Source organism: Pseudomonas frederiksbergensis (assembly GCF_001874645.1).
Taxonomy (GTDB): Bacteria; Pseudomonadota; Gammaproteobacteria; order Pseudomonadales; family Pseudomonadaceae; genus Aquipseudomonas; species Aquipseudomonas frederiksbergensis_B.
This window is the reverse complement of sequence record NZ_CP017886.1, coordinates 4296884-4387500: the sequence shown is the minus strand read 5'-3', so window position 1 is coordinate 4387500 and position 90617 is coordinate 4296884. Positions and strand designations below refer to the sequence as shown.

Here is a 90617-nt window from a genome sequence, read left to right as displayed (position 1 = left end):
GTGGTAGTGGCCTTGACGCACCAAGCCAAGGGGTCTAATACTTGGCACGGCTTTGATGTCGCAGGGAAAGACCTTTCATGGACCGCGCTGACTTATTTCCGCTTTAATGATGAAGGAAAAGTCGTTGAAGAAATTGTTGAGCGTAATGAATTGTTCATGGCCAAGCAACTGGGCATTTTTCAATACAACTAAAGCTGTTACATGCCTCTCGGTTTCGTCACTATAAAGCCCGAGCAAAGCGGCAGGCGCAATTTTAATGTGTTGCGCCAGGCTGTAGTTCACTGACTAAATAGCCAGAACTGGGCAGTCCATAGTTGAACAACCGCTTTTGCACGAAAACGAAAGCTAGCCTCCAATACCCTCAAATCGGAGTGCATCTCCACTACGAAGCTTCCGTAGTGCCCGATCCTTCCTCAGACTGAAGGTGAAGGGATAGCCCTACAGCCAGGCCAGGGGTCGGATCTCAAATCTGACCCTTTTGGATTTCAAATCCGTAAGGGGGGGGGGGGGATGGTCCAAAACTGGGCCATCGTCGGTATGCTCAAATCTAAGCGCATCAGGTGCTTGGACGAGATACGAGCAGAATTCAGCGCATCTGACTAACGCCCTCAAATCTGAGTGCATCACCGTGCGCTTAATTGCCAGCCACTCATGAAATCTCACTGCATATCGTCAAAATTATAGGCCAAGCAATCTGACTCCAATCAGAATTGCAGCTGAATATCTCGTAGCGAGAGCAATCGGTTGAATACTTAGCTGATTAGCGCATCGAATTGGCCGACTCCGTAATCATCCAGCGGCCTGCACACCCTGGCCGGCAACAAGGATCGCTCCGGCCACGCCAACATCCGCCCCATCCTGTTGCAACTGCTAAGCTACGACACGGCTGCGCTCGAACCGGTCTATGGCCGGCCGAGCGTGGTCAACCAAGGATGACTTCAGTTTCAACACCCGCGTCAATGCGCGGGTGGGTGTGAATGGCCATTGAGGTGGCGAGCAACAGGCGTCAACCTGCAAGGAGGCAGGCCGAATTTGATCAAGCGCATTGGAAATTCGAGTGCAGACAATGTTCCCGAGCCATTCAGTCGTGAAGAGATGGAGCGAGTCTTGGCGCAGCTACTAGCCAGTCCGTTGTTCGCCAAGTCCAGAACGATGGGCAGCCTGCTGCGTTTTCTGGCTGAGCACGACCTTCAACTCTCGGGCATCCCCCTCACAGAACACGCCATAGGCATCGCGGTGTTTCGCCGTGACCCTGCGGTCTACTGCACCGGCGACGATCCGGTGGTGCGGGTGCAGGTAGGCCGGTTGCGGCGCAAGCTCACCAGTCATTACGCCACATTTGGTCAACAGGACCCGGTACATCTGAGCGTTCCGGCCGGTTGTTATCGACTAGCGTACGAGCGGCTCAGGCCCCGGGGGACCGTCGCACACCACCGAGTCCTACAGATTCAGCCCTTTACCTGCATCACCCGTGATGGCGACGACTTTACTCGGGGGTTAAGTGAAGAGTTGAGCTGCAGGCTGTTCGAGTCACTCGAACAGACGCAGCCCCGTACAAACCATGTACTGATGAATGTGCCACAAAGCAGCGTAAAAGCACCTACCCGGGAACGGGCGGGATGCGGCAGCTATTCTCTGGAGGGCAGCGTGCGGGTGGAAGCAACCCGTGTCCGGACCTCCGTGCGCCTGATCGATGTCGCTCAGGGCCGTATCCGCTGGTCAGAGCAGTTCGATCGCAATCGACCCTATGGCATCGCCACCCAGGAAGATCTAGCTGAATCCATCTGTCGGTCGCTGACGGGATATTTCATTCGGGGTAGCAGTGACGATTCCTGAGAAGAAGGGGCAACCGCAAGGTTGCCCCGGGTACCGCGATTATTCCACTTTTACCGTAGTCCAAGCACCGTTAGCATAGTTGCGGGACGCATCATTTTCCTCGGTCATGTCGATTTCGATCGACATGGAACGCGAGTCGCTGAACATAGTGCTGGTCTCCACGCGCTGTTCGAACCACACGAGAATGGTCTCGACGGGGGTCAAAGAAATGTTGCCAGTGACCACTGGTGCCGTGGCAACGTAGATGGGGGTACTGATTTGTTCGTTATTGATGCCGGTGGAAAGCTGGGAAACCCCGGGGTGGATCGGACGGTATTCGTTCACCAAGGTAATGGCGGTCGCAGGGCCACCGGTCGTCGCCTTACCCATCAAACCGGTGCTGCCGAGCACCACCTGCTGTCCTAGGCCGACGTTGACTGCCTTGGTCTGGGCTCTAACTTGCACGCCGGCGAGGAAACTGTTGGTGCCGAACAACTGATACTGGGGCGTCCAGGTGAAGGTGTTGGTACTCAGGTAATCGTCATAGGACTGCCAGACCACGTTGAAATCGTTATTACCGACCTTCTTAGCAAAGCACAGCTTGTAGCCGCTATTTTTGAGCGTGATAAAGTCCTTATCGGCGATACTGATAGTGACCGTCTTGGTGGCTGCCGCCAGTGTCGACGTCAACAATTTAGCGTATTCGACAGTGCCCAGGGCCTTGGTGGCGCCCAAGATCTCCTTGACGGCCTCCTGAACGTTATCGTGCAGTTGCTGGTTTTGCTTACTCACAGCGATTGACTTACTCATGTTGTCCCTCTGTCTTGTTTGTGTGTTAGTCAATCAATGGGCAACGAGAGTCGAATCCGACAAGCGATCAGGTAGCACCCGTGACAGTTCTTCCATGCCTCCACTGGTGGGAGGCGGGTGGCGCCGATGATGTGTCACAACCCTGTAAGCACATTGACGACTTCACTGTAGGCAGAGGGCGCAGAGCGGCAAAGTGTCTTGGCGTTACAGTCGGGACAGTCATGAGTTCTGTTCCGGCCAGGAAGGTAACAGCCTGCGTAACGGTGTTGTATCAATGGGGGAGGACACCGGACGTTGTCTTCGGTAGGGGACGCGTGAGGGGAAACAGCAGGGCGGCCCTTCGACCGCCCCACCGTGGACTCATTGAGCAGGGTTACCCACCCGGGCGTCGTACCAATCGAAGCTCCAGCTGGTTCGTTTGCCATTGGCAACCACGATCAGCTTGTTCTCATAGGTGTTGTGAGTGACCTTGCCGGTAAACTCCAGCTTTCGGCTTTCGTTGTCTCCGGTCACCTTACCCGGCTCTCCACCGGACTCGACCATAGCTACCCTCATGTCCTTTTCCGACGGGGCACTTTTATCTCCTTTTCTAACTATTACGAAGCTCTTATTGTCATTCATCGTGTCACCTCTTCCGTGATTGGGGGGTCAGTGGAGAACAGTGCCGACAAGCTCCCATGGCCCTGCAAACACACTGAAGGCATTACTCTATTGGCCTGCCGAGCGCCGCAGAAGTGACAACAAGCCCGGTAAAGTAACAACCTGGATACGGCCCCCATCGGGCAACGTAACCGACACGTATCAGCCATAGCCCAATCGAACCGGATCGCCCGACTCCACAAAAGTGTGGAGACGCCCCGCCGCCCAATAACGTTAACCCACCGTTATCTAACGTTGGCCAGGCCTGACAGCAGGCTGGAGCAGGTGCGATTTAATTGTGATCATGGCTCACATTTGAGCCATGGGGTCGTGAAGCGCTACCCCATCCAACTCTGTCCCTGAGACAGAATTGTGCCCAGATCAAACCAGAGTGAGACTCCATCACTTTGCCCCCAGTTGCATCCCGGCTGGTTTTACGAGCCGATCGTAAAAGCCCTTTGGCGAAAAGGCGCTCGATAGCTGCGACCACATCGTTGTGTCTGACGTTAACGAGATCGGCTATTTCGCGTGGCGACATTGTCCGCGACACGTTTTCATTATTCGCAAAACGTGTCGCGACACCTGCCCTACCGAAATTAGAGGTCAGCCTGCGAAAAATTGCGCTGGCCCAGTGTGTAACTTTCGTTTCTGCGACATCCTTTTCACGTAGCCCTCACAGAGTTGAGCGCAGATTACGCTTGCTCCCTCGTAATCTTTTAAGCCCGCCCGCATGCGGGCTTTTTGTTGTCCAAAATACCCCCTCACGCGACACATTTTGCGAATCACGAAAACGTGTCGCGACACCTGCCCTACCGAAATGGGAGGCCAGGTCCAATGTCCAGCAATCGGACTTTGGCCACCACCTGGATCTAAAATCTATGTCGGATCTGAAATCCAACTTCCCCCAGTGAAGGGTGCTCCTCAAGTAGAGGAAGAGCGCTCGATCCGCACTACCCTGCAACGGAGTAGTGACCTAGCTCTTCCAACTTGGCCAGATTTGAAATCGACTCAAGGTGTGGTGCTGACGACCTGAACGAGCCCCATGAAAGACAGGACACCGTTTCCCCCTTACGATAAGGGATAGGCAAACGGTTATGTTTATGACTAACAGCAACGATAAGAGTGGGGAGCTTTTGGGCCAGGAGCGGCGGCGCCGCTGGAGCCCAGAGCAAAAGTTGGCCATGGTTCGCGAGAGCCTTGAGCCAGGGCAAAGTGTGTCGGTCGTCGCTCGGCGCAACGGCATCAATGCCAACCAGTTATTCCTGTGGCGCAAGCTGTATCAGGACGGCAGCCTGTCGGCGGTCAGCGCGGCGAAGCAGTCGTGCCTGCCTCCGAGCTGAGCGATGCGCTCAAGCAGATCCGTGAACTGCAACGGATGTTGGGCAAGAAAACGATGGAAGCGGAAATCCTCAAAGAAGCCGTGGAGATCGCCCGGTCGCGAAAATGGATTGCGCACTCACCCTTGTTGCCGGGGGACGACCAGTGAAGCTGGTCAGCGAATGTCTCGGTGTGGCGCGCTCGCAATTAACGGTTCGAATCAAGCAATCGGTATCGCCCAAGACACGGCGAAGCAGGCCTGTGAACGACGCTGAGTTGGTGGCCGAAATCCAGCAGCAGGTCAGCGAACTGCCGAGCTATGGCTACCGTCGAGTCTGGGGATTGCTGCGTCGCGCCCGTGAAACCCAGTTGCTGCCCACGATCAACGTGAAGCGGGTTTACCGGGTGATGCGTGATCACAACCTGCTGCTTGAACGCCGGATCAAACAGCCCGGCGTGCCCCGTCGGCACGAAGGCCGTATTGCGGTGCAAACCAGTGATACGCGTTGGTGCTCGGACGGCTTTGAATTCCGTTGTGAGGACGGCGCCAAACTGAGCGTGACCTTCGCCCTGGATTGCTGTGATCGCGAAGCCATCGGCTGGGTCGCCAGCCCGACCGGGTACAGCGGCGATGACATCCGCGACTTGATGTTGGAAAGCGTGGAGAAGCGCTTCGGTGATCAACTGCCTGCAACGCCGGTGCAGTGGCTCAGCGATAACGGCTCGGCCTACACCGCCGAACAGACGCGCCTGTTTGCTCGACAGATCGGCTTGCAGCCGGTGACCACACCAGTGCGCAGCCCACAGAGTAACGGCATGGCAGAGAGCTTCGTGAAGACGATCAAACGGGATTACGTGGCGCACATGCCCAAGCCGGATCGAGAAACGGCGCTGCGTAACCTGGCCATTGCCTTCGAACATTACAACGAGCAGCATCCGCACAGCGCCTTGAACTATCGCTCGCCGAGGGAGTTCAGGCGCTTCGCAGTAGCATCAATTTAACGGGGAGTTGGTGTCCGGTTTTATAGGGGCAAGTCCACGACCTAAAGGTTGGGCCGCATCTCTAATCTCGGATCAGTCGAAACCTGGCAATGTGCTTTTTCTCTCGCTGGGCGCCCAAGCAGTGCTTGCCTTGTCCATGTTGCTGGCCTACTACCAGGGTTATTCCATTATATCCGTGCTCATGTTCGTTCTGCTGTTCCGGGCATGTTTTACTCCAGGACAGAGTGTCATACAGTCCATGCTTCTGGAACTGGTACCGGAGAACCTTCGGGCAACCGTGTACAGCTTGGTCCAGGTTTTCGTTTTACTCATCTACGCGTCGTACTCCGCTTATCTGACAGTTGGCGGTAAGGGCGTCGAGCCGCCGGATACTATCTTTCTTCAAATATTTATCCTGACCATCCTGAGTGCATCGCTTGCCGCCGTGCTATTTCTTCGCGGCTACGCGGTCAAACTTGGCTATGAATGAACCTGGAGGGTGTATGGAATACTCGGGTGAAGGCTTTTCCCTTCGAACAATGGTACGTGACGATTTTGAGTTGATTAACCTCTACGAAAAGGCGAACCGCAGGCACCTGCAGCTCTGGGAGCCCCTGAGGGACGAGCAGTATTTCACCATTGAAAGCGCCAGGGCCAAGGTCGAGCTGCAGGTGGAAAGCATGCAAGCCGGAGGCTCTATTTTTTTCCTCATACTGGAACCTGAGAGCGGAGAGGTGCTAGGGCGGTGTAACTACACGAATATCGTGAAAGGCGTTTTCCAGGCATGTAATCTTGGCTTTTCGTTGGCAGAAAGTGCCCAAGGCCAGGGTTTGATGAAAAAGTCGCTTCAGGTCACCAACCGTTACTGCTTTGAGCAGATGGGCCTGCACCGGATCATGGCCAATCACTTGCCAAGCAACGTGCGAAGTGAACGACTTCTGGAGTCGCTGGGCTTCGAAAAGGAAGGACATGCGCGAGCCTATCTGAAAATTGCTGGCGCCTGGGAGGACCATACGCTGAGGTCGTTGATCAACCCTCGTGACACCTCCCATTGATTCGAGGTGGGCGCAATCCATTGTTTGGGCCGCTGGCCGGAGGGCGTCACTTGCAAAGGATCACCTCACCCACGACCTCATGGATGGCGCTTTGTATTGACCTGTGATGTTGCCGCCGACGCAGGATTGCCCCTAGTGCCGATATGTCACCGACCCAATCTGACTCTTCTTGAACCACTACCCATGGTGAGGTTCCGACGATAGGATGTTGGTCATTCTAGAATCGGCAGTTGGGTCAGTTCGGCGTCAGCGTCAACAATCAGGATCCTTCAGCAGCTGTAACGTGACACCAGCAGGGGTTTCGGCCCTTGTTTTTTGTTTCCGGGATTCCCCACCAGTGCTCCGGCCAGGGACTGGCGGGAAAAGTGGAGCCCATCACCGGATAGCAAAAGCCCGCCAATTGGCAGGCTAAACATGCAGTGACTTACCAGCTCCCGTAGGGGATTCCGTACTTTTCGACATACTGTTTGGAAGCCTCCGTCTGGGGATAGTAACGCCCACCGGATAGTCCAAGAGCAGGTCCCTTGGGCTCTATTTCGACTTGAACATGTGCGACTTTTACCGGACGCAGGCATTCATCCATCACCCAGACTTGCACGATGCCCCCGGTGCAAGCCCGAACCGCACAGAGGCTCTCTTCGGGATTGCAGCCATCTCGGGGATACTTGGACAATCCATGGTCAAGGCTTTACGCATGACCTGCCGCGCACTTTCCGGTACCTCAATCCAGCCTTGGTAGGTTTGCGGCTCGACCACCGATTGCCAGCGAACATAGATACGTACCGGAAGTTTTGCATCCCGCACATACCTTTCTTTGCCTGCTCCAGTCACTGCCCAGCCACGGGCCCCATCAGTGCCGTTTTTTCTTCCTCCAGAAGCGCTGCTTCCAATCCCACGGTACAGGTTCCCATCTACATCGACCGTGGCACTATCCTCAACCCAGCCACCCATTGAGTAAGGCGTGACAAAACCTAGCGCCCACGGCCCCGCGTCCGGGCCCGAGTGCCCCCAGGACACGCCCGAGGCTTGGCAACTGCTCAGCAACAATGCCCCCAACAAGATCCATAGTGTTCGCACGTTCGTGACTCCTAGTCGGGTACATGGGGATGCTGCACGCGGATCCCGTCCGTGGTGGGGGCATTAAAATAGAGTAATCCCGCACTGGTGCGCGGAATTGAGCCTTGCAGAATCGTCGGAGGGTTCCAGTTGGCCGAAGTGTGAATATACCTCAGCTTGAGCAACTGCTCTTCGGCTGGTGTCGTGCTGTAGTCACCCGCGACAAAGCGGTCACAAAGCGCCTGGAGTTCGGACGATACGACATAGCGCGGGTCTGAGTCTTCGAGATGATCGAACCTTACCCCCTTCTGCTTGGCCAACTCGTACATCACCCGCAGGTAAACCCGCGACAGCTCACCTCGTACTGGTCGCTTGAGCTGCAACGCCGCATAGACACGCTTGGTAGGGTTCAAACGGTCCTGCTCAGAAGGTGGTAACCCACGAACATACGGCGTCACGATTTCTAGCATCTCGGCCGGCCAGCCATTGGCCACCCACTGAGCCTTCACCTGTTGTGCATCCCGATAAATCGACGTGTACTTCACGTCAGTAGTGACGGGAACATCCAGCGCCTGCATCGGGCTGACCAGCAGGCATTCATTGCCCTCAGGAAAGTAACCGCCGCCAATGTCCGAATGCACACCAGGCACCGTGTATTCGGGATGGTCGGCTTTCACGCGGGTCAGGGGGAAGTTGGCGCGGATTTCATCCCTGGCAGCCAATTGGACAACATTAGGAAACATGCTGCGAGGAAGGTAGAGATTGAGCCACGGCGCTTTTTGACTACGCACATAGCCAAGATTGGCCAGGCCACCAACCGACGCCACCGTGTCGAACAATCCGATAAAGCCCATTTGGATATCTTGCTGGTATTCACCGCCGAAAGTCTCGTGGAACGCCCGACGAAACATCTTGATAGTTTGTCCCAGTGGGCCTTTCTGTCCCAGCGCCACTTCGTTGGCAAAGTGCCGTGCAGCTGCTGCGCCCCGGCTGAAACCAAAGGTGTCGAAAGTCAGATTGACAATCTTAGAGTCCGGGTTGGTTTGGGTGAAATTGCGAATAGTCCTCATGACTTCACGAAAGGCGTCCTCTACTTTGGCACTCACCCCAGTTGCGCCGCGCCCCATACCGGCCCCCATTAGGCTATCAGCCTGGCCGGATGAGGTGCCTATCCCCTCGACGTAGAGGGCTTGGAAAAATTGGTGCTGTTCTCCTTCGTCCTGAATCTCTTCAGGGGAAAAATACAAATCACTGAGTTTCTTGACGTTCGACTCATCATTCGCATAGCTGCTGTCCGGATCACTCATGTACGGTTTACAGGTCGCATCCAGGTCTTCGGGCTTGATGGGGTGGCTAGCGCCACACAGCAGCCCCAATGCGCCGTTGTTTGCGTTGTTCAGCGTGCCATCGAAGAACACGCCAATGCGCAGGGTGATCCCGACAGAACTCTCTTCCTCAAGCTCTTCCTCCTCTTCCTCTTCCTCCAAGCCGGAGTTATCCACAACAGCGGCTGGCTCTGGCGTAGGCGTCAGTGCGGAGACGGTGGGTACGTAGCTGGAGGGTTCAACCAGATGAGCAGGCATCGGACTAACGGGAGAGACCGGCGCAGGCGTGAAATTGTTGCCGATGATAATGCTCGACGACCCACCGGTGATGGTGTCGCCATGAGTGCCTTGCGAGCCAATGACCAGGGAGGCCTGACCATTGATTTTCACCGAGGACATGGCCCCCATAGTCAGCACACTACCGCAGGTGGTGCAGTCAGTTACCCGGGCTGCGGGTAGACCATCGAAAAACACATTGGGAGAGCCTGAGTCGATTGCAGTTGCGCCACAGCGGGGGCAACTGACGGTATCGGTCTTGCGGGCAGCGGGTTTGCCGGACATTGCCGACCTCCATATCAGCACATTGAAGGGGTTGGACCATGCCGACAACGAAAAGTCCTGACAATCAGAAAAATCTGAAATGTTGCTCAATCGGATGAAAAAACTTGTAACAAGGCCATTCAGCTGCGTACGCCCACTGAATGCTGACAGTCAAAGTCTTAACACCTGGAGAAGTGGGGACTAGGAGGGAGGAAAGATCGAGAAAGTTAGCGCGCAATCGTGCTAACTACCTGATTATATTGGTGTCCCAGGGCAGGTTCGAACTGCCAACCTTCCCCTTAGGAGGGGGATGCTCTATCCAATTGAGCTACTGAGACACATGCCGGCCGCAAGGACATGCGGCGCGAAGGACGGCGTGCATCTTAACGGGCAAGCCCGGCTTTGTCATGTCGTCTGTAGGGCTTATTAAGTGTAGGCAAGTGCCAGCTTCGATGAGCGTAAGCAGTGTTCCAGACTGCCGAACCTTTTGAACACTTTATTCAATGCGTCACGCGGCCTCGATCGCAGCATCAAATTCGATCCGCATTTGCGCTGATACCCTCTCGCGTCAATAGAGCCAGCAAGCTGTCGACAGCAGTGGAAAGCTCGCCAGAATTGTCCAACTGAAAAATCCCTTCCGAGTCTTCCCGAGCAGCATCCGTTGAAAACAGGGCATTGCGCTCAAGTCGGGCTTCGATTTCCTCAGCGCTCTCCCGCCCTCGCCGCTCAAGACGTTTGCGCAGGGCATCGGTTTTTACCGTCAGCAATATGGGCAACAATGTCGGAAAACGCGTCATAGCTTCAGACAAATGACCTCTTGAGCCGTTGATCAGTACATGGCGGCCGTCACTTAACCAGCGATCGATCTCTGCCGGAATGCCGTAATCAAGCCCATTGGCGCGCCAGCACAGCGCAAAATCGCCTTCGCGCCTCATCTGAGCAAATTGCTCCGTAGTAACACCCATAGCGTCTTCACCGACTGACTCAGCCGACCGGGTAATCACCCTGCGCACCACAACGCAATCAAGGCCAAGCAAAGAGTCGCGGGCCGCATCGATCAGGCTGTCTTTGCCGGAGCCGGACGGCCCCATCAAATAAATAAGTCTGCCGCGCATCCCTATTTCACCCCCCATTACATGCTTGCCCTAGTAAATCGGCCATTTGCCACTATTCTGTATCTTGTAAGGAACGAAGATCGTCTCCGCATAGCATGCACGCTCAGAAGCGCTCAAGCACCCACCTGACGGGCAAAGAGGACGCGGTCAGATGTACGGGCCCGGTAACTGTTTTCAAACCAGTCCGCATTTCTGATAAATGGTGCTGGCATAACGCCTGCTTCCAGTTCAATATTTGTCACAGAATTGACGCCAATGATCTGGCAATTTTGAGGCATGATGCGGGCCTCTTATCAATTCAGGTTGAACATTTGGTAACGAAGCCTGTCCTACATGACATCCTGCGGCCAATTCCGAGAACCGCTCCCCTGAACTAACCGGTTAAATATATGCGCCCATTGAAACAGGCAATCTATTCCAGCCGTACGGCTGACAAGTTCGTCGTACGTCTGCCAGACGGGATGCGTGAACGCATTGCCGAGGTGGCTCGCAATCATCACCGCAGCATGAATTCCGAGATCATCGCGCGCCTCGAGCAGAGTCTTATTCAGGAAGGCGCGCTGGGCGAAGAATTGAGCATGCGTCTGGACAGCCCCGAGCTGTCACTGCACGAACGCGAACTGCTTCAACGTTTCCGTCAACTCTCCCACCGCCAGCAAAACGCACTGGTTTCGCTAATTGCCCATGACGCCGAAATGGCTGCAGACGCCTCCTGATTACATCCCGTAAGCTCTAGCCAGCCATGTGCTGGCTTTTTTTTGCCTGAAATTCAGCCAATCGCTGACTCAACGACACGCTCAGCTGCCATCGACATGATGCTAATAGATTGAAAATGAGGGTGCGCGGCCTGCTGGCTTGAGCAGGACCGCGCAAGAGAAACTCAGAGCAGGAAGATCGTCGCCAACCCGAGGAAGATGAAGAAGCCGCCGCTGTCGGTCATGGCCGTGATCATGACACTCGCGCCCATTGCAGGGTCGCGCCCGACACGTGCCAGGGTCATCGGAATCAAAACCCCCATCAACGCCGCCAGCAACAGGTTCAAGGTCATTGCGGCAGTCATCACCACACCCAGTGACCAACTGCCATACAGCAGGTAGGCCACCACGCCGATGACCCCACCCCAGACCAGGCCATTGATCAAACCAACCGCCAACTCCTTGCGCATGAGGCGCGAAGTATTACCGGTGCTGACCTGATCGAGCGCCATGGCACGCACAATCATGGTGATCGTCTGGTTGCCGGAGTTGCCGCCAATACCGGCAACAATCGGCATCAACGCTGCCAGGGCCACCAGCTTCTCGATAGAACCTTCAAACAGCCCGATCACTCGCGACGCAACAAACGCGGTAATCAGGTTGATCGCCAGCCAGGCCCAGCGGTTACGCAAGGATTTCCAGACTGACGCGAAAATATCTTCCTCTTCACGCAGACCCGCCATGTTGAGAACTTCGTTTTCGCTCTCTTCACGAATCAGGTCGACCATCTCGTCGATAGTCAGACGACCAATGAGCTTGTCGTTTTTGTCGACCACCGGAGCCGAAATCAAGTCGTAACGCTCAAAAGCCTGCGCGGCATCATAGGCATCTTCATCCGGGTGAAAACTCACCGGATCGCTGGCCATGACTTCCGAGACTTGCTTGTCAGGATCGTTGACCAGCAGTCGCTTGATGGGCAGCACGCCCTTGAGCACACCGTCATAGTCAACCACGAACAACTTGTCGGTATGGCCTGGCAATTCTTTCAGGCGACGCAAGTAACGCAGAACCACTTCAAGACTGACATCCTCGCGGATCGTCACCATCTCGAAGTCCATCAATGCACCGACCTGCTCCTCGTCATAGGACAACGCGGAGCGAACGCGCTCACGCTGTTGACCATCAAGGGTTTCCATCAGTTCGTGGACGACGTCTCGCGGCAGCTCGGGGGCCAGGTCAGCAAGTTCGTCGGCATCCATTTCCTTGGCCGCTGCCAAGAGCTCCTGATCATCCATGTCGGCAATCAGGGTTTCGCGAACCGAGTCGGATACTTCAAGCAGGATGTCGCCGTCGCGCTCGGCCTTGACCAACTGCCAGACAGTCAGACGCTCGGCGAGCGGCAAGGCTTCAAGGATGTAAGCAACGTCGGCGGAGTGCAGATCATCGAGCTTGCGTTGCAACTCGACGAGGTTTTGCCGGTGGACCAGGTTCTCGACCAGATCGTGATGATGACCTTCCTGGCGATGAGTCAGGTCTTCGACCACCCGCTGACGCTGCAGCAGCTCAACGACTTGAGCAAGGCGGTCTTGCAAGCTTTCTTGCGTTTTCTTTACTTCAACTTCAGTCATAGGCGAACTCCACTCCCAGCAGCGGGGCACGCCGGAAGGATCAATCAGTCAATTCATGATTGGTAAAACGGGATGCTGAGTAACTACTGGGTAAGTCCATGGAGGTATTCCACAAGCCCCGGCGGGGCTGACGGGCGCAATCATACACCGCCTGGCGGTTTTAAACGTTAAAAAAACCGGCCCAGAACAAGCGCTTGCGAGACAAACCTGAGCGCTGTCCGCATCTATGAAACTGCGACGACTCATCCTGAAAAGAAAACACACCCTGCTGAAAAATGTAGCAACTACCCTTGATCGTGACCGTCATGGAGGACGCCCAATGCCCAGGATAAAACTCGTAACCCTGCTGATCACCCTACTCTGCCTGCCCCTACAGGCCACTGCAACGACTGTGCATCGATGCGAAGACGCCAAGGGCCGCATCACCTACACGACGCTGAGCTGCCCTCCTGGAGAGGCACTGTCGCGACTGAACATTTACAGCCCAAGCGTTTTCAAATCCGAGGCAATGCTCCCCAGCGCCAAGCATCAGGAAACATCAGGTATTAAAAGCACACCGAGAGACCCGACCGTTGTCGGCCAAATGAATGACAAATGCGGAAATCTGCTCAGCGCCAAGGAGCGGCGCGAAGCAATCATCAATCAGCGGATCGTTCCCGGCATGAGCCAGCAGGAAGTTGAAAGCGCGCTGGGCAAACCAGACAAGATCAGCATTCGAAACGCGACGACGAATTATCGCTACGACAGCAAGAAAGGCCGGAGCGCGCAAATCGTGTTCGATGAGAAGGGATGCGTAAAAGGCAAATCCCAGACAGCAAAAAGCCCGCGTTAGACGCAGGCTTTTTGGTGTATGGTGCACTCGACAGGATTCGAACCTGTGACCGCTCGGTTCGTAGCCGAGTACTCTATCCAGCTGAGCTACGAGTGCAATTTGTGTTTTTATACCAGATCACAACTGGTTGAAGCCAGGTTACCTGCATTACTGCAAACAACCCTTAAATGGTGCACTCGACAGGATTCGAACCTGTGACCGCTCGGTTCGTAGCCGAGTACTCTATCCAGCTGAGCTACGAGTGCATTTGTTGCCGCGCATTATAGGCCGTTGAATCTTTTTGTAAAGCGCTTTTTTCTAGTAATTTCAACAACTTACCGAAGAAGCCAGATTACAACGTACTAAACAAATAATGGCGGAGAACGGGGGATTCGAACCCCCGACACCCTTTTGAGGTGTACTCCCTTAGCAGGGGAGCGCCTTCGGCCACTCGGCCAGCTCTCCGCAACACGGGGCGTATCTTAACCAACCTTTTCCCCGTTTGCAAACATAAAAAACGATAAAAATTAATGGCTTGGTTCGTCGTCCTTCTCTTTCTTGATCCGCAGGTAGATTTCCTCACGGTGAACAGCCACCTCTTTAGGCGCGTTAACGCCAATACGCACTTGATTTCCTTTGACGCCGAGCACGGTCACGGTGATTTCGCCATCACCAATAATCAGGCTTTCTGCGCACCGACGAGTCAGAATCAGCATACCTTTCTCCTCACGCATTTCATTTCAGGGACAACAGTCTGCAAAAAAAAGGCGCTCGACCTACAACCAGAACGATCGCAGCCCTACACGCCTAAGTATTGACCAGCACGAGCAAAAGAACAGGTTTCAGCCGCGCCACTCAAAAAAACAAAGGGCGCGGTCTGACCGCGCCCTTTGGGCAACGCATCACTCGCCCTGGCGGGCTGGTGCGTCCAGTTCGAAAGCCGTGTGCAGAGCGCGCACAGCCAATTCCAGGTACTTCTCTTCGATCACTACGGAAACCTTGATTTCCGAAGTCGAGATCATCTGGATGTTGATGGTTTCTTTAGCCAGAGCTTCGAACATGCGGCTGGCAACGCCTGCGTGAGAGCGCATGCCGACGCCGACGATCGACACCTTGGCGATTTTGGTGTCGCCAACGACTTCACGGGCACCGATCTCGCGAGCGGTGTTTTCCAGCACGGTCTGGGCCGCCTGGTAGTCGTTGCGGTGCACAGTGAAGGTGAAGTCGGTGGTGTTATCGTGCGCAACGTTCTGCACGATCATGTCGACTTCGATGTTCGCGGCGCTGATCGGGCCGAGAATCTTGAACGCCACGCCCGGGGTGTCTGGCACGCCACGGATGGTCAGCTTGGCTTCATCGCGATTGAAAGCGATGCCGGAAATGATCGGCTGTTCCATGGATTCCTCTTCATCAATAGTAATGAGGGTGCCCGGACCCTCCTTGAAGCTGTGCAGTACGCGCAGCGGAACGTTGTACTTACCGGCGAACTCGACCGCGCGGATCTGCAACACCTTGGAACCGAGGCTGGCCATTTCCAGCATCTCTTCAAAGGTGATCTTGTCCAGGCGCTGAGCCACGGACACCACGCGCGGGTCGGTGGTGTAAACACCGTCGACATCGGTGTATATCTGGCATTCATCAGCCTTCAGGGCCGCTGCCAGCGCCACGCCGGTGGTGTCGGAACCGCCACGACCAAGGGTGGTGATGTTGCCGTGCTCGTCAACGCCCTGGAAACCGGCGACAACAACCACGCGACCGGCCTTCAGGTCACCGCGAATTTTCTGGTCATCAATCTGCAAGATACGCGCTTTATTGTGCGCGCTATCCGTCAGAATCCGTACCTGGTTGCCGGTGTACGACACCGCAGGCACGCCGCGCTTGATCAGCGCCATGGCCAGCAGTGCAATCGTCACCTGCTCACCCGTGGAGACAATGACATCCAGCTCACGAGGAACCGGTTGATCGTCGCCACTGATTTGCTTGGCCAGATCGATCAGACGGTTGGTCTCGCCGCTCATTGCAGACAGCACAACCACCAGGTCATCGCCGGCTTCGCGGAATTTCTTAACCTTGTCGGCGACCTGCTCGATTCTCTCGACAGTGCCGACTGAGGTGCCTCCAAATTTCTGTACGATCAAAGCCATTTCAAAGCCGCCTCTGCCCATGAAGGGCGCCCATTAATCACTCAAACAGCTACGAAGCCCGCCACTAGACGACGGGCTCGGCACGCAGCCTTAAATACCCTGCTCTACAAACGGCACGGTCAGGGCCAGTGCAGCATCCAGTGCGCCAGCGTCAGTGCCACCGCCTTGCGCCATGTCTGGACGACCACCGCCCTTCCCGCCCACTGCTGCAGCGGCTTGCTTCATCAAATCACCGGCTTTGAGTTGGCCAGTCAGGTCCTTGGTTACACCCGCAACCAGCACGACCTTTTCCTCATGGACACTGCCGAGCAGGATCACTGCGCGGCCGAGTTTGTTCTTCAGTTGATCGACCAGCGCCAGCAGCGCCTTGCCGTCCTGACCGTCGAGACGCACGGCCAGTACTTTCACGCCTTTGACGTCCTGTGCAGAAGCCGACAGGTCGTCGCCCGCCGCACTGGCGGCCTTGGCCTGCAACTGCTCGAGTTGCTTTTCCAGCAGACGGTTGCGCTCAAGCACAGCCGACAGCTTGTCGATCAGGTTGTCGCGGCTGCCCTTGACCAGGTTGGCCGCTTCCTTGAGTTGCTCTTCCGCAGCGTTCAGGTACGCCAGTGCCGCAGCGCCTGTCACCGCTTCGATACGACGCACGCCAGAAGCCACACCGCCTTCGCTGATGATTTTCAGCAGGCCGATGTCGCCGGTGCGATTGGCGTGAATGCCACCGCACAGCTCGACGGAGAAGTCACCCATGCTCAGTACGCGCACGCTGTCGCCGTACTTCTCGCCGAACAGCGCCATGGCGCCTTTTTGCTTGGCGGTATCGATATCGGTTTCTTCGGTTTCAACTTCGGAATTCTTGCGAATTTCGGCGTTGACGATTTCTTCCAGCGCTTTCAACTGTTCAGGCTTGATCGCCTCAAAGTGGCTGAAGTCAAAGCGCAGACGCTGACTGTCGACCAACGAGCCTTTCTGCTGGACGTGCTCGCCCAGCACCTGACGCAATGCCGCGTGCAGCAAGTGAGTGGCGGAGTGGTTCAGCGAAGTCGCGTGACGTACGTCGGCATCCACCTGGGCCTGAACCGGCGAGCCAACGGTCAGGCTGCCCGAATCCAGCACACCGTGGTGCAGGAACGCACCGCCGGTCTTGGTGGTGTCGCGCACGTCGAAACGCGCAGCGCCAGCCTGAAGGAAGCCGCAGTCACCGATCTGACCACCGGATTCCGCGTAGAACGGCGTTTGATCGAGAACAACCACGCCCTCTTCGCCTTCGCTCAATACGTCGACCGATTGCCCGCCCTTATAGAGAGCAACGATTTTTGCAGAACCGCTATGAGCGGTGTAACCGGTGAACTCGGTAGCCACATCAACCTTGACCAGGCTGTTGTAGTCCAACCCGAAGGAGCTGGCCGAACGTGCACGGACGCGCTGGGCTTCCATTTCGCGCTCGAAGCCTTCTTCGTCGATGGTCAGGCTGCGCTCGCGAGCGATGTCGCCGGTCAGGTCCATCGGGAAGCCGTAGGTGTCGTACAACTTGAACACTACATCGCCTGGCACCACGTTGCCTTTGAGCTCGGCCAGATCCTGCTCGAGGATCTTCAGGCCCTGCTCCAGGGTTTTGGCGAACTGCTCTTCTTCGGCTTTCAGCACGCGCTCGATGTGCGCCTGCTGGGATTTCAGCTCAGGGAAGGCTTCGCCCATCTCGGCAACCAGAGCGCCAACGATCTGATAGAAGAAGCTACCCTTGGCGCCCAGCTTGTTGCCGTGACGGCACGCGCGGCGAATGATCCGGCGCAGCACGTAACCGCGACCTTCGTTGGACGGCAGCACGCCGTCGGCGATCAGGAAACCGCAGGAACGAATGTGGTCAGCCACGACTTTCAGCGAAGCCTGGTTGTCGCTGGTGCAACCGACAGCCTTGGCCGAAGCGCTCAGCAGGCTCTGGAACAGGTCGATTTCATAGTTCGAGTGAACGTGCTGCAGCACGGCACTGACCCGCTCAAGTCCCATGCCGGTATCCACCGACGGCGCTGGCAACGGGTGCAACACACCATCGGCGGTGCGGTTGAACTGCATGAACACGTTGTTCCAGATTTCGATGTAACGGTCGCCGTCTTCCTCTGGCGAACCCGGCGGGCCACCCCAGATGTCGGCGCCGTGATCATAGAAAATCTCGGTGCAAGGACCGCACGGGCCGGTATCGCCCATGGTCCAGAAGTTGTCGGACGCGTACGGCGCGCCTTTGTTGTCGCCGATACGAACCATGCGCTCGGCCGGAACCCCGACTTCCTTGGTCCAGATGTCGTAGGCCTCGTCATCGCTGGCGTAGACCGTGACCCAGAGCTTTTCCTTCGGCAGGTTCAGCCACTTGTCAGAGGTCAGGAAGGTCCAGGCGTAGGTGATCGCATCACGCTTGAAGTAATCACCGAAGCTGAAGTTACCCAGCATTTCGAAGAAAGTGTGGTGACGAGCGGTATAACCGACGTTTTCCAGGTCGTTGTGCTTGCCACCGGCGCGAACGCACTTCTGGCTGCTGACGGCGCGGGTATAGGCGCGCTTTTCCTGGCCCAGAAAGCAGTCCTTGAACTGGTTCATCCCCGCGTTAGTGAACAGCAGGGTTGGGTCGTTGCCCGGAATCAAAGAGCTGGAGGCTACACGGGTGTGGCCTTGCTCTTCGAAGAAGCGAAGGAAGGCTTCACGGATTTCTGCGCTTTTCATTAGGTTCTTCCACGGAGGCTGCGGCCAAAGGCCTGTGCGAATCGTCAACAGACGAAGCGACGGCAAAGGGCCGCATTATATCGGCGTTAGTGACCAGGTACAGTGTGTTTGTACGATACAAACAGTCAATTGGACGGCTAACACCTTCAGTTTTGAGAAAACTCGACGAAAGTCGCGATCACCTGTTCGATCTGTGCCCGGTTGACGTCCATGTGAGTGACCATGCGCAAGCGTGAGGCGGCGCTGAGCTTGATCCCGCGCTCACCGGCAAACGCCTTGAGCGCATCGCATTTATCGCCCATTTGCACGTAGACCATATTGGTCTGTACCGGTTCGACTTCATACCCCGCCGCTCGCAGGCCTTCAGCCAGAAACTGCGCGTTGGCGTGGTCATCTGCCAGGCGCTGCACGTTGTGATCCAGCGCATACAAGCCTGCCGCCGCGAGGATACCGGCCTGGCGCATACCGCCACCAACCATCTTGCGCAGGCGCCGGGCCTTGCCGATCAACTCGGCCGAACCACAGAGCACCGAACCAATCGGTGCACCGAGGCCTTTGGACAGACACACCGATACCGAATCGAAGTGCTGAGTGATTTCCCGCGCATCGACACCCAACTTGACGGCTGCGTTGTACAACCGCGCACCGTCCAGGTGCAGCGATAGACCGTGCTCACGGGTAAAGCAGCGAGCCCGCGCCAAATACTCCAGCGGCAACACCTTGCCTTGCATGGTGTTTTCCAGCGCCAGCAAACGGGTCTTGGCGAAGTGGAAGTCGTCCGGCTTGATGGCCGCCGCCACCTGAGCAAGGTCCAGCGAACCGTCAGTTTGAACTTCCAGTGGCTGCGGCTGGATCGAGCCCAACACCGCGGCCCCGCCACCTTCGTACTTATAAGTGTGCGCCTGCTGGCCGACGATGTACTCGTCACCGCGCTCGCAGTGAGCCATCAACCCCAGCAGGTTGCTCATGGTGCCCGTCGGCACGAACAGTGCCGCAGCAAACCCCAGACGCCTGGCCAGTTCAGCCTCAAGGTGATTGACCGTTGGATCTTCGCCATAGACGTCATCCCCGGTGGCCGCGTTGGCCATCGCGTCGAGCATCCCTGCGGTCGCTTGGGTGACGGTGTCGCTACGAAGATCGATAACGCTCATGAATCAGGCCTCGGAATAGGACGCTAACGTCGCTGCTGATAAGGGAAATCTCTTTCAGAGGGGATTACTGCGGCCAACGCCGCGATTAATCAAGACCCGAGCCATGAAAAGCCTGCTCAAGCCAACGGAAAAACCGATGAATATCATCAGCAAGCAGCGATACGCAGCCCACCAATATGTGTTAAAAACTCTCCGCCGCCAGAAAATCTGGCAGCAAAACGTTCTCAGGGCGGGGTGCAACTCCCCACCGGCGGTAATTGCGCGCAATGCGCATAGCCCGCGAGCGCTTGGTGTCACCGACAGCTTCGGCGATGGGCGGCAGCAAGGTCAGCAGACCCGGTGTGATCCCGGGGCCGACGGTCATAGTCCGGATGAAGAGAGAACGGGATTGGCGCCAAAGGGCCGTCCGTGGGCAAGGCGCATGCACTGCACGTCTGACCTGCGCGTACCCTTAAATCCCATTCGATTCATAACGCCCTGTTTTTCACACAAACAGGAGTCAGAACAGATGCAACCCACCGCAATCGATAGCAAAAGCAAAAACCACCAAGGCGAGCGCGTAGCGTTTATCCAGGCGTGCTGGCACAAGGAAATCGTTGATCAAAGCCGTAAGGGCTTCGTCAGCGAAATGGTCGCTCAGGGCTATCAGGAATCGGATATCGATTTTTTTGAAGTCGGCGGCGCCTTTGAAATTCCACTGCACGCCAAGCTGCTGGCCAAGTCCGGCCGTTATGCCGGTATCGTCGCTGCAGGTTTAGTGGTTGACGGCGGCATTTACCGTCACGAATTCGTCGCCCAGTCGGTGATCAGCGGCCTGATGCAGGTTCAGCTGGAAACCGAAGTGCCGGTGTTCTCGGTGGTGCTGACCCCGCACCACTTCCATGCTGGCGACGAGCACCAGAAGTTCTTCTTCGAGCACTTCGTGCACAAGGGTCAGGAAGCGGCAAAGACCTGCGCCGACACACTGCACAAGATGCGTGCCTTGCGTCGTAGCGAGCCTCGCGCGGTAGCCGTGTAAACACCGAACCCGTAGGAGCTGCCGCAGGCGGCGATCTTTTGATCTTCAGCGGCCCCATCAGGCCCTCAAAAGATCGCAGCCTGCGGCAGCTCCTACAGGGTTACGTCATCGGCGTAGCGGGCTTGCCCGCACCCAGATTAGATCGGTGCCTGGATCAGACCAGGTCTTCGCCGGTGGTCGGCACAATCAGGATACCGGCGCGCAGACCGTTTTTGACTTTCGGGTTCGGGAAGATGATTCGCGCCCCCTCCTCCTCGACGATCCAGCGGGTCTGGGCGATATCCTCGGCCAGCAGATAACCTTTTTTCAGCTCCGAGAAGTTCTCGATGTCCGCCGGCAGGTTCAAGTGGAAGCTGTCACTGTGCTTGATGATTTCCCGGGCCACGCTGAACAGCTGTAAACCCTCCAGGCTCTCTTCTGCCAATTCGGGCTCGGAGCCTTCGATGATCTGCTTCAAAAGGGTTTCAAGACGCGAGACGTTAACCCCTTCGTTCTGGCCGAACGGCCGGGCCTTGCCCAGTTCAAGGGTGAAAGACTCGGCATCGAGCTTGTCGTAGGTGTACGAACTGAAAACGATGGACGGCTTGTTCTGCAACAGCACCGCCTCCATGCCGGCAGCACGCAGGCGAGCCAGTTCATGACGGGAATGCTGGCGACCTTCTTTCCAGGGATACAGCGCGAACTGCTCGATTTTCGAGCCACGGATCGCGGTGTGCAGGTCGTAGTGCAAACGGTCGCGGTCCGGCAGGTTGAAGAAACTCGCCGCCAGACGCTCCAGCTCACAGGCGCGCAGCGCTTCGAAACCACTGCTGAGTTCGTGACGGCCGTTGAACAGCCGATTGACGTCCTGCTCGATAAAACGCTCGCCGTGGCGCATGGCCTCAGGGTTGCCGAACAGGAACAGAATACGTGCGCGCGGCTTTAATTCACCGCGAGCGATGTCATGCAACAGGCGATCGAGCAACTCGATCGGCGCTGTTTCGTTACCGTGGATGCCGGCCGACAACAGCAAGTCCAGGCCATTGTCGCGAGCCTCCGGTGGCCGGACTTCCAGCGCACCTTCGCTCAGCCAGCGCATCCGCACGCCTTCGACAGTCAGTTGAGTCTTCTCCGCCGGTTCACGGCCGGCGAGGGTCAGTTCAAGCAGTTTGCCGAGGGCGAGCATAGAGCGAATTCCTTAGTGATCGTGTTTGCAATCCGGGCCGTGCACATGGTCTTCGTCACCGACTTCAGCCGGTTCCATTTCCAGTTGCAGACTTACCAGATTAGTCGCCAATGGGCGCAGCAGCAGGTTGGCGTATTCGGCATCGCCTTCTTCGACGTCAACGCCGATCAACAGCTGGCCACGGCCGTCGTGCTGGATCCACAACTCTTTGCCCTGCCACATGACCGCAACGCGGGTGCAGGAGGTTTCCAGCTGAGTGCCGTCGGTGTCTTCAAGAATCAGCTGCAGGGTATCGCTCATTTTTACGTTCTCATCTGGAGATAAAGCAACGCGTCCGGCTCTTCATAAGCAGGACGCGGGCTTTCAATTGATCTGGAATGGATAAACCGCGCCCAGTTTAAGGATTTGCGTCAGTTCATCCAGTGCCGTCCGGCACTCAAGCAACAATTGTGGGTCCGCCAGATCGCTTTCGGTCATGCGGTCACGGTAGTGCTTGTCGACCCATTGGGTCAGCGTGCCATACAACGGCGCGGTCATGATAACCCCTGGGTTGACGGCCGCCAGCTCGGTTTCATTCAGTGCGACACGTAACCGCAGGCAAGCCGGGCCACCGCCGTTCTGCATGCTTTGCTTGAGATCGAAGACTTTCACTTCGCGAATCAGGCCGCCAGAGCGGGTCAACTCTTGCAGGTACTGCCAGACGCGCGGGTTGTTCTGGCACTCTTGCGGCACGATCAGCAACATCGAACCGTCAGCACGCGACAGCAACTGGCTGTTGAACAGGTAGGAACGCACGGCGTCTTCGACCGACACCTGGGAGCGCGGTACGCAGATCGCCTTGAACTGACCGCCACACTTGGCAAGTTTGGCCGACAGCTCGGCGAGCATCTGCTCGGTGTCGAGGAACGCATCCTCGTGATAGAACAGCGCTTCGCCGTTACCCACCGCGATCACGTCGTTGTGGAACACGCCCTGGTCGATCACCGCAGGATTCTGCTGGGCGTACACCACGCCGTCATCGCTCAAGCCGTGCAGCCGGGCGACCGCTTGCGAAGCTTCGAGGGTCTGACGCGCCGGGTACTTCTGCGGTTCCGGGTAGCGCGTATCGAACGCGCTGCGACCGAACACGAAGAACTCGACACCGGCTTCGCCGTATTCACGGCAGAAACGTGTGTGGTTGGCGGCGCCTTCATCACCGAACTGCGCCACGGCAGGCAACGCTGCGTGGTGGGCGAAGTGTTTCTGGTCAGCGAACATCGCCCCCAGCACGCGGCTGGTGGTCGGGTGCTCAATGCTGCGGTGATATTTGCAGTTGAGGTTGGCGGCGGTGAAGTGCACGCGACCGTCAGCGGTGTCAGCGCTCGGGCTGACCGTGGCAGCGTTGGCCACCCACATGCTCGACGCCGAGCAGTTGGCAACCAGCAATGGCATCGCCTGTTTGGCAGCTTGCTCGATCACTTGTGCGTCAGTGCCGCTGAAACCCAGGCGACGCAGTGCGCCGACATCCGGGCGCTCTTGCGGTGCAAGTACGCCTTGCTGAAAGCCCATTTCCATCAGCGCTTTCATTTTCGCCAGGCCTTGCAGCGCGGCTTCCTTCGGGTTGGAAGATTGCTGGCTGTTGCTCTGGGACGCGACGTTGCCGTAGGACAGACCGCCGTAGTTATGGGTCGGCCCCACTAGACCGTCAAAATTGACTTCATAGGATTTCATCAGCGAGGCTCCACGAGAATCTGTTGTTATAGGCATCAAATAGCTAAAAGTCAGGCCACATTCCCGTAGCAGTTGCCGAAGGCTACGTTCGGCCGCGAAGCGGTCGTAAAACGGCACACCGTGTTCCTGGATCAGAACCTCGATAGCCTGAATTGCGACCGCTACGCGCTCGAACGCAGCCTGCGGCAGCTGCTACACAAAGCGGCTTACATGCGCACACCTGGGGTCAGGGCGGCCGGCAAGGTCAGGCTTGGGGTTTCCAGCGAGGCCACCGGGTACGCGCAGTAATCCGCCGCGTAATAGGCGCTGGCGCGATGGTTGCCCGAGGCACCGACACCGCCGAATGGCGCGCTGCTCGCGGCCCCGGTCAGTTGCTTGTTCCAGTTGACGATACCGGCGCGGCTTTCCAGCCAGAACTGCTGATAACGCGCTTCGGAATCCGACAGCAAACCTGCAGCCAGACCGTATTGGGTGTCGTTGGCTTCAGCAATCGCCGCCTCGAAATCAGCGTAGCGGATCACTTGCAGCAACGGGCCGAACAGCTCTTCGTCAGGACGATCGGCCACCGCGCTCACGTCAAGAATGCCCGGGGTCAGCAACGCGGCGTTAGCCTGTGGCTGGGTCATTTCCAGCAGCGACACGGCGCCGTTGGCCAGCAAGTGCTCTTGCGCGTCCATCAGTGCTTTGGCGGCGGCCAGAGAAACTACCGAGCCCATGAACGGTGCGGGCTGCTGATCGAACGCGCCGACTTCGATCGTCGCGCTGACCGCCACCAGACGCGCCAGCAGCGTGTCGCCCCAGGCGCCTTGCGGTACCAGCAAGCGACGGGCGCAGGTGCAACGCTGACCGGCAGAAATGAACGCCGACTGAATAATGGTGTACACCGCGGCGTCGAGGTCTGCGACCTGATCGACCACCAGCGGGTTGTTGCCGCCCATCTCCAGCGCGAGGATCTTGTCCGGACGACCGGAAAACTGCGCATGCAGGTGGTTGCCGGTACGGCTGGAGCCGGTGAAGAACAGACCGTCTATCCCTGAATTGGCCGCCAGAGCGATCCCGGTTTCACGCGCGCCTTGCAGCAGGTTCAGTACGCCGGAAGGCAGGCCGGCTTCGATCCAGCACTTGACCGTCAGTTCGGCAACTTTCGGCGTCAGCTCGCTGGGCTTGAACAGCACGCTGTTACCGGCCAGCAACGCCGGAACGATGTGCCCGTTCGGCAAATGCCCAGGGAAGTTGTAAGGACCAAACACCGCCACCACGCCGTGAGGCTTGTGGCGCAGCACGGCGGTGGCATCGCCCAGTGGACCGCTCTTCTCGCCGGTACGCTCGCGGTAGCTCTGCACCGAAATGGCGATCTTGTTGACCATGCTGGTCACTTCAGTCGCGGCTTCCCACAGTGGCTTACCGGTTTCTTCACCGATGCAGTGGGCCAGTTCGTCCGCGTGCTTTTTCAGGCTGGCGGCAAAGGCTTCCAGCACGCCAATGCGATCCTCCAGGGTACGTTTGGCCCAGGCCGGGAACGCCTGACGTGCAGCTTGCACGGCGCTCTCGACCTGAGCGGCGCTGGCGCCCTGCCCCGACCACAACACGTGCTGGGTGACCGGATTCAGCGATTCGAAGGTGTCACCCTCGCCAGCCAGCCATTCACCGGCAATGTAAAGCGAATTCATTATTTCGACTCCCGAGCAGCAGACAACGGCACGGCACGTACTTGATCGCCGGCATTGAGTTGAAGACGTTTTGCGGTCAACGGATCGACTACCAGGGTACCGGCAGCAAAGCGTGCGGGAGCAGCCGTGATCCGGCAGTCTTCGCGCTTGCGGTTGTGAATCAAAAATGGCGTGGCGTCGTCACCCGGGGTGCCGATGGCCAGCACCAGCGCCTGACTGTCGCGGACCGCACGGATCTTGCTGGTTTCGCATTCCACGGCTGGACCGGCGTCGAAGATGTCGACGTAACCCTGATAGCTGAAACCTTCGCTCTTGAGCATTGCCAGCGCCGGCTCGGTATCAGGGTGAACCTGACCGATCACATTGCGTGCGTCTTCAGAGAGGAAGCAGGTGTACAGCGGGAATTTCGGCATCAGCTCGGCGATGAACGCCTTGTTGCCCACACCCGTCAGGTAATCAGCCTGGCTGAATTCCATTTTGAAAAAGTGCCGACCCAGGCTTTCCCAGAACGGCGAACGGCCGGCTTCATCGGACACACCGCGCATCTCGGCGATGATCTTGTTGCCGAACAGCTGCGGGAATTCGGCGATGAACAGCATCCGCGCCTTGGCCAACATGCGGCCATTGAGGCCGGATCGATAATCGGCGTGCAGGAACAACGAGCACAGCTCGGAATTACCGGTCAGGTCGTTGGCCAGGAACAGCGTCGGGATTTCGCGGTAGATGTTCAGCTCTTGCGAAGCGCTGACGGTCAGACCGACCCGGAAGTTGTACCAAGGCTCACGCAGGCCGACAGCGCCGGCAATCGCGGAAATACCCACCACCCGACCATTATCGTCTTCGAGCACAAACAGGTAGTCCGCGTCGCCGCGCCCCGCTTCGCCGCGAAAGGTCTTTTCAGCCCAGCCAACCCGATGAGACAGACGCTCTTCGTTGGCCGGCAAGGTGGTCAGGCCGGTGCCGGTGCTGCGGGCCAGGTCGATCAGAGCGGGTAAATCGCTGCTGCGTACGGGACGAACGATCATGCTATCTCCTCAAACGGGCCGCTTGCGCCACCCGTGAAACTCTGTGCTTTCTAGGCATTAAAAGCAGGCATGCTTTTCTAGGTGTCAGACCGCCACCAGGCGCACGCTGGCACCTTCACCGACGCCCAGGGCCTCGGCGGCTTCAAGATCCAGGGTCACCGGTTTGCCCGGTGCATAATCCAGCTCGAGCAATACCGCGCGGTAATCCTGCAACTGGGCATTGGCCACCAGGTACTGACGACCGGCGCCTTTGACCGGCTCACCAATTTTCACCGGCACTACACGACTCTGGGCAATCGAACGGATGCCCGAGACACGTGCGTGCAGGGTCGGGCCACCGTCGAAAATGTCGATGTAATGATCGGTCTCGAAGCCTTCGCGCATCAGGATGTCGAAGGTGATCTGCGCCCGTGGGTGCACCTGGCCCATCGCTTCTTGAGCGGCGTCCGGCAGCAACGGTACGTAGATCGGGTAATGCGGCATCAACTCGGCGAGGAAGGTCCGGCTCTTGAGCCCGCACAGACGTTCGGCAGCGGCGTAGTTGAGGTCGAAGAAGTTGCGACCGATGGCATCCCAGAACGGCGAGTCGCCATTTTCGTCGCTGTAACCGACGATCTCGGTCACCACCGAATCAGCGAAACGCTCCGGATGGCTGGCGACAAACAGCAAGCGACCGCGAGAGTTGAGTTCCGACCAGGCCGAACCCACCAGCTCCGGCAGCACGTAGAAGCTGGTCAGCAGGCTGTTGCCGGTCAGGTCGTGGCACTGGGAGAGCACGTGAATCTTGTTATGAATCTTCAGCTCGCGGGAAGCGTGCACGAAGGTTTCATTACGGAAGCTGTAGAACGGCTCGGAATAACCGGCCGACGCGACGATGGCCGAACAGCCCGCCAGTTTGCCGGTGGCGGTGTCTTCAAGGACGAAGAAGTAGCTCTCTTCACCGTTGAAACTGACTTCGGCAGCGAACGACGCTTCGCTTGCTGCGATCTTGTCGCTCAGGCGTTCGACATCATCCGGCAAGGAGGTGACACCAATCGGGCTGTCCGCAGCCAGACGCTGTACCTCGCCCAGATCAGCCATTTGCGCGGGGCGCATCACCAGCATGGTGTCACTCCTTACTTAACATCAGGTCGACGAAAGGCGCCGACTCGGGGAAAAAAATGCCGGGCAGGCCCGGCACAGAAAAATGGTCTCGACGCCTAACCCTAAGAATAGGCGCCGAGCGGTACCGCAGCCTGAATCAGGCTTGAGTCAGTTTGGCCACGGCGCGCTCGAAGCGCTCCAGACCCTGCTCGATGTCCGCGTCTTCCACCACCAGGCTTGGCGCGAAACGAATCACGTCCGGGCCGGCTTGCAGAATCATCAAGCCTTCTTTTTCGGCGGCGTTGAAGATGTCCTTGGCCTTGCCTTTCCAGGCATCGCTCAAGACGCAACCCAACAGCAGGCCCAGGCCACGTACCTGAGTGAACAGGCCGTACTTGGTGCCAATCTGCTCCAGGCGAGTCTTGAACAGGTCGTGCTTGGCTTTGACACCGTTCAGCACTTCAGGTGTGTTGACCACGTCGATCACCGCTTCAGCCACGGCGCACGCCAACGGGTTACCGCCGTAAGTGGTGCCGTGGGTGCCGACGACCAGGTGTTTGGCCAAGGCTTCGCTGGTCAGCATCGCCGCGATCGGGAAACCACCGCCCAGGCTCTTGGCGCTGGTCAGAATGTCCGGCGTCACGCCGTAATGCTGGTAAGCGAACAGCTCACCGCTGCGGCCCATGCCGGTTTGTACTTCGTCGAATACCAACAGCGCGTTGTGTGCGGTGCACAGCTCGCGAGCGCCTTGCAGGTACGACAGCTCGGCCGGCAATACGCCGCCCTCACCCTGGATCGGCTCCAGTACTACCGCGCAGGTCTTGTCGGAAATGGCCGCTTTGAGCGCGTCCAGATCGTTGAACTTGACGTGAGTGATGCCGGTGATTTTCGGACCGAAACCATCGGAGTACTTCGACTGGCCACCCACGTTAACGGTGAACAGGGTGCGGCCGTGGAAGCTGTTGAGCGCGGCGATGATTTCGTATTTCTCTGGACCGAAACGATCGTGAGCAACCCGACGGGCCAGCTTGAAGGCGGCCTCGTTGGCTTCCGCGCCAGAGTTGCAGAAGAACACGCGCTCGGCAAAGGTCGCGTCGATCAGCTTATGGGCCAGGCGCAGGGCCGGCTCATTGGTGAACACGTTGGACACGTGCCACAGCTTGTTCGCTTGTTCGGTCAAGGCACCGACCAGTGCAGGGTGGGCGTGGCCCAATACGTTAACCGCAATCCCGCCGGCGAAGTCGATCAGCTCGCGGCCAGACTGGTCCCAAACGCGGGAACCGGCGCCACGTACCGGAATGAAAGCGGCAGGCGCGTAGTTGGGAACCATTACCTGGTCGAAATCGGCGCGTTGTACCGCAGCGTGCTCAACGGACATCGGAGTCTCCTGATGAGAAACACTCGCCTGAAACTGGCGAGCGATGGGGGGATTGTAAGGACAGTTTTCAGCCCGGCCTTGCCGCCAAGCGACAACTTCTTATAGCGCAAACCCCGTATTTGAACGGGTTTACGGCAATGCGACAAATAGCGTCGCAAAGGCGCAGTTTAAACCGGCGGCACAGTTTATAGGCGGGGCTGTCGAAGAGTGCGGTAAATATGAACCGCACGCCGTGCTTCGTCGCCTGTTTTCCTTGGGCTCAATCCAAACGCTAAGGGACTGGCGCAATGAATCAACATGAACTCGAACTGACAGCTCAGCCGGACGCGCATTTCCATCCGGCATTCAACAACCTGCCCGACTGGTTATTGAAAGCATCGCCCATGACGCGCAGCGCCCTGAAAAGTGCCCGGCTGCAACGTCCTCACTGGCACGCCACGGCCACCCGCCAGCAACAGCAATCGCTGAAACTGGCCAACGAGGAACACTGGACCCGGCGCAATCGCCTGGAGGCGAGGCTGGATAAACTGCAAAACGCCCGGGGCTTTGCCGAATCACTCCTGAGTGATGCCCTGAAAACCCGCTTCGGCCTCGAACTGGATGTAAAGACCACCTTTTTGCGCCTGTACATTCCTCAGAACGTCCCTTGGTTCCCGATAAAATCCGGCGCCGCCCGTACCTGGACGGTATCGTTACTGGATGCAGCCCTGCACAATTTTCAGGATTCGGAGACAGGGACGGATGCCTACGAGTCCGACTCAACATTTATCACCGAGCCCTCACCCACCGGACAGTTTGAGACGTTGCCGGCGCTGAAACGCCAGCTGCCTGTTCAACGTTTCACCCGGCTGTGCCGGGAACTGGATATCGGCGGCAAGTACGAGGCTTACCTTAAAGAAAACCTCGGGCTGAACAGTCCTGTGGCCGGCGCGGTGGTGAAATCGAACGTCATCGGCACACACAAAGCTGCCCTTCGAGCGGCCCTGCATCTGGCTCGCATCCGCAAAGACCTGCCGGCCGACGCGTTCCATTCGATCCACGGCATCCTGGAAGGCCGCGAGGGCATGCAGCTGGACGGCCAACTTTTGCACTGCCATGACCTATCGATGATGTCTTCACTGCTGACCGGTATCGTGATTTTCGCTCCCAGACTCGAGCGTTTACAGCAGCCAACGCCGATCATCGTCTACGTCCCCGACGATCCGGAGCATCCGCTCAAACAGTATCCCGACTCACTGACGTTCATGAATGAGCTGACCCGCAAACTGCGTTCGCCCGCTTACCAGGCATTCTTCAGCCGGTTCGTCGATCATCAGGAAAGAGGACATTTTTTTGCCGACCTCAGCCGCCGCCTCAGCACGGTAACCTGGCATGAGCACAGGCACGGCGACCCGATGCCCTGCTGGCGAGAAACCCCCGTCGACAAACCCGATTTGCGGTTTTCCGTGAGCCCGGTCAAAACCGGTCTGTGGATTCATCTCTATCAGCAGCAATTGAACAAGATCCTCAACGACGCGCGCACCCTTGCCGTCTCCACCGCGAGTGCCGACCAAGCCGCGCGATGGGCGCAGTGGGACGCCTTCAGCAAAGTCGCGACCACGATTCTTCAAATCGCATCCTTCGTTGCCCTGCCTTTTGTTCCGTTTCTGGGTGAGTTGATGCTGGCCTACATGGCGTACCAGGTACTCGACGAAGTCTTCGAAGGCATTGTCGACTGGGCCGAAGACCTGCAAACCGAAGCGCTCGTACAGGTGATTACCCTCGCAGAATCGGTGGTTCAACTCGGGACATTCGCGGTGGGCGGTGCTTTGGCGGCCGGAGCATTCAGCCGTTTGATGTCCCGCGAAGCGGTGGCTCTGTTCTCCCCGCTCAAACCCGTCGAAACGGTCGATGGCAAAACCCGCTACTGGAAGCCGGATCTCGCGCCTTACGAGCAATCGGTCGATTTGCCGAAAGCCGCCACACCCGATCACCTCGGCCTGTATCAGCATGAAGGCAAAGCGCTGCTGCGCCTTGAAGATAAGCTCTATGCCGTCAAACCGGATAGCGAGACGGGGGGATTTCAGATTGAGCACCCAAATCGGGCCGGCGCCTGGCAGCCGCCACTGCGGCACAACCACCATGGCGCCTGGCAGACAATACTCGAACAACCCTTGACCTGGGATCGGGAAACCGTGCTGCGCCGCCTCGGTCCCAGCGTCGAGTCATTCAGCAGTGCCGAGCGCGAGCAGATCCTGCGAATCAGCGGCTTCCACGACAACGTGCTGCGCGAGATCCATGTCGAAAACCAGCGCCCACCCTCACTGCTGACCGACACGATCAAGCGCTTCAAAATCGACCGTGATATCCAGGCACTGATCGACACCAACGGCGAGCATCCCGACCGCGAGCAAGCGCTGAACCAGCGTCTATCACTGTTCGAATCCCGCTACCGTGAACTGGAAAAAACCGATGATCGCAACATCCAGCTGCTGCAAGGTGTTGTGCAGAACCTGCCAACAGACATCGCGCAAGAACTGGTGAGCAACGCCTCCGGCAGCGAATGGATACAACTGAACGGAGGGCAAGTGCCTCGGCGTCTGAAAGACGTGGCCGTCAAGGCCATGGAAGCGGTCCGTGTCGCCAGGGCCTATGAAGGGTTTTATCTCGAAGGCATGGACAGCCCTGACTATTATCGACTGGCGCTACACAGTCTCGAGTCGATGCCAGGCTGGCCCGCCCGACTGCGCATTGAGGTCAGGGAGTATTCTCCGACCGGTGCATTGCGAGACAGCATTGGGCCGGCCGACGCACCAACCCTCAGGACACTGGTGTACGCGGAAAATGGCACATTTCATGCCCATGAAATGAGCGATCAGCCTGACACCTTTTACCAAGCCCTCCTACAAACGTTGACCGAGGCGGAGCGCAACGATTCAGGCCTTTCTGGCAAAGACAGCGAAGTGCTCAAGCTGCGCATTGCCGAGCGCGCGGCGGGCAAACCGGAACTGCGCACGCTGTTCGCAAAAAACCCTCATCGAAAAACCTTCTACGACCCGACCACCATGCGCCTGCCCGGTGGCACGCAGGGTTACAGCCGCATCAATCATGAGACGCCAACGCTTGACGATCGGGTTCGCGAGGTTTACCCCAGCCTGACCCAGGAAGAGCTGAACATCGTCGTCTCCCGCCTGCAACAGCACCCCAATGGCGTTCGCTCGGAGCTTTCACGCCTGGCCCGTGAACTCGATCGGCTGCACTGGGACCTGGATCGCTGGATCAGCGATACCCCCACCGCTCACCCCGAAACCCGACTCCCGCTGAGTGACATGGAACAACAAGCGGCACGACACAATCGTCGGTTGCTGGCCCAGGAAATCCAACGCAGCTGGAGACGGCAATCCGATCGGGACTTCACTGCGCCGGAGGGGACCGACGGTTATACGCTGTGGTTCGCAGAGCCTGTCCCCGGAGACCTTCCGCAACTGACGGCCGACTTCAGCCACGTCTCGGAGTTGAAGCTGGAAGGCTATCATTCGGCGCAAGGTGTCCACGGTTTCCTGCAGTCATTCACCGGGCTTCGCCGACTGGAATTACGCCGTTTCTCCCTGAACACACTTCCCGATGCCATAGGACAAATGGGGGATCTGGACATATTGATTCTCAGCGATTGCGCGATCAATTTCGACGCCGCTACCTGGTCAAAACTCTCCTCGATGAAAAAACTGGCGATGCTGGATCTCTACCGAAATCCATTCGCAGGTGTGCCGGGCATCGAATCAATGCCGACACTCGCTCATCTGGACCTGAGCCAAACCGGGCTGACTGAAATCCCCGGCGGCGCCCTGCAACACACCGGGCTCAATACCCTTCTGCTGATGAACAACACCATCAGCGAGTTGCCTCCCGGCCTGTTCGAGAGCCCGGTGTGCGAAAAGCGCGGCGTACATCTTTCGAACAACCCGCTCAGCGACGGTGCGCGGGAACTGATTAAAGAGCATTACTTCGAGACCTCTTACGATCTGGGTGTTTCGGCACCCGAGGCGGATATTCAGCGGGTTACTGCGCTGTACCCCGGCATGGAGATCGAACACGCGGGCGACTTCGTGTACGAGCTGCCCGGCACATTGGCAGACGGCAGAACAGAGCTGGCCAAACTGGAAGCGGAACTCACTCAGTTGAGCAGTGACCTCGCCACATGGACAGCCGACCTGCCGCCTCGGCACCCACTGACGGGCGAACCGTTCGATGTACATCAATTGTTTGTCGAGAACGTCAACCGCGACAAGTTCGTGCAAACGCTGGAGCGCTGCTGGCGCCGTGAAACAGAACTGGATGAGTTCAATGATTCACTTGAGCCAACGTTTGAACTGGTCATCAATTTCCCGATAAGCGGAGAGCTGCCGGCCCTGCGCGCCGACTTCAGCCATGTCACATCGCTAGAGCTGCGAAGCGCCAACGGCGTGACACGCATCGGGCGTTTCCTGGAGTCGTTCCCGAAGCTGAAAAGTCTCAGCGTGCGCCAATGCCATCTCGGCAACATTCCCGACGCCGTGTTCAAGATGGGTCAACTGCACTCACTGTCACTTCCCAACTGCCGAATTACGCTGTCGGTGGAGTCGGTAAACGCGCTGGCGGGAATGGAGCTGCTCGACTACCTCGACCTGGGCCTCAACCCTCTGGGACAGACACTTGACCTGCGGCAGATGCCAGACCTGGTGACCCTGCGGCTTAACGACACCGGCATCAGCGAAATACCGCACGGCCTATTTCAGTTGAACGACCTGGACTGGGCAGACCTGAGCGCCAATGCGATTACCGAAGCGCCCAGCGACCTGATGGAAATGCCCGTGGACATTGCAGAGAGCATTTCCTTGAGAGGCAACCCGTTTTCAGAGGAAAGTCTATTGCAGCTGATCAGCTACTACGAACGCACGCGTGTGGACTTTGGTGTGGAAGAGGTGACCCATCGAGGTGGAATGGAGATTTCCACCTCGGAAGGTTCCGAGATCGACGAGTAAATCAGCCGCGCTCGGACGGCACCGACGACAACTCGAACGGACTGCTGCTACGCCGCTGGTTGCGATCTTCCCGCGGCGTGGCGCCGAAGAAGTTGCGGTAGGCGCTGGAAAAATGCGGCCCCGAGGAGAAGCCACACGACAGGCCGATCTGGATGATCGACTTGCTGGTTTGCATCAACATTTGCCGGGCCTTGTTCAGGCGCAGTTCCAGGTAGTACTGGCTCGGCACGCGGTTGAGGTACTGCTTGAAAATCCGCTCCAACTGCCGACGGGACACGCACACATGCTGGGCGATTTCGTCGGTGGTCAGCGGCTCTTCGATGTTGGCTTCCATCAGCAACACGGCTTGCGTGAGCTTTGGATGGCTGGAGCCAAGGCGATTCTGCAACGGAATGCGCTGACGCTCACCGCCCTCACGAATGCGTTCGACCACCAGCTCTTCGGACACCGCACCGGCCAGTTCAGCGCCGTGATCACGGGCCAGCACCGCCAGCAACAGATCGAGCACCGACATCCCGCCGCACGCGGTCAGGCGATCGCGATCCCAATCGAACAGATGGCTGGTGGCGATGACCTTGGGGAAGCGTTCGGCGAAATCGTCCTGCCAGCGCCAATGCACCGCCGCACGATAGCCATCGAGCAAACCGAGCTGAGCCAGTGGATAAACACCCGCCGACAGACCGCCAATCACACAACCTGCACGCACCAGTTGCTTAAGCGCGCTACTGAGCGCTGGCGCCAAAGCGGTCGGTGGCTCGTCCGCCAGCAGAAACAGCTTCTGGAAGTGTTCGAGCTTGCCGGTCCACGGCTCACCCGGCAATTGCCAGGCCCCTTCGGCAGGCGTTTCGGCCTGCAGAAACGAGAGCTCGTAAACAACCTCCGGATGCACCCGCTGAGCAACACGCAAGGCCTCCTCGGCCAGCGCCAGCGTCAAGGCTTTAGTGCTGGGCCAAATCAGGAAACCAATTCGATGGGCAGTCATGGCGGGCAATCCGAAACGAAAACAGTGTTAAAGCCGAAGGCGGCTGCAACCAAATTAGACCATCTGGCGCGCGGTGCGCAGCATGACCTAATTTGGTGCGTAACGGCAGCGATTACTTCAGGCTACCCGAGAGGAATTGTTGCAGGCGTTCGGACTGTGGATTGACCAGCACTTCACGCGGGTTGCCGCTTTCTTCAACCACGCCTTTGTGCAGGAACACCAACTGGTTCGACACTTCACGGGCAAAGCCCATTTCGTGCGTCACCACGACCATGGTCCGACCTTCCAGGGCCAGCGCCTGCATCACTTTCAGCACGTCACCCACCAGCTCCGGGTCGAGTGCCGACGTTGGTTCGTCGAACAGCATCACCTCAGGTTCCATCGCCAACGCGCGGGCAATCGCCACACGCTGCTGCTCACCACCGGACATATGGCCAGGGTAGGCGTCCTTGCGATGGGACACGCCGACCTTGGCCAGATACAGTTCGGCCTTTTCACGGGCTTCGGCCTTGGACATGCCAAGTACGTGAACCGGCGCTTCCATGATGTTTTCCATCGCGGTCATGTGCGACCACAGATTGAAATGCTGGAACACCATCGACAGGCGCGAACGCATGCGTTGCAGTTGTTTCGGGTCGGCGGCTTTCAGCGCGCCGTCCTTGTTCGCCACCAGTTTCAGCTCTTCGTTGTTGAGCAGAATCTTGCCGGCGTGCGGTTGCTCAAGCAGGTTGATGCAACGCAGGAAGGTACTTTTGCCGGAGCCACTGGAGCCGATGATGCTGATCACATCGCCGGCTGCCGCTTTCAGGGACACGCCCTTGAGCACTTCGTGACTGCCGTAGCGTTTATGCAGGTCTTGGACTTCAAGTTTGTACATGCTGTCGGTTCTCACAAAAACAGTCAGTCAGTGGTTTTCAGTGCTTACGCGGGGCCAGGTAGCCCAGCCAGCGGTGCTCGGCCATCTTGAACAGGCGCACCAGAATGAACGTCATGCACAGGTAGAACACGCCTGCGGTGATGTAGGCCTCGAACGGCAAGTAGTACTGAGCGTTCACGGTACGCGCGGCACCGGTGATGTCGATCAGGGTCACGATGGACGCCAGACTGGTGGTCTGCAGCATCATGATCACTTCGTTGCTGTACTGCGGCAGTGCCCGGCGCAAGGCCGACGGCAGCAGGATGCGCTTGTACATTTTGAAGCGCGACATGCCCATGGCCTTGGCCGCTTCGATTTCACCGTTCGGCGTCGCCCGCAGGCTGCCGGCAATGATTTCAGCGGTGTAGGCGCTGGTGTTGATCGCGAAGGCCAGGCACGCACAGAACGTTGCGCTGGACAGCCACGGCCAGAGGAAGCTTTCACGTACCGCTTCGAACTGCGCCAGACCGTAGTAGATCAAAAACAGCTGCACCAGCATCGGTGTGCCGCGGATCACATAGGTGAAGAGCCAGGCACTCATGTTGACGAGCGGCTGCTTGGAGACGCGCATCAAGCCCAACGGCAAGGCGGCCAGCAAACCGAACAGCAACGACAGTGCGAGCAGTTTCAGGGTGGTCACCAGGCCGCCGAAGTACAGCGGCAAGGCCTCCCAAATGACGTTGTAGTCGAAGATCATAGATCAGCCGCCCTTACGCCTACCGAGTAGCGCTTCTCAAGGTGACGCAATGCCAGCAACGAGACACTGGTGATCACCAGGTACATTGCCGCCACAGCGAGGAAGAAGGTGAAAGGCTCGCGGGTGGCATCTGCCGCCTGCTTGGCCTTGAACATCATGTCTTGCAGACCGACCACCGAAATCAGCGCAGTCGCCTTGGTCAACACCAGCCAGTTATTGGTAAAGCCCGGAATCGCCAGGCGAATCATCTGCGGCACCAATATCCGGAAAAACACCTTAAAACTGCTCATGCCGTAGGCCGCACCGGCTTCTGCCTGGCCTTTCGGGATCGCCATGAAGGCTCCACGGAAGGTTTCCGACAGGTACGCACCGAAGATGAAACCCAGGGTGCCGATACCGGCGACCAACGGGTTCAGGTCGATGTAGTCGTCATAACCGAGCAATGGCGCAACACGGTTGAGCAAGTCCTGACCGCCGTAGAAAATCAGCAGGATCAGTACCAGATCGGGAATCCCGCGAATTACCGTGGAATACAGATCGCCCAGCCAGGCCAGCCAGCGTACCGGCGACAGGCGCAATGCGACCCCGATCAGACCCAGAACAATGGCCAAGGCCATGGACGACAAGGCGAGCTGAAGCGTCAGCCATGCGCCATCGAGGATGACAGCCCCGTAGCCTTTCAACATGATTCAGGTCCTCGAAAGTTGGGATGAAAAAATGGCGCAAACCTCAGAGATCCTGCTGCTTGCGCCATTTCGGACGGACGTGCGAGCTATTTACTTGCCGTAAATATCGAACGCGAAGTACTTGTCCTGGATTTGCTTGTACTTGCCGTTCTCACGAATGGCCGCGATGGCTGCGTTGATCTTGTCCAGCTCAGCCTTGTCGCCTTTACGGACCGCGATGCCGATGCCGTCACCGAAGTACTTCTCGTCGGTGAACGCTGGGCCAACGAAGGCGAAGCCTTTGCCAGCGTCGGTTTTCAGGAAGCCGTCATCCAGCAGGGTAGCGTCTGCCACGGTGCCATCGAGGCGACCGGCAGCCACGTCCAGGTAGATTTCGTTCTGCGAGCCGTAAGGCTTGATTTCAGCACCCAGCGGTTTCAGGACTTCTTCGGCGAAACGGTTGTGGATCGAACCGCGTTGCACGCCGATTTTCTTGCCCTTGAGTTCGGCCAGGTTGTCGCTGACCTGTGTACCGGCCTTCATGACCAGACGTGCCGGGGTGTTGTAGTACTTGTTGGTGAAGTCCACGGACTTCTTGCGATCTTCAGTGATCGACATGGACGACAGGATCGCGTCGATCTTGCGCACTTTGAGTGCCGGGATCAGACCGTCGAACTCTTGCTCGACCCAAACGCATTTGACCTTCATCTCTTCGCACAGGGCGTTGCCGATGTCGTAGTCGAAGCCAACGATGCTGCCGTCCGGCGCCTTGGACGCGAACGGAGGGTAAGCCGCCTCGATACCAATTTTCAGAGGCTTTTCATCGGCGAACGTTGGCAGGGACAGCACAGACAGTGCCAGGGCGCCAAGAAGCACGAGTTTCTTCATCTTAGGACTCCATCGGTATAGGGCGAAAACGGCAGAGTGAGCAACAGCCCAATATGCGAATGGGTGGAAACTGAAAGCGGCGCTGCGTCGTAGGATTGTTGTGTTGAATTCAGCACTGATTTCAACGCAGGCAACGGCGAGCGAGTGATCGGCATTCTAACGACAGGCCCGAAGCCGATATTTCTTCAATGCGACAACAAATTACAGAAGCACCGAGAAACCCGACCAAGCACATTGACAGCCCCGCAAATTCATGCAGGAGCAAAAGACAGTGAACCGATCTATATTGCAAATTGCGGGCCCATTATTCGCAAACCCTTCTAATCCGGCAAGCGCAGCGTTATGTCTTATTTTTAGGTGGCCTGAAGAGGCCTTGGAACGGGGCTTTGCGTTTCCCAATGCCTCGTCATTGGGCGAGCGGTTACACATTTAGTTACTTGAAGGGTGGCAGGTAACAGTGGGAAGGCTCCTACGGGGGAGGCCGATAAATATTGGTTGAAGATCAAAATCAAAAGATCGCAGCCTGCGGCAGCTCCTACGGGGCGCGCGATTAGCGTAGGAGCTGCCGCAGGCTGCGATTTTTTGATCTTCAACAACAAAAAGCCCCACCCGGCGCAATGCCGGGCGGGGCTTTCGATGACTCAAGAACAGCCGTTACGCGACGTTCATGGTCTTGTGCGTATCGATCAAATGCTGCACCACACTTGGGTCCGCCAGGGTGGAGATATCCCCCAACCCGTCGTATTCAGCCGTGGCGATCTTGCGCAGGATACGGCGCATGATTTTCCCCGAACGGGTTTTCGGCAGGCCTGGCGCCCACTGAATGACATCCGGCGAGGCAATCGGACCGATCTCTTTACGCACCCAGTTTTTCAGTTCCAGGCGTAGCGCTTCACTCGGCTCTTCGCCACCGATAAGGGTGACGTAAACATAAATGCCCTGCCCTTTGATGTCATGCGGCACACCGACCACCGCCGCTTCAGCGACTTTCGGGTGAGCGACCATCGCACTTTCGATCTCGGCAGTGCCCATGCGGTGACCGGAGACGTTGAGCACGTCATCCACACGACCGGTGATCCACCAGTAGCCGTCTGCATCGCGACGCGCGCCGTCGCCCGTGAAGTACATGCCACGGAACGTCTTGAAGTAGGTGTCGACGAAACGGTCGTGATCGCCATACAGCGTGCGCGCCTGGCCTGGCCACGAATCAAGAATCACCAGGTTACCCTCGGCAACGCCCTCGATGATATTGCCCAGGTTGTCCACCAACGCTGGCACCACGCCGAAGAATGGCCGCGCCGCCGAGCCTGGCTTAAGCGCATGAGCGCCCGGCAGCGGGCTCATCAAGGTGGCGCCGGTTTCGGTCTGCCACCAGGTATCGACGATAGGGCAACGGGACTGGCCGACGTTCTTGTAGTACCAGTCCCACGCTTCCGGGTTGATCGGCTCACCGACCGAACCCAGCAGGCGCAGACTACTGCCATCGGCACCTTCAACAGCGGCGGTGCCCGACGCCATCATGGCGCGGATCGCGGTCGGCGCGGTGTAGAGGATGTTGACCTTGTGCTTGTCGACGATCTTCGCCACCCGGGTGATGTCCGGGTAGTTCGGCACGCCTTCGAACAGCACGGTGGTTGCACCATTGGCCAGCGGGCCATAGACAATATAGGTGTGGCCGGTGACCCAGCCGACGTCGGCGGTGCACCAGTAGATTTCGCCCGGGCGGTAGTCGAACACGCGCTCGTGGGTCAGCGCGGCGTACAACAGATAGCCGCCAGTGGTGTGCTGCACGCCCTTCGGCTTGCCGGTGGAGCCAGAGGTGTAAAGGATGAACAGCGCTTCTTCAGCGCCCATCTCTTTCGGCGCACACACGGCGCCCGCGACTTTCATCAGGTCTTCGTACCAGATGTCGCGGTGCGGGTTCCACTTGATGTTGCCACCAGTGCGCTTGCACACGATGACCTTCTGGATGCTGCTGGTTTCCGGGTTGGTCAGCGCGTCATCGACGTTGGCCTTGAGGGAGATTTTTTTGCCGGCACGCAGGCCTTCGTCAGCGGTGATCACCACTTTCGATTTGCAGTCGATGATCCGCCCGGCCAGGGCTTCCGGCGAGAAGCCGCCGAACACCACCGAGTGAATCGCGCCGATCCGGGTACAGGCCAGCATGGCGACCACGGCTTCGGGGATCATCGGCATATAGATAGTCACCACGTCGCCGCGATGCACATCCTGGCCGCGCAAGGCGTTGGCGAACTTGCAGACTTGTTCGTGCAGCTCGCGGTAAGTGATGTTGCGGCTCTCGGCAGGGTCATCGCCCTCCCAGATGATCGCGATCTGATCGCCACGCTCGGCGAGATGGCGGTCCAGGCAGTTGTAGGAAACGTTCAGAGTGCCGTCGGCGAACCATTTGATGTCGACATGGTGATCGTCGAAGGAAGTCTGCTTCACCGTGGTGAAAGGCTTGATCCAGTCGAGGCGCTTGGCTTGTTCGCGCCAAAAGCCGTCCGGGTTGACGACCGACTGCTGGTACATGGCCTTGTAGGTCGCCTCATCAGTCAACGTGTTGGCCGCAACCTCGGGACGAACGGGATACAGAGAAGCCGCACTCATCTTTCTTACCTCGGTGGAATAGTTGTTTTTGTATGACCCCGTTGTAGCCCGAGGCGAGCCTATAGAACCATTCGACGATGGTAGTAACAAGCCCCTACAAACCCCCCACTCCCCCTGTAGGAGCTGCCGCAGGCTGCGATCCTTTGATCTTCTCACGCCCCAAAACCTCAAAAGATCGCAGCCTGCGGCAGCTCCTACGGGGGCTCTCAGGGATTGTTGCGAGATATGCCAATAGTCTTTATCAAAAGCACACCTATATACGGGCAACTCGCACGCCTAAAATCAGCCTCGCCAACAAGGCAACGTGATTAACCCAGTTGCAGCCCCCACGAAGGCAGTTAATCCAACACTCCAGTCGTCAAGTTCCACACGCAACCCCAAAAAGGTTGCGTGACCCCATTCGACCTTAGAAAGGTAAAATTGAAATGAAAGCTTTATGGGTTCTGGCCCTCAGCAGTCTGTGCGTAACCGCCATGGCAGACGAGATCCCGACTGATGTCGCCAACAACACCGTACCGGTAGAGGAATACACTTATTCCACTCACCTGGACATCGCCAAAGTTATCTCCATGAGCGAAGTTCCCAGTGTTTGCGAAGTTGTACCGGCCCGCATGGAATATGAAGACTCGAACGGTCAACGGCATATTTTGCGCTACAGCGTGATGGGTAACGGCTGCTCTAACGGCTGATCATCAACGCTGAGGTTTTGCTCGTTGCCAAAACCGACATCACCGCCCGACCTTCGTCGGGCGTCGTTGTGTCTGGAAGCAGCGAAACCCGAACCAAAACACTACATGTAGTGTAAAAAGCCGATTTTGGTTGTTTTTTAAACAGGAAACATGATCAACAGTTTCCACCCGAAACTGCACACAATCGCGCCCTGCAAAACACCCTATCTCCCCTGTAAGTCCCATCCCATCGGGCTTGCGGCGTTTTGACAGCAAACACCGACGCCATCAGCTCTGCCGAGTCGCCAAAAATCACCAAAAAAAATCTTCATCGGCCAAAGCCCTGTAAACCCTTGCTCCGCCTTGATTACGCGCCCTGCCGAGGGTTCTCTGAGCCATTTCGCCGCACCACAACCACGAAAAAACACCTATAATGCGCCGGTAAATCGGGCCTGCAACATCCCCTTACAGGAGGATGCAGCACGCTGAGGCCACCGCAGGAGCTGACGACGTTACCTCCGCCCTTAGCGACTTCAGGACACCCGTACACATTTCTGTTTATGCCTGCGTTTTACGCACTAAAACGATTCCTTTAGATCCAACGCGGCCATCAAGCCGTGTGAAATGCCGACCCACCTAGTATTTTCACACGGGCATCTGGCCCTCACGCAGGAGACGACACGTCATGCTGAGCTGGGACGAATTCGACAAAGAAGACGGCGAAGTTGTCGCCAAAGGCGCCAATGCTGGCCACGCTACTGAAGCCAACATGGACCGCCTCGACAGCGCCGGTGGTGCTGCAGCACTTGAAGCCCGTGCCGTAACCGCTACCGACTCGGCTGCGATCATCCGCGCCAAAGCCGCCCTCGACAAACTCGACATCGCCGAAGGCCTGGCCGAACTCGAAGGCGCTTCCGCCCGTGTTGCGGTCGACGAAAAGCGCATGATCAACTGCCGCGCCGACCTCAACCAACTCGTCCCGTTCAAATACGACTGGGCTTGGCAGAAGTACCTGGACGGCTGCGCAAACCACTGGATGCCGCAAGAAGTCAACATGACCGCCGACATCGCCCTCTGGAAAGACCCGGAAGGCCTGACCGACGACGAGCGCCGCATCGTGATGCGCAACCTTGGCTTCTTCTCCACCGCCGACTCCCTGGTTGCCAACAACCTGGTGCTGGCCGTGTACCGCCTGATCACCAACCCGGAATGCCGCCAGTACATCCTGCGCCAGGCGTTCGAAGAGGCGATCCACACCCACGCCTACCAGTACTGCATCGAATCGCTGGCCATGGATGAAGGCGAGATCTTCAACATGTACCACGAGATCCCATCGGTCGCTAAAAAAGCCACCTGGGGCCTGAAGTACACCCGTTCGATCTCCGATCCGAAGTTCGAAACCGGCACCGTCGACACCGACAAAGAACTGCTGCGCAACCTGATCGCCTACTACTGCGTTCTGGAAGGCATCTTCTTCTACTGCGGCTTCACCCAGATCCTCTCCATGGGCCGCCGCAACAAAATGACCGGCGTCGCCGAGCAGTTCCAGTACATCCTGCGCGACGAATCCATGCACCTGAACTTCGGCATCGACGTGATCAACCAGATCAAAATCGAAAACCCACATTTGTGGGATGCTGAAATGAAGGAAGAGGCTTCGCAGATGATTCTGCAGGGCACTCAGCTGGAGATCGAATACGCTCGTGACACCATGCCTCGCGGCGTGCTGGGCATGAACGCGGCGATGATGGAGGACTACCTGAAGTTCATCGCTAACCGTCGCCTGTCGCAGATCGGCTTGAAAGAGGAATATCCTGGGACGACTAACCCGTTCCCTTGGATGAGCGAGATTATGGACTTGAAGAAAGAGAAGAATTTCTTTGAGACGCGGGTTATTGAGTATCAGACGGGTGGGGCGCTGAGCTGGGATTGATTCCTGGAGCTTGCCGCGATTTACAGTTCTGTATCTGAACCGGTAGATCAAAATCGAGTAGGAGGCGGCTTCACAGCCGCCGTCCTCTCACACCACCGTACGTACGGATCCGTATACGGCGGTTCAAATTATGCGATTAAGCCGGTTGATTGCATCCAGTATTGAGACCAGTCCATACCGATCCCACAGTTTCTTCGGTAGCGCGTGATTCAAATGCGCAGCACCGGAACTCCACCATGGGCCTCGGCCATTGAACGCCGATATGCAGGCGCGGTGCCTGCTGAGCCCTAGGCGTATCAGGTTACGAGCCCTTGTTGAGGGCCGCTTCCATTGACGCCATATGGCGCAGCGCAGCTTACGACGCACCCAACCATCCAACTCCTCAAGGGGCCGCTTGCTCTGGCTTAGCTTGAAATAACCTGCCCAGCCACGCAGTACAGGGTTTATTCGCTCAATGACAGATGCCATCTTGCGACCCCGCGCTCCGCGCAGTAGTTCTCTGAGTCGGTCGCGTAAGCGACTCAGACTCATCGTCGCTACTCTCAGCCTCGGTCGTTGGTGCCAGCTCATCCCGTAGCCCAGATAATCACAGACCCAAGGCCTTGCCACGCGACTCTTTGCCCGATTAAGCGTCAATTTCAGACGCTGGCTCAGAAAGCGCTCGACACCGGCCATCACTCGCGCACCAGCCCGCTGACTGCGCACATAAATGTTCGCATCATCGGCATAACGCACGAAGCGATGACCTCGCCGCTCCAGCTCACGGTCAAGTTCGTTGAGCAAGATATTCGACAGCAACGGCGAGAGCGGGCCGCCTTGCGGCGTCCCTTCCTGCCGTCGGCCGGCGATCCCGCCCGACATCACGCCGGCCTCGAGATAGCGACGGATCAGCGCTAATACCCGCCGGTCTTCAACCTGACGCTGCACATAGGCCATCAAAACATCGTGGCTGACCCGGTCAAAGAACTTCTCCAGATCGAGTTCCACGCACCAGCGGTGACCCGCCGCCACATGGGCACGGGCTGTTTCGATGGCTTGGTGGGCGCTTCTGCCCGGACGAAAACCGTAACTGTAGTCCGAGAACAGCGGGTCGAAGATCGGCGTGAGTTGTTGCAGCAAAGCCTGTTGGATCAGACGATCCACGACGCTGGGGATACCCAGTTGTCTTGTCCCGCCTTTGGGTTTGGGGATATCGACGGCGCGTACACCCTGTGGGTGATACTCGCCGGCCAGCAACCTCGCCTTGAGGATCGGCCAATACTGTTTCACGTAGTCCGCCAGTTGGTCGACCGTCATGCCATCGGCACCCGGTGCGCCCTTGTTGCTGACCACGCGCTGATACGCACGCCTGAGGTTGGCGGGTGCAAGCACCCGCTCCATCAGCATGTCCGGCTCCGCGTTCGTCCACGTCACAGACGCCGTCGATACCTGTGCGCTGTCAGCCGTCATCCTCGGATTCTGTCCGGGACTCGGAGTAACAGTCTTCTCTGGGAGAAGTTTCTGCATTTCGGTATTCAACGAGACTTTGACACCTACTAGCGGCATAACTTGTTCAGCCCTTGGTGGCGCGGTTAACCGCCACTTACTACGGCTTCGGCTGACTTCTGCACGCTCATCCCGTCGCCTCTCGACGCTCGGTAGCACAGTGGCAAACGTGCAGATCTCCCAGGGTAATTCGCGCGACCTTCCTGCTTATGCCTGTCGGATCTACGTCGCAGCGTCCCGTGCAAGTATTGGGCTTTGAGGAAGTTTGCCCCCTTACCCCACTGCGCCGCCTCTATCCGCTTCCTGTTCGTCAGGCCAGCAGTTTGCCTCGGGCTTCCTTCAGATTCGCAGTCGCCCGCGACACCCTTGCCTCTGGCTAACACTTCCCCTTGCCGGGTGTGTAGAAGACTTTCACTTCCAAGTCACCAGCAAGACCACCACAGCCAAGCTGATTGCGCTTACGCGCAACGCGCCATGCCTGGCGCACAAACCTAAAAGCCCTGATTTGATCAGGGCTTTTTGTTGCCAATAGAAAACACTTAATTCCTACACAAAGTAGGGAGCATTCCGCATGGATGCTCAGTGATTACAGCAGTAGATGTCTTGGTGGCGGAAGGTGTCGCGGATGTTCAAGTTTTTTTAGTGGACCATCGACGTGGGGCTATGGGTTTTCCTCAGACGACCTGAGAGGTACTTCGGATCATACCGTAGGAAATTTCGTAGACGTCGTAATGGCCACTCAGTATCGTCCGAGGGTTTTCAACCCTCGGCGATTGTATGGACACTGGAAAAAAGAACGACGACTGGAGCGATGCGGAGCTTGAAGCTGCGGTCGATGGCTATTTGAAGATGCTGGCGATTGAGAGAAGTAGCCAGAAGCTTAATAAGGCCCACGAGAATCGTTTACTGCGCGAGGGTGTATTGATCGGACGCAGCAAGGGTTCTATCGAATACCGAATGCGGAACATCTCCACCGAACTCAATGATTTGTGCCTACCGTACATCGTTGGCTACGTGCCAGCCGCACATCTTGGTGCCGGTGTCGCACAACGCGTACGCGCGGCCATGATTGCCAAGGGGGCTTTCAATCCTGACGACTATGCACCGACTGCGGACGCTCAAGCACTGAACGCAAAGGTTCTAAAGCTTGAGCAACAAGAGTTAGTGGGCACTCCTCGTGGTATCGAAAAACCACAACGGGTGAACGGTACGACCTCTTCGTTTTTACGCGATCCGTTGGTCAAAGCCTGGGTATTGAAACAGGCCAATGGGGTCTGCGAAGGCTGCGATCAGGATGCTCCGTTCAAGCAGTCCAATGGATTGCATTTCCTTGAAGTCCACCACGTTAAACATCTGGCCAATGACGGTACGGACTGGGTGACGAATGCCGTGGCGCTTTGCCCGAATTGTCATCGGCGCTGTCATCACTCAAGCGATAAGGAAGCGTTCACCTTGTCGCTTTATACGAAGGTGAAGCGGCTCAAGCGCGAGTAATCGTTGCTCGACCTCGTTGCACATGTTGGGGTTGTCGTTGGCTGGGCGATCGCCATCGCGAGCAGGCTCGCTCCCACAGGGGATCTGCGGCGGCTTTGGGAGTTTTGGTGTTATGGGGGCCGCAGGATTATCTTGCGGCCCTTTTCTTTGGCTGTAACTGCGGCCGAGATCAAAAGATCGCAGCCTTCGGCAGCTCCTACGCCGACCGGGTACACCCGTGGGGTCGAGGCCGTACTCAAATTCGCAGGCTGCGATCTTTTTTGGAGCCCCTTACCTCCCCAACCCACTAATCCGCCATGGGCACACCGCTTCCCTCACCCCGCTCGGTCCAACAATCTCCGGTGTCTGCCCCAGTGACCTCGCGCTCAGCACACTCCCCACCCGCGCAATCAACTGATCAAACCCCAACGTCGCATCCTCCTGTTGCAACTTGCGCAGTTGTTCCACCACGGCGTAGGTGAAGGCGCCGTAGCTGTTGGAGCCCACTTCGTATTCGTTGGCTTTTTGGTTTTCGCGGGCGGCGTAGAGCATCAGCGGCATGTAGGGGCCGTGGTGGCCGTAGAGTTCGCCTTGGCGTAGCAGTTGGGCTTTTTTCTCCGGGCGTAGGCCGGTGGCAGCGCCTTGGGTACTGCGGGTGCGGGTGAGTCCGCCGGATGTGTTGTCGTGTTCGCTGAAGTCGCGGCCGTCGCTGTCGGCGGCGTAAACGCGGCGGTCCCAGTCGCCGGCGTAGGGGTCCCAGCGCAGCATGCGGTGGCGGATGTCGCTGGGTGGGGTGATGCCGCGCACGCGGCCGTTGCCGCGGGTCATGCCGCCGGCGTAGCAGCAGTCGAACATGACGGTCCGTTTGGCGCCGTGGCCATCCGGGTCGAACGGCAGGTGGCTGTAGAACTGGCGGAACAGTTTGTCGGTGAAGTGGGTGTTTTCGTCGTCCCAGTTGAAGTCGTAGAGCACCAGGGTTTCGTCCATGCGGTCGGCTTCGCCGCTGCTGCTGTAGGCCGGCAGTTGGGTGCCGTGGCCGGAATAGAACAGCACGCGTTCGTCTCCGGCGCGGGCGCCTTCCACCAGCCATTCGAGGCGTTCGACGAAGTTTGCCCGGGTCGCTCGGGCGTCGTGCAGTAATCGAATGTCGCCGGCGTCGTAGCCGCTTTCCTGGAGCATGCGGCTGATCAGGTAAGTGTCGTTGATGCAGCCGTCGAGGCGTGCGCTCGGATCCGGGTAATCGTTGATGCCGACCACCAGGGCGCGGCGTTTGCGTTGGCCGCTGCGGGACAGGAACGCTGGTACTTCCAGAATGCCCGCCGCCACCACGTCGCGGGCCAGTTGTGGCCAGAGGCCGGTCTGGCTGGTGGGTGACGACAAGTAGGCCTGGGCGGCGTGATTAAGGTCCAGCAGGTCATCACGCAGCGGCACGCTGAACTCGGTTTGCAGGTCGACCCGAGCGGAGTCTGGCGAGGTGATCGGCCGAGTCAGCAAGCCGTCGTTGGGGTTATACAGGTGGAACCAGCGGCGAATGCCTCGACCGTTTTCGCTCAGGCGCATGACCCGCCCGCCCCACACTTCGCGCATCACCAACGGCAGCGCGATAGGTGAGCCGAAGCTGACGAACACCCGGCCATCGATGCTCTGCAGTGCCGAGTCATTCTTGACCACCGAACGGCGCAAGGCGTCGTAGCCGATCAGGCTGCCCAGCCCTTGGGCGAAGATGATCTGCGGGTCGAAGGCATCAATTTTCGCCAACAGATGTTGGGTCAGTGCGGTGCGCAAGTCGGCGTCTTCGATCCATTGCACGATGGCGCCGACAGTGGTGCGCAGCATCTGATTGACCGGCAGGCCCCAACTGCCAAAATCCTCGTCGGCCTTGCCCCTGGCGTCGTCCCGCAGCATCGCCAGGCCCCGGGTGATCTGGGCGAAATCCGGCCCATCCTTGAGTTGGTCATCGAAGGGTAGAAAGTCGATGTCCTGGTCATCGATGACGCGACCGTTCTGCGCCAGTTGGTTGCGGATCAGCGTGCGCCATTGTTCCTGCCAGTTCGCATCGGTGCTGCCCTGCACGTTGGCGGCCTGCGTGAATCCCACACCGGGCAGGCACAGCACTTTCAGTCGCGCTGGCGCTACTCCCGGCCCCGGCGCTACCAAGGCTTTGCTGAGGGGCGCCGCAACGGCAGGCACCGTTTGACCGTGGGCGATGGCCATCAAATCCTGCAGGCGCCGCAGTTTCGCCTCCAGGCTGTCCGCGCTGGGCGCGGCGGATGTGAGGGCGGCCTGGCCGGGATCAACCAGTGCCCGAGTGCGGTTGTCGAGGAAATTGCTGACGCCTTGGGCGCTGTTCTTCCAGATCTGCTCCGGATCTAGACCGTCGAGGTAACCGGTGGCACTGTCCACCACCTGCCGGCTTTGGGTCGCCAGTTCGGACTCGATCAATGGCAGCCCGACGCGGCTTGGCACGGCGGTGGCTGCCAACTGCTGCGGTGGAGTCACGCTCGCGGCAGTGCGCCAGATCGGCGCGTTGCCGAAGTGCTGGGCCGCGACCACCCTTGCACCGAGGGCGCTGCGCGGTAGTTGGAAATGATCGCAAAGAAAGGCCAGCAAACTGGTGTGATCGTAATGCTGCTGATCGAGCGCGCCGGTCCAGGGAATCAAACCCGGATTGAGCCACGGCGAGGCGAGGATCGCCGGTACGCGGATGCCGAGTCGAGTGAAGGGGTTTGGCCAATCGACATCGGACGTTGCATCGGGTGCAACGCAGGTCGGTGGCACCACATGGTCATGGAAACCGCCGTGCTCGTCGTACAGCAGCACGAACAGGGTTTTGTTCCAGACATCGGTATTGGCCGACAGGGCATTGAACACCTCACCGACAAACTGATCGCCAAAACGCAGGTCTTCCGGTGGATGGTGCGACACATTGGGCCCAAGTTTGCCGTTGAGCAGGCCGTAGCTCGGCTCGATCCACGACAGTTCGGGGAGCTTGTCAGCGGCGACATCCGACTTGAAGTCGTCGATGCTCATGTGCTGCAAACCACCTTTGACCAGTGCCGCCAGCGGGATCGCACCGTCGGAATAAATGCGCACATCGTGGCCCTTGTCACGCAGCAACGAAAAAATACTGTCGCCGCCAAACTGCGCAATCAGGCTTTTGATACCGGCCAGCACCGTGCCCGTGGACGGCATCAGCAGGTGACCATTGCAACTGCCGAGCATGGCGAAAAAACGGTTCGGCCAGGTCGGGCCCGGCACCGAGGCAAACCAGCGGTCGCACACGGTGAAATTGCGCGCCAGCCCCTGGATCGCCGACAGCGGATCATCGGCCGGAGTAGCACCGAACGGGATGTAATTCATCGCCCGCTGCGCCATGGATTGCGACCAGGTTTTGTACACCTTCAGATCGTTGCGAGCCTTGTCGTAGGCGTCCTGCGCAAAGCCATCGAGTTTGGGCGCGGTCAGGCTGGTCTTGAGCGTCACGTCCAGTTGCTTCACCACATCGACAAACTCGTGGCCCAGGTCGAAGCCTTCGCTGTCCTTTGCCGGTAGCGCCGGTGGCGAAGGCGCGGGCGGCGCCCACAGGGCGAAGTAATCGGTTATTTCAGCCGTTTGAGTGATCACCGCTGAGTGGCCACTGGCGTCCGTCAGCGGGTTGGTGCTGGGCGCGTTACGGTTGATGCCCTCGCACGCTGGGTTGATGCGGGTGTAATCCCCCAGCAGATGATCGAAGGAACGGTTTTCCATCATCAGCACAACGACGTGCTCAATCTCGGCGGGCCAATTGTTTGGCATGCTGCGCTCCCTGAAGTGAATTCCCTGATTTCGCAGCGCTCAGGTCTTGGGGGGCTGGATAGTTTTGCTGCCCGTCAGGCGAATCATCTGGCTCAACAGCTTGAACCAGAAGTCGCCGCCCAACGAGGCAGCCAGCGCCGCCGTGATGACCCCAAACAACCAGTAGCCGAACCAGGCGGCTTTGTTTTTCTGATCGTGGTGTAAAAACGCCGGCGGGTTATTCCAGCCGATAGCGCCCTGAGGCAGCGCCTGCAAACTGCTCAATGCCGAATCGAACTGGCACTGGGCCTTGTCGTCCCGGCTCGCACAGACTTGATCGAACGTTGCGGACGCGTTGTTGGTCACCAGATTGTTGGCCATCTGCATGCCCGCCGCGCGCAAGGTGTCATTGCGCACCAGGCCTTGCATGAGGTCGAACGCGTTGACGTTGAGTACCAGGCAAATCACCAGCGAACAGACCAGCGAGACGATTTTGGCATTACGCCGCATCCAGCCTTCGGCGCGGTCCATGACCGCATTGATCCAGTGCTCCAGCCGGGTCTTGAACGAACACAACAGCTCCTGAGTCGTGGTGACTTTGGCCTGGGCCGCCGCAAGCAATGTCGACAGCGCGCGTCGCAAGTGTTCGGAGGGAACCTGCGCAATGCCTTTGGTCAGGGCCGCTTTGAGTTCGTCGAGGGGAATATCGAGGGTCGTGGTGTCGTCTTTGTGCAGTAGCAGAGTGATCACCACCTGCGCCAGCATCGCCGGGGCCAGGTAACTGGGGCGATTGCCCGGTGGCGCCATGGACTGGATCACCGGGTGATCGAGCACCTGTTGGAAGAACGCCATGTCGCTGTCGTTCAGCCCCTTCAATTTGCCGGTGAACAACAGTTTCAGGGCGTCATAAAGGTACTTCGCCCGGACCTTCTGGAAGAATGATTGAATGATTTCAGTCAGGGCGGTGACGAAAATGCCCAGCAGCGTGAACAGCGCCAACATCCCGAGAATCGCGTCCAGAACGACCGACCCAAACATCCTTACCTCCTTGTAGATGCGGCAGACAGTCAGCTCGGAACATGACCTCAGGAAGAGGAAAGGAGCAAGGCGACCCATCTCACAACGCTAGTCAGGCTATGGGGTCTTGTCCAATGGCGGAGGACGTTGATGCGACGAACGTGAATCAACAGGTGCGCCATCACGCGCCACCCGCTATTAATACGCCACCTACCTCTCAAGGACCCGAGCGCGCATGAAATTCAATACCGCCTACTGCATCAGCCTCGACGACAAGCTGTCGATCTATGACGTGCGCGATCTGAACTTCGACGAGACGGTGGACTTCGACTCGGCCAAGGAGCGCTTTCAGTGCCCCAACGATAACTGTCGTACGGCGTTCGATGCGGCGAATGGGCTGGGGACGTTTAACGCGAAAAACGTCAATTACATCCGGACGCCACACTTCAAGAACCTGCCCGGCACCCGGCATATCGAAGGCTGCGCTTATGTCAGCCTCAGAACGCCGGCATCAGAAGGTGCAGAAACGGACGACGGGCCGGAGGAGCACTTTCCATCGGAGTTGCTGCTGACCCGACGTCAGTATGTGCGCAAGCCGTCCACCCCAATGCCGGATGTCGATGCGCCTCGGAATCAGCCGAAACCTTCTGCCACGACCAGCACTACTGAGCATCCGACCCGCGACACGGCCCCGGACAAGACGAGCGTCTTCGCTCACCCGGTGGAGTGCTTCGTGTCGAATTTCGATGACAAGGACCTGCTCAAACGCATGCCGCTGAAGATTGGCGAGCACACGGCGTCTTACGGTTCGTTCTTCAAGAAGATCGAATACCTGCAGGACAACAAGGGGCTGATTTACTGGGGCAAGATCAAAGCCATCAAGGACTACAACACCAGTTTCCGCATCGACTTCGAGAAAAAGGTCTGGTTCGACAAAAAGCCCTACTCGGTGAACGTCTACCTGAGCAAAAACCTGATCGAGAACTACCGCAAGCGCAAAGCCTTCCTGGAGGAAATCAAAAGCGCCATCGGCAGCGAGCGAGAGCTTTATTGCTTCTTCTATGGCGTGACGCCTGAGCTGAAACACGTGCCGAGCAAGAAAAACCCCGAGCAGACGTTCGGGGTATTCAGTGGTGATATCGAGAATCTGGATCACTTCATTATTCGAGAGGTGCCGGGGTTGGAGGGTTGATAAGCCGCGTTCAACTCAAGCACATGCCGAGCATCACCAGAATCAACAGACCGACGTAAACCTGCGCATGCACCCGATCCGGTATGCGTCCGATCCAGGGCGTTGCCAGGCGAATTCCGAGCATCGAACCCAGGGTCAATAGTGCGAAAGCCAGCAGGTCGACGTAGCCGATAAACCAGGGTCCCAGATCGAACGGTGTGAATCCGGCCATGGCCATGTAGGTCAATGTTCCGGCCAACGCTACTGGCAGGCTCAACGGGTTGGCCATGGACGTCGCCTGAGACATGCTCAGACCACAACGTCGCAACAACGGTACGGTCATGACGCTGCCGCCGACGCCGAGAAAAGTCGCAATCGCGCCAATACTCACGCCACCACCGGAGACTTCCGCCCTCCCCAATCGCCGTGGGGTAATTCCGGCGGGTGCTGTGAGAAAACCGCGTCGTAGCAGGCAATCCACAATTGTGATGCCCAAATAAGCGATGAATGCATAGCGGATCACTTCGCCCTCCATCCACATCGCCGCGATTGCACCCAAGATGGCGCCCAGCCCGATGAACCCGCCAAGTGGCCACAGGTAATGCCGAATGAGATTACCTGCGCGGCGATGTTTGCCGGTGGCGACCGAGGCATTGACGATCATCACGCTGGTCGACGTGGCGACCGCTACATGCATGGCCGATTGGCTGATCGGGTCGTCAGCGCCATGGCTGAACATCAACATCTGATACAGCAAAGGCACCACGACGAATCCACCACCAAATCCGAACAGCACGGCGGTGACGCCGGTCATGCAGCCAAAAAGCGCCAGCAGAAGATAAAACATTGAGCATCGTCCATCGGTTGAGTGGGTCTCGACGATAGAAGGACGGTGCTTGGCCTGCTTCAGCAAGTCAGCCAATAATGTTTGCGTTTACGCCAACTGCTGGATGCTTGCTCTATGCGCAACACGTCGATTGATTTGCTCGACCACACACCACGCGCCGTGGTGGCGATTGGAACGGATTACCCTCACGGGCATTTGCTGCCGCGTCATAGTCATCGTCGGTCTCAGCTGTTGTATGGCGCCACGGGCGTGATGCAGGTCAGCACCGACGACGGCAATTGGGTGGTGCCACCGCAGCGAGCGGTGTGGATTCCAGCGGGCGTGCCACATGAAGTGTTGATGCTCGGGGTCAGCACCCGCAGCCTCTACATCGAACCCACAGCGATGAACGCTTTCGGCAGCAATTGCCAGGTGATCGGGGTTTCACCGCTGGTGCGTCAACTGCTGATGGAAGCGGTGGAGCTGCCGCTTGAATACGCTGAAACGGAACGCGACGGTGTGTTGATCAGTTTGTTGTTGCATGAACTGGCACGCAGTGCCCATCTGCCTCTGCACATTCCGCTGCCTGCGGATAATCGCCTGCTCGCACTCTGCCAGACCTTCCTCCAGCAGCCCGATGCCCATCAGTCACCTCAACACTGGGCGGATCAGTTGCACATCAGCCTTCGCACCTTCAACCGGTTGTTTCGTCAGCAGACCCTGTTGAGTTTTAGCCAATGGCGGCAACGCGCCTGCGTCGTGCTGGCTTTGGCGCGGCTCGCCGCAGATGAGCCAGTGACACGGATTGCCCTGGACTTCGGCTACGAAAGCCCAGCGGCGTTTTCGACGATGTTTCGTCGGGTGCTAGGGCAAGCACCCACCGCCTACCTTGAAGAACCGAAAAAACATTAATCAAAAAATTGAGTTTGATCCGGGCTCAAAACAACTGTACAAAAACACAGTACACGTTGAGTAATCCATCTCGAACCCGGAGAAAACCATGGCCTCTCTTGCGATGAAAATCACCCTGGAACGTATCGCCCTTTTCCAATTCACCCCCGCACACAGCGCACAAGCCCGTGCAATGCTGGGCTGGTCGCTGGAGGCGTTTTCCAGGGAGTCCGGGGTTACCGTTGAAGCTATTCGACGGTTTGAGGCGGGCAGTGAAGTGCTAGACGTCACCCGCCTGGCCCTCGCCTATCGGCTTGAAGCCGAAGGTCTGGTGTTCTTTCCAGGCTTTGCACCGGGCAGGGGCATGAGCGTTAGAGGCTCTACACCTGACCCGGTGGGGCGAGCGGATTACGCGATGATTGAGTGAGGCAGACGTGCAGAACCTACCCCACTAACGGCTCATGGCGCTGGAGTGTGTGAAAGCCTGCGAGCCACGGCCCACAGATTCTCACAGATCCATTATTACGGCTTGAACACCGGAGTTCGCCGCGCCTGGGAGACTTGCTCATAACCGTATGCCAATGCCAGGAGATTGGCCTCACTCCAGCGTGCTCCATAGAAGAAAACCGAGGTGGGCATACCGTCACCGTCGATTCCGGAAGGCAGCATGATGCCGGGATACCCCGCCAACGGCACGACGTTCATGGCAGGCGAACCGACATCCGACACCAGGGCATCCAGTTGATACGCTGTCAGCAAATGATCGATGGCGGCGCCGTTTTCATTGTGGATTTTCTGCCAAAGCTTGTTATAGGTGGGCTCGTCAAAGGCAATCTTGCTCGCTTCGCTCAACGTCAGTTGTCCATACCCCTCGGAGCCAGGAGACCTCTGATTGAAGCACAGCAGGTCGTCCAGATTCCGTATAGCAAGCCCCTTTCGTGTTGCAAGATAGACCGGCAGATCGCGTTTAATCCCCATACTCAGTGCCTCTTCCACCCCTTGCGATTGAGGGTCCTGGAGGTCTACCGGAATCAATGTCGCGCCTGCGGCCTGCATGACTTCCAGAGCCTGGGAAAACTGAGGGTCGGTCTGCACCGCCTCGCTGCGGGTTCCGAACTTGGCCGGGTAACCTATACGTCGTCCCACCAATGCATTCGGAAGCAGCAGCGCCGTGTAGTCACGGCCATTGATGCCGTGTGGTTTACTGACAGGGTCGGCGGGATCCTTACCCGTCATGGCATTCAACAACAACGCAGCGTCGCGAACAGTGCGAGTGATAGGCCCTGGCGTATCGAGTTTGTGGGTCACCGGGATGATTCCGCTGCGGCTCAGCAGACCCACCGTTGGCTTGACACCCACCACACCATTCATGGACGCAGGGCAGATAATCGAGCCAGCGGTTTCCGTTCCTACTGTCAAAGGGGCAAAACCTGCGGCGGCAGCCGCTGCGGAACCTGAACTGGAACCACATGGGTCCCCGCTCAACAGGTGCGGATTTTTTGTCTGCCCACCTCTGCTGCTCCAACCGCTAGGAATGTCTGGGTCGCGGAAGTTGGCCCACTCACTGAGATTGGTTTTTCCCAGAATGACAGCTCCGGCAGCCCGGAGCCGCTGTACGATGAAGGCATCTTGTGCTGCGGGTTGCCCCACCATCGCCAAAGACCCGGCGCTGGTCTGCATCGGGTCAGACGTGTCAATGTTGTCTTTGAGCAACACCGGAATCCCGTGCAAAGGCCCTCGTACTCTCCCCCTCTGACGCTCCAGATCCAGTGCCCTGGCCATTTCCAAAGCATCCGGATTGAGTTCGATGACCGCATTGATCACCGGTCCCTGCTTATCCAGAGCCTCTATGCGTCGTAGCAAGTGCTGCACAAGCGCTACGGAAGTGAGTTGGTTACGCTCCATTTTCGTTTTGATTTCATCGACACTGAAATACTCCAATCTCGATTCTGGTGCCTGTGTTTCGGCGTAGGCGTCGCCTGCAATCGCCAGCAGGACAACCTTGGCAAGCCGCGTGATGCAGCCCTTTAACGTTACATCCATGTGAAGACATCCCTGTTATGACTGATAGCGAGCACCTCAATGCGCTCGCCTTTCAGCCTATAGAAACCGCGGGGAACGTCCGTCATCACTCATCGTTAGTTGATGTATGAATAGTCACCTACACCTGTAGCCGTATCACCCGGCTCACTACTGATACTGGTACACCAGGTTTTCAACTTCCAACCACCAGGCCTCTCCGCGCTGCGGCTGGCCAAGACTGAACGCTTCGCCCATCTGTGGCGTGCTGATGGAAACATTGCGTTCCCAGGCCAAGGCCACTATGCGGTCGAAGGGTTCATGCCAGGCGTGCATCGACAAGTCGAAGGTGCCGTTGTGAATCGGTAGCAGCCAACGGCCCTTGAGGTCGATGTGGGCTTGCAGGGTTTCTTCTGGTTGCATGTGAATGTGCGGCCAGTCGACGTTGTACGCGCCGGTTTCCATCAGTGTCAGATCGAAGGGGCCGAACTGTTCGCCGATCACTTTAAAGCCGTCGAAGTAGCCGGTATCACCACTGAAGAAAATCCGCTTGTCCCCATCAATCATCACCCATGAGGCCCAGAGCGTGCTGTTGCCATCGAACAGTCCGCGACCGGAAAAGTGCTGCGAAGGCGTGGCAATGAAATGAATCCCGTCGACCTGAATGCCTTCCCACCAATCCAGTTGACGCACTTTGCTCGCATCGACGCCCCATTTGATCAGCGTCTCACCCACGCCCAGCGGCGCTAGAAAGTGCTTGGTTTTGTCCGCCAGTTTGAGGATCGACTGATGATCGAGGTGGTCGTAATGGTCATGGGACAGAATCACCGCTTCGATCGGTGGCAGCTCCTCCAGGCTGATCGGTGGTTGATGGAAACGTTTGGGGCCGGCCCATTGCACCGGCGATGCGCGCTCAGCGAAAACCGGATCGGTCAGCCAGAACTTGTCGCGCAGTTTCAGCAGCACGGTGGAATGGCCCAGGCGAAACACGCTGTGGTTGGGCGCACTGAGAAGCTGTTCGCGAGTCAGCGCTTGAAGCGGAATAACACCGACCGGTCGCGTGTTACGCGGCTTGTGGAAAAGCATGTTCCAGAAAATTCGCAGGGTCTTGCGAAAACCTTGCCCCGGTACGGCCTCATGATTGCGGTATTGCCCCTGCTCCTGCCGGGACGTTTTCAGTTCAGTGACGCTATCCGCCTGGGAAGAGAAAGTGGCCATGTTTGAGTGACTCCAGAAAAACCGGCGAGGTGCGGCTTTTCTTATTCGGACGATAAATGGCCAATGCACGCACGCGTCAGCCGCAAACTCTATTTTTCAACCGTTCAACTACACTGAGCAGTGTAGTTTCTAGATTGCAACAAAGCCGTGAGCAAGTAAACTGCCGAGTGTAATTCTTCCCTTTCTCTGCCGAAGCGTATTTATGACAGCTCCACAGCGCCTCACCGACCGTAAACGCGAAGCCATTGTTCAGGCGGCGATTGCCGAATTCCGTGCCAGCGGGTTCGACATCACCAGCATGGACAAGATTGCCGCCACCGCGGGCGTGTCGAAGCGCACGGTGTACAACCACTTCCCCAGTAAAGAAGAGCTGTTCGCCGAAATCCTGCAACGATTGTGGACCAACGTCACCGCGCAACAGGACAACTGCTACCGCACAGACCTGCCGCTGCGCGAGCAGTTGGGCCAGTTGCTGCACTGCAAATTGCAGTTGCTGGGGGACAACAATTTCCTCGATCTGGCACGGGTGGCCATTGCTGCCACCATCCATTCACCTGAACGGGTCCAGGACATGGTGGCGCGAATTGGCGAACGTGAAGAGGGGCTGACCACCTGGATTCGCGCTGCACAGGTTGATGGTCGCCTCAAGCCTGTAGACCCTGGTTTCGCGGCCCAGCAACTACAGGGGATGATCAAGGCATTTGCCTTCTGGCCGCAGATCTCCCTGAACCAGCCGCCGTTGTCGCCCGAGATGCAAACCACTGTCATAGAGTCAGCACTGGACATGTTCCTGACTTGCTATCAGCGGTAACCCTCGCACAACTACCACCACGCCGAGGGTGAGCAAGGTAGGCATGGCTATGCGCTTCAACCGTTAAATGGATTGCAAGGACACTGATGCGTACACATGGAATAAATGACACTATTCATGTGATTTATCCGATGGACGGAAGCTCTGAGTAAAACACAACAAAATATTTCAGAACGGATCTGGTGCAGGGACCTATGGAAAACCAACGAGGCAAAGGGCTGTCATTTGCCAAACGTATTTACAGACCCAGGATGATTGGCCTGGGTATCGGCTGCATCAGCGTAAGCGCCGCGCTTTACCCCTTGGATATGCCGTTCTGGATCTGGGTATTTTTACTGTTCAATGGCCTGTTCTGGCCGCACCTTGCCTATCAACTGTCGACGCGCTCGGCATTTCCCTACAAGGCCGAATTCCGCAACCTCTTATACGACTCGTTTCTCGGCGGGTTCTGGGCGGCAGCAATGCAGTTCACGCCCCTCACCACGGTCACCATCATTTCGATGATGGCAATGAATAACGTTGCGGCGGGTGGCCTGCGTCTATTCATCCACGGAACCGTGGCCCAATTGGTTGGCGTGTTGATCTCATGGCTGCTGCTCGGTGCGGCCTTTACGTCTGCCGTCAGTCAGCTTCAGGTGTACGCCTGCCTGCCCATGCTGACCCTCTACCCGCTGGCGCTTGGTATGGTGTGCTATCGACTGGCGATCAAACTCTCCGAACACAAACGTGCATTGAGTGCCTTGAGTCGTACCGACAGTCTGACCGGACTGCTCAATCACGGCACCTGGAAAGACCTGCTGCAGATCAAGTTTCATGAGTGCCAGCAGCAGCGGGTCCAGGCAACGATTGCCCTGATCGACATTGATCACTTCAAGTCGATCAACGACACCTATGGGCATATCGTCGGCGATACCGTGCTGCGCCAACTCAGCGCTGAACTCAAACGCAACCTGCGCGAGAGTGACCTGGCCGGGCGTTATGGCGGCGATGAATTCGGGGTAATTTTGCCGAATATGCCACTGGAGCAGGCCACAGGCGTGATGGAGCGCTTGCGCGAAGTGTTCGGTAACTACCGCAACCCGCAAGTGCCCGAGCTTCAAGTCAGTTTGAGTATTGGCCTTGCGACCAACCAGATGTCCTTTACGGATGCTGTGATGTGGCTCAATGCCGCAGACAAGGCGCTGTATGCCGCCAAGAACACCGGGCGCAACAAAATCAATATAGCCCTGACGCCTCCGGCCGCCGAACGTACGAGTCCCTCATTGGCATAGTGGCGCTGCAACTGAACGCATGAAGGCGCCAGAGATGGCGCAGACTAATGACCTGCCGGGCTATAGTGAGCCTCAGTCCCATGGCATTGCAGAGAGCATCATGAATTCAACCAAGCCCGAAGAAAAAGACCCCGCAGCCCCCGTCGATCACTTGCGCTTCCACCGGCCGCACGCCCATTTGGCGTCGACCTTTGGCAACGACACGTTTGCATTGAAGGCCGAAGCCTTTGCACGCTTCTTCGGCACCCCGACCTTCCTCGGCGCGCAAACCCTTATTGTCGGGATCTGGATTATCCTGAACGTCACGGGGGTAACGACGTTCGACGTCTACCCGTTCATCCTGCTCAACCTTGCGTTCAGCCTGCAAGCCGCCTACGCCGCACCGCTGATTCTGCTGGCGCAAACCCGTCAGGCCGCGCGCGACAAAGCCCAGTCCGAAGCCGACGCGCTACACCGTGAGGCCTTGGCCGTCGCCAACACCGAGCGACAAGCACAAGCCGCTCAGAACTCCGCGCAGTTACTGGCGTTGCTTGAACAAAACACTCGACTGACCGAGATGACCAAAGAGCTGACCGAGCGCATCGGAAACCTGACCTCGGAGATGCATCAGCACTTTTTGCAAGATCAGCAACGCTCCTGATCAGGCAATCGCACCCAGTGCGATAATTCGTCGAACAGCGTCACCACCGAGCGCAACGCTCGACAATCCGGGCGGGTCAGCAGCCACAGGCTGGTGTCGTAACCGAGCAGGGGTTCGCTCAATGGGCGCAACCCCTGCGCGGGGTCGATCAGGAAATCCGGCAACGCGGCAACGCCAAGCCCGGCGCGCACCAACTCAGTGACCGAGAGCATGCTGTTGCAGCGATAGCTCGGCAGCACACCGGGAAATTGCTGACGACGCCAGATCACTGTCGGATGGTCGGGCAGAAAGTCATCCGGAGCAATCCAGCTCAACTGCGTCAGATCACTCGGCTCAACTGATTTCAGATACGCCGTACTGGCGCAAACCCGATACGACACTGCGCCCAAACGCCGCCCAACCAGATGCTCTGGCGGTGAACGGGTCAGGCGCAAGGCGATATCGGCATCGCGGCGGCTAAGGTTGGCAAAGTCGTTGGAAGTACTCAATTCCAGGGTCAGCGCCGGGTACGCCAGCATGAACTGCGCCAACGCTGGCAACAGCAACGCGTGCAAGACCGAATCGGTGCAGGTCAGACGCACGGTGCCGCTGATGACTTCACCGCCCTGCTCCACGCCAATGCGCGCGGCTTCCAGCGCCTGCTCGGCGCGTTCGGCCTGCTCGGCCAGTGTTCGGGCCAGGGTGGTCGGCAAATAACCTGCACGGCTTTTCTCGAACAACGCTTGGCCCAATGCAGCTTCCAGGCGCCGAACCGCACGAAACACCGTCGAAACGTCGACCTTCAACAGTGCCGCTGCCCGTGCCAGAGAGCCGCCGCGCACCAACGCGAGAATCAAGGCGAGGTCCGGGTAATCCAGCTGATAGTGCGTCAATGCATTGAACACTTGGGCAAACGCCAATATTACTTGCGTGAACGCCAATCTATAGTGGGCTCCAGGAATCAACAAGCCTTGGGAGACACCATGGAAACAAACTCCGAACTACGTATTGCACTGATCGGTGACTACGACCCACAGGTCACTGCCCATCAGGCAATTCCTCTGGCGCTGAATATGGCCGCACACCACGCTGAAGTCGATGTGCACGTTGAGTGGCTGGCCACCGACCACATTGATGCAAACACCCAACTGGCTGACTTCGACGGCATCTGGTGCGTGCCTGCCAGCCCTTACCGCCACTTGGACGGCGCGCTGCTGGCGATCCGTTTTGCCCGAGAACAACAGCGGCCCTTCCTCGGCACCTGCGGTGGTTTTCAACACGCGGTGCTTGAATACGCGCGCAACGTTTTGGGATGGACCGATGCCGAGCATGGGGAAACGTCACCGGACGCCGTTCGTGCAGTACTCTCGCCGCTGACCTGTTCGTTGGTCGAGGCAGTAGACGGCATTCGCTTGATTGAAGGATCGCTAATCGCCAACGCCTACGCGACCACAGAAATTCGCGAAGGCTATCACTGCCGCTATGGCGTCAATCCAGCGTTCGAAGAGCAGTTGCTGACACACAGCCTTAAAGCCACCGGCCACGATTCGGCGGGTGATCTACGGGCCATGGAACTCAGCGACCACCCGTTCTTCGTCGCGACCTTGTTTCAACCCGAGCGTGCGGCGCTAGCCGGTACCCTTCCCCCTTAGTCGATGCCTTTATCAAGGCCTGCGCGAGGAACCGCAGATGATCGCCAACACACCCTCGCCCCCTTACTACGCGGTGATTTTCACTTCACTGCGCACAACCGCAGACCAGGGTTACGAGCAGGCAGCGCAACGCATGGTCGAACTCGCCCGCGACCAACCGGGGTTTCTCGGCGTTGAGTCAGCCCGGGGTGAAGACGGACTTGGCATCACCGTTTCCTACTGGTCCAGCGAAGAAGCGATCCTTGCCTGGAAACAACACGCCGAACACAGTGCAACCCGCGAACGCGGGCGCGCGAGCTGGTATGAAGCGTTTCACACGCGGGTGTGCAAGGTCGAGCGCGCTTATGCCTTCGAACGTCATCCGGCCTGAACCAGGCTGCGCAGCGCGCTAATCTCCGGTAAATCCTCGCGCCGCATGTAGACCCGCAGCGGTTCGGTGATGTTGATCCGGTCGTCAATGTTCTGCTCCAGCAGCAAGCGGATCAGCTCACGCTTGAGGGTCATGGCCTGGCCCTCTGCGGCTGCCCAGACGAACTCGTTGGCGGGGATGATTGCATCGTCGGCGACATCCATGCCGAACGAATCTTCGCTGAAGCGAACGATGTAGTGAGCGGTCTTGCGATTGAAACCGACGAAGCCTTTGAGTTGATCAGCGGCTTGGCAGATAAGTTCGGACGTGATGCGCATGGTAAACCTCACGGATGCGTCCCGATGGACGGCTGAACGATGGTTTACACGCAGGGGGCGGGATAAGAATGTTTCGGGTTTTCCCTCTGACGGGGAAACTGCCGAGGTGGATCGTACTGCAAAGGGCTGCACAAAAGCGCGGAAAAACGCCCCTCACACACGTTAATGTCGGATTGGCGATGGCACATCCGCCGCTCAATTGTTAAAAGATACGTCTTTGAAATCGCTTCTTACGAAAGGACCTCGACTATGCCTGTTACCTTCACCAAAAGTGCCCTGTTGCTGAGCCTGATGCTCGGCCTTGGCCAGGCACAGGCTACCAGCCAGCAGAGCCCGACGGCTCTGGCCACCACCAGCGGGATCCCGCACCCGGCGGTGATCGCCCACCGTGGCGCCTCTTTCGATGCGCCTGAATCCACTGCCGCCGCCTACAAACTGGCGCGCGACCTGGGCGCCGACTACCTGGAAATGGACCTGCAACGCAGCAAGGACGGCGTGCTGTTCGCCTTGCATGACAACAACCTGCAACGCACCACCGACGTTGCGACCAAGTTTCCTGAACGCAAGGACAGCCCGGCCAATGCGTTCACCATCGCCGAACTTAAAACCCTGGATGCCGGCAGCTGGTTCAACACCGCCCACCCGGATCGCGCTCGCCCTGCTTATGCCGGCCTGAAAATCCTGACCCTGGACGAAATCATCGATATCGCCCAAGGCAACCCGCTGCACAAGCCTGGTCTTTACATCGAAACCAAAGAGCCAAAACAGTTTCCCGGCATTGAGCGCGATCTCAAGGACAAGCTTCAGGACCGTGGCTGGCTGAGCCCGGTAGGTTCCACGCTGGCCAAAAACGAGCTGACCGTCGGCCAGGGCAAAGGCAAAGTGATCCTGCAAACCTTCGAGAAGAGCAGCCTCGAACTGCTGCAAAAAGAAATGCCGCAAGTGCCGAAGATTCTCCTGCTGTGGGTGGGCGAAGGCAGTATCGAGCCCAAGTCGAAGGTGACCTTCGCCGAATCCGGTGACAAGGATAAAGCCACCTACTACGCCAAACAGGAACCCAAGGACAAAGCCGAATTCGAGCAATGGGTCGACTACGCCAAGGCACAGGGCGCCATCGGCACGGGCCCTTCGGCAGCGCTGGCCACCGGCGGCGATCAAAGCTATTCGGACCTGGTGAAACCGTGGATGAACCAGTACACCCACGACAAGGGCATGTTGGTGCACGTCTACACCATCGACGATGCCGCGGACTACAAGAAGGTCATGGACGCCGGTGTCGATGGCATCTTCACCAACCGCGCCAGCGAACTGCTCAAGTATTACAAGCGCCCGGCGGCGGGCAGCGTTGCGCAGTTACTTGAGGTCAATGGTTTCTAGTAGGAGCTGGCGCAGCCTGCGATCTTTTGACCTTGATACACACAATCAAAAGATCGCAGCCTCCAGCAGCTCCTACGCCGGTTAGCGTTCTCTACGGGAGATGCTGATCCTTAATGATTGCATTGGGCTCAAGTGAATTTAAGGATGAATTAAGTGGCGCTGGTTAACCTGGTGCCACTTAAACAGCTCACCCAAGGAATGACCCCATGAAAACGCTGACTGCCCTGTTCACCGCCACTGCCCTGACCCTGACTGCCGGTTTCGCCATGGCCGATGTACGCCCGGACCTGATTCCGGGTCTGCTCAAGGACGGCACCGTGATGGACATGGAGAAGCTCAATCAGGCGGCGCTCGCTGAGCACCCGGGCAGCACCGCGGCGAACATCAAGGACACTGAGCTTGAGCACAATGCCAAGACCGGCGCTTATGAGTACAAGGTCGAAATCCGCGACGCCAAGAACCTCGAGTGGGACGTGAAGCTGGACGCCAAGACCGGCAAAGTACTGAGCAACACACAAGAGAAGTAAATCGAACAGACGTAAAAAGGCCGCACAGCCTATGGCTGTGCGGCTTTTTGCGTCTGATGGGTGTAACAGGCAACACCGCCGCGCCGTTACGCCGTCGTACTGACCAACGATCCCGACGTGCTGCTGCCTGACGCCTGCAGCGCTTGCGTCAACGCCGCCGTAGCGGTTTGCAATGAGCCCGAAATGGTTGCGACCTGCGACTGGGCGGCCGCGACTTTCGCCGCTTTGGCATCCGCGCTTTCCTGACTGGCCTGAGCGGCTTGCATCTGTTGCATTTGCTCCTGCAATTGCTTTTGCAATTCGGCGATCTGCTTGCGCAGTTCTTTCACCGTATCCGACTCGCTGCTACTGCTGCTCGAACTGCTGCCGCTCGACGCTGACGCACCACCGGCTGCGACTTTGCCACTGTCGGCGGTCGAACAACTGCCTGTCGCGGTGGTGCTTTGAGTGGTGTCGGCGCTGTCGCTGATGGCGGTCTTGCTGGTGGTCGTGGACAGAGACTGATTGATTGAGACCGATGTGATGCCGACCATGGGCGTTTCCTTCAATGAGGTTAGGAATAACCGAATCATCGACGCGCAAGACCCGCACTTGAGATCAATCGTGTACCGACACGGTTAGCGTGCCGATACACAGTCACGTTTACTAGGAGCCGAGGCGCGCCGTCACCGCGTTCAATTGCCCCGACAAACCGTGCAGGTTGTTGCTCGCGGCTTCAGTGCGCTGCACGTTGTCCAGATTGGTACTGGCAATGCTGGTGATCTCGGTCAGGTTGCGCGAAATGTCTTCGGCCACCGAGGTCTGTTCTTCAGCGGCGGTGGCGATCTGGCGGTTCATGTCGCGAATCGCCTCCACCGACGCGGTAATGCGCTCAAGCATGGCCCCGGCCTGAGTGACCTGTTCAACACTCTCCTCGCTGCGTGACTGGCCACTTTCGATGGCCTGCGCTGCGTCAACCGCGCCGGTCTGCACACTCTGGATGATCTGGTTGATTTCGATGATTGACGCCGCCGTGCGCTGGGCCAGGCTGCGCACTTCATCGGCCACCACGGCAAACCCGCGTCCGGCTTCACCGGCCCGAGCGGCTTCGATGGCGGCATTCAGTGCCAGCAAGTTGGTTTGCTCGGCGATGCCGCGAATCACTTCCAGCACCTTGCCGATGCGCCCGCTGTCGGTTTCCAGTTGGCGGATGACCGTCGCAGTGTTGGCGATTTCGCCGCGCATCTGGGTGATGGTGTGAATGGTGCCCTGCATGACCTTCTCGCCCTGTTGTGCCGACTGATCGGCATCATCGGCGGCCCGCGCCGCGTCGGCCGCATGACGAGCGACTTCCTGGGCAGTGGCAGACATTTCGTTCATCGCCGTGGCGACTTGATCGGTACGGTTGAACTGTTCGTTGGTGCCATGGGCCATCAACGTCGCAATGGAGTTCAGCTCGCCGCTGGCGCTGTCCAGATCCGAGGCGCTGCGCTGCAAGCGGCTGAAGGTCTCGGCAAGGAAATCACGCAACGTATTGGCCGCGACAGCCAGCTTGCCCAGCTCATCCTGACGATTACTCGCCACCGGCTCGGCAAAGCGGCCCTGGCTCAAATGCGCAACGTATTCAATCAACTTGCGGATCGGTTCCACCAGATTGCGGTTGACCAGCCACAGGCTGAACAGGCCAATCAACAGACCCGACGCCAACATCACCAGGATTCCCAACAGCACGGTGCGATCGGCACTGGCGCTGATCAGCGTCGATTGCTCACGACCCTGCTTGCGCAATTCGTTGACCAACTCGCTCATCTGCTCGCTGGTGGCGCGGTCCACGCCCTTGACCGCGTTATCACCTGCTGCAGAATCGGCACCGGCGGCCAGATAGGCCTCTCGACCTTTTTGATAAGCACCGCCCAGTACCCGGTGCGCATCACGCAGGCTTTCAAGGCGGGTTTTGAGTGAGGCGTCGATACCCTGTTGGCGGATCAACTCACCGAGAATGTTCTGTACGTCGCCCTGACGGTCCTCATACTGCTTCCAGTATTTGTCCAGGTCAGCCGGTTGCTTGCCGCGCAACAGGACGTTTTTCCATTCCTGAACCTGGGCCTTGAATTGCAGGTTGGCTTCGTCAATCAGTTGCGAGGTACGTAACGGGCCTTCGATCAGGCTGCGATAGTTCTGCACCCCGCTGGAGAGAAAGTGAAAACAGGCCAGGGCAATCAGCAACATCGCGATCAGGCTGCCGCTCAGCAATGCCAGGATTTGAGTTCTCAGGGATTTTTGCAAAAACATCGAGTGATACTCATGACAGGGATAAGGCTCGCACCAGTAGGGCATGCGAGATGTCCGGACCTCCCTGTCAACAACATGCGGGCCTGACACCAATGTGCCTGAGCCAACTTAAGCGTCATCGGCGCGCCCCTCGATTTCTTGAACCGATCCGACCGTCGGTAGAAACCTCGTTGCGCGACTCATCAAACTGTCACCAAACCGTCAAACAGCATGGCCATGATGCCGCTCATGTGAGCCTGTGGAACGTACGACAGGCATTTCGTCGCAAAATCAGCGGATTAAGCACTTATTGGTTCAGCACCCGCAGAATCGGGCTTCAGTTTGCTACCTTGGTGCCGACTCTTAAGAGACCCGATGCATTCAGGAGGGGGAACCGTGAATCTGTACATCAATCAGCTTCAGAAGAAAGCTGACTTCAAAAGCGCCATCTACGCTGGCGATATCTTCCTGAACACCCAGCTCAATGCAGCAAAAGAACTCTGCGCTTTTGCTCAGGAAAGCATCACCGCCGCGTTTGACGGCGAGACTGACCACCAGGCCCTGCACCGCCTGATGCCGGTGGAAGAGTTCGTCGTGCTGGTGACCCGGCTCAAAGGCCAGTTCACCAATAGCCTGCGGGCGAAAGAGTTGATCCGTGGTTTCACCGAAGAAATCGGTGCGGCCCCCGAAGCATTCATCTTCGACGTGCCGCGGATTCGTGTTGTGCCCAATTACGATTACCTGCACGCGGGTGTCAGCTACGCGTACAAGCCCCATCGTGACACCTGGTACGGCGGCGTCGACTGCCAGATCAACACCTGGATGCCGGTCTATACGATCCAGCCGGACCAGACCATGATGATCAACCCGGCGTACTTCGATAAGCCGGTGAAGAACACGTCGGCGCAGTGGAGCCTTTCCGACTGGATCGGCGTACAACGCCAGCGCGCCAAGGACAACGTCAAGGAAGAAGTCCGTCAGCACCCGGTGCCAACCGAAGACATCGACCCGGCATCCGAGATCCGCATCGCCGGCAACACCGCCGAAATGCTGATTTTCTCGGGCTCACACCTGCACGGCACGGTTCCCAATTACACCGAACAAACCCGCTTCAGCGTGGATTTCCGCCTGATGCACCTTGACGACCTGAAGCACAAGCGCGGCGCGATCAACGTCGACAGCGCGTGCCCGGATGTCGGCGCCGGCTTCAAAGACTATTTCCACGCCCACGACTTCTCGAATTTCCAAGGAATCCAATCATGACCAAGCGTCGCATTACGCCTGCCGAGGCCCAATACAACGAAACCCGCGCTGGCGTTCTCAAGCGGGTCGACGCCGAGTACGTGGCCGATGCCCCCTTCGTGTTCGCCAACCGCATCGGCGTGACCGCTGCGTTGTCGCGCATGGAGCTGTTCAAGAAGGTCGCCGAAATCCCGGGGGCGATCGTCGAGTGCGGCGTGTACAAGGGCAACTCGCTGATGCTTTACATGCACCTGTCGATGATCCTGGAACCCTACGCGATCAACCGTTCGATCGTTGGTTTCGACACCTTCGAAGGCTTCCAGAGCATCAACAAGGACGAAGACCCGGCCGACGTCAACGAGACCATGTTCTCCGACACCGACCAGTCGCTGATCCAGGACATGATCGACGCCAACGACCTGCTGCGTCCGGTCAACCGCATTCCGCGTTGCGAGCTGGTCAAGGGTGATATCTGCAAGACCGCGCCGGAGTGGGTCAAGACCCGTCCGGACCTGGTCGTGGCGATGCTGATCCTCGACACCGACCTCTATGAGTCGACCAAAGTCGCGCTGGAAACCTTCCTGCCCTACATGCCAAAAGGCGCCATCGTGGTGCTGGACGAAGTTGCCTATCGCAACTTCCCGGGCGAAACCAAAGCCCTGCGTGAAGTGTTCGACCTGAACAAGATCGAGCTCAAGCGCCTGCCGTTCGACTCCTGTGTGGGCTACTTCCACGTCTGATCGACCCCGAGCCGCCCGCCCCTCCCTCTGCGGGAGTGGGTCGGGCACCGCTCCGTTTACCCACGCTGCATGAACACCCTCGCGCCTCAGGCTACCCGCCGTTCCAGCATCCGCTCCCGCACCACGTCATACGCCCAGTGGTAGACATAGGTGTACGGCAGGAAAAACAGCAACACGCCGATGTCCAGAATCAACGCCTGCAACAGGCTGACATTCAGCCACCAGGCAATCAGCGGCACACTGACCGCGACCAGACCGCCCTCAAACAGCACGGCATGCAAGACTCGGGTTGCAGCACTGGGAACCAGTGCCAAATGCTTGAGCAGACGGTCGAACAGACCGTTGAACAGCACGTTCCAGGCCAAGGCGATCAGGCCGATGGCAATGGTTGCGACGCCCATGTCGACCATGGATTTGTCCATCAGCCACGCCAGTAACGGTGTACACAGCAAGACCGCCAGCAACTCGAAACCAATGGCCTGAAAAACACGTTCGGTAAAGGATTTGTTGGTGCTCATCATCAAGCTCCCTGGGTGAATGTGGTTGCCATCATCTACCACCACACCGATACTTCATAACCAATAACCATCGATCAAGGCGATAGTTCATGGCCTCACATGAAGTGCTGCTGGCATTCGTCCAGGCGGCGACCCAAGGCTCGTTTTCTGCGGCGGCGCGAAAACTCGGCAAGAGCCAGTCAACCATCAGCGCGGCCGTTGCCAGCCTGGAAATCGACCTGAACGTGACACTGTTCGATCGCAGCAGCCGCAAGCCCGGCCTGACCTCGGCCGGGCATGTCATGCTGCAACGCGCCGAAGACATTCTGGCCGCCACCAGCCGCCTGGAAATGACCGCCGCGCAGTTGTCCCTGGGCGTTGAAGCAAAGCTGACGGTGGCGATTTCCGACACCTATCAATCCGACCGATTTGAAGCCGCGCTGAGTGATTTCGAACAGCGCTACCCGGACCTGGAACTCGAATGCCTGATTGCCGAGTGCGACGATTTGATCGCCCTGGTGCAACGCGGTCGCGCACATATTGCCTTCGCCGAAATGCAGTCCGACTACCCGGCCGACCTGAACAGCGCGACAGTCGACGAGCGTACGGAAATTGCCTTGTTCGTTTCGACCGAACATCCGCTGGCGGCGCTGCAAAAAGTCGACAAGGAAACGTTGCAGCAGCACCGTGAATTGCGCCTGGCGACCATCATCAATCCCTACGAAACCCGTGCCCAAGGCCGGGTCTGGTCGGCGCCCAGTTATCTGATGCTGCTGGAAATGGCCCAAGGCGGTTTTGGTTGGGCGCCCTTGCCGCGTTGGTTGGTCGGGCGTTTTGGTGCGGGCTCGTTGCAGGAACTCAAGGTCCGCGGCTGGCCAAAACCGGTGTCGGTCGACGCCCTTTGGTCACGTCTGCATCCGCCGGGACCGGCGGGAAGCTGGTTGTTGGCCAAGATGCTGGAGTGATCAAAGAATCATGAGGTCCCGTAGGAGCTGGCGTAGCACCGCATTCCTGCGGCAATCACTTGAGCTCACTCAAATCTCCGAGTTTTTTGGTATGAGGGCACCCTGAGTCGTCCGGCAATAAGCCAAATCGACCGTTCAAATAAAATAAATGTCGACGGGGCAAACTGGCTAAAATCCGGGCTTCACCTTTGTCGGACCACGGACACCGCCAGTGACGACCCAACTCGTTCCCTACGAACAGCTGACACCTACTCAGCGCCAGCAACTGGAAGCCATTGAGATCCCTGCCCAGCAGAAGCAATTCTCCGGCGATATCGAAATGGCCTTGTACACCTTGTTGTCAGCACCGCGTGACGGCATCAAGGGCTTTGCCCTGCTCGTCGACGAGATCCCGGTAGCTTTCCTGCTGCTCAAGCGTCCGCCGTTCCTGCCGCACTGGGCTGACGTAAACTGCGCAAGCCTGCACGCGCTACAGGTCGATCACCGCCACCAAGGCAAGGGTTATGGCAACGCCTTCCTGCAAGCCCTGCCACTCGCCGCGCGTCAGGCCTGGCCAGAAATCAAGGGGCTGGAGCTGTCGGTGGATGCACAAAACGAATCGGCGCTCGGGCTCTATCTCAAGCAAGGCTGGGTCGACAGCGGCAACGCTTACAAAGGCCGGATCGGTTATGAGCGGCGCATGGCCCTGGTTTTCTGATCGCCCGGGCAATAACCGCATAACCGTTACAGATCCAGCGCCATTTCATGCCAGGCCATGCCGCCGTGGTCGGACGCGGAAGCCTTGAGGTAGGCGAAACCCAACCCGGCATACAGCGGAACATGCCGTTCCTTGCACATCAGGTTGATGCGGATTTTGCCCAAGTCACGCATGCGGGCAATGAACTCGGTCATCAAGCGCTTCGCCAAGCCCTGCCCTTGAAAGTCCGGATGCACCACCACCGACATGATCACCACCTGCGGTCCATCCGGGTCATGGCCAATCATCTCCTTGAACGCCTCATCAGCCATTTCCACCTGATACGCCGCCCCCGAATTGATAAAACCGGCAACGACGCCGTCAACCTCGGCCACGATAAAACCTTGCGGCCAAGTGGCAATCCGCGTGGCGATTTTCTCGCGAGTGGCCGCTTCATCCCCCTCATAGGCTTCGATTTCGATGGCGAAACAGCGGTCAAGATCAGCCCGTGTGACCTGGCGAATGACAGTCGTAGGTGAGTTCATGGCGTGGCCCGGTCAGCGAAAAAGAGGGCACGAATCATAAATTAATAAGGACTGCATATCGATCATCTTCTGGCCCGTAAAGCCTTCGTATAGCGGCTTTCTTTCGCTTAAGGTTCGGACTATTGCTTGTCCCTGTCTCTGACCATAAATAGGGAAACTCACCATGAGTAGCGTTCAGATCGGCCTTCTTATGCTGTTCACCATCATTGCTTTTGGCTTTATCACGCTGTCGATCGACGTGCTGCGAGCGCGGCGAATCGGCAAAGGCAAATAGTCCAGATGCCTGGAGGCGGCGGCGCTTGAGTGCCCCGCCTCTCAACCCGTTCAGGCAGTTTTGAGCGGCACCCAGATTTCCAGTACACCGGTATTGAGTTTCGGGTTGAAGTCTTCGCTGTAGCGTTCGAACTCCGGGGCATCGGCGACCACACGACCCGACTTCGGCAACCAGGTTTTCCAGATGTACTGAAAGGTTTGCGGCAGGGTGTCCAGCGCACCTTCGTGCTTGAACACCGCGTAGTGCTGGGGCTGTATTTCGATCCAACGGTAGAGTTCTGGCAGGTCATCCAGCTTGCTGATTTCGACACCCGCGATGTACTCAAATCCACCTTTACCGTCCGGGTTGCAGCAGATGCCGTAGGTTACTTCCCCTATTTGCCCTGGAACGTTGCCAATGTGCGGTACGAATTTCTCCCAGAGCTTGGGAATGCCTTCGGTGGTGTCCGCACTAAACCGCCCGCCCAGCCCGGCGATCAACATAAAATGCCCCGTTTCGAAGCGCGGTTCAGCGACCACGCCCTTTTTTGGATCGTCCATGTGTCAACTCCTGCAACTGAAGGTGGGTTCGGCTGCAAGTATAGAAGCCAAACCGGATTCCCCCAGTCAAGGGCCCGGAAGTTCTGCAACAGCCGCCGGGACGATAAATTCCTGATAACCAGAAACAATCACGTAGACCGCGAAATAACAGAAGATCGCTGCAGATGCCAGGTAAGAGTAGCGCAGCAGCTTGTCACCCAAGAGCTTGCCACCCTGGGTCGCCGCCAGGCACAGGGCTACGCACCAGAGCAGCCCGGCGCAGAAGAAACCTGCGAGAAACAGTGCGGCACTGGTCAGGCTGCCGCCCCCGGAACGGGCAATCAGCGTACCGCCCACCGCCGCAAACCAAAGAATCGCACTGGGCGACGACATCGCCAGAAAAATCCCACGGAAAAACTCCCGGCGATGGGAAGCGGTACTAACCTCACTCGCCTCCGCCAACATGGCGCTGTGATGAATCGCCGAATAAATCATCTTTGCCGCGAAGTACAACAGCAACGCCGAACCACCGACCCACAGCACCCAGCGCACGGCCGAGTACTGCAGCAACACCGTCATGCCGGCCAGCGCCAGCACTGCGTAAACCAGGTCGCCGACACAGGTGCCGAGCCCCAGCGCGAACCCCTGAAAATACCCGCGCTGCATGGCGAGCGTGATCATCGCAAGGTTGGCCACGCCGATGTCCAGGCACAGCGAAAGGCTCAGCAAAAAGCCGCTGGAAAACTCCATTTTTCATCTCGTTTAAAGGTGGTATTTGAGTGAGGGCCATCTTCTGCAAGAAGCGTGCGCGCGCTGGCTGATAGCGAAAACGTGCGCGTGCGATCAACAGTGTCATGGAAAATAGTTGAACCTTGCCACTGGACAATCGGCCATCAGCGACCTTATCTTCCGCCACAGGCCACCGCAGTGGCCAGCGTCGCTCGGACGGTTCCGGGCGCTTACGTTATCCGAGGCAACAATGGCCGAACAAGGTTCGCCGCGCCGCTTTGCGCGCATAGATCGACTCCCCCCTTACGTATTCAACATCACTGCCGAGCTGAAGATGGCCGCCCGTCGTCGTGGCGAAGACATCATCGACTTGAGCATGGGCAACCCCGACGGCCCGACTCCGCCGCACATCGTCGAAAAACTGGTGACCGTTGCCCAGCGCGAAGACACCCACGGTTACTCCACCTCCAAGGGTATTCCGCGTCTGCGCCGGGCGATTTCCAACTGGTACAAGGATCGCTACGAGGTCGACATCGACCCGGAAAACGAAGCCATCGTCACCATCGGCTCCAAAGAAGGCCTGGCGCACTTGATGCTCGCCACCCTCGACCAGGGCGACACCGTGCTGGTGCCGAACCCAAGCTACCCGATCCACATCTACGGCGCGGTGATTGCCGGCGCACAAGTGCGCTCGGTGCCGCTGATTCCGGGCGTGGACTTTTTCGCCGAGCTGGAACGGGCCATTCGCGGCTCGATCCCGAAGCCGAAAATGATGATTCTTGGCTTCCCGTCCAACCCGACCGCGCAGTGCGTCGAACTGGACTTCTTCGAACGGGTGATCGCCCTCGCCAAGCAGTACGACGTACTGGTGGTGCACGACCTGGCCTACGCCGACATTGTCTATGACGGCTGGAAAGCCCCGTCGATCATGCAGGTGCCGGGCGCCAAGGACATTGCGGTGGAATTTTTCACCCTGTCCAAGAGCTACAACATGGCCGGCTGGCGGATCGGTTTCATGGTCGGCAACCCGGAACTGGTCAATGCCCTGGCGCGGATCAAAAGCTACCACGACTACGGCACCTTCACCCCGCTGCAAGTGGCGGCCATCGCCGCGCTGGAAGGTGATCAACAGTGCGTCAAAGACATCGCCGAGCAGTACCGGCAACGTCGCAATGTGCTGGTAAAAGGCCTGCATGAACTGGGCTGGATGGTCGAAAACCCGAAAGCCTCGATGTACGTCTGGGCCAAAATCCCTGAAGCCTACGCGCACCTCGGTTCGCTGGAGTTCGCCAAGAAACTGCTGGCCGAGGCCAAGGTCTGTGTGTCGCCGGGGGTGGGGTTTGGTGAATACGGTGACGACCATGTGCGCTTCGCACTGATCGAAAACCAGGACCGGATTCGTCAGGCCGTACGCGGGATTCGCGGGATGTTTCGGGCGGATGGGTTGGCACCAAAAACCAACGCCAGTTAAATCATCCCCCCGTAGGAGCTGGCGTAGCTGCGATCTTTATCACATGCAGTGAACATCAAAAGATCGCAGCCTTCGGCAGCTCCTACGGGAGATTGTTCTTAAACCACCAACGACAACAACATGATGAAGCCCAGGGCCACCACCGACAGGATGGTTTCCATCGCGGTCCAGGTCTTGAAGGTTTCCGCCACGGTCATGTTGAAGTACTGCTTGACCAGCCAGAAGCCTGCGTCGTTGACGTGAGACAGAATCAACGAACCCGCGCCGGTCGCCAGCACCAGCAACTCGCGGTTTACGCCCGGAATCATCCCTACCACCGGCACCACAATGCCCGCACCGGTAATGGTCGCCACCGTCGCAGAACCAGTGGCCACGCGGATCACCGCCGCGACCAGCCAGGCCAGCAGAATCGGCGAGATCTGCGCGCTCACTGCCATGTGACCAATCACATCACCCACGCCACTGGTCACCAGCATCTGCTTGAAGCCACCGCCGGCACCGATGATCAGAATGATCGCAGCGGTCGGCGCCAGGCTGGCATCGAGCAGTTTCAGAATCTGCTTGGAGCCGATGCCCTGACGATGCCCGAAGGTGTACAGCGACAGCAGCAACGCCAGCAGCAAGGCCGAGATCGGGTGACCGATCATGTCCATCCAGGTGCGGAAGAAATGCCCGTCCGGTAGCGCGATGTCGGCAAAGGTTTTCAGCAGCATCAGGAACACCGGCAGCAGCACGGTGATCAAGGTAATGCTGAAGCTCGGCAAAGTGCTCGACTGCGGTTCGCGAGCCAGTTGATCCACCAACTCCTGATTAGGATGGCCAGGGATGTATTTGGAAATGAACGTGCCGTAGATCGGGCCGGCAATAATAGCCGTCGGCAGCGCAACAATCAGACCGTAGAGAATGGTTTTACCGATGTCGGCACCGAACACACCGATCGCCAGCAACGGACCCGGGTGCGGCGGAACCAGACCATGCACGGCGGACAGACCGGCCAGCAGCGGGATACCGATCTTGATGATCGACACGCCGGTACGGCGAGCCACGATGAACACCAGCGGAATCAGCAGCACAAAGCCGATTTCGAAGAACAACGGAATACCGACCAGGAAGGCGGCGAACATCATCGCCCACTGCACGCGCTCTTTACCGAACGCACGAATCAGGGTCTGGGCGATCTGATCCGCCCCGCCCGACTCGGCCATCATTTTGCCAAGCATGGTGCCCAGCGCGAGGATGATCCCGACAAACCCCAGCACCCCACCGAAGCCGTCCTGGAACGCCTTGATGATGGTGCCAATCGGCATGCCCGAGGTCAGCCCGAGAAAAGCGGCGGCGATGATTAATGCAATGAACGGATGAAGCTTGAACCGGGTGATCAGGACGATCAATCCGATCACGGTGATCACTGCATCAAGCAGCAAAAACGACTCGTGGGACATGCCAAACATGGGGGGGTATCTCCTGTTTGTTGTTGTTATTAAAGCGGGTTATTCAAAGGCCGTCAGGACAGCGCTATCTCTTGAAGCAAAACTCAGCTGGCGAGTTTCAAACCATGGTTGAGCCACCATGCATGGGCCTGCCGGGCGAGCTCATCGACACTGTGGTTCGAGGCATCGAGGGCCAGGGTCAAGGACTCGCCAACGGGGGATTCAAGGGTGGCGAACTGGCTGGCGATCAAGGTCGACGGCATGAAATGCCCCGGACGATGGGCCACACGATCGGCGGCGACTTCAGGGGTCAACTCAAGAAACACAAAACCCAGGCCTGGCAAGGCGCTGCGCAAGCGTTCGCGGTAACTGTGCTTGAGCGCCGAGCAGGTCAGCACCGGGCGCTGGCCAGTGGCATCGACGCGACGCAACTCGTCGCACAGGCTGTCGAGCCAGCCGGCACGGTCGTCGTCGTTCAGGGGAATGCCCGCGCTCATCTTTTCGATATTGGCGGCAGGGTGAAAGGTATCGCCTTCAATGCCGGTCGCGCCGCTGAGCAGGCACAGGGCCTCGCTGACGCTGGACTTGCCGCAGCCGGCCACGCCCATGATGACCAGGGCGGTGATGGGTTGACTCATGTAACACCTCAGCGCGCAGACAGCGCTACCTTTGCTACGTGAAACGCTAGTGCAAAAGCAGGCATTGCCGACGCCTTCTTGTCATTTTTATGGGTTGCAGCACGTTCTTTCCCAACGCCAAAAAGCAGGGATCAGGCAAACCCTGCTCAAGCATTTGCAGCCGCATTGAGACAGCGCTACCTTAGTGCCTTGAATTTTGTTTGGCAAGCCGCCCGATGACCTCCACTAAAAACGATAAAAATACCCGCACCACTGGCCGCCCTACCCTCAACGAAGTCGCCCGTCTGGCAGGCGTCAGTCCGATCACCGCGTCCAGAGCGTTGCGCGGTATCAGCACCGTCGCCACCGAACTGGTGGAAAAGGTCCAGCAGGCCGCGCTCGAACTGAACTACGTGGTCAACCCTGCTGCCCGCGCACTGGCCTCGGCCCAGAGCCATTCGGTGGTGGTATTGGTGCCATCGCTGTCGAACCTGCTGTTCATCGAAACCCTTGAAGCCATTCATCAGGTGCTGCGCCCCAAAGGCTTCGAAGTGCTGATCGGCAACTATCACTACTCCCGCGATGAAGAAGAAAACCTGCTGCGCAACTACATGGCCTATCAACCTCGCGGTCTGTTGCTGACGGGTTTTGATCGGACCGAAAGTGCCCGCCGGATGATCGAGACCAGCAACATCCCCTGCGTCTACATGATGGACCTGGACCCGGGCGCCGGCCTGAACTGCGTCGGGTTCTCGCAATTGAATGCTGGCGAAACCGCCGCACAACACTTGATCTCACGCGGCCGTCGGCAGCTGGCCTACATCGGCGCACAACTCGACCAACGCACCTTGTTGCGTGGCGAAGGCTTCCGGCGTGCATTGCAGCACGCGGGCCTGTACGACCCTGACCTTGAATTACTGACTCCGCGCCCGTCATCGGTGGGTCTGGGTGGCGAACTGTTTCTGCAGATGATGGCGAGCCACCCGCAGGTCGACGCGATCTTCTTCGGCAACGACGACCTGGCCCAGGGCGCCCTGCTCGAAGCCATGCGCCACGGGATCAAAATCCCCGAGCAAGTCGCCATCCTCGGTTTCAACGATCTGCCCGCTTCGGCGCACATGGTGCCGCGTCTGAGCAGCATCAGCACCCCGCGTGAAGCCATCGGCCGCCGCGCTGCCGAGCACATGCTGACCTTGATGGCCGGTAATACGATCGCCAAACCTGTGGTCGACATGGGCTTCGAGTTGAAGGTACGCGAGAGTACGTAGGTGTTGAGAACCCCGCCCTCGGACATTCCCGCCATCACCATAGGATGCATCTCACAGACTTGCCGGAAATGCTTGCCATCGATTTTTTTGCGCTTGTCGTAGCCTCTTTGGAGCAGCTTTTAATCGCCCCAAGGAGTCGTATGTCATGCACACGGACCCGCAAAAACAGCAATGGTTACTCTCACGCTGGAGCGAAGCCCTGGCGACCGAGGCGTTCAAGTCTCGCCAGATACATCTCGGCCATCTGGCCGATACGCTCGAGCTCAGCACCCGCGCAAGCTTTCAGCGCTTGGTGCAGGCGCTCCTGCGCGAAGGCCTGCTCAATCCCCAAGCCCTGCGAGCCGAGGGTTTATTGCATTGGCTCACGCTAACCGATGGCGCCCGGTTGTGTTTCGAAGGGCTCATCCCCGCGCGGATGAACAGCTGGGACATCCGGGGCAGCATTACCTTGCATCGCTCTGAATGTCCGGCACAAAAGCTGTTGTTTCCTTCACAGTTGCTGAGCCTGCTCAGTGCGCAACTTGACCCTTTGCCGTCGCCCGAAGTGCTCGCTCGCGTGGCCGAAGAGCTGGATGACAGCTTCTGCAACGCCACCTTGTGTCAGGCCTTTCACCACGGCTGGAGCCGGCAACTGCGTGAACAATTCAAACTCGCCGATGATGATAATCTGCTGACCTGGCTCAAGGGCACCTCCTCCCAGCCGAACCCGACATCGGTGCTTGAACAGTGGGGCACGCTGGGCCATCCCTGGCACCCGAACTACAAAACCAAACTTGGCTTGAGCCCCACTGAGGTCATTGCTTTTTCACCGGAATTCGAAGCCTGCGTGCCAGTCGTCCTGTGCGCTTTGCATCGGCAATGGGCTCACGTTGAATCGTTGAGCGAACCTGAGCATTACCGCGACTGGTGGCAAGGGCATTTCCCGCTCGCGGCCGAGCAATTGATCGGGTGCCTGCGGGCCAGCGGCCTGGACCCGGATGACTACCTGCCCCTCCCCGTCCATCCGTGGCAAGCCGCAAAGGAACTGCCGCGCTCGTTTGCTCGCGAGATTGCCGACCGCCTGCTGGTTGTGACCACCATCATTGCGTTCAACGGTCAGCCCACCATGTCGTTTCGCACCCTGGCGCCCAATGCGGGCCGCTGTTCACCGATGGTCAAACTGCCGGTGGCGCTGCGACTGACCAGCGTGCAACGCACCCTTTCACCACGTTCGGCGCGCATGGGGCCAAGGGTCAGCAGTTTAGTGCTGCGAATACTCAAGCAGGAGCCGCAGGTTCGTGCCGTATTGAACATCGTGCCGGAACGTATCGGCGTGCATTACGCGCCGCAACCGCCCGATGACCAACGCTCCCGGCACCTGGCAGTGCTTTACCGGGACGACCCGTCGAGCGTGTTGCAGCCAGGTGAAATGGCCGTGCCCGTTGGCAGCCTGTTCGCCCTTGATGAACACGGACAACCGTTGCTGCGCCAGTGGGTCAGGTTAGCCCAAGGGGGCGACAGCAGACCCGAACTGCTGCGTTTTTTCCGTGACTATCTGTCGATCGCCGTTCCCGGACTGCTCGGTATCTACCTGATCTACGGGGTCGCCTTCGAGGCGCACCAACAGAACAGCTTCATGATCATGAGTACCGAGGGACAGTTGAGCCGACTGATGGTGCGTGACTTCGGCGACATCCGGATTCACCGCCAGACCTTGCACCGACAAGGCCTCGACCTTCAGCTGCATGACCCACAGATGACGCTGTATGACGATGCGGACTTTGTACGTGACAAACTCTTGCACACCACCTTCATGTGCCATCTCGGGGAGCTGGTTCTGCTCTGTGCCCGCCATTGGAAGATGCCAGAAGAAGCGCTTTGGAATGAGTTGGCTATTCAGGTCAGTGACTGCTTTGACAACCTGCGTGAACGGGTCGAACCACAGCGCTGGGCCATCGAGCGTCTGGCGTTGCTGGAACAGGACTGGCCGGCCAAATCCTTCCTGCGCATGCGCTTGCTCGACAGCACGCTCGACATCGTGGGTCGCTTGAATAACCCGCTTCGCCTGCACTCGTAAAATGCTCGGGAGAACAGCCAACAGGGCTTTCGATCAAGTATCAGCACTTGATCGAGAACCCTTTTTAGTTGCAAGGCGTTTTAATTGAGTTGCAACGTTGAGTTGAACTGACTGATGGCGTCCACCACATGCCGTGAACCCTGCTGAATTTCCAGGATCACCTCTCCCGCTTCATTTGCCAGTTCCACGCCAAGCCCGGTACGGCTCAAACTTGATTGCATGCTCGAAACTGCGCTCAAGGACAAATCGTGGTTCTTGCGCACCACGTCTACAATTTCCACCGTTGCCTGGCTGGTACGTGCGGCCAGGCTACGGACCTCGTCGGCAACGACCGCAAACCCTCGTCCATGTTCGCCCGCCCGCGCAGCCTCGATAGCGGCGTTGAGTGCCAGAAGATTAGTCTGCTTGGCGAGCAATTCAGCATCGCTGATGCCTATCTGTTCACCGTGCGGCGGTGGACTTCCTTGTTTGATATCGACCTGAAGCAATGGCCACCACTGGAACGTTTTCAGGCGCGGATTGGCTCACGGCCTGCCGTGAGCCAGGCGCTGGCGGCGGAAGTGGCGCACGCCTGAAGATTGATCACCGGTGAATGACGCGCCTACAAACTGCTACTGACTTTCGTCGCGACCTGCGCCGGCACCCAGCCTTGCCACACCTGTGGTTGTTCACGCAGGAAGGCTTGTGCGACTTCGCGCGGCTTTTGGTGTTTTTCGCTCATTTGGCCGAGGGTCTGGTTCAGCAGATCGATCGGTAAAGCGACGTTCTCGAAGAACGCCACCAGGTCCGGGTAGTGTGCCTTGAACGGTGCCGATACGCCGATGGCCAGGTTGGCCGGCATCGAGCGCGTACCTTTGGGGTGCGGGTTGTTGGCGTCGGCCAGGGTTTTCCAGGCCTCGGCATCGAAGGCCGGTTCGTCGAGTTTCACCAATTTGAAACGCCCCAACAGCGGTGTCGGCGACCAGTAATAGAAGAGCACCGGTTTGCCACGCCGAATCGACGAACTGACCTCGGCATCCAGCGCCGCACCCGAGCCGGTGCGGAAGTTGACGAAGCTCTCGGTCAACGCATAGGCCTTGAGCTTCTGGCTGTTGACGATCTCCGAAGTCCAGCCGGTCGGGCTGTTGAGAAAGCGTCCGCGAGTCGGGTCTTCCGGATCCTGGAACACGTCCTTGTAGCGCGCCAGATCGGCTACCGATTTCAGTTCCGGCGCCAGCGCTTTGATCCCGCGTTCGGGGTCGCCCTTGATCACGTATTCCGGCACCCACCAACCTTCGGTGGCGCCTTTGACGGTATCGCCCAGACCGAACACTTTGCCCTCGGCCTGTGCCTTGATCCAGGCCGGACTACGCCCCGCCCACTCCTCGCCGATGACCTGAATATCATCCTTGGCCAGCGCGGCTTCAAGGCTGACGGTGCTGCCTGGCAGGGTGTCGGTCGGATAGCCGTAACCTTTCTCGACGATCAACCGCAGGATCTCGGTGATCAGGCTACCGCTTTCCCAGGCGATGTCACCGAAGTGAATCGGCGCGACTTTTTCTGCGGCGGGTGCCGGAGTCGCGCTAAGGCTTGCAGCCAGCAGCAAACTGCCAAGCAGGGGTTTGAATGATCTCATGCGGACCTCTGAAAGCTGGATTTTCTGGACGATGAATGAAGACAGGATTGGTCGCTCCACAGGCTGCAGAGCGCCTGGGAACGGGCCATATAAACGCTGACCGAGCGCTGGGAAATGCCCAGTTCACGGGCAATTTTCGGGTACGTCAGGCCTTCGAACCGGGATAACAGGAACGTTGCCTTGACCTTGCCCGGCAAGCGTGCAAACGACCGCTCCAGGCCATTGAGCACTTGCTGCACCTGGATAACGTCTTCAGGTGACGAACGTGGGCAGGGCTGCTCATGCAGCAACTGATCAAGGTGCTCGTGCTCCAGATCGCGGCGGCGCCAGGACCGATAAATCAGGCGCTTAGCGATGGTGCCAAGCAGCGCGCGAGGCTGACGGATCGGCAGCAGCTGCGGTGAACAAAGCAACTGCTCGAAAGTCTGCGCGGCAATGTCTTCGGCACTGGCGCTGGAGTCGAGGTGGCGACGCAATCGCAAGCACAGCCATTGATAATGACTGCGAAACAATCCGCCCACGTATTCGCTGTGAGAAAGGTCGGTGCCGGACATGGAGGCTCCAATTAATAGGGTTGCGCTGTATGTCCGGTGGTCCGGTGCAGCGATCCTAACAAGAAGCCTTATTCTTTAATAATACTTAAAATCTATTTTTATATATTATTTGGAAATATAAATAACCCAATAGCCCCACGCTCGTTTCAACCCTCAACGCAAGCGTCCAAACCCCAGTTCTTCGGCCTCTTGCCGGTAATTGAGGATGATCTGATAGTCGCTTTCAGTGGCCGGCAAAACCTCGTGGAGCCCCAGGATTTCAGCCACCTCGGGCAGTTCATTCAACGTCTGATTCATCACCCCACGAAGGTGCTCGACGTGCTCATCCGTCAGGCTGGCAACGCCGATATACGGCAAGGTCGGGCTGAACGCACTGCGCGCCATGACTCGTAAACCTTCGACTTCCTGCGGCGCATGCCGCGCCAGATACGCGAAGGTCACGCTGTCGATGGCCGCCAGATCCGCGCGCCCGTCACGCAGCCAGCGCATGCTTTCACGGTGACTGCCGCTGACCGCAACGCAGGAGAAAAACTGACCATTGTGTTGCAACGGGGCGATGCGCTGACGCAGCAGATTCATGCCGCTGTTGGAGTCCTCGCCATTGATCACCGCTCGGCACCCCCGCAGCGCCGGTAGCGTTCGACGTGGATCGTCGGCACGCGTCAGCAGCAAGCTGCAATGATTGCCACTGCTGCTGTCCGGCAGCTCATAACGCGGTCGACCGATCACCCGCACTCGCCCGCGCAGTGCCGTCATCAGTGGATAGCCGCAGGTCTGAGTGAGCAGTAATTGCGGGGCCAGCCAAAGCTCGATCAACGACAAGCCTTCAGCACTCAAGCGAGTGACGCCGAGCCGCTCGACGATGCGTGTCAGCCACTGTTCATTGGCTTGGCGTATCGGCTCGGGGGCGACGTACATCAGTAACTCTGCAAAACCTGAAATCATGCGCGGTTCTCAACTGAAAGGATGCTGCGGACTGTCCACGGGACTGAGCCCGTGTTGACGCAACAGCTCACCATAGCCGCGCACCAGAAACCCGCCACTGCGCGCCTGCCATTGCTCGCGCCGTACGCGATAGACCTGCGGTAAATAAAACCACGGCAAGCCTGGCAGATCGTGATGCACCAGGTGCAGGTTCAGGTTGAGGAACAACCAGCGCCAAGGCCAGGCAGCTTCGTTGAGCACCGTACGTTTTTGCGACTCGGGATGTGGGCGATGTTCATAGTAGGAACGGATCATCGCCACCGACAATGCCGGCACGCTGATCAACAACAGGTAATGCCAGACGGGAACCACACTGTAACGAGCGATGAAGGCCAGCATCAGCACGGTCAACACACCGTGGGTCAGCCACATCAGCCAGGCCTGGCGATTGCCTTGGCGCAAGCGCTGGAATTGTTCTTTGGCCAGCGCCAACAAGGCCAGCGGCGCACCGACGGCGAAGCGCCCCAGTACGGTTTTGTTCAGCCAGTGCAGGCTGCGCTCAAACACTGAACTGCCCTGCCACTGCTGCGCGCTCACGTAGCGACTTTCCGGATCGCGGCCCGGTAACGTCAGGTCTTCGTCGCGGTGATGTAAAAGGTGGCTGTCGCGGTACAAGGTGTACGGGTACCAGACGGCAAAAGGTGCGTAACCGAGGAGTTTGTTCAACGAGGTAAAGCGCGTCGGGTGCCCGTGCAACAGCTCATGCTGGACCGACATCCACAGCACCACGATCGGTATCAGCAGCAGCGTACTCAGCCACAGTCCTAGCCAGGCGCTGGCCAGCAGCACGCCAAACCAGGCCCCGTAGACGCCAATCAGCAGCAGCCAGGTCGGCCATTCGCTGCGACCGGCAAACGTTCGGCGCAGGGCTTCGATTTCTTCACGCTGGTTTTGATCAAGGTAATAGGACATGGCTCGGCTCAGAACAGGACAAGCCAACAGACGAATGTCGGCCTTATCCCCTTCTGTGCAACGGCGCAGGGAAATCTTGCAGATCGATGGGTTATTTATTTAGAAGTGAACGCGGAGCCCGATTGCCGGGCTCCGTCAAAGCGGGCTCAGTGCCCGAACACATCGACCTTTTTGGCCTTCTTGTCAGCGCGTTTTTCAACGGCAGTCTTGGTCGGTTTCTTTTTCGCCGCTTTCTTCGAATCCATGCCTTTGCTCATGATGCACGCTCCACTCACTGGGAATATGAGATCAGGTATACACCTATCTCGTAGCGCTGGTTCTTTTATAATAGGTCCATTTTGCGCAGCGACCCTCTTGCACATGCCCAACACCCAGTACACCCAGCTTGCCGAGCCACTGTGGCCGTTGCTGAACAAGTTCTACCGCCGTCACCAGTCATCGATGAAGGCCGTTCGCGACGCTCAACTGTGGGTGGGCAAGCGCGACGAAATCATTGCCGGGCTCTGTTTGCGGCCGATGGCGGAGGGGTTTTGGCTGACGGGATTATTTGTCGACCCGGCCCTGCGGGGACAAGGCATCGCGGCCGCGTTGATGGCCCAGGCGCTGTTACAGATCAAGGCACCGGTGTGGCTGTTCTGCCACCCTGACTTGCGCGAATTTTATGAACGTAATGGCTTCACCGCAGGCCCGTTGTTGCCCTATGCACTGGCCGAGCGCCTGGCTCGCTACAACCGCAGCAAGCCAATGATTGCCATGGGCCTGGAGCCGGGCAAGTAATCAGCGAAGATCAAAAGATCGTCCGAACGCGGCCCGAACCTTCGGCAGCTCCTACAAAGTTTTGCATGCACCTGTAGGAGCTGCCGAAGGCTGCGATCTTTTAGCGCTTTTAGTCATCAGCCGAAGGATCCAGATCAGGGAACATCACCTCGGTAAACCCGAACTTGCGAAAGTCGGTGATCCGCGACGGGTACAACCGGCCGATCAGGTGATCGCATTCGTGCTGCACCACACGGGCGTGAAACCCCGAGGCGATGCGCACAATCGGCTGGCCTTTGGGATCGAAGCCTTCATAGCGAATGTGCTGATAACGCTCCACCGCACCTCGCAGTCCCGGTACCGACAGGCAACCTTCGAAGCCCTCTTCCAGCGTCGGATCAAGCGGCGTAATCAACGGGTTGATCAGGATCGTCTGCGGTACGGCATCGGCGTCCGGGTAACGTTCGCTGTGCTCGAAACCGAAGATCACCAGTTGCAGGTCGACACCAATCTGCGGGGCTGCCAGGCCGACGCCGCCGACACTTTCCATGGTCTGGAACATGTCATCGATCAACTGCCACAGTTCGGGGCTGTCGAACATGCTGGCCGGTACCGGTGGAGCAATACGCAGCAGACGCTCATCGCCCATTTTCAGAATTTCACGGATCATCGTCAGGCTTCGTCAGTGGTCGGGTCGAGCGAGTGGTCCCTGCCCAGTCCCGAAACGTGTTGTTTTTCGTCGTGTTCGCCGAAGTCCTTTGCGCCAGGATTCTTGCCTTCGGTCGACATGTGATCGATCACCGCATTCATTTCCGCGCCGAGCAACAGCACCGCAGCGGAAATGTAGAAGTACAGCAACAGCACGATGATCGCGCCGATACTGCCATACATGGCATTGTAGTTGGCGAAGGTTTTGACGTAATAACCAAAGCCCAGCGACGCGATGATCCACACCACCACCGCCAGCACCGAGCCGGGGGTGATGAAGCGAAATTCCTGCTTCACGTCAGGCATCACGTAGTACATCAAGGCCACGGCGACCATCATCAGGATCACGATCACCGGCCAGCGCAAAATCGTCCACAGCGTGACGATGAACTCCTCCATGCCGATCTGCGACGCAATCCACTCCATCACTTGCGGGCCGAGCACCATCAAGGCTGCTGCGACCAGCAGCATGCCGGCAACGCCAACGGTGTAGAAGATCGACAGCGGAAAGCGCTTCCAGATCGGCCGGCCTTCGACCACATCGTAGGCCGCGTTCATCGCGCTCATCATCAGCCGCACACCTGCCGAGGCGGTCCACAGGGCGATGACGATACCCACCGAGAGCAAGCCACCCTTGGATTGCTGGAGCTGGTCGATCACCGGGTTCACTTGTTCCAGCGCTTGCGGCGGCAACACCAATTCCGATTGCAGGCGCAGCCAGGTAAAGAAGTCCGGCAGGTGCAGGAAACCGATCAGGGCAATCAGAAACAGAATGAAGGGAAACAGCGAGAACAGCATCTGATAGGCCAGCGCCGAGGCATAGGTCGACATCTCGTCATTGATGAACTCGGTGACGGTGCGCATCATCACGCGGTGCAAGGGCAAGCCTTTCAACTCCGGGAAAATCATAGCGTCTCCTTTCGCCGCAAAAAAAGTTGAAGTCGGGGGCGACTCAGGGGCCGTTTCCTGCACCAAAGTAACCTACTTGGCGACTTTGGAACAATTTCAGGGGGGTAAATAACAAAAGTCGACAAAAAAACGGCCATCCGTAGATGGCCGTCGCACTGCATTAACGCGGGCTATCGGCTCAGGCTTTATCGACGGTTTTCTTGATCGCATCTTTAACCTTGCCGAGCGCTTGCTGGGCTTCGCCTTTCTTTTCCTGAAGCTTGCCTTCGGCTCGCAGCTTGGGGTTGTCGGTGGCTTTACCCACGCCTTGCTTGACGTTGCCGACCACTTCGTTGGCCAGGCCTTTAACTTTATCGCCAGTGCTGCTCATGGTATTTCTCCTGTGAACATTCAAAGGTCAGTCATTACTTAGGGGTTGACCGGTGGGTGTTGCACAGAGTTTCATTTATTTTCACCGGGTCATTTCATCCGCACATGCAGGTTGGGCTTTATGTTTGCAGGCTTTCCCCCGAGAATGCGCAACGTATTCAGGCCGTGGCGCTGAAGATCCAATCCCGTAGGAACGTTATGAAACTTGATAAAAAGCAGGCCATTGCCCGCAGAAACCAGGAACTCGGCGGTGCAGTGCTTGGCGTCAACAACTGCCATTTCACCGAATTGAACCGCAACCGCAACATCTGGTGGTTTGATATCCCGGTTGCGCGTCTGGCCATTGGTCAGTACGAGTGGGTTCACCTCCTGATGCACACGCCCGCCACCGACGAACTGCTGCACCTGAAAGTACCGACGGTGTTTCTGCGCGAGAAGCTCGAAGGCCTGGTGGTGCGCAACGAAGGCAAGCGCAAGGCGGCCCTGAGCCTGGAGTTGAGCGCCGACAAGGACTCGTACCTTCAGGACATGCGCCCGGCCGGCACCAACGTCAATTTCGCGCAGTTCCGCCTGTAACAGTAAAAGATCGCAGCCTGCGGCAGCTCCTACGCCGAGCGCGCTCCCCTGTAGGAGCTGCCGCAGGCTGCGATCTTTTGATCTGAAGAAACAAAAGCCCCGCATCTGCGGGGCTTTTGTTTGACTAGGCGCTGACCTTCTTCAAGCCGAGTTTCTTCAGCTCTTCATCGCGCAGTTCGCGACGCAGGATCTTGCCCACGTTGGTGGTCGGCAGCGCATCACGGAACTCGACGGCTTTCGGCACTTTATACCCGGTAACGTTGGCACGCATGTGCGTCATCACCTGCTCTTTGGTCAGGGTGACACCCGGTTTGGCGACGATGAAAATCTTGATCGCCTCACCCGACTTCTCATCCGGCACGCCAATGGCCGCGCATTGCAGCACGCCCGGCAAGGTGGCCAGCACGTCTTCGAGTTCGTTCGGGTAGACGTTGAAACCGGAGACCAGAATCATGTCTTTCTTGCGATCGACAATGCGCATGTAACCATCTGGCTGGATCAGCGCGATGTCACCGGTCTTCAACCAGCCTTCGCTGTCGAGAATTTCATCGGTGGCTTCCTGGCGCTGCCAGTAGCCCTTCATCACTTGCGGACCTTTTACGCACAGCTCACCGATTTCGCCCAGTGGCTGTTCAACACCCGCGTCGTCGATGACTTTGCACAGGGTCGACGGCACCGGAATACCGATCGTGCCCACCTGAATGTTCTGGTTTGGATTGACGGTGGCTACCGGGCTGGTTTCGGTCATGCCGTAACCTTCGCAGATGGCGCAACCGGTTACGGCTTTCCAGCGTTCGGCAGCGGCCAGTTGCAAGGCCATGCCACCGGACAAGGTGATTTTCAGTGCCGAGAAGTCCAGCTTGCGGAACGCTTCGCTGTTGCACAGCGCCACGAACAAGGTGTTCAGGCCGACAAAACCGCTGAACTTCCACTTCGACAGTTCCTTGACCATCGCCGACAGGTCGCGCGGGTTGCTGATCAGGATGTTGTGGTTGCCGATCAGCATCATCGCCATGCAATGAAAGGTGAAGGCATAGATGTGATACAGCGGCAGCGGCGTGATGAGGATTTCGCAACCTTCATTCAGGTTGGAGCCCATCAGGGCCTTGCACTGCAGCATGTTCGCCACCAGGTTGCGGTGGGTCAGCATTGCACCTTTGGCCACGCCGGTGGTGCCGCCCGTGTATTGCAGCACGGCAACGTCGCTGCTGGTCGGGTTGGCTTCGGTCACGGGCTGGCCGTGGCCTTTACTCAACACGTCATTGAACTTGATGGCCTTGGGCAGATGGAATGCCGGGACCATCTTCTTCACGTACTTGATGACGCTGTTGATCAGCAAACGCTTGAGCGGTGGCAGCAGGTCGGCCACTTCGGTCACGATGACGTGCTTGACGCCAGTCTTGGGCACCACGACCTCGGCCAGGTGCGCCATGTTCGCCAGGCAAACCAGCGCCTTGGCGCCGGAATCGTTGAATTGGTGTTCCATTTCCCGCGCGGTGTACAGCGGGTTGGTGTTGACCACGATCAAGCCGGCGCGGATAGCACCAAACACGGCGATCGGGTATTGCAGCAGGTTTGGCAGTTGCACGGCAATTCGATCGCCCGGCTGCAAATCGGTATGCTGTTGCAGGTAAGCGGCAAAAGCACCCGACAATTCGTACAGCTCACCGTAGGTGAGTGTCTTGCCGAGGTTACTAAAGGCCGGTTTGTTGGCGAAGCGTTGGCAGGATTGCTTTAACACTGCCTGAATATTCGGATACTCGTCTGGATTGATATCGGCAGCAATTCCAGCTGGGTACTTATCCTTCCAAAAGTCTTCGATCATGGAAGCCCACTCCTCAGCAACGCGAATTCTTCACCGCATTTTGCGATTATTATTGGTGTGTGTTTTTTATTGGTGTCTTTTTATTGGTGAATCCGGCTTTTACCTAGGCCGAGAAGTCACAAAGCGCGCCGAGAGTAGCAGCTTTGCCAAGGGCCTACTAGAGCCAAAAGAAGCCTCCACAGTCACGTTCTCGACTCAAGACAACTCAATAGTCAATTTTAGAGCAAAGATTCTATAGCGCCTTTAAACGCTCTGGAATGAGCCTTTCAAACGAAAAAGATCGCAGCCTGCGGCAGCTCCTACACGTACACACCGCACGTAGGAGCTGCCGCAGGCTGCGATCTTTTTGGAACACCACCGTCTACGATCTGTCAGGCTATATCACGCAGCTCCCGCCGCAATATCTTGCCAACCGGCGTCATCGGCAGCGACTCACGCAGCACGATGTGTTTGGGCACCTTGTAGGCGGTGAAGTTCTCCTTGCAGTAAGCCTTCAGCTCTTCAAGGCTGATACCCGCTTCACGCGCCACCACAAACAGTTTCACCGCTTCCCCGGAGCGTTCGTCCGGCACACCGATCACCGCGCAGTTGGCGACTTTCGGGTGTGCCATGACCACGTCCTCGATCTCGTTCGGGTACACGTTGAAACCCGAGACGATGATCATGTCTTTCTTGCGATCGACAATTCGTACGAACCCGTCCGGGTCGATCACCGCGATGTCGCCGGATTTGAACCAGCCGTCGGCATCCAGCACCTCGGCGGTGGCTTCGGGTTTCTGCCAGTAGCCTTTCATGATTTGCGGGCCCTTGATGCAAAGCTCGCCGCGCTCGCCCATGGGCTGCTCGACGCCGTCATCATTGATGACTTTCAACGTGGTGCCCGGCACTGGCAGGCCAACCGTACCAATACGTGACTTGTCGCCATACGGGTTGGTGCAGGCCACCGGCGAGGTTTCGGTCAAGCCGTAGCCTTCGGTGATTCGGCAACCGGTCAGCTGTTCCCAACGCTCGGCGGTGGCCTTGACCAGCGCGGTGCCGCCGGAATTGGTGAGTTTGAGGCTGGAGAAGTCCAGAGTCTTGAAGTCCGGATGATCCATCAGTGCGACGAACAGCGTGTTGAGCCCCAGCAGCGCCGAGAACCGCCAGTTTTTCAGTTCTTTGATGAAGCCGGCGATGTCCCGAGGATTGGTGATCAGCACGTTGTGGTTGCCGGTGACCATCATGCACATGCAGTTCGCTGTGAAGGCATAGATGTGGTACAGCGGCAGCGGCGCGATCATCACTTCCTGACCTTCGCGCAACAGCGGTTTGCCATCGCTGCCGAACTGGCCGAGACAGGCCCGGGCCTGCTGCATGTTGGCAACCAGGTTGCCGTGGGTCAGCATCGCGCCCTTGGCCAGCCCGGTGGTGCCGCCGGTGTATTGCAGCACGGCGACATCATCGAGGCTGACCTTCAATGGCTTGATGCCCTGGCCGCGGCCCAGGCGCAACGCGCTCTTGAAGGAAATCGCCTGCGGCAGGTCGTAGGCCGGCACCATTTTCTTGACCTTGTCGACCACGGTGTTAATCAGCCAGCCCTTGGCAGTCGACATCAGGTCGCCCATCTTCGCTTCGATCAGGTACTGAATCTCGGTGTCGGGCAGCACTTCCTGGACCTTCTGCCCGAACACATTCAGGTACACCAGCGCCCGGGCGCCGGAATCCTTGAACTGGTGACGCATTTCACGCGCGGTGTACAGCGGGTTGGTGTTGACCACAATCAGCCCGGCACGCAGCGCGCCGAACACGGCAATCGGATAATGCAGGACATTGGGCATCTGCACCGCGATGCGATCGCCGGGCAGCAGGTCGGTCTGTGTTTGCAGGTAGCCGGCGAAAGCCGCGCTGTAGCGCTCCAACTCGGCATAAGTGAGCGTCACGCCCATGTTGCTGAACGCCGGACGGTCAGCGAATTTCTTGCAGGAACGCTCGAACACCTCGATGACCGACTTGTAGGCACCCAGATCGATATCATTGGGTACGCCGGCCGGGCGTTTGTCATTCCAGAAATCAGGTTGCATTGTACTTGTCCTCTTTACCTGAGCGAATCCGGGCCGCCTCTCTGTGACGCT

Annotated in this window: 76 protein-coding genes, 4 tRNA genes, 5 pseudogenes and 1 riboswitch (1 of these 86 cut by a window edge); of the genes and pseudogenes, 32 read left to right on the top strand and 53 right to left on the bottom strand. The window is 58.0% G+C overall.

Features of this window, described 5'->3' with window-relative positions; genetic code table 11:
• Together BLL42_RS20975 and BLL42_RS20970 are read left to right on the top strand one after the other, a co-directional pair.
• Positions 1–192: the 3' portion of an ester cyclase gene (locus BLL42_RS20975; protein ID WP_071553806.1), read on the top strand. It extends 231 nt beyond the left edge of the window; the window shows 192 of its 423 coding nt (coding positions 232–423); the start codon falls outside the window, past its left edge; the stop codon is at positions 190–192.
• 840 nt (positions 193–1032) lie between these two features.
• The gene (locus BLL42_RS20970; protein ID WP_071553804.1) at positions 1033–1836 is read left to right on the top strand and encodes a hypothetical protein; all 804 of its coding nucleotides are present in this window, start codon (positions 1033–1035) and stop codon (positions 1834–1836) included.
• 39 nt (positions 1837–1875) lie between these two features.
• Here BLL42_RS20970 and BLL42_RS20965 read toward each other — a convergent pair whose 3' ends face one another.
• Both BLL42_RS20965 and BLL42_RS20960 read right to left on the bottom strand, forming a co-directional pair.
• The gene (locus BLL42_RS20965; protein ID WP_071553803.1) at positions 1876–2625 is read right to left on the bottom strand and encodes a hypothetical protein; all 750 of its coding nucleotides are present in this window, start codon (positions 2623–2625) and stop codon (positions 1876–1878) included.
• A 360-nt stretch (positions 2626–2985) separates the two neighbouring features.
• On the bottom strand, positions 2986–3180 hold the full coding sequence (locus BLL42_RS20960; protein ID WP_236721918.1) for a hypothetical protein: 195 nt from the start codon (positions 3178–3180) through the stop codon (positions 2986–2988).
• 1184 nt (positions 3181–4364) lie between these two features.
• Between BLL42_RS20960 and BLL42_RS29290 the strand changes: the two are divergent.
• The 3 genes and pseudogenes from BLL42_RS29290 (at position 4365) to BLL42_RS20940 (ending at position 6617) form a co-directional block, all read left to right on the top strand.
• A pseudogene (locus tag BLL42_RS29290) lies at positions 4365–5583 on the top strand (IS3 family transposase).
• A gap of 10 nt (positions 5584–5593) precedes the next feature.
• Complete coding sequence (locus tag BLL42_RS20945; protein ID WP_129586969.1) at positions 5594–6052, top strand: hypothetical protein; 459 nt, start codon at positions 5594–5596, stop codon at positions 6050–6052.
• Between the two features lie 13 nt (positions 6053–6065).
• On the top strand, positions 6066–6617 hold the full coding sequence (locus BLL42_RS20940; RefSeq protein ID WP_071553795.1) for a GNAT family N-acetyltransferase: 552 nt from the start codon (positions 6066–6068) through the stop codon (positions 6615–6617).
• A gap of 424 nt (positions 6618–7041) precedes the next feature.
• Here BLL42_RS20940 and BLL42_RS31125 read toward each other — a convergent pair.
• From BLL42_RS31125 to phnN, 4 genes and pseudogenes are all read right to left on the bottom strand, one after another.
• Positions 7042–7694 (bottom strand): annotated as a pseudogene (locus tag BLL42_RS31125) (DUF2931 family protein).
• A gap of 11 nt (positions 7695–7705) precedes the next feature.
• A complete protein-coding gene (locus tag BLL42_RS20930; RefSeq protein ID WP_071553793.1) occupies positions 7706–9559 on the bottom strand; it encodes a phospholipase effector Tle1 domain-containing protein in 1854 nt (617 codons plus the stop codon).
• A gap of 240 nt (positions 9560–9799) precedes the next feature.
• Positions 9800–9876: transfer RNA gene (locus tag BLL42_RS20925), tRNA-Arg, on the bottom strand.
• Between the two features lie 192 nt (positions 9877–10068).
• A complete protein-coding gene (gene phnN / locus BLL42_RS20920; protein WP_071555811.1) occupies positions 10069–10653 on the bottom strand; it encodes a phosphonate metabolism protein/1,5-bisphosphokinase (PRPP-forming) PhnN in 585 nt (194 codons plus the stop codon).
• Between the two features lie 389 nt (positions 10654–11042).
• Between phnN and BLL42_RS20915 the strand changes: the two genes are divergently transcribed.
• Positions 11043–11369, top strand: a complete 327-nt coding sequence (locus BLL42_RS20915; RefSeq protein WP_003178899.1) for an Arc family DNA-binding protein — start codon at positions 11043–11045, stop codon at positions 11367–11369.
• A 164-nt stretch (positions 11370–11533) separates the two neighbouring features.
• Here the strand turns inward: BLL42_RS20915 and mgtE are convergent, their stop codons facing one another.
• Positions 11534–12976 (bottom strand): magnesium transporter, encoded by a 1443-nt coding sequence (gene mgtE, locus BLL42_RS20910; RefSeq protein WP_071553791.1) that lies wholly within the window; start codon positions 12974–12976, stop codon positions 11534–11536.
• Positions 12977–13295: 319 nt separating this feature from the next.
• Here mgtE and BLL42_RS20905 point away from each other — a divergent pair, with 319 nt between their 5' ends.
• Entirely contained in the window at positions 13296–13808 is a 513-nt protein-coding gene (locus tag BLL42_RS20905; protein ID WP_071553789.1) for a DUF4124 domain-containing protein, read from the top strand.
• Between the two features lie 19 nt (positions 13809–13827).
• On the opposite strand, the gene BLL42_RS20900 is transcribed toward BLL42_RS20905, so the two are convergent.
• From BLL42_RS20900 to ltaE, 7 genes are all read right to left on the bottom strand, one after another.
• Positions 13828–13904 (bottom strand) — tRNA-Arg (locus BLL42_RS20900).
• Positions 13905–13976: 72 nt separating this feature from the next.
• Positions 13977–14053: transfer RNA gene (locus tag BLL42_RS20895), tRNA-Arg, on the bottom strand.
• Between the two features lie 108 nt (positions 14054–14161).
• Positions 14162–14252 (bottom strand) — tRNA-Ser (locus tag BLL42_RS20890).
• 62 nt (positions 14253–14314) lie between these two features.
• Positions 14315–14503 (bottom strand): carbon storage regulator CsrA, encoded by a 189-nt coding sequence (gene csrA / locus BLL42_RS20885; RefSeq protein WP_003178872.1) that lies wholly within the window; start codon positions 14501–14503, stop codon positions 14315–14317.
• A gap of 186 nt (positions 14504–14689) precedes the next feature.
• Positions 14690–15931, bottom strand: a complete 1242-nt coding sequence (locus BLL42_RS20880) for an aspartate kinase (RefSeq protein ID WP_071553787.1) — start codon at positions 15929–15931, stop codon at positions 14690–14692.
• A gap of 90 nt (positions 15932–16021) precedes the next feature.
• Positions 16022–18643 carry an alanine--tRNA ligase gene (alaS, locus tag BLL42_RS20875; RefSeq protein WP_071553785.1) on the bottom strand — a complete coding sequence of 874 codons (2622 nt, stop codon included), beginning with the start codon at positions 18641–18643 and terminating at the stop codon, positions 16022–16024.
• Positions 18644–18789: 146 nt separating this feature from the next.
• Entirely contained in the window at positions 18790–19794 is a 1005-nt protein-coding gene (gene ltaE / locus BLL42_RS20870; RefSeq protein ID WP_071553783.1) for a low-specificity L-threonine aldolase, read from the bottom strand.
• 216 nt (positions 19795–20010) lie between these two features.
• A riboswitch (FMN riboswitch) is annotated at positions 20011–20182 on the top strand.
• Positions 20183–20302: 120 nt separating this feature from the next.
• Here ltaE and BLL42_RS20865 point away from each other — a divergent pair.
• A complete protein-coding gene (locus tag BLL42_RS20865; RefSeq protein ID WP_071553781.1) occupies positions 20303–20812 on the top strand; it encodes a 6,7-dimethyl-8-ribityllumazine synthase in 510 nt (169 codons plus the stop codon).
• A gap of 154 nt (positions 20813–20966) precedes the next feature.
• On the opposite strand, the gene astE is transcribed toward BLL42_RS20865, so the two are convergent.
• From astE to BLL42_RS20830, 7 genes are all read right to left on the bottom strand, one after another.
• A complete protein-coding gene (gene astE, locus BLL42_RS20860) occupies positions 20967–21977 on the bottom strand; it encodes a succinylglutamate desuccinylase (protein ID WP_071553779.1) in 1011 nt (336 codons plus the stop codon).
• A 12-nt stretch (positions 21978–21989) separates the two neighbouring features.
• Complete coding sequence (locus tag BLL42_RS20855) at positions 21990–22277, bottom strand: topoisomerase II (RefSeq protein WP_071553777.1); 288 nt, start codon at positions 22275–22277, stop codon at positions 21990–21992.
• Positions 22278–22340: 63 nt separating this feature from the next.
• On the bottom strand, positions 22341–23687 hold the full coding sequence (astB, locus tag BLL42_RS20850) for an N-succinylarginine dihydrolase (RefSeq protein ID WP_071553776.1): 1347 nt from the start codon (positions 23685–23687) through the stop codon (positions 22341–22343).
• Between the two features lie 206 nt (positions 23688–23893).
• Entirely contained in the window at positions 23894–25360 is a 1467-nt protein-coding gene (astD, locus tag BLL42_RS20845; RefSeq protein ID WP_167368569.1) for a succinylglutamate-semialdehyde dehydrogenase, read from the bottom strand.
• Positions 25357–26382 carry an arginine N-succinyltransferase gene (gene astA / locus BLL42_RS20840; protein ID WP_071553774.1) on the bottom strand — a complete coding sequence of 342 codons (1026 nt, stop codon included), beginning with the start codon at positions 26380–26382 and terminating at the stop codon, positions 25357–25359. Before astA ends, astD begins: the two co-directional genes overlap by 4 nt.
• Before the next feature lie 84 nt (positions 26383–26466).
• A complete protein-coding gene (aruF, locus tag BLL42_RS20835; RefSeq protein WP_071553773.1) occupies positions 26467–27486 on the bottom strand; it encodes an arginine/ornithine succinyltransferase subunit alpha in 1020 nt (339 codons plus the stop codon).
• Between the two features lie 136 nt (positions 27487–27622).
• Positions 27623–28843: an aspartate aminotransferase family protein gene (locus tag BLL42_RS20830; RefSeq protein WP_071553772.1), complete on the bottom strand. Its 1221-nt coding sequence runs from the start codon at positions 28841–28843 to the stop codon at positions 27623–27625.
• Positions 28844–29130: 287 nt separating this feature from the next.
• Here BLL42_RS20830 and BLL42_RS20825 point away from each other — a divergent pair, with 287 nt between their 5' ends.
• Positions 29131–33843, top strand: a complete 4713-nt coding sequence (locus BLL42_RS20825) for a dermonecrotic toxin domain-containing protein (RefSeq protein ID WP_071553771.1) — start codon at positions 29131–29133, stop codon at positions 33841–33843.
• Between the two features lies 1 nt (position 33844).
• Here BLL42_RS20825 and argR read toward each other — a convergent pair whose 3' ends face one another.
• From argR to acs, 6 genes are all read right to left on the bottom strand, one after another.
• Positions 33845–34825 carry a transcriptional regulator ArgR gene (gene argR / locus BLL42_RS20820; RefSeq protein ID WP_071553770.1) on the bottom strand — a complete coding sequence of 327 codons (981 nt, stop codon included), beginning with the start codon at positions 34823–34825 and terminating at the stop codon, positions 33845–33847.
• 112 nt (positions 34826–34937) lie between these two features.
• Positions 34938–35702: an ABC transporter ATP-binding protein gene (locus tag BLL42_RS20815; protein WP_071553769.1), complete on the bottom strand. Its 765-nt coding sequence runs from the start codon at positions 35700–35702 to the stop codon at positions 34938–34940.
• Between the two features lie 37 nt (positions 35703–35739).
• A complete protein-coding gene (locus BLL42_RS20810; protein WP_071553768.1) occupies positions 35740–36438 on the bottom strand; it encodes an ABC transporter permease in 699 nt (232 codons plus the stop codon).
• Positions 36435–37124 carry an ABC transporter permease gene (locus BLL42_RS20805; protein WP_071553767.1) on the bottom strand — a complete coding sequence of 230 codons (690 nt, stop codon included), beginning with the start codon at positions 37122–37124 and terminating at the stop codon, positions 36435–36437. Before BLL42_RS20805 ends, BLL42_RS20810 begins: the two co-directional genes overlap by 4 nt.
• 90 nt (positions 37125–37214) lie before the next feature.
• Positions 37215–37991 (bottom strand): L-arginine-binding protein AotJ, encoded by a 777-nt coding sequence (gene aotJ, locus BLL42_RS20800; RefSeq protein WP_071553766.1) that lies wholly within the window; start codon positions 37989–37991, stop codon positions 37215–37217.
• 654 nt (positions 37992–38645) lie between these two features.
• Positions 38646–40601, bottom strand: a complete 1956-nt coding sequence (gene acs, locus BLL42_RS20795) for an acetate--CoA ligase (protein ID WP_071553765.1) — start codon at positions 40599–40601, stop codon at positions 38646–38648.
• 425 nt (positions 40602–41026) lie between these two features.
• On the opposite strand from acs, the gene BLL42_RS20790 reads away from it, so the two are divergent.
• Both BLL42_RS20790 and BLL42_RS20785 read left to right on the top strand, forming a co-directional pair.
• Entirely contained in the window at positions 41027–41290 is a 264-nt protein-coding gene (locus BLL42_RS20790; protein WP_071553764.1) for a DUF2790 domain-containing protein, read from the top strand.
• 664 nt (positions 41291–41954) lie between these two features.
• Positions 41955–43202, top strand: a complete 1248-nt coding sequence (locus tag BLL42_RS20785; RefSeq protein ID WP_071553763.1) for a ribonucleotide-diphosphate reductase subunit beta — start codon at positions 41955–41957, stop codon at positions 43200–43202.
• Positions 43203–43325: 123 nt separating this feature from the next.
• Here the strand turns inward: BLL42_RS20785 and ltrA are convergent, their stop codons facing one another.
• Positions 43326–44747 (bottom strand): group II intron reverse transcriptase/maturase, encoded by a 1422-nt coding sequence (gene ltrA / locus BLL42_RS20780; RefSeq protein ID WP_071553449.1) that lies wholly within the window; start codon positions 44745–44747, stop codon positions 43326–43328.
• A 717-nt stretch (positions 44748–45464) separates the two neighbouring features.
• Here ltrA and BLL42_RS20770 point away from each other — a divergent pair.
• The gene (locus BLL42_RS20770; protein ID WP_071553761.1) at positions 45465–46181 is read left to right on the top strand and encodes an HNH endonuclease; all 717 of its coding nucleotides are present in this window, start codon (positions 45465–45467) and stop codon (positions 46179–46181) included.
• A gap of 270 nt (positions 46182–46451) precedes the next feature.
• Here BLL42_RS20770 and BLL42_RS20765 read toward each other — a convergent pair whose 3' ends face one another.
• Together BLL42_RS20765 and BLL42_RS20760 are read right to left on the bottom strand one after the other, a co-directional pair.
• Entirely contained in the window at positions 46452–49955 is a 3504-nt protein-coding gene (locus BLL42_RS20765) for an alkaline phosphatase family protein (protein ID WP_071553760.1), read from the bottom strand.
• 39 nt (positions 49956–49994) lie between these two features.
• Complete coding sequence (locus BLL42_RS20760; protein WP_071553759.1) at positions 49995–50972, bottom strand: hypothetical protein; 978 nt, start codon at positions 50970–50972, stop codon at positions 49995–49997.
• Positions 50973–51186: 214 nt separating this feature from the next.
• Here BLL42_RS20760 and BLL42_RS20755 point away from each other — a divergent pair, with 214 nt between their 5' ends.
• Positions 51187–52143: a hypothetical protein gene (locus BLL42_RS20755; RefSeq protein ID WP_071553758.1), complete on the top strand. Its 957-nt coding sequence runs from the start codon at positions 51187–51189 to the stop codon at positions 52141–52143.
• A 10-nt stretch (positions 52144–52153) separates the two neighbouring features.
• Here the strand turns inward: BLL42_RS20755 and BLL42_RS20750 are convergent, their stop codons facing one another.
• On the bottom strand, positions 52154–52969 hold the full coding sequence (locus BLL42_RS20750) for a sulfite exporter TauE/SafE family protein (RefSeq protein ID WP_071553757.1): 816 nt from the start codon (positions 52967–52969) through the stop codon (positions 52154–52156).
• A 114-nt stretch (positions 52970–53083) separates the two neighbouring features.
• On the opposite strand from BLL42_RS20750, the gene BLL42_RS20745 reads away from it, so the two are divergent.
• Both BLL42_RS20745 and BLL42_RS20740 read left to right on the top strand, forming a co-directional pair.
• The gene (locus tag BLL42_RS20745; protein WP_071553756.1) at positions 53084–53860 is read left to right on the top strand and encodes an AraC family transcriptional regulator; all 777 of its coding nucleotides are present in this window, start codon (positions 53084–53086) and stop codon (positions 53858–53860) included.
• A gap of 88 nt (positions 53861–53948) precedes the next feature.
• Complete coding sequence (locus tag BLL42_RS20740; protein WP_071553755.1) at positions 53949–54266, top strand: helix-turn-helix domain-containing protein; 318 nt, start codon at positions 53949–53951, stop codon at positions 54264–54266.
• Between the two features lie 95 nt (positions 54267–54361).
• Here BLL42_RS20740 and BLL42_RS20735 read toward each other — a convergent pair whose 3' ends face one another.
• Both BLL42_RS20735 and BLL42_RS20730 read right to left on the bottom strand, forming a co-directional pair.
• Complete coding sequence (locus BLL42_RS20735; RefSeq protein WP_071553754.1) at positions 54362–55882, bottom strand: amidase family protein; 1521 nt, start codon at positions 55880–55882, stop codon at positions 54362–54364.
• Positions 55883–56029: 147 nt separating this feature from the next.
• Positions 56030–57076, bottom strand: coding sequence for an MBL fold metallo-hydrolase (locus BLL42_RS20730; protein WP_071553753.1), 1047 nt, complete (start codon positions 57074–57076; stop codon positions 56030–56032).
• Positions 57077–57278: 202 nt separating this feature from the next.
• Here BLL42_RS20730 and BLL42_RS20725 point away from each other — a divergent pair, with 202 nt between their 5' ends.
• The 3 genes from BLL42_RS20725 to BLL42_RS20715 all read left to right on the top strand — a co-directional run bounded on the left by BLL42_RS20725 (position 57279) and on the right by BLL42_RS20715 (position 59798).
• The gene (locus BLL42_RS20725) at positions 57279–57887 is read left to right on the top strand and encodes a TetR/AcrR family transcriptional regulator (RefSeq protein WP_071553752.1); all 609 of its coding nucleotides are present in this window, start codon (positions 57279–57281) and stop codon (positions 57885–57887) included.
• Between the two features lie 194 nt (positions 57888–58081).
• Positions 58082–59158: a diguanylate cyclase gene (locus BLL42_RS20720; protein WP_071553751.1), complete on the top strand. Its 1077-nt coding sequence runs from the start codon at positions 58082–58084 to the stop codon at positions 59156–59158.
• A gap of 100 nt (positions 59159–59258) precedes the next feature.
• Entirely contained in the window at positions 59259–59798 is a 540-nt protein-coding gene (locus BLL42_RS20715; protein WP_071555810.1) for a DUF1003 domain-containing protein, read from the top strand.
• Here BLL42_RS20715 and BLL42_RS20710 read toward each other — a convergent pair.
• The gene (locus tag BLL42_RS20710) at positions 59783–60745 is read right to left on the bottom strand and encodes a LysR family transcriptional regulator (protein WP_071553750.1); all 963 of its coding nucleotides are present in this window, start codon (positions 60743–60745) and stop codon (positions 59783–59785) included. The two genes, BLL42_RS20715 and BLL42_RS20710, sit on opposite strands and share 16 nt — an antisense overlap.
• A 15-nt stretch (positions 60746–60760) precedes the next feature.
• Here BLL42_RS20710 and BLL42_RS20705 point away from each other — a divergent pair.
• Positions 60761–61470 (top strand): annotated as a pseudogene (locus BLL42_RS20705) (CTP synthase C-terminal region-related (seleno)protein).
• Positions 61467–61799, top strand: coding sequence for an antibiotic biosynthesis monooxygenase family protein (locus tag BLL42_RS20700; protein ID WP_071553748.1), 333 nt, complete (start codon positions 61467–61469; stop codon positions 61797–61799). Before BLL42_RS20705 ends, BLL42_RS20700 begins: the two are co-directional and overlap by 4 nt.
• Here BLL42_RS20700 and BLL42_RS20695 read toward each other — a convergent pair.
• Positions 61787–62116 carry a DUF2025 family protein gene (locus BLL42_RS20695; RefSeq protein WP_071553747.1) on the bottom strand — a complete coding sequence of 110 codons (330 nt, stop codon included), beginning with the start codon at positions 62114–62116 and terminating at the stop codon, positions 61787–61789. The two genes, BLL42_RS20700 and BLL42_RS20695, sit on opposite strands and share 13 nt — an antisense overlap.
• A gap of 249 nt (positions 62117–62365) precedes the next feature.
• Here BLL42_RS20695 and BLL42_RS20690 point away from each other — a divergent pair, with 249 nt between their 5' ends.
• Together BLL42_RS20690 and BLL42_RS20685 are read left to right on the top strand one after the other, a co-directional pair.
• Positions 62366–63493 carry a glycerophosphodiester phosphodiesterase gene (locus BLL42_RS20690; protein WP_071553746.1) on the top strand — a complete coding sequence of 376 codons (1128 nt, stop codon included), beginning with the start codon at positions 62366–62368 and terminating at the stop codon, positions 63491–63493.
• Positions 63494–63699: 206 nt separating this feature from the next.
• Positions 63700–64020 carry a PepSY domain-containing protein gene (locus BLL42_RS20685; protein WP_071553745.1) on the top strand — a complete coding sequence of 107 codons (321 nt, stop codon included), beginning with the start codon at positions 63700–63702 and terminating at the stop codon, positions 64018–64020.
• Between the two features lie 86 nt (positions 64021–64106).
• Here the strand turns inward: BLL42_RS20685 and BLL42_RS20680 are convergent, their stop codons facing one another.
• Positions 64107–64553, bottom strand: a complete 447-nt coding sequence (locus BLL42_RS20680) for a hypothetical protein (protein WP_071553744.1) — start codon at positions 64551–64553, stop codon at positions 64107–64109.
• 112 nt (positions 64554–64665) lie between these two features.
• Positions 64666–66291, bottom strand: a complete 1626-nt coding sequence (locus BLL42_RS20675) for a methyl-accepting chemotaxis protein (RefSeq protein ID WP_071553743.1) — start codon at positions 66289–66291, stop codon at positions 64666–64668.
• 375 nt (positions 66292–66666) lie between these two features.
• Here BLL42_RS20675 and BLL42_RS20670 point away from each other — a divergent pair, with 375 nt between their 5' ends.
• Positions 66667–67533, top strand: coding sequence for a 2OG-Fe(II) oxygenase family protein (locus BLL42_RS20670; protein ID WP_071553742.1), 867 nt, complete (start codon positions 66667–66669; stop codon positions 67531–67533).
• Entirely contained in the window at positions 67530–68252 is a 723-nt protein-coding gene (locus BLL42_RS20665) for a TylF/MycF/NovP-related O-methyltransferase (protein WP_071553741.1), read from the top strand. The genes BLL42_RS20670 and BLL42_RS20665 overlap by 4 nt, the downstream gene beginning before the upstream one ends.
• Positions 68253–68338: 86 nt before the next feature.
• On the opposite strand, the gene BLL42_RS20660 is transcribed toward BLL42_RS20665, so the two are convergent.
• Positions 68339–68770, bottom strand: a complete 432-nt coding sequence (locus BLL42_RS20660) for a multidrug/biocide efflux PACE transporter (RefSeq protein WP_071553740.1) — start codon at positions 68768–68770, stop codon at positions 68339–68341.
• 89 nt (positions 68771–68859) lie between these two features.
• Between BLL42_RS20660 and BLL42_RS20655 the strand changes: the two genes are divergently transcribed.
• Both BLL42_RS20655 and BLL42_RS20650 read left to right on the top strand, forming a co-directional pair.
• Positions 68860–69714 (top strand): LysR family transcriptional regulator, encoded by an 855-nt coding sequence (locus tag BLL42_RS20655; RefSeq protein ID WP_071553739.1) that lies wholly within the window; start codon positions 68860–68862, stop codon positions 69712–69714.
• A gap of 211 nt (positions 69715–69925) precedes the next feature.
• Entirely contained in the window at positions 69926–70411 is a 486-nt protein-coding gene (locus tag BLL42_RS20650) for a GNAT family N-acetyltransferase (RefSeq protein ID WP_071553738.1), read from the top strand.
• Between the two features lie 26 nt (positions 70412–70437).
• Here the strand turns inward: BLL42_RS20650 and BLL42_RS20645 are convergent, their stop codons facing one another.
• The 3 genes from BLL42_RS20645 to BLL42_RS20635 all read right to left on the bottom strand — a co-directional run bounded on the left by BLL42_RS20645 (position 70438) and on the right by BLL42_RS20635 (position 72477).
• The gene (locus BLL42_RS20645) at positions 70438–70935 is read right to left on the bottom strand and encodes a GNAT family N-acetyltransferase (RefSeq protein ID WP_071553737.1); all 498 of its coding nucleotides are present in this window, start codon (positions 70933–70935) and stop codon (positions 70438–70440) included.
• A 324-nt stretch (positions 70936–71259) separates the two neighbouring features.
• Positions 71260–71748 (bottom strand): GyrI-like domain-containing protein, encoded by a 489-nt coding sequence (locus tag BLL42_RS20640; RefSeq protein ID WP_071553736.1) that lies wholly within the window; start codon positions 71746–71748, stop codon positions 71260–71262.
• A gap of 66 nt (positions 71749–71814) precedes the next feature.
• Entirely contained in the window at positions 71815–72477 is a 663-nt protein-coding gene (locus BLL42_RS20635; RefSeq protein WP_071553735.1) for a LysE family translocator, read from the bottom strand.
• A gap of 229 nt (positions 72478–72706) precedes the next feature.
• On the opposite strand from BLL42_RS20635, the gene alaC reads away from it, so the two are divergent.
• On the top strand, positions 72707–73927 hold the full coding sequence (alaC, locus tag BLL42_RS20630; protein ID WP_071553734.1) for an alanine transaminase: 1221 nt from the start codon (positions 72707–72709) through the stop codon (positions 73925–73927).
• 98 nt (positions 73928–74025) lie between these two features.
• Here alaC and BLL42_RS20625 read toward each other — a convergent pair whose 3' ends face one another.
• Positions 74026–75378 (bottom strand): GntP family permease, encoded by a 1353-nt coding sequence (locus BLL42_RS20625; protein ID WP_071553733.1) that lies wholly within the window; start codon positions 75376–75378, stop codon positions 74026–74028.
• 83 nt (positions 75379–75461) lie between these two features.
• On the bottom strand, positions 75462–75995 hold the full coding sequence (locus tag BLL42_RS20620; RefSeq protein ID WP_071553732.1) for a gluconokinase: 534 nt from the start codon (positions 75993–75995) through the stop codon (positions 75462–75464).
• A 215-nt stretch (positions 75996–76210) separates the two neighbouring features.
• On the opposite strand from BLL42_RS20620, the gene gntR reads away from it, so the two are divergent.
• Entirely contained in the window at positions 76211–77242 is a 1032-nt protein-coding gene (gene gntR / locus BLL42_RS20615) for an HTH-type transcriptional regulator GntR (protein ID WP_071553731.1), read from the top strand.
• Between the two features lie 145 nt (positions 77243–77387).
• A complete protein-coding gene (locus BLL42_RS20610) occupies positions 77388–79298 on the top strand; it encodes an IucA/IucC family protein (protein ID WP_071553730.1) in 1911 nt (636 codons plus the stop codon).
• Positions 79299–79378: 80 nt separating this feature from the next.
• Here BLL42_RS20610 and BLL42_RS20605 read toward each other — a convergent pair.
• Positions 79379–79711: pseudogene (locus tag BLL42_RS20605) on the bottom strand (methyl-accepting chemotaxis protein); the annotation flags it as partial.
• On the opposite strand from BLL42_RS20605, the pseudogene BLL42_RS30540 reads away from it, so the two are divergent.
• Positions 79700–79873, top strand: a pseudogene (locus BLL42_RS30540) (glutathione binding-like protein); the annotation flags it as partial. The pseudogenes BLL42_RS20605 and BLL42_RS30540 sit on opposite strands and share 12 nt — an antisense overlap.
• Before the next feature lie 26 nt (positions 79874–79899).
• On the opposite strand, the gene BLL42_RS20595 reads toward BLL42_RS30540, so the two are convergent.
• From BLL42_RS20595 to BLL42_RS20580, 4 genes are all read right to left on the bottom strand, one after another.
• On the bottom strand, positions 79900–80913 hold the full coding sequence (locus tag BLL42_RS20595) for an ABC transporter substrate-binding protein (protein WP_071553729.1): 1014 nt from the start codon (positions 80911–80913) through the stop codon (positions 79900–79902).
• Positions 80910–81467, bottom strand: coding sequence for a sigma-70 family RNA polymerase sigma factor (locus BLL42_RS20590; protein ID WP_071553728.1), 558 nt, complete (start codon positions 81465–81467; stop codon positions 80910–80912). Before BLL42_RS20590 ends, BLL42_RS20595 begins: the two co-directional genes overlap by 4 nt.
• A 153-nt stretch (positions 81468–81620) precedes the next feature.
• On the bottom strand, positions 81621–82412 hold the full coding sequence (locus BLL42_RS20585; protein WP_071553727.1) for a phosphate/phosphite/phosphonate ABC transporter substrate-binding protein: 792 nt from the start codon (positions 82410–82412) through the stop codon (positions 81621–81623).
• A gap of 9 nt (positions 82413–82421) precedes the next feature.
• Positions 82422–83363: a fatty acid desaturase gene (locus tag BLL42_RS20580; RefSeq protein WP_071553726.1), complete on the bottom strand. Its 942-nt coding sequence runs from the start codon at positions 83361–83363 to the stop codon at positions 82422–82424.
• A gap of 360 nt (positions 83364–83723) precedes the next feature.
• On the opposite strand from BLL42_RS20580, the gene BLL42_RS20575 reads away from it, so the two are divergent.
• A complete protein-coding gene (locus BLL42_RS20575; protein ID WP_071553725.1) occupies positions 83724–84140 on the top strand; it encodes a GNAT family N-acetyltransferase in 417 nt (138 codons plus the stop codon).
• A 109-nt stretch (positions 84141–84249) separates the two neighbouring features.
• Here BLL42_RS20575 and def read toward each other — a convergent pair whose 3' ends face one another.
• From def to BLL42_RS20560, 3 genes are all read right to left on the bottom strand, one after another.
• A complete protein-coding gene (gene def / locus BLL42_RS20570) occupies positions 84250–84789 on the bottom strand; it encodes a peptide deformylase (RefSeq protein WP_071553724.1) in 540 nt (179 codons plus the stop codon).
• Between the two features lie 2 nt (positions 84790–84791).
• The gene (locus BLL42_RS20565; RefSeq protein ID WP_071553723.1) at positions 84792–85736 is read right to left on the bottom strand and encodes a YihY/virulence factor BrkB family protein; all 945 of its coding nucleotides are present in this window, start codon (positions 85734–85736) and stop codon (positions 84792–84794) included.
• 178 nt (positions 85737–85914) lie between these two features.
• Positions 85915–86106, bottom strand: a complete 192-nt coding sequence (locus BLL42_RS20560) for a CsbD family protein (protein ID WP_071553722.1) — start codon at positions 86104–86106, stop codon at positions 85915–85917.
• Between the two features lie 197 nt (positions 86107–86303).
• Between BLL42_RS20560 and BLL42_RS20555 the strand changes: the two genes are divergently transcribed.
• Complete coding sequence (locus BLL42_RS20555; protein WP_071553721.1) at positions 86304–86681, top strand: hypothetical protein; 378 nt, start codon at positions 86304–86306, stop codon at positions 86679–86681.
• 124 nt (positions 86682–86805) lie between these two features.
• Here BLL42_RS20555 and fadD1 read toward each other — a convergent pair whose 3' ends face one another.
• Together fadD1 and fadD2 are read right to left on the bottom strand one after the other, a co-directional pair.
• Positions 86806–88506 (bottom strand): long-chain-fatty-acid--CoA ligase FadD1, encoded by a 1701-nt coding sequence (fadD1, locus tag BLL42_RS20550; RefSeq protein WP_071553720.1) that lies wholly within the window; start codon positions 88504–88506, stop codon positions 86806–86808.
• A gap of 371 nt (positions 88507–88877) precedes the next feature.
• Positions 88878–90566 carry a long-chain-fatty-acid--CoA ligase FadD2 gene (gene fadD2 / locus BLL42_RS20545; RefSeq protein ID WP_071553719.1) on the bottom strand — a complete coding sequence of 563 codons (1689 nt, stop codon included), beginning with the start codon at positions 90564–90566 and terminating at the stop codon, positions 88878–88880.
• Positions 90567–90617 lie beyond the last annotated feature (51 nt).

Bases quoted from the DNA above. Each gene is read 5' to 3' on its own strand.
- BLL42_RS20750 (WP_071553757.1), bottom strand. From the start codon at position 52,969: ATGTTTTATCTTCTGCTGGCGCTTTTTGGCTGCATGACCGGCGTCACC.
- BLL42_RS20620 (WP_071553732.1), bottom strand. From the start codon at position 75,995: ATGAGTCAACCCATCACCGCCCTGGTCATCATGGGCGTGGCCGGCTGC.
- BLL42_RS20675 (WP_071553743.1), bottom strand. From the start codon at position 66,291: ATGTTTTTGCAAAAATCCCTGAGAACTCAAATCCTGGCATTGCTGAGC.
- BLL42_RS20825 (WP_071553771.1), top strand. From the start codon at position 29,131: ATGAATCAACATGAACTCGAACTGACAGCTCAGCCGGACGCGCATTTC.
- BLL42_RS20580 (WP_071553726.1), bottom strand. From the start codon at position 83,363: ATGTCCTATTACCTTGATCAAAACCAGCGTGAAGAAATCGAAGCCCTG.
- astE (WP_071553779.1), bottom strand. From the start codon at position 21,977: ATGCTCGCCCTCGGCAAACTGCTTGAACTGACCCTCGCCGGCCGTGAA.
- BLL42_RS20560 (WP_071553722.1), bottom strand. From the start codon at position 86,106: ATGAGCAGCACTGGCGATAAAGTTAAAGGCCTGGCCAACGAAGTGGTC.
- BLL42_RS20655 (WP_071553739.1), top strand. From the start codon at position 68,860: ATGGCCTCACATGAAGTGCTGCTGGCATTCGTCCAGGCGGCGACCCAA.
- def (WP_071553724.1), bottom strand. From the start codon at position 84,789: ATGATCCGTGAAATTCTGAAAATGGGCGATGAGCGTCTGCTGCGTATT.
- BLL42_RS20940 (WP_071553795.1), top strand. From the start codon at position 6,066: ATGGAATACTCGGGTGAAGGCTTTTCCCTTCGAACAATGGTACGTGAC.
- BLL42_RS20745 (WP_071553756.1), top strand. From the start codon at position 53,084: ATGCGCAACACGTCGATTGATTTGCTCGACCACACACCACGCGCCGTG.
- BLL42_RS20730 (WP_071553753.1), bottom strand. From the start codon at position 57,076: ATGGCCACTTTCTCTTCCCAGGCGGATAGCGTCACTGAACTGAAAACG.
- fadD2 (WP_071553719.1), bottom strand. From the start codon at position 90,566: ATGCAACCTGATTTCTGGAATGACAAACGCCCGGCCGGCGTACCCAAT.
- BLL42_RS20565 (WP_071553723.1), bottom strand. From the start codon at position 85,736: ATGATTTTCCCGGAGTTGAAAGGCTTGCCCTTGCACCGCGTGATGATG.
- ltrA (WP_071553449.1), bottom strand. From the start codon at position 44,747: ATGCCGCTAGTAGGTGTCAAAGTCTCGTTGAATACCGAAATGCAGAAA.
- BLL42_RS20810 (WP_071553768.1), bottom strand. From the start codon at position 36,438: ATGATCTTCGACTACAACGTCATTTGGGAGGCCTTGCCGCTGTACTTC.
- acs (WP_071553765.1), bottom strand. From the start codon at position 40,601: ATGAGTGCGGCTTCTCTGTATCCCGTTCGTCCCGAGGTTGCGGCCAAC.
- csrA (WP_003178872.1), bottom strand. From the start codon at position 14,503: ATGCTGATTCTGACTCGTCGGTGCGCAGAAAGCCTGATTATTGGTGAT.
- BLL42_RS20815 (WP_071553769.1), bottom strand. From the start codon at position 35,702: ATGTACAAACTTGAAGTCCAAGACCTGCATAAACGCTACGGCAGTCAC.
- BLL42_RS20965 (WP_071553803.1), bottom strand. From the start codon at position 2,625: ATGAGTAAGTCAATCGCTGTGAGTAAGCAAAACCAGCAACTGCACGAT.
- BLL42_RS20720 (WP_071553751.1), top strand. From the start codon at position 58,082: ATGGAAAACCAACGAGGCAAAGGGCTGTCATTTGCCAAACGTATTTAC.
- BLL42_RS20930 (WP_071553793.1), bottom strand. From the start codon at position 9,559: ATGTCCGGCAAACCCGCTGCCCGCAAGACCGATACCGTCAGTTGCCCC.
- BLL42_RS20690 (WP_071553746.1), top strand. From the start codon at position 62,366: ATGCCTGTTACCTTCACCAAAAGTGCCCTGTTGCTGAGCCTGATGCTC.
- fadD1 (WP_071553720.1), bottom strand. From the start codon at position 88,506: ATGATCGAAGACTTTTGGAAGGATAAGTACCCAGCTGGAATTGCTGCC.
- BLL42_RS20785 (WP_071553763.1), top strand. From the start codon at position 41,955: ATGCTGAGCTGGGACGAATTCGACAAAGAAGACGGCGAAGTTGTCGCC.
- BLL42_RS20595 (WP_071553729.1), bottom strand. From the start codon at position 80,913: ATGAGATCATTCAAACCCCTGCTTGGCAGTTTGCTGCTGGCTGCAAGC.
- alaC (WP_071553734.1), top strand. From the start codon at position 72,707: ATGGCCGAACAAGGTTCGCCGCGCCGCTTTGCGCGCATAGATCGACTC.
- BLL42_RS20770 (WP_071553761.1), top strand. From the start codon at position 45,465: ATGGACACTGGAAAAAAGAACGACGACTGGAGCGATGCGGAGCTTGAA.
- BLL42_RS20830 (WP_071553772.1), bottom strand. From the start codon at position 28,843: ATGTCCGTTGAGCACGCTGCGGTACAACGCGCCGATTTCGACCAGGTA.
- BLL42_RS20555 (WP_071553721.1), top strand. From the start codon at position 86,304: ATGAAACTTGATAAAAAGCAGGCCATTGCCCGCAGAAACCAGGAACTC.
- BLL42_RS20960 (WP_236721918.1), bottom strand. From the start codon at position 3,180: ATGAGGGTAGCTATGGTCGAGTCCGGTGGAGAGCCGGGTAAGGTGACC.
- BLL42_RS20805 (WP_071553767.1), bottom strand. From the start codon at position 37,124: ATGTTGAAAGGCTACGGGGCTGTCATCCTCGATGGCGCATGGCTGACG.
- aotJ (WP_071553766.1), bottom strand. From the start codon at position 37,991: ATGAAGAAACTCGTGCTTCTTGGCGCCCTGGCACTGTCTGTGCTGTCC.
- BLL42_RS20855 (WP_071553777.1), bottom strand. From the start codon at position 22,277: ATGAGCGATACCCTGCAGCTGATTCTTGAAGACACCGACGGCACTCAG.
- BLL42_RS20755 (WP_071553758.1), top strand. From the start codon at position 51,187: ATGAAATTCAATACCGCCTACTGCATCAGCCTCGACGACAAGCTGTCG.
- phnN (WP_071555811.1), bottom strand. From the start codon at position 10,653: ATGCGCGGCAGACTTATTTATTTGATGGGGCCGTCCGGCTCCGGCAAA.
- gntR (WP_071553731.1), top strand. From the start codon at position 76,211: ATGACCTCCACTAAAAACGATAAAAATACCCGCACCACTGGCCGCCCT.
- BLL42_RS20740 (WP_071553755.1), top strand. From the start codon at position 53,949: ATGGCCTCTCTTGCGATGAAAATCACCCTGGAACGTATCGCCCTTTTC.
- astA (WP_071553774.1), bottom strand. From the start codon at position 26,382: ATGATCGTTCGTCCCGTACGCAGCAGCGATTTACCCGCTCTGATCGAC.
- BLL42_RS20735 (WP_071553754.1), bottom strand. From the start codon at position 55,882: ATGGATGTAACGTTAAAGGGCTGCATCACGCGGCTTGCCAAGGTTGTC.
- mgtE (WP_071553791.1), bottom strand. From the start codon at position 12,976: ATGACTGAAGTTGAAGTAAAGAAAACGCAAGAAAGCTTGCAAGACCGC.
- BLL42_RS20695 (WP_071553747.1), bottom strand. From the start codon at position 62,116: ATGCGCATCACGTCCGAACTTATCTGCCAAGCCGCTGATCAACTCAAA.
- BLL42_RS20585 (WP_071553727.1), bottom strand. From the start codon at position 82,412: ATGATTTCAGGTTTTGCAGAGTTACTGATGTACGTCGCCCCCGAGCCG.
- BLL42_RS20660 (WP_071553740.1), bottom strand. From the start codon at position 68,770: ATGAGCACCAACAAATCCTTTACCGAACGTGTTTTTCAGGCCATTGGT.
- BLL42_RS20640 (WP_071553736.1), bottom strand. From the start codon at position 71,748: ATGGACGATCCAAAAAAGGGCGTGGTCGCTGAACCGCGCTTCGAAACG.
- BLL42_RS20700 (WP_071553748.1), top strand. From the start codon at position 61,467: ATGATCGCCAACACACCCTCGCCCCCTTACTACGCGGTGATTTTCACT.
- BLL42_RS20680 (WP_071553744.1), bottom strand. From the start codon at position 64,553: ATGGTCGGCATCACATCGGTCTCAATCAATCAGTCTCTGTCCACGACC.
- BLL42_RS20765 (WP_071553760.1), bottom strand. From the start codon at position 49,955: ATGCCAAACAATTGGCCCGCCGAGATTGAGCACGTCGTTGTGCTGATG.
- BLL42_RS20590 (WP_071553728.1), bottom strand. From the start codon at position 81,467: ATGTCCGGCACCGACCTTTCTCACAGCGAATACGTGGGCGGATTGTTT.
- BLL42_RS20880 (WP_071553787.1), bottom strand. From the start codon at position 15,931: ATGGCTTTGATCGTACAGAAATTTGGAGGCACCTCAGTCGGCACTGTC.
- BLL42_RS20865 (WP_071553781.1), top strand. From the start codon at position 20,303: ATGCAACCCACCGCAATCGATAGCAAAAGCAAAAACCACCAAGGCGAG.
- BLL42_RS20760 (WP_071553759.1), bottom strand. From the start codon at position 50,972: ATGTTTGGGTCGGTCGTTCTGGACGCGATTCTCGGGATGTTGGCGCTG.
- ltaE (WP_071553783.1), bottom strand. From the start codon at position 19,794: ATGAGCGTTATCGATCTTCGTAGCGACACCGTCACCCAAGCGACCGCA.
- BLL42_RS20715 (WP_071555810.1), top strand. From the start codon at position 59,259: ATGAATTCAACCAAGCCCGAAGAAAAAGACCCCGCAGCCCCCGTCGAT.
- BLL42_RS20915 (WP_003178899.1), top strand. From the start codon at position 11,043: ATGCGCCCATTGAAACAGGCAATCTATTCCAGCCGTACGGCTGACAAG.
- BLL42_RS20645 (WP_071553737.1), bottom strand. From the start codon at position 70,935: ATGAACTCACCTACGACTGTCATTCGCCAGGTCACACGGGCTGATCTT.
- BLL42_RS20665 (WP_071553741.1), top strand. From the start codon at position 67,530: ATGACCAAGCGTCGCATTACGCCTGCCGAGGCCCAATACAACGAAACC.
- BLL42_RS20725 (WP_071553752.1), top strand. From the start codon at position 57,279: ATGACAGCTCCACAGCGCCTCACCGACCGTAAACGCGAAGCCATTGTT.
- argR (WP_071553770.1), bottom strand. From the start codon at position 34,825: ATGACTGCCCATCGAATTGGTTTCCTGATTTGGCCCAGCACTAAAGCC.
- BLL42_RS20625 (WP_071553733.1), bottom strand. From the start codon at position 75,378: ATGTTTGGCATGTCCCACGAGTCGTTTTTGCTGCTTGATGCAGTGATC.
- BLL42_RS20790 (WP_071553764.1), top strand. From the start codon at position 41,027: ATGAAAGCTTTATGGGTTCTGGCCCTCAGCAGTCTGTGCGTAACCGCC.
- alaS (WP_071553785.1), bottom strand. From the start codon at position 18,643: ATGAAAAGCGCAGAAATCCGTGAAGCCTTCCTTCGCTTCTTCGAAGAG.
- BLL42_RS20635 (WP_071553735.1), bottom strand. From the start codon at position 72,477: ATGGAGTTTTCCAGCGGCTTTTTGCTGAGCCTTTCGCTGTGCCTGGAC.
- BLL42_RS20905 (WP_071553789.1), top strand. From the start codon at position 13,296: ATGCCCAGGATAAAACTCGTAACCCTGCTGATCACCCTACTCTGCCTG.
- BLL42_RS20610 (WP_071553730.1), top strand. From the start codon at position 77,388: ATGCACACGGACCCGCAAAAACAGCAATGGTTACTCTCACGCTGGAGC.
- BLL42_RS20575 (WP_071553725.1), top strand. From the start codon at position 83,724: ATGCCCAACACCCAGTACACCCAGCTTGCCGAGCCACTGTGGCCGTTG.
- aruF (WP_071553773.1), bottom strand. From the start codon at position 27,486: ATGCTGGTGATGCGCCCCGCGCAAATGGCTGATCTGGGCGAGGTACAG.
- BLL42_RS20685 (WP_071553745.1), top strand. From the start codon at position 63,700: ATGAAAACGCTGACTGCCCTGTTCACCGCCACTGCCCTGACCCTGACT.
- astB (WP_071553776.1), bottom strand. From the start codon at position 23,687: ATGAAATCCTATGAAGTCAATTTTGACGGTCTAGTGGGGCCGACCCAT.